Below are 102,100 nucleotides of genomic sequence, written 5' to 3' on the forward strand. Positions count from 1 at the left end.
TACAAGCACTTCAGCGAGTGCTTCGGCGCTGCTGAGTGCGCCCTCGATGCGCCCAAAACCGTCCCCCGCCAGGCTGTCGCCGCAGAAGCCGATGGCGCTCGCCGGGCAGAGGCGATGGTTGGGGTCCAGTCCAGGATCGATTGGGAAGGCGGCCCCCCAGCGCATCAGTTGTGTTTGCGCTCCCGTCAGTGACAGCCCTGTGAGATCGATGAGGGCCTCGCGCAGGGCATCGAGCACTTGGGCCTCGGCGGTTGGCTCGGGTGTGGCCCCCAGCAGCTGGGCGGCTGAGGAGCGTGAGCCGTAGACATCGAGATGGGCCGCGGAAAAGGCCGGGCTGGATTCCGCGACGACGACACAGCGTCCATCGGCGAGTGGTTGGACGCCGATGCGGCGCAATCCCCAACGCTCCTGTGCCGTTGGGCTGCATTGCAGGAGATCCCAGTGCAGGGCCCGCCAAGCTTGGGCGCTCTCTTGCGGAAGGGTCGCCAAGAGGTTGCAGCTGGCTTGCGCGTCGATCGAGGCCAGCTGCGCCTGGGCGGCGCTCAGCTGGGGGTCCGCGAGCTGTTGGGCGGCCTGCTCCAGCGGGATCTCCGTCCAGCCAAAGACCTGCCGCCCGCGGGGATGGGCCAGCAGGGTTCCGCTCAGCACAAGCCAGCGGGCCTCGACAACCGAGGCTCCCGAGGCGTCCTGCAGGGTCCAGCTCACCCCCGCCTTGGATCGCTCTGGCCGCAGATGGCGCACGAGCGTTCCAAAGCGTCGGTTGAGTGCTCCGCCCTGTTCGGCGGCCAGATCGAGCAGTCCCCCGCAGAGCCGGTCCATTCCTCCCGCTCCCTGCCAGAGGCTGCCGTCACTGAAGCCATCCGCAATGGCCGGGCCGAGGCGGCGCTGCGCATCCAGACTCTGAATCGATCCTGAAAAGGGGCGGATCAACCCGCGTTGCGCGAGGGCCTTCACCAGGGCCGGCGGGGTCTGGGCGCGGATGTTGAAGAGCGGTGCGCCGTGGTTGATGCGGAGGCCGTCGTCCTGCCTGGACGTGCGGGTGGCGGCCCGTCCCCCGGGTCCCCGGCCGATCTCCAGCAGGTCGATGGACCCCCACCAGCCACGCTGGCGCAGGCTGGCGGCGAGGGCGCAACCGGAGACCCCAGCGCCAACGATGGCGAGATCAACGCGCGGGGTTGGTGAGGCCAACGGGAGCGACCAGGGCATGACCATGCTGGGTCTTTGATTGGGCTGTCGTGGCGGCAGGGATGGATCCATCGATCACGGCCGCGGCGTTGCTGGAGGAAGAGGGTCGCGTTCGAGCGGCTGGGACCGGGATTCAGCCGGCGGATCTGCTGGGGTGCTGGCAGTTGGAGCAGGTGTGGCCCAAGGGCAAGCGCCAGGCGGCCCAGTTCTCCGGCGTGCTGCTGCGGGGGCTGGCGGCGCAATTGGTCATCCAGATGCAGGACGGGGAGCTGCAATTGCGCAACAGTGTTCGCCTGGGCGGGGTGGAGCTGTTTTTTGAGGGCCCGGGAGCACTGAAGGGTGGCCGGCCTCTGCTGCAGTTCGAGTTCCTGCGCATGGGGTTGCGTGTCGCCGGCCGGCAGTGGTGGGGCCGTGACCTGCCCGCTCCGGCACCCCAGCGGATGCCCTTTTTTGCTTTGATTCAGCGTGATCCATCCGGTTGGCTGGCGGCCCGCGGCCGGGGAGGCGGCCTCGCCCAATGGCGGCTGGCTCGCCAAGATGGACCCAGTTGAGCGCTGGATGGGCGATGGGCTGCCCCCGCTGCGGGAGTTGGTCGGTGAAATCCGACCGAAGCCTGGGAGGCCGAATGGTTTGCGGTCGCTGCGGGACACCGCTGGATGGTGTCGCCCAGCGGGGCCGTGGTCCGATGCCCCGGCTCTCGGGCATGTCCCGTCAGCCTTGGCGGCTTGGCTTGATCGCCCTGGTGGCCTTGGCCGCCCTGTTCGCCGCCTGGAATCCCCGCCAGCCGATGCCCTCCCAACGCACCCCGGCCTCCCAGGGCTTCCTCTGATCGTTCAGGGTGGAGCCGTTGCTGCGCCCGCCGATCGATGGCCGATGCCCCCTATTTGATCGTTCTGGCCTTGCTGGAGCAGGGCGGCGAGCGGGCGATGCCCCTGCAGGGCAAGTCCCTGCGTGAGCCCCTGCCGGCAGGCGCGGACCCCGGCGAGGTTGGGCGTCAGCAGGCCTTGGATCTCTTGGTTCGGGTTTGGCAGCGAAGTGACCAAGGTGCCTTGCGTCGCGCTGCCGCGGAGCAGAGCTTGCTGCTGGTCACGGTTCCGATTGAGTCCTTGCAGGAGCAGCTCCCCGCCCTGAAGGCCCAATGGCTGAGCGACGGGAATACCGCAGCGTTGATTGCCGCCTTGAAGGACCTCGGCAGTGGGCTTTGGTCGCTGACCATGGACCATCGCCAACCGCTCGCGTATCAGACGCTCGGGTAGACGTTCAGTTGTATTCGCCGGGCATGTCGTTCTTATGGACGGTCACCCGGTCGAATTTCTTGCCGGAGACCCGCAGCAGTTCATCGCCGGAGAACTCGAAGCCCAGCTTCAGTCCGATCTGGGCGACGTCATCGGCGGTCGCGGCGGCCAAGACCTGCTGCTTCAGGGGTTCATCGGCCTGCAGCCGGGCCAGGAACGCCTTGAGTTGATCGAGCGACATGGCAGCGCCGACGTGCGACTCAGTCTCCCAGACCTTCAGAGCCAGTGATGGGGGTAGTGCTCCGCGCCCGGCTGGAGGCGGCTGTAGGCCACGGCGATCAGCATCATCACGAGTGAGCCACTGAGCACGGGCATCCAGATGAACCCGGGTTGCGCCTTGAGCAGGACCCCCAGTAAGGCCACTGCCCCGGCCGGAGGATGCAGGCAACGCAGCACTTGCCCCAGCGCAATGGTGACGGCCACGGCCAGACCCATCACCCAGGGGCCATCGCCGAAGGCCGTGACGCAGCTCACGCTGACCACGGCGGCCACGGTGTTGCCCAGGACCACATTCCGCGGTTGTGCCAGTGGGCTCGAGGGGTGGCCGAAGAGCAGCACCGTCGAGGCTCCGAAGGGAGCCACGACCAGGGGGTAGTGACTCCAGAGACTGATCAGGCCGAGGGCCGTAATCGCGAGTAGGGCGCCAATCCAGGCGCCGATGACGTGCCTCTGCTGGAAGCGGGGCTGGTAGTCCCGTCCCCGTTGCCGCTCCGCCTGAATCCTCTTCCAGACCATCCGTTCCTCAGTTCAGATAGGGATCCAGGAAGGACAGCGGGCGGTTCATGGTGGCCGAAAAGCCCAGCATCCCTGCGTCGCGGTGTTCATAGAGCAGGCTGTTGTCGGCGTCCAAAAGGAATGTTGCGCCGCGCTGGGTGATGAAGTCATCCCGGGGCACGTAGGTCCGCCATTTCCCAAGCACCTCGGTCATGTTCCGCAGCCGCACCGTGGCCAGCTCAAAGGGGCGCTGGAATCCATCTCCGCCCGCCAAGCGGAAGAGCGGACTGTCGAAGCGTTGCGGTGCGGAGCGATCGCCGGTGTAACCGCGAAAGACCTCGCCCAAGGTCCCCGGAGAACCAATGCCGGCACACATCAAGAGCAAGCCCGGCCATGGCCCGCCTGGGGTTTGCAGGCCGGCATAGAGCCCCAGTGCACGATGCAGCCTCGGTTCAGCCTCCACCTTGAGGTTCGCCCGAGGAAAGCCCGTGAATTGGCAGAACCGCTCGGCGCCAGCCTCATCGCCGATGCCGATCGCCAGCAGTTGGATACCGGCTTGCTGCAGCCGCGGCAGTGCTGGGACCAAGGCCTGGGCGTATTCCAGTGAATCGAAATCCCCGAGCTGGCTCATCAGGATGACCAGCCGTTTCGAGCCGGACTCCATCCCGGGGATCAAGCGGAGGTTGTCCAGCAGGACGTCGGGGGCGTTCATGGGGCGGAGACGCTCGTCTCAACGTCTCCTCAGCCTCGCTGATGGGTGGGGCGAGATGCACCTCGCCCCGGTTGAGGCGCGTCTGACGAAGAGAGCAGCCTCAATCCAGTGATGCCATCAATCGCGGCGGCTGGCTACGACTTTTTTTGTGCCGTCACGAACCGGCGAAGTCAAAAAAAATCCGCTGGTCGGCTGACCGGCGGAGGTGCGTCTCTTCGTCAAAAGCGCAGGTCCTTCCTAGGAACGCGACCTGCCTGGACGCCATAGGCATTTGTTCCCGCTGCAGACTGGTGCGGCATGGGCACCTCGTCCCTCATGTCTCCAGAACCAGGCCGGGCGAAGCGTGTCTCGATCACCCTTCCTCCAGATCTCTACGAGCGCCTCGCGGCCTTGGCAGAGGCGGATCGACGCTCGGTCGCGAGTTGGGCGGCGGTCCAGTTGGAGTTGGCTGTCATCGAAGCGGAGGAGAAGCTCCGGCAGGGCCGCAACTTGAAAGAGCGCCTGGCGGATGAGAGCGAGCGCTTTACGGCTTGGTACCGCGATGACTCCCTCGCTCAGCGGACCGTCAGCTGACGGATCCACCACAATGACCAGCAGAGGAGGCCTGGAGATGCGTCGTCAGCGTTGGCTGCTCTTGATCGCAGCACTGGCTTGTCTCGGCAGCCTGTTGCTCTGGATCGCTGAGATCGATGTCGGGATCGAAGAGTCCCTACCTGCCCAGGCCCCAATCGCTGCTCCCTCCAATCCATGACGGTTCTCGTCTCCCAGTTCCTCCTGGTCTTCACCCTCGGACTCTTCCATCTGGTCGGGCCGCTGCCCGCGGATCTGGGGCTTCAAGACGGCGCGCTCGCGCCCTGCTCGAGTCCGGCCCATTGCGCTCGGGTGGATTGGGAGCTGTCCGACCCCCAAGCGGCCTTGGAGGCCCTGGTGCCCGTGATCGCGGCCACCCCGCGCACCGAGATCGTGGAGCAGGACAAGGGCTACCTGCATGCGACAGCCAGCAGCGCGCTCTTTGGTTTTGTTGACGATCTGGAGCTCTACGCCGACCCCAGCCGTGGCGTCCTTCAGGCCCGTTCGGTGTCACGCCTTGGCGATTCCGACCTTGGGGTGAACGCCCGTCGCCTGCAGGCGCTCGCCGATCAGCTCAAGGATTGAGGCGTTCCTCGAGCCACTCCTGCTGTCGCCGCCAACGCCGGCGTTGATGCGGGTGGCCGGTGAGCTCCAGGAGCTCCACCTGCTCCAGCTCAATCCGCACCAGTTCAAAGCTCTCGGGTTGCGGCACTTCGTCGCCGAGGGCGTCGGGGAAGGGGCCCTCGGGATCGAAAGCGGCCCCTGGCTGGGGCCAGCCCCAGAGGCTGCGGGCGCCGGGATGGAGTTGCTTCCATTGCTGGTCGCGGGCGTTCTGATCGCTCGCGGCGTCCAGGCTCAGGCGATGGCCCCGGAGCCGGAATTGCGATCGCGCCTTGGGCAGCAGCCAGCAGAGCTCCACCCTGGGTTCCTGCATCAGTTCAGTGCTTTTCTCGCTGCGGCGATCCGTCAGCAGATCCAGCTGGGCAGGGCCGCCCCAGCCACGGAAGACCAGGGTTCGAACCCGCGGCGCTCCATCGCAGCCGAGGGTGGCCAACTGCAACCAGCGGGCCTGGGGGGAGCGACCCTCCCGCTGGCGGGCGCCGCGCAGCAACGGCCTCCAGGGGGGCAGGGCTTCCGTCATGTAGCTGGCTCGCAGCGGTAGCGGGCGATCTCACCACCGCCGCGTTTGCGCTCTGCGAAGTCCGGATGGTCAGAATCGGCGGCCTGCCACCACCAGTGTCCATCGGTGTAGCTCGGGGCGCCGGCGTTGTTGGTGCGGGGAAGCTGCAGGCTGACGCCGCGCCAGGCGATCACGACAAACGCACCGGGGACGGTTCCGCCGGCTGTGTTGGGGATCTCGATGGCGTCCACGGCCCCTTGGTGCAGCTCCGCCGTCAACGGGTCTCCCTCGCAGACGTACCGCGCTGCATCGGCGGGCAGGGGTAGCAGCACCAGCAGCAGCGCCAATCCCAGGTTCAGCAACGCGGTCACGGCAGGGGCAGAGCGGTGTTCAGGATGGCGCAATGAGCCTCACCCTCGTCTACGACGGCGGTTGTCCGTTTTGCCGCCACTTCGCCCTGCGCAGCGAGCTGGTCGGCGGCCTCCCCGATTTGGAGATCCGCGATGGCCGGGCTGAGGACAGCCTGCGGGCCCAGTTGAAGCAACGGGGCCTCGACCTGGCGCGGGGGGCCGTCCTGCTCGAGGGGGACCAGGCCTGGCATGGTGCCGAGGCGATCGCCCAACTCTGCGGTCGGCTCCGTCCGAGTGATCCCCTTCTGGCGCTGTTGCGCCAACTCTTTGCCGCACCGCCCCAGGCCAGGCGGTTGTATCCCCTGCTGCTTTGGGCCCGTCGCCAAGCCCTGCATTGGCAGGGGCTCCTCGAGGACCCCGATGCATCGCCCATGGTTGATCGCCGCGGGCCCTACGGTCGTTAAACGCCCCACGCCCAGGCATGCAAGACGTCGTCCAGGCCTATTACGGCAAGGAACTCCAGAGCACCGCTGACCTCAAGACCAGTGCCTGCTGCGATGCCGACGCGGTACCGGATTGGCTGAAGCCCCTGCTCGCTCGGGTCCATCTGGAGGTCAGCAGTCGCTACTACGGCTGCGGCCTGGTTTGCCCGCCGCTGCTGGAGGGCTGCCGCGTGCTCGACCTGGGGAGCGGCAGTGGTCGCGATGTCTATCTGCTCTCCCAGTTGGTGGGGGCCAGCGGCGAGGTGGTCGGCGTGGACATGACCCCGGAGCAGCTCGCGGTGGCTCGGGAGTACCTCCCCTTCCATGCCGAGCAATTTGGTTACGCCAACGTTCGTTTCCTTGAGGGACAGATCGAGCGCCTGGAGGAGCTCGATCTGGAGCCCGGCAGCTTCGACGTCATCGTCAGCAACTGCGTTCTGAATCTCTCCACCGACAAGCCGGCTGTCTTGCGTGGCATTCAGCGGCTGCTGAAGCCCGGCGGTGAGTTCTATTTCTCCGACGTCTACGTCGATCGACGCCTGCCGGAGGCGGTCCAAAGCCATCCGGTGCTCTACGGCGAATGCCTCGGCGGTGCGCTCTATTGGAATGACTTCCTGCGGATGGCCCGCGCGGCGGCCTTCACGGATCCGCGCCTGGTGAGCGATCGACCGCTGGAGATCACCGAGCCCCAACTGGCGGCGTTGGTGGGGGAGGCCCGCTTTTATTCGGCGACCTACCGGCTCTTCAACATCCTTGAATTGGAGGACGCCTGCGAAGACCACGGCCAGGCCGTCATCTACCGGGGCTCCATCGACCAGGCGCCGACGCGCCTGGTCTTCGACAAACACCACAACATCGAAGCCGGCAAGGTCTTCCCGGTTTGCGGCAACACCTATCGGATGCTGCACCAGACCCGTTTCGCCCCCCACTTCCAGTTCATCGGTGACTTCGAGCGTCACTACGGCCTCTTTGAAGGCTGCGGTTCGGCGATCCCCTTTGATCAGGACCGTGTGGTGAGCGGGGCCGCGGCCAGCTGCTGCTGATGGGCGCCGTGCCGGGGCCCTTCAGCGTCAATGACCGGTGCATTGATTGCGGCACCTGCTGGCAATTTGATCCTCTGCACTTCGCCCCCACGGGCAGCAGCTCCCAGGTCATTCGTCAGCCCGAGGGGGAGGCGGAAACGCGTCAGGCCCTGTTGGCCCTGCAGGCCTGTCCGGTGGCCGCCATTGGGACGACCCCGGAGTTGCGGCGGCTGACCCCAAGCGATGGCTTTCCGGCCCTGGTCACCCGCCATGCCGCTGGAGACGTCTACTACTGCGGCTGGGCGTCACGCCGCAGTTTCGGGGCCAGCAGTTGGCTCGTGGTTCGCCCCGAAGGCAACGTTCTGATCGACTCGCCCCGTTGGAGTGCCCCCTTGGCTCGGCGCATCGCCGCCTTCGGCCGTCTTCAAGCCCTGGTGTTGACCCATCGCGATGACGTGGCCGACCACCAGCGCTGGGCCAAGGCCTTGGGTTGCAGCCGTTGGATTCACCAGGCCGACGCCGATGCCGCGCCAGACGCGGAGCATCAGGTTCAGGGATCTGCGGTGGTCGCCCTGGATGGGGCGTTGCAGTTGATTCCCTGCCCCGGCCACACGGCGGGGTCGATGGCGGTCCTCTTGGGCGAGCGCCGCTCGGTGCTCTTCAGCGGTGATCACCTCTGGTGGCGCCCTGAGCAAGCGGTGCTGGTGGCTTCGGAGCGGTACTGCTGGTGGGATTTCCAGGAGCAGCTCCGTTCGGTGGAGCGCTTAAAGGAGCTGGATGTGGCCTGGCTGCTTCCCGGCCATGGCCACGCCCACGCGTTTGCCCCCGGGGAGTGGCGGGCTGCCTTAGAGCAGACCTTGGCCTTTAACTGAAGAAGCCCTTGCTGTTGAGCCAGAGCCCCAAGCCCAGCATCGGCACGAAGACGGCCCCAGCGATCTGAAGCTTGATCCGGGTGGCCGAGGGCTCCGCCTGGACCGGCTTGGCGGTTGCTTTGTTTTTAGTCTTGGCTTTGGCCACGGTCTGGTCGCTGCGTTGCACTCCGCTCCCTTCTACCGGTCGGTGGCTCCTCCTTGGGAAGCGATCTTCCCGGTCACCCAATAACGCACCCGCTCGGGATGGCTTTCGAGGTAGGCATCGACCGCGGTTTGGGCCGTTCCTTGATGGGCTTGCAGGAGGACCGAGGCCAGCTCCGCATCAGGAATCCGGAAGCGCGTCAGGAAGTCCGTCACGGAAGGGGCGATGGCGCTGAGGTCTTGGCGGCCGACGGCGTGGATCCATTCCGTCCCCCCAAAAGCCCGCTTGGGATCCTCCAGAAAGCGCAGCTTGTAGCGGGCGAACATCCAGTGGGGCGTCCAGCTGGTGACGATCAGCCAACGCTGCTCACGGATGGCCTGGTCCAGCACAGCGGTCATCGCGGCACTGCTGGAGGCCACGAGGCGCATGTCCCCCAGGCCGTAGTCCTTGAGGGCGACTTGGGAGAGTTGGTTGAGGCCGGAGCCGGGATCGATTCCCTGCACCTTGTTGTTGAAGCGTGCGGCGACCGAGGGTTGGCGCAAGTCCTGGATACTGCTGAGGACTTGGGGGTCGACATAGTCCGGGACGACCCAGCCCAAGCGACCGGAGTACATCGGACCGAGGTCCAGGACCCGTTCCCGGACCCGCTTCCAGTAGTCCTGATGGGTCAAGGGCAACCAGGCCATCAACATCAAATCCAGATCGCCTCGGGCCACGGAGGCGTATTGGATGCCGATGTCGGCCAGCACCCGCTCCACGGGCCAGTCCAGGTGGGTCTCGATCAGCTGCTTGGCCATCAGGCTGATCACTTCGGCATCCGCCCAGGGCGACCAGCCCAGGCGCAAGGGGCGATGTGAGCCCCCCCCTCTCGATGGCTGCGCTGGTGGACCAGATCCTGTTGGGCTGGGTTCGTCGGGTCCTGGGCGCTGGCTCAACTGGACCATGCTGGCCAGGGACAGTCCGGCGACCCCCAGGCCTGCGGTGAGCGCCGCACGCCGCGTCAGTCGTGGTGCGTCACTCATTGGCCTCTCCTCCGATGGCTGGGGGAGAGCCCTTGGCTCAAGCGATCCAGGATCACCGCCAAGATCACCACAGCGATCCCGCCTTCAAAGCCGAGCCCCACATCGAGCTGCTGGATGCCCCGCAGCACCACATCACCCAAGCCGCCCCCACCAATCATCGAGGTGATTACCACCATCGACAGGGCCAACATGATCGTCTGGTTGACACCGCTCATCACGGTGGGCAAGGCGTTCGGGAGCTGCACCATCCAGAGCATTTGAAGGTCTGTGCAGCCAAAGGAGCGGCCCGCCTCCACCAAATCCGCTGGTACCTGGCGAATCCCCAGATGGGTTAGCCGGACGATTGGAGGCATCGCGAAAATCAAGGTGGCGATGATCGCGGGGACGGCTCCGGTGCTGAAGAGCATCACCGCAGGAATCAAATAGACAAAGGCCGGCATGGTCTGCATCAGGTCCAGCCCAGGGCGGATCAGTCGCCAGATCCAGCGCTGACGCGTTCCCAGAACACCGAGGGGAAATCCCAGCAGCAGCGCTAAGAGGGAGGCGGCCAGGACGAGGGCCAGGGTGTCCACCATGGGTTCCCAGAGCCCAAGGGCCAAGACCAGGTTCAAGCCCAGCAGGCTGAAGAGGGCAAAGCCACCGCCGACCAGGCGCCATCCCGCGATGGCAACCCCCACGGCAAACAGCCAGGGCGCCGGCAGGGCCAGGCCCCAGCCCAGTCCGCTCGCCAAGGCCTGGATGCCCTGTTGAACAACGCCAAACAATCCCTGGCCATGGTTGAGCAACCACTCCACGGCCGCATCAACGCTCTGGCCGACGGGGCCAGCCTGCTCAAGGCTGGCGATCAGAGGTGCAAAGGCGCCGCCCATCAGCCCCCCTCCCGCAGGGTCTCCAGCAGCCGCCGGGGCGTGACGACACCCAGCAGCCGCCTCTGGTGATCAAGAACTGGTGTGGGCCATGGACTGCGCGCGACGACGGCGATGGCGTCGTTGACCAGCACCTTGGAATCCAGCGCACCTGCAGCATCGGCCTGGATCCAGCCTTCCTGGGGGCTCAGGATCCCGAGGAATTCCCCCGATGGGGTCAGCGCGAAACACAGCTGCTGATGGGCCCTGTCCGCGGGAGCGGCCCCATCGGGCAGCACCAGGGTCTGAGGGCAGGGCTCGAGGATCTGCTCGAGGTTCAGGACGGAACCCCGGTCGACGCCCTTGAAGAACGCTCGAACATCGGGGCTGGCGGGTGCCGTCAGCAGCTCCAGGGGAGTCCCGCATTGGAGGACCTGCCCCGATTGCATCAGCGCGATTCGATCGCCAATGCGAATGGCCTCATCGAGGTCATGGGAGATGAAGACCACCGTGCGTCGCTGTTCGGCCTGCAGATCCAGCAGCAGGTCCTGCATGTCCCTGCGGATCAGGGGATCGAGGGCGGAGAAGGCCTCATCCATCAACAGGATGGGGGGATCGAGCGCCAGGGCCCGGGCCAACCCCACCCGTTGCTGCATCCCCCCGGAGAGTTGCGCCGGTTTCAGGTGCAGCTGCTGTCCGAGACCGACGCGCTCCAGTGCCCTTTTGGCCGGAGCCAACCGCTTGGTCCTGGGCAGCCCTGCGACTTCGAGCCCAAAGGCCGCATTGTCGAGAACACTCCGCTGGGGGAAGAGTGCGAACGATTGGAACACCATGGCCATAGCGTGCCGGCGCAGGCGGTTGAGTTCGCGCTTGGAGAGTTCAGAGAGGGTCTGACCGCGGACGGCGACGGATCCCGAGCTGGGTTGGATCAGTCCGTTGATCATCCGCAGCAGGGTCGATTTGCCCGAGCCCGAGAGGCCCATGACCACAAAGATTTCGCCCGGTTCGATCGCCAGGGAGACCTGCTGGACGGCGGCAGTGGACTGGCCTGGGAAGCGCTTGGAGAGGGCGTCGAGCGTGATCGCTGAGGACACGGTTCTCCGACGCACCTCTTAAACGCTAGCCATGCAGGATTAGGGACGCAGGAGCTCAGGTCTTTAGCAAGTTCAAACATTTGCTCGGATGGCCTTTGCTCACTTTGATGTCGGCGACAGCAGGACACATCTGTTCTGCACGAGGCCCCGCTTTGCGCTGACAGCCTTGGTGCTCATCGATAGGTTGCGGCCATGGCGTACTTCATGGCTTCGTGAAGTGTGTCCGGAGGCCTCTTTTGAGGTGATCCCCCAGCCCTCTTGCTGAGCTCTGAACGGTCTGCGTCTGTCAGTGGCTCCCCCGGTTTGAATGACGACATCCCATCGCACCAAGACCTCGGCGGCCCATTGGCCCAAGTCCGCAGGGGCGAAGGATGAACAGCGTTTCGGTGCGGTCCCCGAAGCCGTTCGGGAGACCGATCACTACCAACAGGAGTACATCGAGCAATTTGCAGATCGTTGGGACCGATTAATTGATTGGGAGGCCAGAGCCCAGGCTGAAGGTGATTTTTATATCCGCATCCTGCGGGAGCACGGTGCGAAATCGGTGCTCGATGTCGCCACGGGGACAGGGTTTCACTCGATTCGACTCCTCCAGGAGGGGTTCGATGTGGTCAGCGCCGACGGCAGTCCAAACATGTTGGCGCGTGCCTTTCGCAATGCCCGTGACCGCAACCAGCTGTTGAGGACGGCCCAGGCCGATTGGCGCTTTCTGAACCGTGATATTCACGGGACCTTCGATGCGGTGATTTGCCTGGGTAACTCGTTCACCCATCTCTTTCGCGAGAAGGATCGTCGTAAATCCCTGGCTGAGTACTACGCGGTCTTGAAGCACAACGGCCTCTTGATTCTTGATCACCGCAACTACGACCGCCTCTTAGAAGGTGGTGCGGCGGTGAAGCAAGGGAAGGGAACCGTGTATTGCGGAGAAGATGTTTCTGTGAGCCCTGATTGTGTCGATGAGGGCCTGGCACGCTTTCGCTACGCCTTCAGTGATGGAAGTACTTTCCATCTCAATATGTTCCCGCTTCGCTATGGCTATGTGCGCCGACTGATGCGGGAGGTGGGCTTCCAGAAGATCACCAGCTATGGGGACTATCAGCGCAGCAAGGATGATCCCGATTTCTATGCCCATGTCGCCCATAAGGCCTACGAGATCGATGGCGATACGACGGTGATCTAGTCATGACGCAGACGCATTTTTCCGCCGCGGAGCGCACGGCTTCGGACTACTACGACAGCGCTGATGCCGATTGTTTCTATGAAGAGGTTTGGGGCGGTGAAGACATTCACATCGGCCTCTACGCCTCCGAGACCGAAGCCATTGCACCGGCCAGTCAGCGCACGGTTAATGCCTTAATCGCTTTGATCGGCACCTTCCCGCGCGGGGCCACGGTTGTTGATTTGGGTTCGGGATATGGCGGTGCTGCCCGCCGCCTTGCGAAGGAGTTCGGGGCCCATGTCGAGGCGATCAACATCTCTTCCGTTGAAAATGCTCGGCACCGTCAGCTCAACTTGAGCGCCGGATTGCAGGACCACATCCAGGTGCACGATGCCTCCTTTGAGGACGTTCCCCTGCCCTCGGGTTGTGCCGATGTTGTCTGGAGTCAGGACGCGATCCTGCACTCCGGCAACCGTCAGCAGGTGCTCCAGGAGGCGGCGCGGTTGTTGAAGCCAGGCGGGGTGATGGTCCTCACGGATCCGATGGCCGCCGATGGGGTGGAGACCGATTCCCTGAGCGCGATTCTCGACCGCATTCATCTGCCCGACATGGGCTCACCGGATCGCTATCGGGCCTGGGCCAGTCAGGCCGGTTTGGTCCGGGAGGTTTGGCAGGATCAGACGGCGATGTTGATTCGCCATTACAGCCGCGTGCGCGAGGAGCTCCTGCGCCGTGAGCAGGAGCTGAAGACCAAGATCAGTCCGGAGTACCTCCAGCGGATGGCCGCTGGCTTAGGCCATTGGATTGATGGGGGACGCCAGGGACGCCTGAGTTGGGGGCTGATGCGCTTCCGCAAGCCCCTGCAGGAGGCCTGATGGAGTCCTTCGCCGGTGCAGTCGTGATTTTTGTCGTGGGCGGTGTCGTCACCTTGGCGACCACCGTGATGGTGATTCAGGGCCATCTCCATTGGCGCGGCCGTGATCCCTGGGGGGAGGGCTAAGCCATGGTGTTCAGCCCCACGCTTGCTGTTCAGCCCTTCTTGGCCCCAGGCATCGCCTGGGCCCTGGTGGTCATCTTTTCGGTGCTCTGGATCGCCCTTGGGGTGTCCTGGGGCCGGCGCGGCTCTGGTGATGCCGATGACTACATGCTGGCTGGCCGCAACATCGGTTTAGCCCTGAGCACCGCCACCTTGATGGCGTCTTGGGTGACCGGCAACACCACCTTGTTGGCGCCGGAGTTTGGCTACCGGAACGGTCTCTGGGGGATGTTCAGTTACGCCCTGGCCGGTCTGGGCTTGGTCCTGTTCGCGCCATTGGCCCTGCGAATCAAAACCCTGATGCCCAAGGGGCGCACCAGCGGTGACTTCATTCGCCTCCGCTATGGCCGTGCGGCCTGGTGGGTCTTCATGGTGATCACCGCGATCTACACCCTGGGCTTCCTGATGACCCAGGCGATGGGAGCCGGGATCCTGCTGGAGGCGCTCTCGGGTTTCGATTACCGCCTGGGGATGGTCGTCGTGATCGGTGTCTCGACGATCTACACCCTCTACGGCGGGATGCGCGCCGTGGTCGGAACGGACTTCATTCAGTCCCTCTTGATCATGGGGCTGCTGGTCTTGGTTGCCGTCTTGGCGCTGCAGCAGTTCCCGGTTCCTGAGCTCCATCGCGCGTTGGTCGAGGAGCATCCGGAGCGGCTGAATTTGCTCTTGCCGGCGGGGTTGTTGATTGCGTGGAACTCCGCCCTCTTCTCCATGGGCGAGGTCTTCCACAACAACATCTGGTGGTCGCGGGTCTTCTCCAGTCGCGCCTCCGTCGTCTTCACCTCGTTCGTGCTTGGTGGATTGGCCTGGATGACGGTGCCGCTGGTGACCGGCTCCATCGGCCTGGTGGCGTTGGCTCAGTCGGTGGACCTGCCCCAGGTGAACATGCTCTTTCCGGTGGTGGCCTCCCAGCTGCTCGGGGCGGGGGGTGCGGCCTTGGTCTTTGTGGTCGTCTTTGCCTCGTTGACCTCAACCTTGGATTCGCTCTTGGCGTCGACGGCGGATTTGGTGGCCGAAGACGTGGTCTTCAAGCTGCTGAATCCCAACTTGAGTGATGCCCAATTGCGCCAGGCCACGCGCCTGGTTGTTCTCGGGTTGGGGCTATTGACCTTGCTGCTCTCTTGGCCGCGGCTGGATTCCTTGGCGTCCGTGCTCTTCTTCACGGGTGCCCTGGTGGCCTCCACGATCTGGCCGGTGGCCTACGGCCTGTATTGGCCCAGTGCGAACCGGTGGGCCGCCATTGCCGCGATGGTCTCCGGCAGTGCCGTGGGCTTGGCTGCCTATGTGCTGATCGCGCCCTACTGCGCGGCATTGCTCTCCGCGGCGGTCTCGGCGGTGGTGATGGCCGTGGGCACCCAGTTGCAGCCCGAGCGCTTCAACTGGCTCACCTTGAGGGAGGGATAACGCATGGCACGGTCTCGGATGACAACCCGCTGGGCCCTCTCACTCGCCCTTGCCGCGATCGCCGTTCTCTTGCCCGTGGCCAGGGCGGGCGAAGCGAGCGCGCCACCGCGCTGGTTGGCGGATCTGCCGTTGCTGCAGGTCTTGATCTACGGAAGCGTTGCGGGTCTGGCCCTGTCGGTGCTGATCCTGTTGATCATTTGGTGGAAAGAGTGGAGGCGCGGTGATGTTTGGTGATCTCTAAGACTTTATAAATTCAGTGCTTGCACTTTCTCGAGACAGTGGCTAGTACTCGAGAAGGCAGGAGCAACCGAACCGAGCTTCACCGCTGTCCTCGTAGAGGGACTTCTTCTGACTCCGCTTATCAGGAGTCCTTCTCCCTGACGTTTCAGGTCTGCTTTCCCAAAATGGTCATTACTTCTCCCTCTTCTCATCTTGTCTCAGAACACTCCATGCGTTTCAAGCCGATGGGGCCAGATGTTTACGGGGCGGCTTCTCCTAAAGACCTTCTTTTGGCCATTGAAGAAGATGGTGATGCACTTCACGACTTAGTCGACCAGCATGTAATATCTATCCAGCCATTCAGGGCTCATACACTGCTTCAATTGTTTCGTCTTGCCGCGAAATATGAGAGTAATCCAGAGCGATATACCTCGCACAACACACCTCTAAAAGGTAAGATCCTCATAAATGCTTTTTACGAGCCTAGTACGCGTACCAGGCTATCGTTTGATAGTGCTTGGCACCGCCTGGGTGGCGACTCTATAAATATAACGGACCGAAGTACAACTGGCTTGGCCAAGGGCGAGTCCTATGAAGATGTTGCGCATATGTTCAATAACTACGGTGATTGCATTGTGCTTCGGGATGGTGACTCGAACGCGGTCTATTCGATGGCGGACACTCTTCGTGTGCCCATTATTAACGCAGGTAATGGGATTGATGAGCATCCCACTCAGGCAATGGCCGACCTTTACACGATTCTAAAGTGGAGACCCTCTTTAGTTGCCTCTAAGGTCTCTCCAGGAGAGCGGGTGAGAATCGGAGTTGTTGGAATCCCAAGTCGTATGCGTACCGTTCGCTCGCTTCTGCGGATCCTTGCCAAATTCCCTCAAATTGTTGAGGAGCTTGTCCTCATACATGACCCTGCCAAGAACGCTGCCGAGGAATTGTTCGACCCCGGGCAATTGGAGGAGTTGCAGCAGGCTGGACTCAATGTGCGTTGCACCGGAGATCTGCAGGGTGAAATCCCTGGGCTTGATGTTATCTATATCAATGCAATCGCTTGGGTGGGTGATAGCTATGAGGTCCATGGTAATTCCTTTCGGCTGACCAGAGATCTCCCGTACAAGCCAAATGCAATCGTTCTGCACCCTCTTGCTCGAGGCCCGGAGCTGAGTACCTGCCTTGATGACACCCCCCACAACTGGTATTTCAGTCAGGCCCGGGGTGCGGTCTTCCTGCGGATGGCGCTGCTCACCTGCATGGTGGATCGCACCAACCGAGTGATGGATGTGATCTGAGGAGGAACGCACATGTGTGGAATTGGCGGTGTGTTCACCACCATGGCGGATCAAGCCGTTGATCCCCAGCTTCTGGTCAACATGGCCGCGATTCAGGAGCATCGCGGTCCCGATGGTTTTGGCTATCGCACCGTCGATGGCTGTGGAGTGGGCTTCTGCCATGCCCGCCTCTCGATCATTGACCTGAATGAGACCAGGGCACGCCAACCGTTCTTGAGCGGAGAGCCGGACTCGGGTGCGAGGGTCCTGATGGCCCACAACGGTGAGTTCTATGACTTCCAGAGGATTCGCGCCGACCTGACGGCCCGCGGTGTTCGCTTCAGCAGCAAGAGCGATTCCGAGATCCTCTTGCGCCTCTACCACCAGCAGGGATTGCAGGCGACCCTGCCGCAATTGCGCGGTGAATTCGCCTTCGCGCTCTATGACGAGGCCATCGATACGTTGCATCTCGTCCGGGATCGCTTCGGGATCAAACCCCAGTACTGGACGATCACGCCCCAGGGTTTGGTCTTCGGCTCAGAGCTGAAGGTGTTGTTTGCCCATCCGGCGGTGGAGCGCCGCTTCACCTCGGAAGGGCTCTTCCATCAGTTGATGCAAACCATGGTCCCCGGGACCACGGCCTTTGATGGGATCCATCAGGTGCCGCCCGGCCACGGCATCAGCGTGCGCCGCCGCAACGGGAGCCTCCAGGTTGAGACCTGGAAGTACTGGGACATGAACTTCCCCCGCCAGGGCGAGCGGGACGGCAGCAAGGGCGAGGCCGACCACATCGAGGCGATTCGTGCGGCTCTGCTCGAAGCGGTGGAGCTGCGGATGGTCGCCGATGTGCCCGTGGGTTGTTACCTCTCGGGAGGCATCGACAGTTGCTCCATCCTTGGGCTGGCCGCCGCCGTCAGCCAGAGCCCGGTCAAGGCATTCACCATTGGTTTCGACGACGCCCGCTACGACGAGTCGCCGATCGCCAAGGAGATGGCGGACGCCACGGCGGCCGAGCAGGACGTGATGCGTCTCTCGGGCAAGGAGCTCTACGGCTGGATGGAGCGCACCCTCTGGCACACCGAGCGCACGATTTACAACACCCTGGCGGTGGCGAAATTCCTGATGAGCCGCCACGTCAACCAGGTCAACTACAAGGTGGTGATGACTGGGGAGGGCTCCGATGAGCTCTTCGGTGGCTATCCGGCCTTCCGCCGCGACATGTTCCTGCACGGTCTCCAGGACCTGCCTGAGCAGGAGCGCCAAGCCTGGGAAGACCTGTTGCAGCAGTCCAATGCCCTGGTGCAGGGGGCGATGTTGGCGGCGGATCAAGTGGATGATCCGGACCTCGATGCGGTCGTGGGTTTCACCCCCAGTTGTCTCCAGCCCTGGTTGGCCTGTGCGCCGCTCGTCCCGGCCCTGCTCGCGGATGCCCATCGCGAGGCCCTCTCGGACTATTCCCCGGGCAAGGCCATTGCCATGACCCTGGATGCGGAACAACTCGAAGGACGCCACGCCCTCGATAAGGCTCAGTACGTCTGGATCAAGACGATGCTGGAGGGCCAAATCCTGACCTGGGGCGGTGACCGGGTGGACATGGCGAACTCCATGGAGGCGCGTCCGGCCTTCTTGGATCACCATCTGGCCGCGGCGGCGGTCCAGGTGCCGCCGGAGTTGCGGATTAAGGGCAAGACAGAGAAGTACGTCCTGCGGGAGGCCATGGCCGGCCTGCTGCCTGAGGTGCTCTACAAGCGCGAGAAATTTGCCTTCATGGCTCCGCCGGCCCACACCGAGCCCGAAAAGTGGGAGCAGATGAAGCAGCTGGCGAACGACTACCTCAGCGATGAGGCGATCGAGGCCGCGGGACTGCTCAGCGTCGCTGGTGTTCGGGCCCTCTTCGCCCGCCATGACGACCCGGCGACCACCGATGCCGATCGGGTGCAGATGGACGCCATGATCAACCATCTCCTCGGCGTGCAGATGCTGCACCGGATGTTCATTGCCGCGGACGTCCCGGCCCAGGCCAGGGCCAAGGCCGATGCCCTGGGTTGGCATCCCGCTCGGGAGGTTGCTGCCGTTTGCTGAGGTTCAGCCCGTAACGGTCACAACCGTTACGGGCGCTCTCGGAGCTCTCCTCGATGGTGGGGGTGCTCTGTTGAACGCGAAGGTCTGCGGTTGGTTCTCTCTGCCCCGGGCGTTGGTACCCACACCACCACTCCACAGCGTCGGCCGACTCCCAATTCAGTGCGCCTGCTGGCGTCCTTGGAGGCCATGGCCGAGGTGGGACTGCAGCCCGATGGTTCGATCTGTCGCCGGGGCTTCACGGCTGAAGACCGTCAGGGCCGCGAACGGCTGAGTGAATGGATGATCGATGCCGGCCTAAGCCTGTGCATCGATGCCGCTGGCAATTTGATTGGCCGGCTGGAGGGCTCGGACCCCAGCCTTCCAGCCCTCGTGACCGGCTCGCACCTCGACACGGTCCCAACCGGGGGGCGCTACGACGGCACCCTCGGTGTCTTGGCAGGCCTGGAAGTGGTTCGCGCCCTTCAGGACGCCGCGCTCCAGCTCCGCCACCCCTTCGAGCTAATCGTCTTCGCCGACGAGGAGTCCACCATGGTGGGCTGCAAGGGCATGGCCGGCACCGCGAGCGCTGACCCCAGCGATTACACCACCAGCAACGGTGAGCCGATCCAGCGGAATCTGGCCCGTCTTGGGGGGGATTGGGACCGGCTGGCCAGTGCCGCCCGCCGCGATGACGCGATCGCCGCCTTCATCGAACTGCATGTCGAGCAGGGGGCCGTGCTCGAGGGGCGCGGAGACAGCATTGGTGTTGTTCAGGGCGTTGTCGGCCAACGCCGCTTCACGATCCGCGTGGGCGGTCAGGCGAACCACGCCGGCACCACGCCGATGGATCAGCGTCAGGATGCCCTGGTCGCGGCAGCGCAGGTGGTCTTGGCCGTCCAGGCCCTCGCCCTGGCGCATCCCGGTGATCCCGTGGCCACGGTCGGCAAGTTTGAGGTCTGGCCGAATGCCGCCAACGTCGTTCCTGGTGAGGTCCAGTGCAGCGTCGACCTGCGCGATCTCGACCCCGAGGTGTTGTCCGCGTTGACCGACGAGCTGCAGCGGCGCCTGGCCGCCATCGCCGAGTCGAGCGGCTGCCGCGTGACGATGGAGCCGCAGTTTTCGGTCGACCCCACCCCCGCCGCTCCGGCGCTGATGGACGCGATCGAGGTCGCGGCGACCGAGCTGGGCTTGTCCCACAGTGCCTTGCCGAGCCGGGCCAGCCACGACGCCCAGGAATTGGGTCGTCGCTGGCCGATGGGGATGGTCTTTGTCCCCAGCCACCGCGGCTTGAGCCATTCCTCCGCGGAGTACACCAGCCTCGAGCAGTGCGTGGCCGGTACGGCGGTGCTGCTCGAGGCGTTCCTGCGGCTGGACGCGCAGCTTCAGGGATGACCTTCTCGATCCTGGCGCGTGACCCCTCCAACGGTCGCTTTGGAGTGGCCGTGGCCACCTGTCATCTTGCGGTGGGATCGACCGTGCCCCACATCCGCTCCGGCGTCGGTGCCGTGGCGACCCAGGCCCATACGAACCCCTACCTCGGCATCTGTGGTCTGGAGAGGATGGAGCAGAACCGCGATGCCGAGTCGGTCCTGGCGAGCCTGCTGCGGGATGACCCCCAAATCGAGCACCGCCAATTGCACTTGATTGACGGCTGCGGCCGCACGGCGGGTTGGACCGGTGAGGCCTGCGGCCCCTACGCCGGCCACCGCTGTCATCCGGATCTGGCCGTGGCGGGCAACTTCCTCGCGGGTGAGGCGGTGCTGCTGGCGATGGAGGAGGCCTTCCTCTTGAGCGACCCCTCCTGGAAATTGGGGCGAAGGCTGCTCACGGCCCTGCAGGCCGGTGAGGAGGCCGGCGGCGATCGACGCTCCCCCCATGCCACGTCGGCGGCCCTCCAGGTCAGCGGTGAGGCGGCTTTTCCGCTGTTGGATCTGCGGGTGGACTTTGAGGACTGCGCAGTCGACGCCTTGAACGCGCTCTATGGGCGCAGTCAGCAACGTTGGGTTCAGCAATGGAGGGACTCCTTTGCTGAACTCCCCAATCCCGCGAGTCGCGCGATGAACCGGACCGTCACCCCATTGGTTGGGGACGATCCGTCGGTGGCTTAGCCGATCAGGTCGCGAATCACCCGGGCCCATCCTTCGCCATGGGCGGCGGGGGCTAAGAGGTAGCGCTTCTGCTCCAGGGCGCGGCGGAAGGCGGGGTGCGGGCCACTCGGCCCCGGAACAACAACGGCCACATCGGCCGCCTCCAGCAATGGGATGTCGTTGGGGGAGTCCCCCAGCCCGAGCACCCGCGGCAGCGGGCCGCCGAGCCGTTGCTTCAGCCGCGACAACGCGCCCCCTTTGCTCACGTCGGGCCCCAGCAGATGACCCATGCGGTTGCCTTGCACCACACCCAGACCCAGGGAGGCGGCCAGGGCGGGTAGCCGTTTCCTCCCTTCCGCGGATGGGGGCACAAACGGCACACTCCAGCAGCGCCGCTGGGCTTGGGCTAGGGCTTCACCCCCGAGGCCCAAGAGGCGTTGCCCCTCGCTTTCGCTGAGCTCCTCGAGGGGCATGAGCCGTTCACCCAGCAGCGCCTCCAAGGCATCCAGCTGGGGCCGCAAGTGGCGGTGGTGGATGCCGAGGGCCTCTTCCCACTCCTCTCCGCGGGCGTCTTCGCCATGGATGGCTCCACCGTTTTCGACGATGAAGGGATCGCGAAGGCCAGCGGCATCTCGAAAGCCCCGGACCTCCTCCGCGGTTTTGCTCGTGCAGGGGATCACGGGAATCTGTTGCTCCTGCAGCCAGCGCAGGGTCGTGCGGGCCGGCTCCCAGCTGTAGCAGTGGTCCAGCAACGTCCCATCCAGGTCGGTGACGATCCACCAGGAGTTGGAATGAGTCATCGGCTGCTGATCCAATAGACGCCAAAGGGTTCCAGCTCCAGTTGGCGCTCGGCCTTCACCGCTCCAGCTGGATTGAGGTGATCGATCCATTCCGGTGGAGAGGACGCACCCCAGAGCGATGCCAACACGAGCGATTGACGCGTGGCGCTGAAGTTGTGGATAGCCCACAGACGGGCTGCTCCTAGGCCACGCTCGAGAATCACCAAATCGGAGCGTTCACCACTGAGCACCCGCATCGGCGAGTCCGGGTTAAGGGCCGGGAGCTTGGCCCGTTGTTCCATGGCGAACTGCAGCTGGGCGATGTTGCTGCTGGCGGCTTGACCAGGGTCTTGGAGCTGGAGCTCTAGGGCTCTGGCGTTGAACTGTGGTCGGTTCAAGTCCCGGCGATGGCCGCTGGCGTGGAAGCGGCTCGTGTCGTTGGGGGCGGCCAGCAGGGCCGGCAGATAAAAGGCAGGCACCCCCGGCAGCGCCAGCTTGAAGCGCTGGCTGAGCAGGAAACGCTCCTGCTGCCATCGCCCTGGATCTCGACCGGAATCGGCCATAGCGCTCCACCAGCTGATGTTGATTTCGTAGGGGGCCTCGCTCCCATCACTGAGGCGTCGGTGGCTGATCAAGCCGCCCCGTTGCTCACATCCCGCCAGGAGGTGGTGCAGGCGCGGTTGATCCATCAGTCCCTCCAGTGGCCGCAGGCCGACACCGTCATGGCTGGCACTGAAGTTCAGCAGGTTGGTCCTCTTGGGGAGATCCGGCCAACCGGCCAGCCAGCGGTTGAGGAGGTCGCAGCGCTCGCTCTGGCAGGCCTCGAGCAGCAGCGGGGGCAGGGGGAAGTTGTAGGCCAGGTGTGCTTCCCGACCGGATCGCAGGTAGGAGAGGTTCTCCTCCTCCGGGACGTTCGTCTCCGTCACGACAGCCCCCCCCGGGGCTTGGTCCTCCTGCAGCAGGCGCAGCACTTCGACGATGGCGTGGGCTTGGGGCTGGTGAATGCAGCTCGTGAAGGGTTCCTTCCAGACGTATCCAACGGCGTCCAGCCGCAACCAGCCGACGCCGTGGTGGAAGAGGCGTTGCATCAGCCGGGCGAAATGACGCAGCACCTCGGGCTCCCGCCAGTTCAGGTCTACCTGGTCGGGGCCGAAGGTGGTCCAAACCTGCTTGCGGCCGCCCAGGGGGCTGATCAAGGGCGAGCTGCGGGGGCGTACGACCTGCGACCAGCAGGGATCGGGTCTGGCCTGCAGGATGCAGGAGCGTCCGGGTTCCGCGTCTTCCAGGCATTGGTGCACCCAGGGGTGCGAGGCCGAGACGTGGTTCAGCACAAGGTCAGCCATCAAGAGACGTCCGCGGCTCAAGGCCTCGAGGTCGTCCCAATCACCAAAGCGTGGCTCGAGCTCCTCGTGGCTGGAGATGGCAAAGCCCCCGTCGCTGCTGGATCGCCAAAAGGGCAGAACGTGGACGATGGAGGAGAGGCCTCGGAGCGGGCCATCCAGCAGTTCTTGGAGCAGGGGAATGCTGGTGCGATCCGCATCGATGACCGAATCGGCGTAGCAGATCAGCACGCAGGTCGTATTGCACCAGGGCACGTCCGGCTGGGTGTGCATCTGCGCACCGATTCGCCCGGACTGCAGCAAATGAGACGACAAGCTTTCGATCTCGTTTGAAGACTGCCCCGGGTAAAGACCGAGAAGCAACAGTTCCAACTGTTCCTGCCGGTCCAACTCAACCACCAGTGCTCCCCTCACTCATCCAGATATCGAGCAGCTGGCGGCTGAGTGTTGTCGCATTGATTACTGCATGGACTTCCAGCAAGGACTGATCACCACGGTCCATGACTACGGCTTCTCGGGGGCCGCCCCGGAGTCGTTCCATCAGCAGTTGCGTGATCGGCCAACGGCCCTGCTGCTCCCCTGCTTGATGGAGGAGTTCCGCCGTCCGGCATTGCGCCTGATTCGTGAGGTGCTCTCCGGGTTGGACGGACTGCAGTCGCTGGTGATCGCCCTGGCGGCGGATTCCGTGGACGAGGTCTTGGAGGCCGAAGCGTTCTGGGCAGAGATGCCTTTTCCCGTGCACGTGCACTGGACCAATGGCCCGGCGGTGATCGAGCTCCTGCAGTCGGTGAAGTCCCTGGGGCTCGACGTGCTGGCCCCCCCTGGCAAGGGCTGGGCCGTTTGGCAGGGCCTGGGGGTGGCCTGCCGAGAGGCTGAGGTCGTTGGTCTTTTTGATGCCGACATCCGGACGTTCTCGCCGGCCTACCCCCAGCGGATGCTCCAGCCCCTGTTGGATCGCTCGACGGGTGTGGCTTACGTCAAAGCCTTCTACAGCCGGCTGTCTCTCGAAACCCATGCCCTTCAGGGCCGGGCGACCCGTTTGTTTGTGGCGCCCCTGCTGAGCAGCCTGGAGCAGATCGTTGGTCCGCTTCCCTATCTGCGCTATCTCCAGTCGTTCCGCTACCCCCTCGCGGGGGAGTTCGCCTTCACGACGGATCTGGCGATGAACTTGCGCATTCCCTGCGATTGGGGTTTGGAGATCGGCCTGCTGTCGGAGGTCTATCGCCATGTCGCCATCAGCCGCATTGCCCAGGTGGATCTGGGGGTGTTTGACCACAAGCACAAGGCCCTCGGCACCGCCCCCGACCAGGGGCTCAAGCGGATGGCCAGCGAAATCCTGCGGACGGTCCTGCGCGGCTTGATGGAGCACGAAGGCTGCAACTTGCTTAGCGAGCAACTCCCCACCCTGGAAGCGCTTTACCGCCGGGTGGGGCAAGACCGGGTCAGACAGTTCGGACTGGACTCCGCCGTTAATGGACTCCCCCATGACGGCCATGGCGAGGAACTGGCTGTTCAGGACTTTGCGCAGCTGCTGCGTCCGGCAATCAAGGATCTGATGGATACGCCATCGGTTCAGCAGTTGCCCAGCTGGTCTCGGGTGCTCAGCTGTAGCCAGGATCTCCAGCACGCCCTGGCCGCGGCGGGGCAGTCCCGATCAGTAGGACGTAACGCTGACTACGTCACGACCCCATCGGATACGGCTCAATTGGATGAGCCATTTGTCGCTGCATGACGGGTTCGATTGAGAGGTCCGCCGCGGCCACCTCGCCCCAGGTCAAGCTCCACTACTGGACCAATGGCGGGGCTCAAAGCGTGGTGGTCCCCCTCGATGAGGAGGTCCAGCGCCACCGCCTGCTCCTCTCGAATGGAGCGGTCCTGCTTAAGCGGGAATTGCTCGCCGCTTGAGCAAAAAAAAGCCCCGCCAAAGGCAGGGCTGTTCGGGATTCACTTCAAGGGTGTGACCTTGTTTCCACGCCTTGGGGCGAATCCACTCCTCACACGCACCAACCGTCGCCAGCCAACTGGCACAGTGCCAGTTCTTTGTAACCAGTTGTTCAACCGCACAGCTGCTGGGCAGAGGCCTCGGTAGAACGACCCGTGGAAACATTCCATTCCAACCTCACACCACGGCGAGCCCCCTCTTGGCGAGGGGGCTTTTTTGTGGCTGAAGGCGCCCATAAAAAACCCCGCCTTAGGCGGGGTCGGGTGGTGTGAGGAATGGTGCAACCCATGCAGGTAGACCATGACGCCGGCATGAACCAGTGGAGCGCTGATGGCCGCTGTTCCACCTCGGCGGTACTCCTGCTCTAGCCAGGACCGCGGCACTTGGCAGCTAGTTGCTGACCACCAAGGTCTCGGCGGAGCTGCGGCGCACGAGCTCCGCCAGGCTCAGCATGTCGGCGCGATGGATCAGACCAATGCAGCCGCCGGTTCCGCTGTTCCAGTTGCGGCCGGCGCTGGGGTCGAGGTGGATGCCCAAGACCCGCCGCCCGGTCGTGAAGAGGGGTTCAAGGCCAATCCAGACCGGCCCCAGCTCCTTGGGGTACTGCTGGTCCAGGGGCTCCACCGCGCCAATCGCGTAGCTGCCAGGCGGTAAAGGGGACTGGCTGCCCATTTGGTGGCGGTTGGCCCCTTGGAATTCCGCCCGTCCGCTGACGGCATCGAAATGGCGTACGGGTTGGCCGGGGATCTCCACCTTCAGGTCCCAGATCGGATCGCCGGTGCGCGGCAGGCGGCGATTGGTGCGTTCAAAGGTCAAGCGGGGGCTGGTGCCCAAGGCCAGCTCCTGGGCGGCGGCGGGGAGAACCAGGGATGCCAATAGCGCACAACCGCCGATGAACCGACAGCGACCCATGGGACTCATCCGTGAGATCGGGGAGTCCTAGGGGGATTTTTTTGTCTCTCTCCAGAGAAAAACCAGTTCGACGGTCGGCCACGAGGCTGACAGCTGCGGCTGTGGTGGACAGGCTGAAGGCAGGTGGTGAATGGGTTGAGCGCTGATGGACTTGAGCCAGGTTTTAAAGCAGTGCCAACACCTCGCTCAGCCCTATCGGATCCACGACGGTGATGGATTCAAGTTGGAGCAGATCGACCCTGGGGATACTCAGGATCTCCCCGCCGACAAGAAAGCGGCTCGGGAGGCCCTCGAGCAGGGGGTTGAGCTGCTCTCAGAACTCCAGCAGCGGCTCTATGCCGAGAACAAGTGGGCCGTCCTGCTGGTCTTTCAGGCGATGGATGCCGCGGGGAAAGACGGCACGATCAAGCACGTCATGAGTGGCGTGAACCCCCAGGGCTGCCAGGTGTCGTCCTTTAAGGCGCCCTCAGCCTTGGACCTCGATCACGATTACCTCTGGCGGGCGAATCAATGCCTGCCGGAGCGCGGGCGGATTGGCATCTTCAACCGCAGTTATTACGAGGAGACCTTGGTGGTTCGGGTGCACCCCGAACTCTTGGCCAAGCAGTCTCTGCCGCCTGAGCTGGCGGGGCCAAAACTCTGGAAACAGCGCTTCGAGGACATCCGCCATTACGAGCGCTATCTGAGTCGCAACGGGGTCGTTGTTCTGAAGTTCTTCTTGCACCTCTCCAAGCAGGAGCAAAAACGCCGTTTCCTGCAGCGATTGGAGCGGCCTGAGAAGAACTGGAAGTTTTCAGCGGCGGACATCCGCGAGCGGGGGTTTTGGGATGACTACATGCGGGCCTACGAGGAGATGATTCAAGAGACCGCGACGGCCCACGCCCCTTGGTACGTCGTGCCAGCGGATCACAAGTGGTTCACCCGCTTGGTGGTCGCGGCGGCTGTGATTGAGCGCCTCAATGGGCTCGATCTGCGCTACCCCGAGGTCAGCGCCGAGGCCCGGCAGGCCTTGGCCAAGGCCCACGCGCAATTGCTGGCTGAGTAAAGGCGTCATTTGAGGTAGCGATCCGCTGACAGAGCTGCTGCTGACAAGGGAAGTCGGAGACGATGGTCACCATCTCCAGCAGGGGTAGACCCGTGACGCAACGCAACTCCAACGACAAGAGCAGCAACCAGCGTCCCCTCGGCTGGATTCGTGATCTGATTCCCTCCAGCTTCAAGCAAAAGATCAAGGAGGCGGTCCCTGTGATCGCCCCACCGCCGACGGATCAAATCGAGGTGGTTGAGGACTTCACTGAGGCGTCCACCCACGTCGTCTTCCTGCCCCGGGACCCCCAGTGGGCCTATTGCTTCTGGTCGATCAGTGCCGCGGATCGCAAGAGCGCCCAGCGCGCTGGGGCGACCCAGCTCTGCATCCGCCTGGCCGATGTCACTGGCTTGGCCGGCGATCAAACCCATCTCCACACCCTCCAGGAGTTGGTGGTGGACGCCAGCTCCAGCGAGTGGTTCATGCCCGTCCCCCTTGACGGCCGTGACTACCGGGTCGAGTTGGGCTTCCGGCTGCGCTCCGGCGGCTGGTACTCCCTGGCCTTCTCGGCGGTCGCCCATGTGCCTGGGATGGAGCCCTCCCAGCGCATCGCTGATGCCTTTGTGCCCTTCTCCCTGGAAGCCGGTCACACGGCTGCACCCACTGCGTTCGCCGCTCCCGCGAGCGTCGGTGGTGTCCAGCATGAGCAGCACTATCAGCGGGCGACACTTCCCACCCGCAGCCGCCGGATCGGCTCCGAGGTCCTGCACGAGTACGACCTCAACGGTCCTGGCCCCCTGAACGACTCCGGCGTGGGCGTCTGGGCGAGCGGCCGCACCGAATCCGGCATGGGTGCCCTGCGCGAGCGCTCCTTCTGGCTGGTGGCTGACGCTGAGTTGATCGTCTACGGCGCGACGGACCCCTCCGCGAGCCTGTTCATTGGCGACGAGAAGGTTCAGCTCGAGCGGGACGGCAGCTTCCGCATCCATGTCCCCTTCCGGGATGGCGAGCAGCTCTATCCCGTGCGCGCGATTGCGGCGGATGGTGAGCAGGAGCGCTCCATCGCGATGGAGTTTGAGCGCCGCACCCCCCACGCTCGAGTGAACACCGCGGAAGAGGCCCAGTCCGAGTGGTTCTAGGCCGCTGAGGGCGACTAAAGAAGTCGGCCAACCCTTTGCGGGGCGCTGCTTTTCGACAGGTGTCGGATTCTCTCGGTGCACTCCCTGGCGGTGCTAAAAAAAATCCAATTCTGATTGCTCCGGAATGGACTACCTCGTGCTTGCCTCCGCCGTTGCTCCCCGAGGCGTTCCCGTGATCCTGCCCGCCATCGGTGGTGCCGGTCTGATTGCTCTGCTGGTCTTCTTCCTCTCTCAAGCTTCAGCCAAGAGCTGAGTACAGCCAGACGCCGCAACGCTCACTCCTGCGTTGCGTCGTCTTCCTTGATGAACCCAACGGGTTCCGTGAAGGTCAGCACGCAGTAGTAGCGCGTATTGCTGTAGCCGATTTCCACGTCATTGCATTGGCTGTTGGTGACCACAGCCCCCTTGGGTAGTTTCGCCATCGCCTCCTGCCAGGCCTGTTGTCGGCTCAGGGGCGATTGGGCAGAGACCGACCCTTCAGCGGCCCGCCCCTGGGCTGAGAATCCGAGCAGCGCGGCAGCGGCCAGGGCCGTGCTGCAGTTGCGCCAACCGTTCATCGAAGTTCAGCGGCTCTCCCCAGACATAGCTACGGACGATTCCAGTCCGTTGATCCAGCGGCGGCCGGAGGGGACCAGGGACCGTTCCACCTCGAGCCAGGGGAATCCCCCCTGACTGCAGTCGATGTCTTCTGCCATCCCATAGCCCAGCCCGTCGTGGACCTCTTCGAGGGCCTGGGGGAAGCTCAGCTTTTTGATCGAGGCGTAGATCCGCGCGATCGCGTTGACCTCACCTGGGGTGCTGCTGCCGTTGGCGTACCGCTCTCGAAGCGCTTGTGCGGAATGCATGGCTGGGCCTTCCCCTGTGCCCCTCAGGCTGGCAGCGGATCACAGGGCTAGCTCGGATTCAGGCCCCGACATTCGAAAATCGTTTCCTTCAGGCTGCGGTGATCGCGTTCGATCGAGCCGTGCCCCTGCATGGAGAGGCTAAGGCGTGATTCCAGCCCCAGCAGCGCCGTGTAGCAGCGCAATTCGGTGGCCGCATCCGCGCGGTTCTTGAGTTGATGGGAGAGGCCCATCGCGGCGCTGCAGTCCGCGGGGGTGGTGCCGTTGAAGCAGCGAATGGCGGCCTGTTGCAGTCCCGCTAGGGACTGGGCGTGGGCGGCTGGGGCGGCCAGCAGGGCCAGGCTGAGCAGAGGCCAGCGGCAGTTCAACGGGGGAGGGGCCGGTGGGCTGACCATAAAGAAGCCGGTCCCTGTTGGAACCGGCTCTCGAAATCTTGAATTGTGGTCGGAGCTGCCGAGGGAGGTCACCTGGGGCCAGATGTCCAGGTGTGAGGCGGTCGTCTCCAGGGGGCACCTGAGGCGGTGCAGGTTGGAGTGTCCAGCTGCGGGGCAGCGGACCCACCCACGGTTTCGAAAGACTGTTGGAGCAGGGGCCTTCAGTCAGCTCGCTCCTGGGTTATGGCGGGGTGGAGTGTCGTCCATCAACGCCTCCGAGATCCATGTCATCAGCATCGATCTGCTCTGGAGAAGGCGCAATGGGACTTAATACCCAAATCCCCCTACTGGGTCTCCTCGGTGTGGTCGTGTTGCCAGCGAGTCAAGGTGGCTGGTGAGAACTTGTGTCCGTGCTTGCGGGCAACAGCGACCACGCAGCTGTTGTTCTCGCCGCACTTGTCGAGCTCACGCTGCATGGTTGCGTTGCCCTTGGCTTTATGCATGAACAGTTCAAGTTGGTGTCTTGACATGGCGATTTCCATGGAAAGAACGCCCCATCGCTAGCGATTTCTTGGCGCTCAAGTTCCAGAGTTCAACTTCTCTTTGCGTTCCAAAGATGTGCTCTTGGTTCTCTTTATTCAGAGGAAAAGATCACCTGCCAAGCCCCATTCGTTAGGGTCATGGGCATGATCGTTTTTCCCCGTTCGGCGACGCTTCTGGGTGGTTGCGTTGCTGCCCTGGCTTTGATCAGTGGAGCTGTTTCCGCGGCTGAGCGGGATCCCTATGCCCAGTTCATGGGGCATTACGAGCTGGTCTTGAAGGCCCAGAACTCCGGTGATCTCTACAGCCTCTGCCGCTCCATGCAGGCGATGGATGGACTGTTGATCGAACACTTCACCGTCTTTGAAGAGCGAGACCCCAGCACCGACTGGATGGAGGTGCGTGCCTCCTACAAGCCCGTACTCGACGACCAGTGCGGCCAGGTCAGCGTCCCAGCCAAGGCCACTCCCAAGGCGCCGAAGGCTGAGCCGCAGACCTAGGGCCTAGTCCTCAGATTGCAGGAAGCGAGGGGCGAAGCGCCAAGCGAGTACAACCGTCGCGAGGCCATAGCCCACAAAGGTGGTCGCTTGGCCGAAGCTGCCTCCGGCGTAAAGCTCGCGCTCCAGCAGGACGTAGTCCATCAGGGAGGCCACCGTTCCCCAGAGGAGGACCCAGACCGAGACGTAGGCGACCCCCTTAAGCGTGCGTTCCATGCTCACCACATCCACTCGTCGGGGGACGGGATCCCGCTCTCGCGGCGCACCCGAGCAATGCGTTCGATGGCGCGTTGCTGTTCCTCGCTCCGGCTCATCCAAGGACGGATCCGATTGGCCGCTTTGCTCGCCTCGAGGGCGGAGGGCAGCCTGGTCAGTTTGTAGCTGGCCCCGTTGTGGGTGGTGGTCTCCGTCATCGGGCTATCGGTTGAGCCAGAGCTTGATCGCAACCGTGGCCGCCGCAGCGGCCAGGATCCAGTAGAGCCAGGTCAGGTTGAGCACCGTCGCCAGCACCAGGCCGATCACAAAGAAGACCAGAAATCGGCCCAGGGTCATATCGACAACAGCCTGCAGTGCGTTGAAGAGACCCTAACGCACTGTGCCCGTTGCTCTTTCAGCGAAAGCATCCGCCAAAAAACAAGTGGAACTGTCGAAGAGCAAGCCGGTTTGTTGTTCAGCTTGGGCAGAGATCTGCTGTCGCTTTGATGTCCCAACCCGTCTTGGTGGTGGGAGCGGGCCCCGTGGGCCTCACCCTGGCTCTGGCCCTGCGTCAGCAGGCCATCGCGGTCCGTCTCGTCGATCGGGCTCCCCAGCCCAGCGATCGCTCCAAGGCCCTCGTGATCTGGCCGCGCACCCTGGAATTGCTGGACCTTCATGGCTGTGTGCAGCCGTTCTTGGAGGCCGGACTTCAGGGCCACGGTGCCCGGATCCAGGCGGGTCAGCGCTTGCTGGTCGCCCTGGCCTTTTCCCGGGTTCAGAGCCCATTCCCCTACGCCTTGATGATTCCCCAGAACCGCACCGAGGCGGTGCTGACTCAGCTGTTGGCCGAGCGGGGCGTGCAGGTCGAGCGGGAGCTCGAGCTCAGCGACTTTGCTGAGACCGAGAGCGGTGTCCGTGCGGAACTGACCCGAGCAGATGGCAGTAAGGAGACGATGCAGTGCAGCTATCTGCTGGGCTGCGATGGTGCCCACAGCGCCGTGCGGCACCGGTTGGGTCTGGCCTACAGCGGTGAGACCCTCGAATCGAATTGGGTCCTGGCGGACGTCAAGCTCGATGGTCCCGCTGCGGCCGATCAGGTCGCGGTGGTCTGGAATCCGGACGGGATCTTGGCCCTCTTCCCGATCGTCGGGAATCGTTTCCGGATCATTGGTGATGTCTCGGGAGCGGAGGTGGCTGACCCCAGCCTGGAGCAGGTCCAGGCGCTCGTCGATCAGCGCTTGGGATCGGGCTTCCGCGCCCACGATCCGATCTGGTTGAGCCATTTCCGCATCAACGAGCGCAAGGTCGACCGCTACAGCGTCGGCCGGGTCTTTTTGGCGGGGGACGCGGCCCACATCCACAGTCCAGCGGGGGGCCAGGGGATGAACACCGGCATGCAGGACGCCTTCAACCTCGCCTGGAAGTTGGCCCTGGTGCTTCAGGGCAAGGCGGGGTCGCAGCTCCTGGAGACCTATTCGCCCGAACGCAGTGGCATCGGTGATCAGGTGCTGCGCAATGCCGGGGTCCTGACCCGGGTGGCGCTGCTGCGCCAGCCCCTCCTGCGTCGCCTCCGGAATTTGGTCTTCTCGAATTTGGGCCGCAGCCGCCGGCTGCAGCGGCGCCTCGTGGAGCAGCTCTGTGAAACCGATCTGCATTACCGGGGCAGCGCCCTTTCTCCGGTTTTGGTGCGTTCCGGAGCGGGACTGGCGCCTGGGGATCGCACCCCTGATCTGGCGTGCTGTGCTCCCAGCGGGAAGACCCGCTTGCACGCACTGCTCAGGAGCGGTCGCTTGGTGCTGTTGTCCGTGGGCGATCCTTGGCCGGCGCTTGATTGGTCCCTGGTGGGCGATGGGTTGGTGTCAGCCGTAGCGGCTCCCCAGCCCGGCTATCGGGCGGGCTGGACCTATCTGATTCGTCCGGATGCCTACCTCTGCAGCTGCGCCCCCAGCGCGGAGCAGGAGCGCCTGCTGGCGGCCTGGGAGGCGTGGCGTTGAGGGGTTGTTCGATGACTTGCATCAAAGAGTGGAAGATTTGATTAAGTCCGAAGAACGAATATTCGCGTTTGATCAGTTTTGGGTTGATCAGCAAAAAACACCATGTTCTGGCCTTTCCGGACTACCTCCTCTATCGGTGTCGATCTGGGGACGGCGAACACCCTGATGTACGTGTCAGGCAAGGGAATCGTTCTCGATGAACCCTCCGTTGTCGCTCTTGATTTAGAGCGAGGCATCCCACTGGAGGTGGGAGAAGGCGCAAAACGCATGATCGGCAAAACCCCGAAAGCGATTCAGGCGATTCGTCCCCTGCGCGATGGCGTCATTGCTGATTACGCCGCCGCCGAGCTCATGATCCAAACCTTCATGCGCCGCGGTAATGCCGGCAAGTCCACCGCTCCTCGGATGGTGGTCGGCATCCCGAGCAGCATCACCGATGTAGAGCGCCGGGCGGTCCGTGAAGCCGGCATCATCGGCTCCAAAGAGGTCTATCTGATCGATGAAACCGTGGCCGCCGCGATCGGTGCGGGCCTTCCCATCACCGAACCCGTCGGCAGCATGATTGTCGACATCGGCGGTGGCACCACCGACGTCGCCGTCTTGAGCCTCGGCTCTCCCGTGGAGAGCGAATCGATCCGGATTGCCGGTGATGAAATCACCGAGAGCATCGCTGATTACCTCAAAAAGACCTATGGCCTGGTGATCGGTGAAGCCACCGCCGAGAAGGTCAAGATCAGCATTGGTTCTGCCCATGCCAATGCCCGCAATGATGATCGCCACATGGAGGTGAGCGGTTTCAACAACCGCACCGGATTGCCCGAAAGCATCACCGTCACCGCCGGTGAAATCCGTGAGGCGATTCAGCAGCCCCTTGGCGCCATCGTCGACACGATTAAGCGCGTCCTGGAGAGCACTCCCCCTGAGCTCGCCGCCGACGTTCACGCCCGCGGCATCGTGCTGGCCGGTGGCGGTGCCTTGATCCCCGGGATCAGCGATCTGATCACGGAGTCCACCGGTATCTTCACCATCGTTGCCGATGATCCGCTCCACTGCGTCGTCAATGGCTGCGGTCAGGTGGTGGACGACTGGAAGAACCTCAAGCGCTGCACCAGCGCTGATTCCTGAGGTTCTCTTAAGCCTCAAGCCATGGCCCCGGAAACCCCGGGGCTTTTTTGTGTCTCAGCTGGCGTTAGCGATGGCGAGCAGCGCCAGCAATTTGTCTTCCAATTGGTTGATGCGGCTCCATTGCGCAGTGCCCATCGTGCTGGGGGCCAGTTCAGCGCGCAGGTCGTCCAACAGGCTCAAGCTTTCCTGAGTGGTCATCTGGAGCGACGTCGTCTTGATCTTCATCAAGGATCCGCAGTCGAGCCCATCAAACAAGTCCCGAAGGCGGCGTCAAGGGCGGCTGGGCCGGCAGCGCTCCACGCTGTTCTCCTCATGCCAATAGAGCAGGGCATTGGCGCGATGCAGGCCACTGACGGTTTGGCAGATCCCGGAGGCCCAGCAGACCCGGTAATCGCCCTCAGGGAGGGCCTCAATTGTGGAGCCCTTCGGGGTGATCACGAGGATCCGTTCTGGATTAATCGCACGACGCTCCATCGCCTCGTTCTCTCGTCGGTGCCCGTTGAGGCAAAAGCCCCCGGGTGGTCCGAGGGCCATCGCTGGCGGGGTTTCGGGTTCTGTCCCTGCCATCGCTCAGTCATGGCTCAGATCGCCTGGCTTTGGCAAGGCTGGGCTGGGCCTGCTTTTTTCCGCCTGCGCGAGGTATTTAGACAGTGTTAGGCCTGGTCCATGGACCAGATCCAACGACCAGAATTCGAGACTGTGCTCTCGACGCTGCACCAGAGTTTCTCTGGTGATCGCGGCGTGGGCCGGGCCTTTTGGGAGAAGGGCCTGATTGAGCGCGTCGAATCCCACGCGCTCACGCCCCATCGCCTCAAGGAGGCCTGCGGCTTGGTGCGCTCCTACGACTGGGCCGAGCGCTATGTCCTCGAGGCCTCTGATTTGCACGAGGCCTGGAGTCGCTCCCTGGACGTGCTGACCGCCACCAACAATCTCCTGGCCTGGGCCTCGGAGTTGGGCTTGATCTACTCCCGCTCCGTCAGTGCGGACTGAGGAGAACGCTGGACAAAATCGCTAGAGCGTTGAACGCCACTCGTTGAGCAGCTGGTAGCGCCATTCCGGCCGAATCAGCTCGCTGCGGAAGACCGCAAAGTCGTGCCGGGGATAGTTCGCCTGGGCACGGGCCCTGGCCTGCTGCCGGTTCTCCGCGACGACGTGAAAGCGACCGAAGTCCGCCGGGCCGGCGTGAAAGACCTCATAGATGTGGTTCATGGCGCCCGAGCCTCTAACTCAGGCCTAGCAACGCGGACCGGTTGCTGTCAGCGCTTCAGCTGAGATACCAGCGCAACAGCGCCATGATTTGTCCGGCCGGGCCGTAGCCGGTGAGCCACTCGCCAATCAACGCGGCGGCAAAGCCCAACATGGCGACGCGGCCGTTGAGTTGCTCGACGCCAGCCAAGGCCGAGACGTCCCAAGGGCGTTTGGACGTCATGCTCTTGCCGAAGGACTCGACGGGTTCGTAGCGGAACTCCTGCTTGTTCATCGCGAGGGGATTGGGCTGATCAGAAGCAGAAGGGAAGGTACTGGGTGTGGCAGCTCGCGTAGCCGTCGACCAGGGGGCCCAGGCCGATCTGATGTGCGATGCCTTGGCCGGTGAGTCCCTCGGTGATGATCCCGATGACGATGCCGAGCATCGCCATCCGGCCGTTGAAGCGCTCAACGTTCTGGAGCTGTTGCTGGTGGATTTGCTCTTCGGCGCGGTTCTGGCACCACTGGTCGGTGACTTGGTTGTTGTTCATGACTGTTGGGGAGTGGGTTTGAGCAGGGAGGCGGCGATCCAGCCGGCGAAGAGCAGCAGTGCGGTCAGCGCCATCGTTATTTGCGGGTGGGGCCCAGATCGCTGGGGCGGGACAGGACGAACACCACCCCGGCGGTGAGGAGGGCACCCACGACAACCATCGCTGTGATGGCCATCCCGTAGTCGGCTTCCATGGCGGTGTTGCGAAACGTAAAGCAAATGTAACTGTCTGTAACTGGCCTTGGCAAGCCGTTGGGATTGCTCGACAGTCCCGTTAGCTGCTGCGGCGCGTCGTGTTCCGCTTCCTGTTCAACCTGCTCTGGTTTGTCCTGGGCGGATTGGTCATGGGCCTGGGTTGGTGGCTTGCTGGCCTGCTTTGTGCGATCAGCGTTGTCGGCTTGCCCTGGGCCCGCTCCTGCTTCGTGATTGGCAATTTCTCCTTCTGGCCCTTCGGTCAGGAGGAGATCTCACGTCAGGCCCTGACCGGTCGCCGCGATTGGGGCACCGGTTCCCTGGGGACGCTCGGGAATGCGATTTGGTTCCTCGTGGCCGGCTGGTGGCTTGCGATCGGTCACCTGACCTCAGCCTTGGCCTGCTTCCTCACGGTTGTGGGGATTCCCTTTGGCCTGCAGCACATCAAGTTCGCCCAGATTGCACTGGCTCCGGTCGGGATGACGGTCGTCCCCAAGCGTTGAGCTGGGTTCATCCCAGAGGAACGCTTTGAGCAGTCCTGCGATTCCCCAGATCAATTCGATGGGATCGGTGAGCAGGAGCACGGGGTCAGGATCTGGTCCCAATCCCTAGCGACGCGCGTGGGCCTCGCTTGCCGCTTGCAGGTGTTTTGTTCCGCTTTGCGGTGGCGTGGCTAGGACGAGGGTCCACCCCTCGCTCGCCATGCTTCGGCGCTATCAGGTCTGGAGTTGCAACGCAGACGCCGCTGGCCCGCGCTCGGTGCAGGCGGAAAACCGTGAGCAGGCCCTAGCCCAGGCGCGTCGCTTCCAGCCGGGTGAGCCCTTGGTGGTGGTGGATGCGGAGCTGATGGAGTTAGCGCACCCGGTCGCTCGTGAAGGCGGCCACCATCCAGGCCAAGAGGCTCAACACGGCGGCTCCAAAGGCCAAAAAGGCCAATAAAACGTGTTCCATGGATCCCTTCTAGGACGCGCGCCCATGAAGCGTTGCTCGTGGCTAACCCCTTTGGCCGTGGCCTGCCTTTGCGCGAGCTCCCCCCTGGCGCTCCGGGCCCACGACGGCCACGGGGCGGCGGCCCTGGGTGTTGAGGTGACGGAACTCGCCAGCTCCAGCAAGGAGTGGGATGGCCGAACCCTGCCCCGGTATCCAGACGGTCAACCCCAGGTGAAGGTCCTGCGCATCACGATCCCGGCCGGGGTGCGTCTGCCGCTGCACTGGCATCCCGTGATCAACGCCGCCGTGATCCTCAAGGGGGCCTTGGCCCTTGAGTTGGTGGACGGTTCCACCCGCACCTTTCGCGAGGGTGAGGCCTTGATCGAGGTGGTGAACACCATCCACACGGGCCGTGCCCTGGGGACGCAGCCGGTGGAGCTCGTGGTCTTTTACGCCGGCGTTGAGGGCTCCCCTACGACGGTCTTGACGACAACGGCCCAGCCCCCGCGTTAGCGCCTGGGTTGCTGGCGGCTTGGTGCCACATCAGCAGGGTGGCGAACTCGCGGTTGGCGCGATCGCTGTCGCTGGCGCACTGCTGGCGAAGCCAGGCACAGCGGGCCAAGTGCGCCAAGTCGGAGGCTGGAAGGCTGATGGGGATGTCCCTTGCAATCCCGTCAGCCTGTCAGATCTGAGCGGTTGTCGCCCCGTCGGTGGGCGTTTCGACCAGGCAGGATGCAGCGGTTGCGGCGAAGCCGGTGAAAGAGATCAGTCTTTGGGAATGGCTCCTGCGCGCCTCCGGCAAGATCGCGGCCGTCTCCGGCGTCATTGGCCTGCTGGTCTGGCTGACCTGGGTGATGCTCGACGTCAAGAACATGCAGTCGGGTTTCACCCTTCCCTACTGAAGGGGTGCTGACGGTGCAGGGTGTCTTCCTCCGCGCGCGCCGTGGCGCTCCGCCAGCTCTGTGATCCTGGCCTCGGCCTGCGCTGGGGCAGCGTGTTTGTTGCTACACGCGGACCTTTAAAAAAGCTGACGCCTACGACCAGCGGCTGACTCGCTGGTGATCGCTGGGCTGGTTTGATCATTTTTTCCCCGCTTCAGCTCGACCATGTCTGATTGGACGCCGACTCCGGAGCAGCGCGACGGCGTGATCGCGCGCACGTTGGAGTTTTTTCGTGATGAGTGCGATGAGCTGCAGCAGGAGCTGGGTTGCCCTCGGCCCTTCATCGCCGAGTTGCTCACGGCCCTGGCCCAGACCTACGCCGACTGAACTGCCCCCATCTGGGGGTAGGCCACCCGCTGAGCGCGGATCGAGAGTGACTCCATCAGAGGACGGGAGGGCGTGATGAAAGCCCTGAACAAACCGGGAGTGAGCGAACCGGCGCGCGGCGATTGCTTGGGTTCCACCTGTATGAAATGGACCGCGAGCGGCGAGCTCTCTGAGCTCGATCTGCATCGGGTGATGGAGCGCCTGGCTCGCGTTGACGAGAACCTGGATGCGATCGACAACACCCCGTCAACGCGCTAGAACGCCTGTACTAATTTAAGGGCTAGTCGGTGCCTGCTTTTCTCTTGGTGCGCGTCGGTGATGTGGTGCTGGTGGAGCCTCCTGAGCAGGACTGGTGGGTCGGTCAGGTGATTCACCGCGAAGGTGGGGCCAGGGACAATGGCAACAGCTTTTTTCAGATCGCCTGCGTGGACACGGGGGTGATTCGAACGGTGAACCCCAACAGCGTCACCGGCGTTGTGAAGCCTTCCTCGTCTCGCGCATGCTCAGCAGCTTGATCCTGGTCCCGGCCCTCTTCGCCTTTTTGGGCCTGTCAGAGGACGACACCGAGCAGTTGTTTGGCAAGCCCAGTGGCGGGACGCCAGCAGCCCACGAACGCTGCTTGAAAGCCAGCGATTACAAGGGCTGCATGGAGTACCAGCGGCGCCAAGCCGATCAGGACAGCGGCTTCTGACTAGGTCACCAGGTGGGTGGCGAAGTCGATGGCCAGCCAGGCGGCGGTCAGGGCAACCACGAGGGGCAGCACACCTTTGATGGTCTCAAGGACCTCATGCCGCAGGTGCTCGCGTTGCTCGGGTGAGCTGGTCATGGCGGCCTGGGGGGAGGAGTTCCCCAGGCCTAAAAACGTCTACCGCGCCTTGGCATGAGTACGAACGCGGGTTGGCTCGGGTCAGCCCAGCCCGAGGAGCGGTCGACCGACGCCAGTCAGGAGCGAGGCGGTCACGCCGCCAACCAGTAGGCCGGCGAGTGATTCCCAAGAGAGGATCGGGACGAGGCTGCGTTGGTGTCGCGTTGCGGAGTGGTCACGGTTGAGTCCAGGAGCGGGCTAAGGATCCCCAGCCGCCTGCACTGGGAATGTCGCCGTTCATACCAAGTTCTGCGGCTAGGCACATTCACTTAGGCAGAGGCGTGCCAGTCGAGGCGTTGACTTTGGCCGTTGGCTTGGACCTCCACCAGCTCGATGCCTTTGACGGTTCCGTCCTGTTGATACCAGGGGTCTTGGCAGATGCTGCTGAAGGCTTGGCGGGCGGCCTCAAGCGAGGGGAAGTCGCCAACGGGGGTGCTGCCCCAGGCGTCATGCGTCTTGATCCGGAAGGTCATGGACGGAGCTCACGACTGCACTCCAGTGTCCGGCATGCACCCATGCAACAAACCCCCCAGCGTTCGGCGGGAGCGCTGGAGGGTTGTTGTTGGGGGCCTCAAGGGGGGCGGCCCCCGTTTGGAGCGCGGGTTGGTACTCGACCGCCTCCAAAACCGTTATGGCTCTGCGCCTCAGCGAGGAGCCATAGGCACATTCACCGGTTTTAAAAGATGCCGAGCGTCTTCTTCTTGCAATAGCCCGCTCCAATGTTCATCCAGCCGGAACGGCAGGGTTGGCCGTTGGTGGGCGCCACTTCGTAGTAGATGGGCGAGACGCAATGGCTCCCCAGATCGTTGACGTAGCCCAGCGGGCATTGGTTTTGACCGGCCGCCTTCGGAATGCGTTTTTGGGCCCAGCTCGGGCCAGCGGCGCTGAGGACAAGCAGCAGCAGCGCGCCGCTGATCAGGCTGAGGGAAGGGCGTGTCACGGGCCCGGATCGACTGGGATCAAGCTAGGAAGCCTTCTCGGATCTGGCCGCAAGCTGATGGCTGCGGGCGCACTGCAGCGCCTCGAGCCGGGTCAGGCAGATCTCCACGCCGATGAAGCGGGTGATGGCGAGCCGTCCGAGTCGTTCCCGGTAGCGCTCCTGGGGGACCGCGAGGATCACCCGCCGTCCTTGGCGGGTGGCATCGCGGCAGACCGCGTCGATGGCCAGGGAGGCCGTGACCCCCAGATGGGAGACGGCCGTCAGATCGAGGATCAAGGTGGCGTAGGCAGCGCTTTCCTGGAGGAGCTGCGTCAGATAGCGGCTGGCCCCAAAGCTCAGCGGGCCCGCCAGGTTCAAGAGCGCCAGCTCACTGCCAGCTTCCCGCAGCAGCGCTTGCTCCTCGCCAGCGAGCTTCAGGGCATTGGGATCTCCATCGCCGCCGGCGATCCGTTGGCTGCTTTTTTGAAGGGCATCGGCCTGGTCCTTGATGGTGATCACGTTGGCCAGCGAGACCCCGATCACCACCGCGGTGACCAGGTCCCAGAAGACCGTGAGCAAGAGGACCAGCCACATCAGACCCGTGGCTTTCCAGGAGAGGCGTGGGGCGCGCTTGAGGAAGCTCCAGTCGACGATCTCCAGGCCCACATGCAGCAGGATTCCGCCCAGGACGGCCAGAGGGATGCCGGCCGCGAAGGGGCCCGCCCCCAGGGTCACGATCAGCAGGGCCAGCGAGTGGACCATCCCCGAGAGGGGGGTCTTGCCTCCGGCCTGCACGTTGGTGACGGTGCGCATCGTCGCGCCCGCTCCAGGTAGGCCACCGACGAGGGCGGCGGCCATGTTGCCCAGGCCCTGGCCGATCAGTTCGCGATCGGAGCGGTGTTGGGTTCGGGTGATGTTGTCGGCCACCAGGGAGGTGAGCAGCGAGTCAATCGAGCCCAGGACGGCGAGGGTGATCGCATAACCGCCCAGCAGGCGGAGGTCATCGAAGCGCAGCTCGGGCCAGCGCAGGGTCGGCAGGCCCTGGGGAATGGCTCCGAGGCGGGGGAGGGAGCCCTCCGGCAGCAGGGTGCTGAGGGCCGAGATCACGACCAAGGCCACCAGCGGGGCGGGGATCCAGCGATTCCAGCGCCGGGGGTAGGCGCGGATCAGGGCAAAGGTCAGGCAGCCAATCAGCAGGGCCAGGCCGTTCAGGTTGGGGAGTTGTGCGGGGAGCGCCCCCAGGATCTGGGGGATGGTGCCCTTGAGGTTGAGCCCCAGCAGGATCGGCAGCTGCAGCACGACCACGATCACGCCGATTCCCGACATGAAGCCGGAGATCACCGAATAGGGCATCTGCACGATGTATTGCCCGAGGCGGAAGACCCCGAAGAGCACCTGCAGTCCACCGGCGAGCAGCGCCACGGTGAAGGCCACCGCCAGGCCGGCCTCCGGGCCATAGCGACCCACCAGTGCCGTAATGACCGCGGCCATGATCACGGTCATCGGGCCGGTGGGGCCCGAGACCTGGGAGGGGGTGCCGCCGAGGGGGGCGGCGATGAAGCCCAGAACAATCGCGCCCCAGAGGCCTGCGATGGCACCGGCCCCCGAGGTCAAGCCAAAGGCCATGGCCAGGGGCAACGCCACGACGGCGGTCGTGATGCCGCCGGTGATGTCTCCACGCCAGTTCTTCAGCCAGGGCTGGCTCCAGGTCCGACTGAGTCGCCAGACCTTGGACTCGGGGGGCTCACGGAAAGGAGAGCGCATGCTGCAGCCGCGGTCAGCTCCCTTCAGGATGCCGAGGGTGGCCTCGCTGTCAGCCGTTTCGCAAACCGTTGTTGGGTCGGGGCCAGGATCAGCAAAGAGAGGCCCCCGTGTTGGAGAGCGGGCGCAGGGCGATCGCTTCCAGCACTGTTATGACGCCGAGCCGCTGGCCCTCGTCATGAGTGGAAATACCTAATGGCCGTCGCGGTTCACGCTGCCGCGCGGTGGTGTCGGCCGTTTGCGAATCGTCAGCGGGCGATTGCCGAACTGCCGCCGGGCCAGGGTGAAGGCGTGCCCCTCGCTGAAGGCAATCAGGTGCAGTTCTGAATCCCCGTCGGGGAAGTGAACGGTGAGATCAAAACAGGGCACAACAGAGGCCGATCGGTCACATTTCCACGTCGTAGCCATGGGGGCTGGCTGGCGTCAGCTATTCCGGGACTTCGCTCTCTTTCTGGTGGCGTGGCTGATAGCCCTGGGCTTCGGCCAAATAGCGCAACCAGACCTGGCTCTTGCGATCGGGCATCCCGGCTGCACCGATGAGGCCGAGGGGGCCAAAGATCAGCCCGGCCCAAAACCATCGGGCGCCCCGCCTGGCTTTGGCCCGGGCGATTGACGCCGAGATGAAGCCGCAGGGCAGGCAGACCATCAGGAAACCGATCACGTAGCCCATGGCTGAATCCGTTACTGCTCCTCTCTTAGCAATGGGTTCTGGAGGCGATCGGGGGACGCTTGGATGGAGCGAGCGCTGAGGGCCTGGTGCCAGCACTCCAGAACGGTTGGGCGGAACTCGCTGTCTTGGCGTTCGCCTTTGTGGCGTTGCAGATCTGGTGGCTCACGGCCATCAGCCGCCGGCGCCGTCTGGCCAAGCCTTTGACGGAGCAGGAGTTTCGCCAGGTGCTCGAGCGGATTTGGATGCAGCGATCGCCTATTGATCGCTCCTGATGGGGCAGGTCAGGGCGCAGGCGTGCTGGTCCTCGACCATGCGCCGGAGCTCGTGATCCCGCAGCAACAGCATCAGCCGGGTCCCGCCCATGCCGCCGATGGCCGTTCCTGTTTGTTCGCTGACCCATGCGCCCGCCGATTGCAGGTCGGGGAAGAAGTCGGGGCAGAGCCGCATCAGGCGACCGGCCAAGCCGGTGCTGATCCAGCGCTCATGGGCTGAGCGTTTGACCTGCTCCTGGATGTTTTGGGCCATCGACATCTGGAGCCGCTGGAGACAAGGATTGGAAACTCACCTCTTGCCTCCGGACTAATCGGCTCCAGCAGCTCAGGGCCAGGGAATTAATACCTATTTCTTCCGTTTTTCTTCCGAATTGTCCCCGTTTGGGGCGCTCCCCGTTCAGGTCTGCGGCTGGTTGGAGCCCGCGTGGTTGGGGAAGGGGTGAGTGCTGCTGTGGTCTCCGCCTTCGCCGTAGTGCTCCAAGTAGGAGAGCCCCACGGTTCGCAGCATCATTCCGCAGGCGTGCTGGTCGGCGCCGTGCTGCTGCTGCCAGCGCTCCACCAGCGCGATGACGTCTTGATAGCCGTTCTTGAGGAAGTCCTCGGTTGGTTCCCAGGGCACGGTCCTGTTGCGGTCGCGAGACGATCTGCCCACAGCTTCTCAGCAATTCCTGGGGGCGGCATCTCTTGTCATGAGCTGTGGTCAGGCCGCCTCTGGGCACCAGCCCACCTGGCGTTCGCGCCGGGTCAGCCAATGCCTGCACTTTTTCGTGAGGTGTTCCCCTTGGTCGAGCTGCTTGGACTGCAGCTTGCAGCCGAGCAGGGTTCTGCAATGGGCGTCGGTTCCGTAGGTGAAGTGTTGGCAGGTGATGCAGACCCGTCCCGATCGGGAGGCCCGCAGCAGCTTGGCCTCCATGAATTCCCATTCGTCCATGCGCTTGGTGCGTGGTATGCCTGTACTACTCCTGATTGGGGTCCGGCGCAAGCTCCTGGCCGGTGTGGGATCGCTGATCTCAGCAGTGACGGCAACAGTTGCTGATCGTCGTGGCCGTGACACTGGTCGCAGTCGACCGAGTCCCCATGCTTCGGATGTTGACGTTTGCCGCGAGTCTGTTGGTGCTGAAGACGGCGATGGAGCTCTGGCTGGCTGAATCGCTCCTCAGCTCGAGCCCGTCGTCCCGTTCCTTGGCTTAGGACGGGGCCAGCGCCGCGAAGAGCTCGCGGATGGAGTCGAGGTCCAAATCCGTGTTGATGAGGACCGAGGTTTCAAAGTCCTCCTGGAAATCGCTGAGGCTTTGCCGAATCTCTTCTTCGGTTCCTTCCCCGGGCATGGGCGCGGTCGATTGGCCTTGGTCATCCCGCGACAAGATCCGCCAGAAGGCCAGTACGCATTGCTGGCCTGGTGTCAGGGGCGTTTCGCCGAGGGACCAGGGGTGGTCTGAGGCAATTCCTTTGAGCTCCTGCCAGTTGGCGTGGCTGCTCAGTTGCACATCAACGCCGGTCAGCGCCTGCAGAAAGTCTTCTTCCGACATGGCCCCAAACGCTGATCGCTTTCATGCTGGCAGCATGACCACTTCCGAGAAGATCCTGCGGACCGCTGTCGTCTCAGCGCTCTTTGCGGTGGCACTGGCGCTCCTCTCTCGCCTGCTGTTTGGCGTCGTAAATAACGCGCTCTGGACGCTGTCGTTCGGCGTCCCGACCTGGCTGATCGGGATCTTCTGGCTCATTCCATTTCTGCTGGCCTATGGCCTCCCGTTGGCCCTCTTCGCCGGGTGGACGGCCCGGCTTTGGCTCCCTAGCGACAAACCTTCCAGCGACAAGTGGTGAAGCGCGCACTGGAGGGTTGTTGATGGGGCACGTTGCACCGCACCCCTGATGAGGACGGTCCGTGACGTCGAGCCGTCTCCACTGCAGTCATGGCCCAAGCGCGGCAAGAGCGGCAAGGGGGGCTTTTCAACTGGGTCACAATCTGGTGATTGCCGTCGATCGCGCCGTTGGTGCCCTATTCAGGAACCCGTGTTCAGGAAACGCCGCAGGGTCTGAGTTACCGCATCGTCTACCAACGGCGCGGTGGTTTGCCGATCGATTGGTTGGATACCGATGGCGATCCCCTGGAGGGGGCCGATCGCCTGCGGGCCCAGGAGGATTCGGCCCGCTATTTGGCCCAGAGACGCAACACCTTCACCCGTTTTCTGCGGGCCTTTATCGCGGTGCTCCTGGTGGTCTTCAGCTTCAGTCCGGGTGCCTCACCCTGGATGTTGACCATCGGTCTGCTGATCTACCTGGAGATCGCGATCAAGTCCAAGGAGCGGGTTGGTCTCTACAAAGGAATCGCCCGTCAGATCGAGCAGAGGCTGTTCGCGATCGATCAAGCCAGCCAGTCGGATCCTTGACCCGCAGCCCCTAAGGTCGCGAGAGCTTGACCAGGATTCATGGGTCTGCAATTGCACTCCGCCGATTTCCTGAATGACGATGGGGTGACCTATTGCATCAAGCGTGAATCCCTAGACCAGGACTTCACGATCTACGAGAAGCGTGGTGAGGAATGGGTCGATAGCGGCTTGGATCAGGCGGTTCAAGACCTCAACTTCGGCGAGTTCAAGCGCTTGGGGTTGCTGATCAAGCGGATCATGGATCAGGACGACTGGATCGCCTGATCGCTCCAAGACGGAGGCCGCCCCTTCCGGATGGAAGAGACGGCCTAACGCGCTCGTTCATGCATGGGGAGCACCCGTTTCGTAAGGGAACGAAAGAGGGGGCGGAGCTGCTGAGGGAGGTCACCTGGGGCCAGGTGTCCAGGTGTGGAGCAGGGGTGACTCCTTGGGGCACCTGTGGCGGTGCAGATGGAGTGCCGACAGCTCAAACGCTCACGTTTGTTTGATCTGACGGCCCGCTCACGGTTTGAGAAGACTGTTGGAGCAGGCGCCTTCAGTCAGCTCGCTCCTGACATCTGGTTGGGTGGAGTGTCGGCCATCAGAGGCGTCTCCGATCTCGATGGCCATAGCGTCGGGCGGACCGAGGGGGAAGGCAATCGGGCTTAATGCCCATTGCCCCGGAGACCAAATCATCCAAGAATGGTCGGTTGCATGCCCAAACGCCCGCGTCAGCGACCACTCCCGCTCTGGCTGCGTTGGCTGGTTCTTTGGAGCCTGCGCCTGATCAAGATCGCCCTGGTTGGGCTGACCACCTGCGGCTTGGGCTGGGTCTGGCTGGCGATGTACCTCTACTACGAGCGGTTTAAGCAGAGGCGCCTGCCGGCTTCTGGACAGCAGCGGCGTTAGTCGTTGTGCGTGTGACGTGTTGTTGTCCTCAGCACGGACTCCGGCTGACCCTCGTGATTAATTCGGGCAAAGGCTGCTTGTCATGCTCGAAACCCACGTACTCACCTTCTCGATCAACAAGCCGTTTGAGGAGTGGGTCACCATCTATGACTCCTCTGCTTCGCTTCAAGAGGCCGCAGGGATCCAGAGCCTTTTTCGTGGGGTGAGCAAGGACGACCCAACCAAGGTCTGTGCCGTGATGCAGGCTGAAGCTGGGGTGATGGAGCAGTTCATTTCAGGCAATGCCGCGATGATTGCTTCCTCTGGTCACATCCTGGAGAGCACGGTGAGTCAGGTCTTCCTCTGAGGAGGGCGACTAGAGGCCGTGGACGCCTTCGATGCATTTCGCCCAGTCTTTCGGCTGCCATGGCTTGATCCGCCAGGTGATGGTCTTCCTGGGGACTGCAGCGTTTGCCGAATCCTGGCGGTCTAGTGGTGCCAGGCAACAGGGTTGCGGCATTCCTGGTCCTTCACGGCTTCATAGGCCTGCCAAAGCCCTTCGACTTCAGCGCATTTCAGGTTGCGGTCGCAGACGCGATAGCGACCGTTCCCGACCGCATCAATCGTGGAGCCGCGGGAGGTGCGGCAGATCTGCTTGGGCTCGGCCATTCGTTTACGGCATGAAGGATCGGTCCTAGGGACGATCTTTTCCGTGCGGTCAGCAGTATTTCGACGCTTCACAGGCGCCGTTGCTTACCTGCGCTGAATTCAGCTGGCGTGGATGGAATAAAGCGTGATTCCCATCGCCTTGAGGATGAAGTAGCCCGTGAAGCCGAGCACATTCAGGCCGATCACAAAGGCCCAGACGCCCCACGGTTGTTGCTGATCCAGCTTCATTCCATTGGCCGCGGTTGGGGTCAGTGTGCCTCGCGGCCAACAGCTCCCTCACCGGGAACCGGTGGGGAGTGTTGGTTGGGGGGCCGGAATCGGACCCCCGTATCGGACAACGGGGGAATGCACTCGCCCGTCTCCTCAGTGGTTATGGCCTAGGGACTCCTTTGGTGTCAACGGAGGGTGCCGTTGGCTGCTAAAGGGTCCGGTTGCCCTTCGGTGATGGCCACGGAGCGTTTGTAGATCGCACTGGTGCGATCACCCGCTGATTCCATGGCCCGGCGCATGGACCACCAGTACTGAAGGGTCTCTGCCTCGGTCCACACGGGGGGGTGAAGGTCGCCCATGGACTCAACCGAGGCGGCAGCCGAGATTGATGCTCCCTTGATCAAGGAGGCGCCCCAGCCGCAGGGCGACGGCGGCCTCGTGGCGATTAAAGGAGCCCTGGTGGGCGGCAATCCAAGACACCTCGGCCTCGGTAAGCACCCCTGTGGCCATCGAGCTCAAGAAGACTGCGCCGAGAGACATGAGAGACCTGTAACGAAGTCTTTACATTCTGTCGGGTGCGGCTCGGAGGTGCGAGCGGCCTCAATAGCTGTTCTGCTTCAGGGCCGAAAAGCGCGAGGTCGTCTCCCAGGGGGCGGGCATCGCTTTGTCGCGCGGTTTGCCGGCGTTCTGCAACTGCAGTGCGGCGGCACCAGCGGCGTAGCAGGCGGCGAAAACGGCGATGAACCCCATGGCTCTTCTGTGGTTGCCAAAGGTTCTCTGAATCAACCCGGGTCGCCCGTTCAGCTCGAACCGTTCGGGTGCTTTGGGTATTTCTGCTCAGGGCGATACCTGCATTGCCCCCATTTAGGGCTATCGCAAGCTCCGCGTGCACGAGGAGGCTGACTGCACCGCCGAGAGTCGGGGGCTGAAGGTCATGTCTCCCTTGCAGCGTTTCTGTGGTGGGAGACTTTTTCTTGGAATGCCATCGCTTCAGGTTGCATTTGTCATCCCGAAGCTTTTTTGTCGATTGGCCCGAAAGGACGGAGCGCGGCCAATCTTGAGCATCCACTAAATGCAGGGGTCTATGTACACCATCGAGCTCCTCACACACCAGGGCTGGAGTCGCGCCGAGGCCCATGAGCAGCGCGAGCTCGCCGAGATGCAGGCGATGCTGAAGAGCCAGGCGGATGGGCAGACCTATCGGGTTACCTCGCCCGAGCTGAGCACCCTTTGCGTCTTTACTCAGCAGGGTGCGCGTTGTTGGGAGTTGGATCAGCCGAGCGTGGCCTAATGGGAAGGCCGCTCCTCCCGGATGGAAGAGACGGCCTACCTCGCTCGCTCGCGCATGGAGCAACGGCGAAGGACAAGAGTCGAATGGGCTTGGAGCTGCTGAGCGCGACACCTGGGGCCGGGCTTCCAAGTGACGGGCGATTCGTTCTGCCCGCGGGTGGATGAGAAAAACGCCGTAGAGCAGGGGTCTGCCGTCAGCGCGCTCCGTTGGTCTTCTGAGGTGGCGTGTCGTCCAAGACGCCTCCATCATCGATGCATCCACCATCGTTCGGATCGATGGAGCAGGCAATCGGACTTCATGCCTATTGCCTTGGCGGCGGAGGCATCTGAAAGTGGGCTGTTGGTCCTTCCTTGTGTCGTCGCTCCAATCGAGGCGGTATGGCTGTCCCGTGTAAGAACAAGTTCCTTGCGTTCTGGAATCGCTTTAAAAGCAATCTCAAGACGAACCGCTATCCGGTCGTGCTGGGTGAGGCCGGATCGGCACGCCGAGCGGCCGAGGTCGAACGGATGACGCGGAAGCAGACGCCCCCCATCGACATTCGTTAATTCCAGCCGTTTTCCCAGGCTGAACAGCGAGGATCAGGCTTTTCATTCTTCGAAAGATAGAGACCGATTGAGATCGGTAGTTTTGGATACATTTGGTGAATACTTTGTAGACAATCTGTCAGTTACTGATCACAGATTGGCTGCAAAGCTGAAGATAAAAAGTGTCTCTTTGATGGCGCCCAGCCGGCGTCTCCATATCGGGAAGGGTTTGTTTGCAGAGCCTGTTCTCTCGTTCTCCAATGATGAAATTCCTTCTTCCGCTGGCGGGTGCCAGTTGTTTGTTCCTGGGGCTGCCTGCCCAGGCCAATCCGAACACGCCGATTCCGCTGAACTCCGATGAGTCCGGTGTGGCCTATGGACCGGCAGTGTTTGTTCCTCCCCATGGCGGTCCGCGTTTGACCGCTCGCGCGGTCGGCTACGGCTTTGTTCGCTCCAACACCCTGCTGCCTTTGGGTGGTGCAGAAGTCATCGACAATCCTGTTCCCCAGAATCTCTCTGACCTGTCGGGCTGGTCGACGGAGCAGCTCCAGGCTGGTCTCCAGCAGGAGTACAGCGTGGATGTGGCCGCCGTGGCTCGCTTCCTGTATTCCCCCAAGGGTGAGCAGTTCCTGAAAGAGAGCATTCAGGAGAGCAACTACACCCCCTACTACAGCCAGCAGAACAGCCTGCAGGCCGTGCGCAGCGCCATCATTCTTGACTCCCTCGACGGCAAGCTCTCGAGCTACGGAATGATGAAGATGCTTCCCACCGACCAGCGCCTCCAGGGCTCGATGAAGGTCTGTGATGTGAACAGCATCGAGAACAGCCAGCAGGCCACCTCGCTGCTCAGCTGGTACATGAACACTCCGGCTTGCATCGCGGCCTACACCGCCGAAGCTCCCGAGCCGGTCCAGCAGCCCGTTCGCGGCCTCTGGTGAATCCAGCTCAGCTTTGAGTCAATCAAGCGCCCTCGCGGGGGCGCTTTTTTGGCAAGAAGCGGCTTCCGGCGGCAAGCCCACTGCCAGTGCCGCTACAACGAGTTCATGAAACGACTTTTCGGATTGCTGGTTTCTGCGATGGCGTTCGCTCCAGCGCAGGCTTTGGCGAATCAATCGGCCAATCAGGACCTTGGTGATGGGCGCGTAATGACCCATAAAGGTGCGGTGGTTTTAGTGGTCACCAAGCAAGGGGCCTATCAATACTGCTACGTCAATCCGATTGCTCCAGTCCTGGCGGAGGGCAGGCTGAACATCGATTGCACCGACGACAAGCCGCTCGGTCTCGGAGGCTTTGAGCACAGGCTTCTTCCTCCATCCCCCTAGCCAGAGGCATTAGGTAGACGTACCGATTGCAACGTCGACGGGCCCCAGCACCATATGTTCATCGGGATACTCCGATGGGTAGGGAGAGCAAACCCCTGGACTGAGCGCCAGGGGTTTTTTGTGGCCTTCACTCCAAGCCAAAGGAGTCTTTGATCGAATCAGACATGAGAAACCCCCTGATTGCTCAGGGGGCGTGTGCGCGAGAGACGCGTCTTACCTCTCGTAGGTGTTGCCTCGGTAGGTCAGGTGAATGGTGCTTGCGGTCGCGTCTGCCAGACGTGCGTTGTAGACGTTGCGGCGATAGGTCAGCTCAACAGGCGCTTTGTCTTGGACAGAGTTTTTCTGGGTATAGGAATTACCCATGTAGGTGAGTTGCATGATGAGTTCACGAGTTAGCCCGAGTCCCCGTTCCATGACTCAGGTGAACTGCACCTTGAGGTGATCAAGGCGAACGTTTGCGGCTAGTGCCAGCCCATGTATATCGATCGAACAGGCCAATGGAGAGTTCGCGCTGTTACTCAGGGTTGTATTCGAGGAAACCTTTAGATTCTCTTTATCTGGAGATGTCGTGCGGCTTGGTCGTACCTACCCGGGTGTGGGCTTCTCCAATGAATCCTGATTAGCGCGTTTTCTCTCGTTTGAACGTGTAGCAGCCCCCGTGGTAGCCGGTGAAAGGTTGCGAGTAGGTCACCAGCTCCCAGCCGTCGTCTCCCAGTTCGTTCATGACGCCAGCAAGCGTGATGTCAGGCCGGGGCCGCGACCTGAAGATGATTTGCCGTTGATCCAGCCACAGTTCCTCGATTTCTCCGGTCCAGCTTTTGCCGCGTGGGATAAAGCGCAGTTGCGTGTACTCCCACTTCATGGCCGATCTACGGGAACAGGAGATGGCATCTTCTCACTCTCTGCTGATCCCTAGTCCTGGTCTCCCCCGGAACGGTCATCCATGCCCCGTCGAACCAGGGTCTGCGTGACCCAGAGCAGGCCAAGGAACAGTGAGGCAACCAGAAGCAGGGCCATGGACGAGGCGGGGGCTCCTGTCCATGTTGGCCGTCGGTATCGGCGCTCTACTGGGATAGGCCGGCAAACGGGATGACACCGGGTCCGAGGCGAGGCCATTGGTCTCCCAGGTTCGGTTGTTTATGGCGCCACGTTCTGGATGTTTAGCAGCGTTTTCCCATCGGCACTGACCGCCACTTCTGTCAGGAGGGTTGCTGGTGATCCTTCAACCTGCCAGCCGGGGGCGCCGCCGCTGAACTTGAAGACAAAGCCCAGCGCATCCGCTTGGAGTAAGCAGCGTTGCCGGACCAGCGTGGTCGAAAACATGCAGGCTTCAGGGGTGTACTTGTTCAGACCGCCGTTCAAGCTGATGGCCTTCGTTCGAGCCAGGTTCATGGCTCGTTGAAGGGATGGACCTTGCTTCTGCATCTGCTCGATCTTGTCGAAGGTCTGCTGGACGCTTTGGGCAAAGACAGGGCTGATGGCGCTCACACCGACCGTGAACGCAGCTAATGCACCAAATGCACGACGTGCAGTTCGCATCTCATGACTCCTACAAGATGTCATGGGGGAACTCTGGGGTGGTCACGGGTTTATCGCAAGTGGAGTTGCTCACCACTTCAGGGCGTGCCATGTCCCCTGGGTTCATCATTGAGCGATGACCCTTGGCATCAACACACGACCCACGGACGAAGAGCTGGCGAGCTGGATGCCCAATACGCCCCATTCGAGCTGGGCACAAGAAGGACATCGAGGTGCCGGCAGCAAGGAAAACGACCCCATCTGCCGCTGTGACTTTTGCGCGAAGCTTCGGCGCGAGTTCTGGGAGCAGCAGTCCTGGATCCCGTAGGACTAAGCCGCGAGATCGCTGTGTGTTTGACGACGGCGACGCGCTGGGCGTGGACGGCCCGTGGCTTCTTGTTTGAGGTAAACCTTCCGGCCGTTGGCATTGATCCGATAGAGGCCACCGCGCGGTCCCTTTTGGATGGGTCCTTGATTGCCGGCCTGGATGGCTCGCTTTGTTCTCTCTGCCAGTCGGCCAGACGGATCCGTCAACGCGGGCTGTTGCTCATTGAGCCAGCCCATGGCCTTCAGAAGCTTGGTGAGTAACGAGCGACCAGGCACTGCTCAACAGCTGATCAGTTCAGTGTCCAGTGGCGTCAACCACTGATTGGCTCACTTGTGGCACTTGGCCCGAAAGCGGGTGGAGCTGCTGGTGGCTTGGTGTTTGGTTTTGCGTCCACTGACGCGCTTGCGCCACATCCTGAACGACGAGGCTTTCATCGACTGACGCATCAGTTCGATCACCTCCTGTTCAGAGAGTCCAAATTGGTGATGGATGGCCTCAAAAGTGGTGCGGTCCTCCCATGCCATCTCGATGATGCGGTCGAGTTCCTCCGGTTCAAAAGTCCGCATCGCTTAGCGCCCAGTTGCGGTGACCAGAAGGCCACTGCGTGGAGTGGGGCTGGGCACCAGCTGGAGCGACAGATCTTGACCAGGCACCAGCTGCAGCTGGACTTGCCGCAGCAGGCCAACGGCCATCAGTCTGATTTCCAGTTCGGCGAGGGCTTTGCCCAGGCAGACCCTCTCCCCGCCACCAAAGGGGAGGAGGGTTTGATCAAAGGAGCCATCGAGATGGCGCTGCGGTCTGAACTCCGAGAGATCGGTTCCGCTCTTGGTCCCTGATGGCGTGAGGGCCACCTGGATCACGCTTTTTTCGGGAACGGCGACTCCGGCTAGCTCAATGGGGTGCAGGCTGCGGCGGAAGAAGCCCCCCACCGGTGGTGTTTGGCGCATCACCTCCAGCACGGTGGCGTCGAGCTTTTGCGATTGCGGTGCTGTGGTCGCTGGCCATGGGCCGCAGATCAGATCGCTCTGCAGCCAATGCAGCACCTCGGGATGCAGGAGCAGCGCGCGGAAGAGACAGCTCAGCGAGGAGGCCGTGGTTTCGTAGCCAGCGAAGAGCAACAGCAGCAGCTGCTCGGCCAGATCGTCGTCATCCAAGGGAATGCCGGCTTCATCGAGCCCGCCACTGATCAGATCCAGGCCGCCTTGGTTGCTGCCGGCTTTCAAGACCGCCTTGATGCGGTTCAAGAGTCGCGCGCGAGCAGCCATCGCTTTGGCAAAGGGTGTGCCGGGGATCGCCAAGGGAATGGAGAAGAGGGCCTTCGTCCAGATCTCAAAGTCAGCAAAGAGCGCGTCGCGGCTGCCTCGATCCAGCCCCAGCACCGTGGTGGCGATCACCGTGAAGGCGAAGCGGCGCATCTGCCCGGCCAAGGGGATGGGGCCGTCGGATGCCTTGAGTTCCTCGGCGAGCTCATCCACCAGCGCTGTGATCGATGGGCTGTAGCGCGCGAGGGCTGCGCTGGAGAACAGTTGACCGACGACGCGCCGACGCGCTTTGTGGCCGGCGCCGTTGCGGTTGGCGAGTGATCGGCTGCCCAGCAGCTGTTTCACGCTCTCCGGCCACCAGCCCTCCAGCGCCTCGCTCTGGCTGAAGAGATCGCTTATCGCGCGCTCACCGCGGATAAACACGATCGGCTGGGCCAGCAGCTTGGTGGCGAAGACATCGCCATAGGTCTCAAAGCGCCGTTGGGCGAAGCTCGGATCGCTGAAGAAATCCAGGGTTTCCTTTAGGCCGCTCACCGCACCCGTATTGGGCAGAGGCTTGGCAGGCATGGACCCAGGCGCGCGGAAGCGGTCAACTTATCGAGTTCAGCTGGGCTCTGAGCTGGCGCCAGACGATCAGCAGGTGTTTTGGTTCTCTCTTCGGTCGAAATGCTGCACACGCCTTGTCGGCGGGGCTTCATGCCGTTCGCCCATCAGGGCCTGTTGTGGATTGGGTGGGGCGAACTTGCGATTCGCCCCGGTGAGCCGGTGCCTTGACAAAGAGATATCGGCTCCTTGCCTTTATGGCGCAAAGCACATAACAGTGCGAGAGGAGTGTCGTAATCGACACGTTTAGAGCGCAGAAAAGCCCCTGAGAGCGACTGCAGGGGCGCTGAGCGATCTCTTCGTCAAGAGCGCCCGTTGATCTTACGTCTAAGAGTGATTCTCAGAATCATTGCTTTGCTAATTGTGAATTGGGGTTGCTTGCGGATCCCGCTTGGTCACCTGGCGTCGATGCGTTGATAGGGACTGTTCCTGGTTGTGCTTACGGTTATGGGTGATTTCATCTGCTGTTGAGGTCGCGTATATAAGAGCGAAGACGCTTGCCTCGCTACTTGCTCTTTCTGTGGAGGTTGGTCGGCTTGTGGCTTTGAAGCCGACAGCAGTTTCCATAGTCTTCTATAGGGAATTCATGTAATACATCTCTGCTGTGTCCAGAGACGATTCTGTAGCTTCGTCCGGAAACCCAGCACCTGGCTTTTGTTGTGGTGTACGCGCTCCACCAGGCGTGTCGCACGACCTCGTCAATCCATATCTGATTGGCCGCATCAAAGCGCTGAACGATGATCATTGTCGCAGCTCTCGATGGACAGTTTCAGAGTCCCCTATTGATCCAGGTGTATCAAGTCTTTTAAAGGCTGGCTTCGGGATCGCTATACGTTTTGCAGGGTTGGAGAGACTCTCTTTGTAATTTTGACTCCCCTCTTCTCGTCCGGGTGTCGCTCTCGCTGCCTTGATGCCGCCGGATGCATCCACGAACTGATCATTAATCCAAGCTGATTGTCGCGTAGGTCACACTCTTAACCATTGTCTTTGTCTTGTTGGGGCTTGAGGTTTTTGACGGGCTGTCGCAATTCTTGCTGAATCTTCGATGCGGCGACGCGGTTATTGGCTTCTCATCTGCAGATGCTGTTCTCGTCTTCAGCTTGAAAGTAGAAGAAAATAAGCGACTGAGGAGCAATGGCTACCAAATGCAGTGTGATCCCTCGGACATGGTCGGTTTGCACGACTGTTTCAGGGGCTGATCTGCGAGAGGGTTTGAATGACCGTCGTCGCCTCGCCGTGACCAAGTTCCACAAAGATCAAGCCGAGCTGACTGGATACACGCTCGACCGTTGGGATTTGCACGGCGTTCCGTGCGGCTGTGCCGATTGCATGGCTGAGTACGAGATCTTGCGCATGATGCAGCTTGCTCAAGACCAGAAGTTTTTGAGGAATCCATCCTGAGCATGGACCCTGAAGAGGTTATGAGCTCCTCGCCTCTGGGTGGCCTCTTGATCGATCTGAACTAGAGCAGAGTCTGAAGGACAGTGGGCAACGCAGAAGCTTTCTTCGCTTCCTTCGCCCTCATCCATGGACCGACAACAGTGAGGATGACCACCCTGGTGTCGTCTTCGACGTTTTTCGCTTCAACCGATGCCCCGATTCATTGCTCAGCTGCGGGGAGTGTTGAGTTAGGGGAGCTTGGCGCTCCCCCGTCTCGGATCACGGGGAATCACTCGGCCGTGTCCTCAGCGGTTATGGCTCTTGGTGGCTTAGGACTGCAAGGGGAACCCGTCGCGACTTCCCCAATAGGGAGGAAGTTGTTCGCCTCTATTGCCTTTGGTATCGGCCTCCGGGACGTTTCGGCTCAAGTACAGGGCGTTGGCATAGCCCTTTACGACAGTGCATCCAGCAGGACCGCATACGCGGTATTCGTTGCGCCCGAGAGGCTGAAGTGTTCCTTTTCCTGGAGCTGGTTCAGACGGGACGAATCGGAGATCCATCAAGACTTTTGCAACCGAAGCCAGCTCTAACGCCTCGGCACGAGACCGACCTGAGATAAGTGATACAGATTTGCAATTGTTTGCGTCCTGCGCCTTGCTCCTCTGGAGCGGCGGCGCTTGCCGCTGGCAGCTCTATGGCTTTAACGGACTAGTGCACCTGAGCTTTGCGATCAGGTTTGTCGTCGCAGGTAGATTCGCCGATCTGCTCCAGAACGTCTCCGTCGCTGGTGAGCAATCGATAGGCGCGGCCTGTGACGCGTGATTTCGCCAGTGCGGTCAGGTAGGCCTTGAAATGATTTCTTTTGCTGCCCTCGTCTTGCCAAGACTCATCGCTGCTGGAGCGGCTTTGAATCAAGACAGCCATGGTGCGGACGGACTTGTTTCCATGACATAACGATGCCTCGTCGTCATATTGAGAGAGGAGAAATACCGATCTGCTTTGGGATTCATGGTTCAATCGGATTCTCAAAGTGGGTGTGGGAGGAACAGTTGTGCTCCTGTCGTTTCTTGATTGGCTAATGGAGACATTGCTTGCAGGGAAATCGAGACTTGAGACGATCGGCACAGCACAACGACCTATCGCTGCATGCCATCGCCAGGCTCTGAATTGAGCGTCGCGGATATCGAGCGGCGCCAACTCGCTTTGCGTGACTGTCCAGACCTTCTGGCTCTCCCTCGCTGCTGCAGCGACCTGGTCACTGACTACCAAAGTTCGGCGCAAGCAGGTATGGATCAACGGATTAAGGGCGGCTCATAGGAAGACGAGCCTGCCCCTTAGTTCCTACCGAACACCTTGTGTTTTGTCGGTGGTCGCATGCTGCTGATAGTGCTTGCCCGGGCTCTTTTCCTTGGGAGCCAATCAGTATCCACTGCATGTAGCGTTTCGTGTAAAGCGACACCTCCTGGGACGCTGTGCATGGCGTGATCCCAAGGAGATTCCGTTGTTTTTACCCAAGTCAGTGGCGCCGATCGACCTTGTGCATCCCCTCCACTGAGAAGCTCGTGTTCTCCATCGAAAGACTGACCAGCAAAGGCTGGAGGCAAACCGAAGAACATCCCGACCACGATCTTGCCCACTTGCACGCACGGCTGAAGAACTTCGCGGATGGTTCCACCTACAGAGTCATCGACCCTGACCAAGCCATGGTTTGCCTGTTCTCAGGCGGCGCTACGGAGTGCTGGGCAATGGACTCCGTAAAGGTGGGGTGAGTCCAGGTTTGCTTGGGCGAAGCGGCTCCCCCGACTTCAATGACGACTCGACAGAAGGCTGTGGTTGTGGCCGGGAGATGCTGGCCAGCGTTCGGTTCGAAGCAGTTCAAAGCATGTCCACTGGATGACGTGCAATTAGGCAACGGCTACTTAGCTCATAGCGGTCGACGGCGCGATCACCGATCTATGTGCACGCTGTAGGAATGGAAGCAAGTTTCAGCACCCGTCCGAGCGACGAGGACTTAGCTCTTTTGTGGCCAAAAACGCCCTACACCTGCTGGATAGGCGACGATTTTGTCTGCAGATGTGATCGCTGCACGACTCATCGGCGTTGGCGCTGGGAAGAGGAAGAGGAGTAACGCGCAACAGCCCCTCCGGCTTCAAAAGAGAAGCGCCGGAAGGGTGTTGTTGGCGACGGGGGCACCCAGCCGCTTCCACACGGATCGAGGAGTTCAAGTCTCGTCCTCTGGCGTTATGGCAACGCCTGCAAAATCAGGCAACAGCTCCCCGACCCACTGCTCAGTAGCGGGGAGTGTTGAGTTGGGGGAGCTTGGCACTCCCCCGTCTCGGATCACGGGGTTCTCTCGGTCCGTGTCCTCAGCGGTTATGGCCTTGGTGTTGCCGTCAGCGCAAGGGTTGCCACATCCACAATGGAGAGATGAGCAAAGTCGCTGCTGCTGTGCTGCTTGCTTCGTCTCTCATCGCCACAAGCGTTCGAGCCGAAGATCCTGACGGTAACTACACCTTTGCCACGAAGGAAGAAGCCTTGCAACGGGCAACGGAGATGGGTTGCGAAGGCGCCTACCAATGGTTTGGTGTCTGGTCTCCCTGTGAAGAAGACGGTGGCGAAGACGATCACAGCGGTCATGACCACAGCCACTAACCCACTGGTCAGTAGCGGGAGAGTTGAGGCGAGGGAGGCAGAACTCACCCCCGTCCTGACTCAGGTAACGGCACTTGCACCTGCCGTGCCCTCAGCAGTCATGGCTCCGGTCGCCCCGGGAGTGCAAGCCCACAAAAAAGCGCCCCCTCTGGAGCGCTCGTGTGGTGTGAGGAGGAACTAAAAAGTTCCGGCGCAGTTATGGCCTAGGCGGGGCTGGGGTTGCATTTCAATAGTCGTCGCCGTATTTCACCGAAGAGGAAGCATCCATCAGCTCGACAGTGGTCTGGTAGCCGCTTTGCACGGTGAAGTCATGCTGGACGGCAACGTCCTGAAGTGCCTCGACGTCGAGTTCAGGCGCTGTAATCCAGCTGAAGCCCTTGCCAAAGGTGTTGTCTGGGTTGACCACGTACCAGTGACAGGCCGTGTCGGGCACAGCCACGGAACACTTGGTCCAGTCGTTGTCCCACTGGGGGACTTGAACAAAGGACAGTGCGGCAAAAACAACGCTTAAGAAACCGGACAGCATTCACATATCTCCCAGGGACGAGACCCTAGCGGCTTTTTGGGGATGCAATGACTCTCAGATCACCCTCCAGTCAAGTGAAGGTGAGACGTGGGGCGAAATGCACTTCGCCCCACGTCTCAACAATGGCGCTTGCGGGAACCGTCTCCAGGGCACTTATGGCCTTCGGTCACCACAGGAGTGCAAGTCGAACCAACGGGAGACGCATCACGGCGTGTTCCTCGTTCTTTGTGCACGATTGGTTTATGGCAGTAACCCCGAACAGCCTCCACAACACACCAAGCGACGACGACCTCGCACTCCTCTGGCCTAAGACCCCTTATGCATGCTGGTTAGGCGAGAAGTCAGCTTGCCGCTGCGCTCTATGCACTGCTCACCGTCGGGTCCGCTGGGACAGCCAAGAGCATTAACTCCAAGCCGCGTTTTCGCCCAGGGCGGCAAACCTCCCTATTTGGGGGCTATCCCAAAGGGACGCGGCCGCTGTTGAGTGAGGTATGGATCAATTCAGCTCGCATCAACTGAGATCTCTTCGGTTGGATGCGCTTGCCCGTGATCATCAGGTTGTTTCAGACCTGAATGAGGGCATCACCAACGGGCCCGACACTTTGGTGAAAGAGCTGATGGAGGTTCATGGCTGGCCTGCTCATGAAGCTCTCGATGCTGTTCATCGACTTCAAGAAAAAGCGCTTCAGGGCCCAGCAGGACTTTCCCTACCTGGGGTGAGTAGACCTACCGATTGAAACGGCTACCAGCGCCGGCACCATGACCCCATTCGGGAGGAAGACGCCCGGGTAGGACCTCAAACCGCGGAGAAGCCACCGCGGTTTTTTCATGACCAGGTCGCGCTGAGCCAGGACTAGTCCCACCCCAACCAGGGCCAAGCCCCCCTCCCTCGGAGCAGGTGCTTTGGGGCCCGCCCCTTTGCCCTAACCCCTGTCTGCCTGTCTGCTTGGACCAGATCAGCTGCGGTGCAGGCGAAGGGAGCAGACAGCGCCCGTGACCGCTCCTGTCTCGTTAGGTGTACTGATCGCGACAGCATCAGCGCGACTTCACGTTTCTTAACGGGATCCGCCAAGATCTCCCAAGTTGTTTGAGGGCCATGCCTCTCTCAAATCCTGTTGAGTTGGTCACGGCTTTTTTGGCTGCCACCATCGCCCTGTGGTTTGTGGGCCGCAGTGTTCCATGGGCGGAACTTGAAATCGAGGGAGCGAAGTTACCCCTCTCAGCCGCCGTTCTGAGGTACTTAACTCGGCCAGGGCTTATTGCATCAACAGGGTTACTGCTGCTCCGACTAAGCATCGGTCTGTTGATGATTCACCACGGTCAAGAAAAACTCGCCGATCCACAGCAGTTCGCCAACACCTACGTTGCGTCGCTGCACCTGCCCTTTCCTCTGTTCTTTGCCTATGCAGCTGGTTTTTCTGAGTTGCTCGGGAGTTGGCTTGTAATCCTGGGTTTGTTTACTCCCCTGGGGGCTCTCGCGCTCACCTCAACTATGGCCGTGGCGGCCTATCAACACATCCTCACAGGTGGATTCAATATTTATGTGTTGGAGCTTGTCTTGCTGTACCTAGGAGGCAGCCTTGCGATCTTGCTGACTGGCCCCGGTCGTTTCTCGTTTGATGCAGGGATGGCTCCGTTTTTGCTCAACAATTCTGTTGGCGCCACCCCTAGTGGTGGAAGTGGACTGCAACTCTCAGCTATTCCTATTGAAAAACCTGAGTAGGCGTACCGCTTGCAACAGCTACTGGAGCCGGCACTATGACCCCATTCGGGAGGAAAATGCCCGGGTAGGACCCCAAACCGCGGAGAAGCCACCGCGGTTTTTTCATGAACGACCTACCTGCAGAAGCAGATTGTTCGATCTCCCGAAGCTGGCTAGAAAAAGATCAAGCCTCCCAAGAAGCCATGAGCAACGCACGTGATCTCATCAACGCCCATCTTTACCCTGTGCTAGCGACAGCTGGCACCATTTTTCTTGCAATCGGAATGGTGAATGCCATTCAGGTCAATCAAAAGATGTCCGCTATTGAGGAAGAGGCTAAGTACTTCAACCACTGTATAAAAGCTCATATCGAGGAAAACCCCAAATACCTGCTAGATGAGATTGTTGTCCACTGCAACGGCAGCTACAGAGAACCAAAGACCTCTTTGGCTCAATAGTAGTTATCAACGAGAAGTGCGGCAGCAGTTGAGCACGAGGAAACAGCGGAGTTGAGTCACGGCGGTCTTTTCTTGACCGTCTGCTTACTGTGAAGGTGGTCAAACCTCGGAAATCCGAGGGCTTGCAAAGGCTGACTTGATTCTTGTGCTGACGCGATGCTCACTTTTGTGCGCACAACACGGCTTTTCCGGCTTTATGTGCATGATGCAGAAATGGCAGTGAATCTGAATACCGCTCCAAGCGACGAAGACCTGGCGATGCTGTGGCCGAACACCCTCCACACCCGATGGGGGCAAGAGGGGTTCATGAGCGGCATCGGCGCCAAGGACGACGACTTTGTTTGTCGCTGTTCAATGTGCGCCAAGATCCGGAGCGACCGTTGGGAGAAGGAGCCTGGCTGACCAGTGAAGACTTCAAAGCCAAGAGCCCTCACCTACACGGAAATGATGAACGGGGGGAAGCAGCAGCTCGACCCAGAAGCTCATCAGCGGGAGCTTGACCTCTCCAGGCGGACCGAAGCCTTGGAAGAGGCGGGGGCATATCTCGCGCAGTCCCTCGATGAACAGCATCGATAACAGCACCATGACCGAATTTTCAGTCGCGAGGAGTTTGGTGGAAGCGCTTTTGTGCGATTAGGCAAGCCTAGATTCGTCCCACCTTTTCGTAATCCATAGGTTCGACCAATAACAAAAAGCTGTTCGACGACTTGCTGCCTTCTCGTCAGGTGGATTGACGCTGGAGGTCCTGATCCATTGGAGGTCTGCAGCCATCGACCGTCTTGAGATACCGCCGCCGTTGTGGACTGTCCTGGGGATTTAGCTCCGATGGGTCGACATGCCATCCAGAAGCAAGTCGCTCATCGACCTCTTCAATATCCATTGTCAGCTTGCTTTCCTCAGAAATTGCTTGTCCCTCTCGGTCTGCATCAGTTGCAGGTTCTCGTATTCAGCAGTGCACTCAGAGCAGGTACAGGGAACACCGTGCAGATCCCAGCGGTCCAGCGTGTAACCAGTTAGTTCGGCTTGATCTTTGTGGAACTTGGTCACGGCGAGGTGACGAAGGTCAGGTGAATACTCTCGGGTATTAGATCGAGAAGCAGTAGTGCAAACCGCCCATGTTCTGGAGAGCACATTATTTTTGGTAGCCGTTGCTTCTGGTTCGCTGCATTTCTTCCACTTTCAAGCTGAAGTGAAGGTTTTTGTAAACCTGTTGCCTTGATGCAAGAAAGTGCTTAACAAGAGAACTGATTTTACGTCCCAGAGGCCATGCATGGGTTTGACATAACCGCCCATACCCCTAGCGGGGAGAAGCGTATTCATTTTGTGGCTATCAACGAGGCGGTTGCCTTGGGTCTTGCAAAGCGATCCTTCGGCGATCATCCCCTCACGATTCGTAAGTACTACGGACCCACCCGGAGAGAGCGAGAAGCCCTCCTTCATCCGGACTAGAGCAACGACCACCAGATGGAGAAGTAACTGCGGTAATCCTGCTCCTGTACAAAAAAGGTGCTCTGGCCAGGCGGTACCCCCACGGAGAGATACGCATCAATCTCGTTAGGCCACTTGAATTTGGCGAGTTTTCGTATTGATGCAAGCTGAATACTTCCTATATCGCAGCCTCCTGTCGGGGATTACCTCTCTTTGTCAAAAGTGAAGGTTGTTCATAGGAAACGGGTCTGTCCAGACCCCAAAGGCACACATCTTTAGTTCTTGACCACTTGGCACTTGGGCCAGCGGGGGCACCAACCTCCGAAAGCGCAGGATGCTCATAACGCCGGCAGCGTAGTTCCGATAACTGTGCCTACAGCAATCGTCCCCATCACAAGCAACAGCAGCCAGTTCACAGCTCAAGCCGCCTTGCCATTTGCTTGTTGCTGCTCTTTTTTGAGCTTTTGCCACATTGCTTTCTCAAGCACTGTGAGCTTTGGGGACTTGTCATTGAGTACTGCCCTGGCACGCTCTTTCGCAGCCTGAACGACCCGAAGCGTTGGATCTGTTCGATCGAATGCCATGTCCTCGTGATTGACGAGAAACGCAAGGTAATGACGTCATGACTTCCTGCAACTAATGACAGGGACTCCTCACCAGGTTCGCCCCATAGATAGCGCTTTGATGCAACCGACACCGTTATGGCCACCATTGGTTGTGTGATCCCAAGGAGATTCCGTGTTTTTTACCCAAGTCAGCGCCGCCGATTGACCTTATGCATCCCTCCCACTGAGAAGCTCGTGTTCTCTATCGAAAGACTGACCAGCAAAGGCTGGCGACAAACCGAAGAACATCCCGACCACGATCTTGCCCACTTGCACGCACGGCTAAAGAACTTCGCGGACGGCTCCACCTACAGAGTCATCGACCCTGACCAGACCATGGTTTGCCTGTTCTCTGGCGGCGCCACGGAGTGCTGGGCAATGGATCACGTGAAGGTCGGTTGAGTCCAGGTTTGCTTTGTCGAAACGGCTCCCCCCCCGCTTCTATTTCGGCCGCAACGCCAATGCAATCATGCACCGGCTCCCTGCTCATAGAGGTCGACGGCGCGATCGCCGATCTAGGTGCAAGCTTCGGGAATGGAAACGAGTTTCAGTGCCCGTCCGAGCGACGAGGATTTGGCCCTTTTGTGGCCGAAAACCCCCACAACTGCTGGATAGGTGGCGACTTTCTGTTGCCTTGCAGGTGTGAGCTGTGCGCTGCTCACAGACGCTCACGCTGGGAAGAAGAAGAGGAGTAGCGCTAACAGCTCCCCAACCCATTGCTCAGTAGCGGGGAGTGTTGGATTGGGGGAGCTTGGCACTCCCCTGTCTCGGATCACGGGGTTCTCTCGGACCGTGTCCTTAGCGGTTATGGCCTTGGTGTTGCCGTCAATGCAAGAGGGCAGGGACTAACGGCGATTCACCCCCCTTGAGCCGCCATGCCTTGACGAAGAGATTCTGGCTCTTGGCCTGTATGGCGCGCCGATCACCGCTAGCGCGAGAGGAATCACACGTTCAGGACATTCGAAATTCAGAAATGCCCCTGAGAGCGACAGCAGGGGCGCTGAGCGATCTCTTCGTCAAGAGGCGCTGTCCACCCCTACCTGAAGATTCGTAGTCAGTACAAGGAGCATTTCCTACGTACTATCTCGACATGGCTGGTCACCACGCGGATTAAGAGCTTTGGCGGCTTAATCAAACGCAAGCTTGCCGGAATTCAATTTCAGCAGATCATTCCCAGGCTATTGCTCTGCACCGATTGCAGGGATTCGTTCAGTCACATATTTGCGTGACGAGCTCCAGCCGACCTTGCGTCCATCGGCTGGGTTACTCGCCACCGCCTTCCTCTGCGTGTCAGGCGACATTTCCTTTCTACCAAGGGCTGATACTTGGAGCTATGTCTCCAAAGTGACAAGTGAAAACTTCTAAAGATTTAGTTCAGCTTCCTTCCTTGAGTTGACGTTCTAAATGTATCGGTCATTGCATCCAGTCAGGCTTGCCCATTCGAGTCAAAAGAGAGCTTTGCTGTTGGCTGGCTCAGCAGTCACTCATCGGGTGCTCGTCGCCTTCTCTAAGGAAGACGTGGCAGGAAGGGTCTGGCTCCTTTGCCGCCTTCTCGAGGACGACCGCTGCTACTGCCCAGAGGAATAACAGGATGAGGACGCCATCGGTGAGGGGGGGCATAGCCTTTCCGTGTCTGCTTTTGGTCTAGCCCCATTTGTGAGGCGCATGCCAATGCAAGTTCTTCCCTTCATCAAGGCTCGGTTTCCGCAAAGCCTCAGAGCTACCCGGTCCAAGAGCACTGGTCGGCGTACTTCCAGTAGATCACTGTCTAACCACTCCTGACCATCTGCTGCTGGACGTTGGTTCCACCCACGAAGAGCTCTCCCACGGTGCGCCTATACCGGTCTATCGTTATCCGGCGGAGGAGACGGTCCTGCCCAGTGCCAGAAATCCATCGGTATTTAGTCGAGCCTCTTTCTTGGCGTCATCTTGAGACCCATAAACGAAGTGGCTGTGATTAGCGCCAGCAGGAAAAGGAGTTCCATCGTTCTAACCAGCAATACTGTCGTATCGATAATTCATGCCCCCAATTGAAGTGCGTAGCTACCCATACCGATTTGCTGTCTTAGGGATTCTTGCCTACAGACATCAATCAAGACTCAAATAGTGTCCATTGATACGACACGTCTTTGCCGACCAAGGTCATGACAGCTTTGTCTTTTGCAGCCCCTTTCTCATGGCCATATCAAAAAGCACGAGAATTACCACTACTCCGCATGGGGCGTCGATTGACCGAATCGCAGAAGGAAAGTTCCTGGTATGTGATCAGGAGAAGAGCTGCCATTTCGTCGACAGTCTGTACCGTGCGGAGGAGTTCCTGAGCTTTATGGAAGCTGGTTACCAGTTTCCTTACGCGACAAATTTCCGCTCAGCCTCTTACAAAGACTTTGTCTGAGATTGAATCGATCCATCGAGATGCTTGACGAGTAGAAATACTTATTGCAGTAGTTGCTGTCACTGCTTCTAATCGCTCAGCAACGGCGTGGGTTTGCCGGCGTCATGGGAGACCCGAGCCTCTGGAAGTCGAACGCCAGGGGCTTTCCTTGACCGCCTGCTCAATGTGATGAAGGTGGTCCATTGCCTGATAACCCCTTCTGGGAAGTGTCTCAACTTTCCCGCTTGATATTTCCGGGCGCGGAACGGGGCACAGAACACCGCTTTTCCTGCTCTATGTGCATGATGCAGAAATGGCAGTGAATCCGAATACCGCTCCAAGCGACGAAGACCTGGCGATGCTGTGGCCGAACACCCTTCACACCCGATGGGGGCAAGAGGGGTTCATGGGCGGCATTGGAGCCAAGGGCGACGACTTTGCTTGTCTCTGTTCAATGTGCGCCAAGTTCCGGCGCAACCGTTGGGAGCGGGACGCTCAGCACCCATTGGCACAGCTCCCCGACCCACTGCTCAGTATCAGGGAGTTTTGAATTGGGGCGACCGCGTCAGGCGGAGCCCCTGCAAGGAACTACGCGTAGACCTTGGCGATCAGCGGACCAGCTTCTTCGTCAGACAGAACGGGAGTCACCTCCCAATCCAGGCACTCAGCCCACTCAGCCGCATGCTCGTAGCAGGCAGATGCATCGTCCGCCTCCACAAGAATCCAACCTTCTACCGAGCCAGGCGCGTGGAAGCGTTTCCAGGACTTGCACGCGGGGAAAGGCGCACCTGTCGCCATGAACTTTTTGGCGGCAATTTCGTGATAGCCGGTCTTGAAAGACCAGTGCATCAAAAAGGTCATGGAGAAGTGTCTAACCAACCCACAGTGACCGCAAGGGAGCGAATCAATGCGTAACAACCGCCACTAGAGAAAGTATCTGCCTCTGGACCAACAGCTCCCCGACCCACTGCTCAGTCGCAGGGAGTGTTGAGGTGGGGGAGCTTGGCACTCCCCCGTCTCGGACCACGGGGTTCTCTCGGACCGTGTCCTCAGCTGTTATGGCCTTGGTGGCGCTCATCACGCAAGAGGGGAGGGGTGAACCGGCGATTCACCCCCTTGAGCCGCCATGCCTTGACGAAGAGATTGCGGCTCTTGGACTTTATGGCGCGCCAATCACGGTTAGCGCGAGAGGAATGTGACCTTCAGGACATTCGAAATTCAGAAAAGCCCCTGAGAGCGACAGCAGGGGCGCTGAGCGATCTCTTCGTCAAGAGGCGCTCTCCATCCCTACTTGAAGATTCGTAGTCAGTACAAGGAGCAGTTGCTACACCCATTCACGACATGGCTGGTCACCACAAGGATTACGAGCTTTGGTGGCTTAATCAAACGCAAGCTTGCCGTAAGCCAAGTTCAGCAACCGATCCCCTGGCTCTTGCTCTGGAGAAACAGCTCGACAAGCGCTGACGATGCCGATGTGGAAAAGGGGCGGACCGGTACCCGAGGGTTTCAGTCGATGAAAGCTTTACTGCGATGCAGAAATTTAGCCCGCCTACTAATACCATCACTTAGGAGGTTTCCTCAAAACTGAAAGAGTATCGACACTCCTATGTGGTCAAATTTCACTTTCCTGGCTTGTGTAAGTTCCTACGGACGCATTGTTGTTTTGAGTTCTATTCACGTCGTTTAGCTCAGATACACCGGTTATGACGGATCAGTGGGAACTCAACCGAATCAACTTTGAGGGGGTGTGGCAAGGGAACAGTCATTGGTATGTCCGTCGAGACGATGGCGAGCTTGATTTCCGGCAACCCACCAGCGTCGTGAGCAACACCCGGTACGCAATCAGCTTCGAGGATGCCGATAATGGTCTTTGGGAAGGCACTGGGCTGTTCTTTGCTCCTGGTGGTGCAGCGCAGTATGCCTTGAGTCGATCCACTTACAACGCTTCAGGAGCCTGCTGGCAATTTGCAGGTGCTGGGGGCCAGTCGAGTCTGGAGGTTTCCGATGATCTGGGCCGGTTTGGCCACGAAATCAATTTTTTTCACGGCCGATCGCGCTCGATGCTGGTGCTGCTTTGGAAGCAGGATGGCTGTGATTGGCGTCTCAATGCCATTGGTGCGGTTGCATTCCGTTGTCAGCTCAGTAAGGAGCTTGAACCGTCAAGGCGCCAGGCCAACTCGATGAGTGCGTTATTGAAGCCTTTGGATGGATGCTCTGGAGTTGTCGAACGCTTCAATCCGTTTTCTGGGGTTGCTGGCTTGTCATCAGCGCCTGAGTTTGTCCGGTGGGATCCCGAACCCTTTCTTCAAGCAGAGCTACAAGGAGTGTTTAATGATGGATTGGCATGCGGTGTTCCTGAGCGCTTGCCAAATGGTGGCTTTCGCTTGGAGGTCGGATGTTTGCAGCCTTCACATTTTCAACAGCTGCGCATCGACTTTGATGAGCATCACAGGTTGCGTTGGTGGGAACGGCTCTTATTCGCTCTACCTTGTGCATCCTGAATAGCAGCACTGCAATCTGCTTTTGTCGACGAGGCAGAGGCTAATGACTTAGTAGAGGTTCTGCTCGTAGCAGGTGTAGCCTTAAACATAGCTTATAGTTCCCAGGGTGACTAAATAGTTTGTATATGCTATCTTGAGTACTGCAATATTGCTAGCGGGAGACGTGAAGCGACATACTTGCAAGACTTAATACGTGTGGCGAGGGCTAAAAATGCGTAGCAGCTACTTCAACAAACATTTTTGGCGAAGAGAACTCAAAGCCGGCGTCTTTTATCTTTTGATTAGACACGAGGGCATTTGATACTCTCATACCTGGAAGATTTGTATTTGCCCACAAAACTGGAGGGAGTCCTTCTGCCTCGCAAACCTTGTTCGAAAGTTGACGACGAGTAAGCTGGGTATCATCAACAATATTGTATATACCCCGCAATTTGTTTTCGAGGGCGAACTTAATCGCCCTCGTTATATCGACTATGCTTGTCCATGACTGCATGTCATCTCCGTTCTTGGGTATCTGACTGCCAGCCGCCTGCTTTATCAATGAGACCATATCACGTCCTGGACCGTATATTCCGCCCAGCCTCAATATGCAGGAAACAACGTCCTGTCTGCCCAGATTTAGAAGCATCTTCTCAGAGTCGATTAGCAATTTATTTACCTGATGGCTGCAGTCCACCTCAGTAGACTCGTCTACCATCTCACCTCCACAGTCACCGTATATTCCAGCAGAACTTATATATATAAGCTGCAGTGGGGTGCTACTCCTACGATTACGCAACGCATTGGCAAGGTTGCTTATCCCTTTTCCGAATAGCGACTCATATCCTTCGCCATTACGAGTTGGAGCTGCTGAGACAAGGAGTGCGTCCTGATGCTCAAGAAAAGAAGAAGGAAAGTACTCATCTGAAATGTCCAGCAAAAATGCCTCATCGACGATGTCACGAATTCCTATAAGTCCCTGCCTTGATCGGGATGTACCAGTAACCCTGTATCCAGAGTATCTAAGAGCGGTTGCAGCGTCTCCACCAACATATCCACACCCAATAATGGCAATACTTTTAGTCATCTCAAAGAACTACTAATGGGAAAAAATAATTCGGTTGAAAACTTGGGTGTTTATTTGCTCCCTAGGTTTTGGGTTGACTCTGAGATAGCCCAGTTGGTTACAGCTTTTTGCTGGATCCAGGCCCTCAATAAAGTCTTTGCGAGTTTTTGCAAGCTGTCGATGTCTTCAGTTTGGTCAATTTCGCGACTAAAGCGCTCTATCTCAAAGTGCTGACTGGTTGAGAGCGATAACTGTTTCATGGAGTACACCAGGCACACCTGAAACATAACGTGATCAGAAGTTGCTTGTCGTGCAAATGGTATTAAATGCTGCGCTCTTGGTTGCTGCATCAACATCCGCAGACACAAACTGTGTTTAGCAGCCTTACGCATTGCGCGCTTATGGACTCGAAAACAGATTCTTATGGCCTACTTTGTCAGTAGCTGTAGGGCCTTTATGCATTTCGAATGGGGTCAGCACCTAGAGCTTTCGAAAGAAGTAGCGGATGCCTCAGACAGGCAGATGGGAATCTCTCTCGCTTTAATGGGTGTAGCGCTAACTCTCCTCATGCAGGATCTTTTGGTGCATGAGCTTCAAAATCGTTCTTAAACGGCTTCGACAGTTTATGACCTAGTGTCGATGTGATTTCGTTGATTCTTTCGGTATTTATGACTACTCTTTCTTTTTGAGTGGATGCTCTCTTTTCCACATCTATTAGAGATGCATTTCTCGATAACCCCCGTTTCTGTCAACTGCGCTTGCAGTAACCGTCTCTAGAGAGTTGCGTCTTTGGCGGTGCTCGTAACCCAAGGGATGGTGCACCCGCGAGGAAGATTCTGGAGCTAAGTCCCAGAAAGATTCGTGCGATGCACGATCTTTACCGTCTGAACAGCTCCTCAAATGCGAAGCAGGTCCTGCGGCTTCGGGAAGAAGCGACGTGAGGGGATTTCTCGTCGAATGGGCGCTGCTAGCCATGGCTGGATGGATTGAGCAGCCCACGTCTCATCCTGTGGAGTTACGGCATCGCCTGCGAAATCAGGCCATAGCTCCCCGACCCACTGCTCAGTAGCGGGGGGTGTTTTGGGGGAGCTTGGCACTCCCCCGTCTCGGATCACAGTGCCTGCGGGGACCGTGTCCTCAGTGGTTATGGCTCTGATCGACCTAGGAGTGCAATGGCTCAGCCATTAATCAGACCCTGCTGTAACCCAGCATCGTTTTGAAGATTTTTAGTGGGAGCCCGAACGACTCCATCAGAGCCTTGCACTCATCGCCGACAGTTCCGTAGACCTCAACGCTGAAGCCGTCGCCAAGCTCTGCATGCTTCTGCAAATACTCCTGAACGGGGGGGTTTGAGACATGAGCGGCAAAGGCTGCATCGTTCGCATAGACCTCTGACCAGACGAATGCCATTGGATCATCTGGATCTTGATCGAAAGTGTGGTGCAGCATTCCGGGTTCGCTCGCTTGAACTGCAGCATCGGTAACACGTGCCAACTCCAAGTACTCATCAACACGTCCCTCCTTGACGTGGATACGAGCCAAGAGCATGAAGGGGGTGCTGTGGTCGAAAGCCGCCATGGAATCAAGAAAAAGCCTTTGCTCTCCAACCTTGACAGGGTTGAGCTGTTGTCAGGGGCGCTGCTGGGGCTGAGCTTGCAGTCCGACCAACGCGTCCAGCTCACGGACGATGCCGACTTCGCCAAGGGCACGACTGGCATCCGAGCGCTGCAGTCGATCGATATCGCCGTCAGACACCCTGAAAGCTTCGCTGCGATGAAGGACGCGATTACCTGACGTTCAGGACTGGGGCTGGTTTTTTAAGTGCATGAGGTGGCCTTCGGGTCGCCTTTTCTCTTGCCCTTTGGCATCGACAATGGGCATTCTGGCTGCAGCCGCTTAAAGGCCTTGCTTCGTCTGATCATCGGGATCGGAGTCATCCTGCTGCCTCTGCAGTTGTGGTCGCACCCAAAGGGCATGTATCCATCACGCGCGGAGGCTGCCACAAGAGCTCACGAGCTTGGGTGTGAAGGCACACATATGAATGAAGGGAAATGGATGCCATGCCTTGACGAGGCCTCGCTCCACCAAGTATTGCGAAAACAGTGAATCTTCGACGCATTCATCGAGTGATCGTGCCTGTTGCAGCGGTACCACTCCTCATTACTTCCCTTTCAGGCTCTGTCTACAGCGGCCTGCTTGACCAAGGAATCGATGCCTTCTGGCTGCTAAAGCTGCATACCGGTCGATTCGGACCAATTAACTTGCAGCCCTACTACTCAGTGATTCTTGGCTTATTAAAAATTGCCTTGATTGTCTCTAGTGTATCACTGTTTCTGCCTAAACGAAGAAGTCTAAAAACTTCTGAGTAGGCGAAGGTGGCTTGAGCTGGGTCCTTCTAACCTTGATGCATGAGGGTGATCCGAAGGCGCACGATTCATCTACCGTCAGTGCAAAATTCCTTAGGCTGGTTTAGGCGCTGAGATTTAGCGAATAGTGGCCATTAAGAGCATTGCAGCAGCTGCAAGAGAGCTTGGATATCGGAGTCGCTCAAGCCTTCAGAATTTGATGGATGACGGCTACCTGGATGACTTCATTTCACTGAATGAGAGGGGGCATCGGCAGCTGGAGATGAATGGGCTACGGGAGCGCGTTGCTCAGGTGGTGAATTGGAGTGACCGGAACGTGGTGGCCAAGGAACGGCTTAGCCGCGTTGATCTGGAAACGATCCTCAGGATTGGGGACTACTGCAACGCCTTATGTGAGCGGTACGGGTGGAAGACGCGTCACACAGCAGCGGAGTGGATGATGCTGGAGGAAGCAATGCACAAAGCAAGGCTGGAAAAGCTTTCACCGCCTGTTCTCTGATCAGTATTCGGTGTAGGTCTCGTCGTAGATGTCTTTCAGATTCTTCCCGTTAAAAGTCCAATAGGGACTGGGTTGAACGGCCCACTGAATGTCCATCAGCTTCTGTGTCAGAGCTGACAGGGAATAGACGTCGGCGTTTTAGCGAACATGTCGCGGGTCCTCAACGAAACAAGTTTGCCCATCGCGGAAAACAAGCGGGCTCCCGTCAGGGATACCCATGTCGGAGAAATTCATCCGCGGCTTTTTCTGCCGCTTGAGTTTTTCGGATGAGGCTTTTGCTTCGGTATCAACCTTCTCCGCTTCCCTCTGCATGGCTGGAGTGATGTCCTCCAGCTTCATCAGATCTAGCAGCCCGATTGCTTGCTCAGGCTCGATGCTGAAGAACTCCCGCCTTGGGTTCACTCTGTAGGGCCCGAACGCGTTGTGGAAGGCTTTCTCAACCTTGTCCATATCCGCGACCCTTGCCGCGTAGGCGCACTCAAACGGCAAGGGCACGCCAGTTGTGTAGAGGTCGTTTAGGCGGGCCTCAACCTCACGCCCTGTCTTCCCGATCTTCACCATGCCAGGCATGGCGGGATTGGTCAGGACGTAGACGATGCCTTCGCTCATCAATAAACGGCTTTCACAACCAGTTTGCCCCTGAGGTGCTGCCTGCGGTGCAAGCCAAGAGCTAACCGGACCATCATGCGGGCATGATCCAGAAGAAGAATCTCGGCAACGCGGGCGAGTTCTACGTCCTTGCGCAGCTTGCTCAGCGTGGGTTTGTTGCAGGTAAGACCGACGACGGTCAGACCCTGATCGATGTCATCGCCACGGAACCGGAGACTCTCCAGACGGTCAACATCCAAGTCAAAACAACTAGTTCAACCGCCAAGGTCTCGAGGTGGATCATGAGTTCTAAGAACGAGCTGGTCTTTGATTCGCTTTGGTACGTCCTGGTCAGGCTTACGGACCCCGACCATCTACCGAGCTTTTACGTTTTTCACAGCAACGAGATTGGCCCCTGGCTTCAAGCCGATCACGTCGGCTGGCTGGCCGGTGACCCAAGTCGCAAGGACAGCAAGGTTCGAAACTTCAGGCCTACAGGAGAAGAATTGGCGGAGCGAGAAAACGCCTGGGACCGGATGTTTGGGCAAGCCGGTTCAGGCTCTTAAAAGGGGTGGCGCATCCACTAGGACGAGCCTGGCGGTAAGGACCGACCAGATTCGTGGGACGCACAAGCTTTAGTGTGTCCGCGGCCGTTCAAGCGCGCAACGGCGCATGACCTGTTGCTGCCGATCCAGAGGATGGGCTTTGCGTGCCTTTTGCATGCCCAGCTTGATGACTTTCGCTGAGAAATCAATCGGGGCGACAGGATTCGAACCTGCGACCTAGTGCTTCCAAAGCACTAGAAGCATGTGGCCTCTGACTGGCGGCTCTTGTCATAGCAGGCTCTTTGGCCCGCTTTGTCTTGCCATGTCCTGTCCACTTAAGTAGGTTTTGCCCACGTTTTGCCCACGCGTGTGCCCGAGGTTGTTCACTCTGACGCTTGGGCTATTTCCCTGCGCCAGCAGGTGAGAGGGCTTGCTCGTGGCTGGACAGTGGAGGAAGCCCGTGGTCGAGTGCGTCTCAAGGTCCGCTGCGACAGCACTCCAAGTCAGTCAGTAACCCTGCCGTTTGCCTGGTCAGCAAACGACGCGGGAGATGTCTACGTGCGCGTTCGCCACATCTACAAACTCGTCGCCTCGGAGGGTTACTCCCTCAAGCAGGCCGCAGAGGTTGCTGCAGGCAAGGCCCCAAAGCTGATTGAACAGCTCGACTGGAGTGGGGCTGTAGAGCGCTTCAAGGATCAGAAGCTCCACCATGGAACGGTCATCAAGCCAGCCACCTGGGACAGCAAGTACGTCCCGGTTCTGGGCGATGCAGTGGCGCTCCTTACGGGGAAGGATCAGCCCACAAGCCCTGCGGAGCTGATTGATCGCTGCATTCGCTCCTGGGCCTCCGGTAGCCGCACCAGGCAGGAGCGGGCGCGAAACCTCTGCCAGTTCCTTCGCTACTGCGTCGCAAGACAGCAGTTCCCCGAGATCTGGCAGCCCCCTATCGACCTCAAAGACCACATCGGGCGTAAGCCGCCTGATGCCACGAGCCATAAGAGCGACCCGCTCTCTGATCAGCAGATCCTCGATTTGCTGACTTCGTTCCCTGATGACGGACCGGGGCGTCGCTGGTCTGATGCCATTCGTCTGCTCGCTGAGCTGGGACTCCGCCCGATTGAGTTGCTCCACCTCAGCGTGAAAACCGACCGCAAGACCGGTGAGGCGTTTTGGTGGTGCAGTTACGAGAAGCGAGCTGGAGGCGGTGTCACGAGACCTCGCCGTTTAGAGCCGCTCCCGCTGAAAGGCGATGACGGCGAAGTGCAGCAATGGGATCTGATGCAGCGGTGGAAAGCCGGTGAAATCAATCTGCCGCCACTGTCATCAACCAACGGAGTAGCCGAAGCAATCAAGACCTACCTGGGGCGCCGGGCCGGGTGGATTCAGCTGCGCGGGGCCGTCGAAGCCAATGGTGAGCGAGTAAGCGTTTACAGCTTTCGGCACAGCTTCAGTGTGCGGGGGCATCAGCTCGGGATCGATTCCGGCGCAATGGCTTTAGCGATGGGGCACAGCCTCGAAACGCACTGCCGCAGCTACCCCTGGGCGACTGAAAGTGGGGCTGCTAGCGCATTCAAAAAAGCCCGAAGTCGTGCCTAGACCTTGCAGGTCAGGATTTGGTCAATAGATTGCCGGGCACTGATACGGCAGGTGCCCGCAAGGCCACGCTGTCGATGACGTAAGTCACTGGGCCGCAGGTTCACCAACTGCGAGAACGAGGGTCAGGGCTCCTTGAGCGGTGGTGTTCACGTTCATCCTTTTGATGGCCAGGCCCCCACGCAATCACCGCTCCCTCGGAAAGAAATTTCGCAGTCCTGAGGCTGCGAAAAACATTTCTGTTGCCAGGAATCTCTACAACAGCATCAATCGCGATAGTGAAGGCGACTACACGCTTCTCCTCGAGAGCGTGAAAGGCTTCTTCGGTAATGAAGTGGTGGCGGCCCTCAAGGGGATGGGCATTCGTTAACCCCCAGTAATGCCAAACCCGTTACCCGCATGGGTCTCGCAGCGCGCTGCCGCTGATCACCTTGGCCTGAGCGAACGCACACTTCTTCGTTGGCGTACGGCCGGCCTCCTGAAGCCTGGCGTCCACTTCCGCCGCAAGTTCCCAAACCCCAAGTCAGCTGTCCAGTACCACCTAGAGCGGTGCGATCAGGTCATCACCGAGCTCACTGCTCGTGATCACCGCACCCTTGAGCTTGCGGAGCAATCAGCATGAAAAAAGCCGCCTTCGAGGGCGGCTGGGGTCCAACTCATAACCCCAGACTAAGCCCGCCTAATTCGTGCTGCATTGCTCTCCTCGTACAAGCAACCGTGAGGGTTGGAGTGCAGATAGCTACTTGCGAGTAGCTGAGGCCTTTCATTTATCGAATCCACTGGCGTCCCTCAGGTGGGTTCAATTCGCCAGGGGGGTTTCCTGATGCAGTTCGAGAATGAACAGGAGCAACCTGTCTACGAACAACACATACAACGCCAGCGACGCACATCCTCGAATCCCCTCACCCAACCCGACTTCGCCCCTAGTGGCACCGGAGTAGGGAAAGTCCATTCCTTCAGTGAACTCAAAGCCAGTAGGCGACCTACTGAATGGATTGTCGAGGAGATCGGCGCACGTGGTGCCTGCGTTCTGCTGGCCGCGGACAAGGGCTCTGGCAAGACATCACTGCTCTATGCCATGGCTACGGCCATCGCCAGGGGAGACCATTTCATGGGCCAGCTCCCTACGACCAAAAGCAAGGTTCTGGTTGTTCAAGGTGATGAGAGCAGAACTAATGCCCTCGACAAGCTTGATGCCATGGGCATCGACGCTGAATTCGACTTCTTGTTCCCAGACGAAGTCTTGTGGAATGGCCTGGAATTAACCAAGCTTCGCCGCTTGGTTTCAGACGCGGGCTACAAAGCCGTCCTTGCAGACAGCGTTACGACCCTTGTGGGCAACGGTGCTCATGGCGTGCGGATGAACGCTCCGGAGTTTGCGGCCCCTCTCTATGGGCTGAACCAATTGGCTGGGGAGATGAACTTCATGGCTGTCATCGCGTCTCACCTTCGCAAAACAGATGGTCAAACCACAAAGCCAATCTCCACCGATGACGTATTGGGAGCAGGAACCCTCACTGCTGCCGTAAGCGACGTCTGGGCTCTGGCCAGGTCGCCTAAACCTGATTTTCCAGATCACTTTGTTCTGTATTGCCTTGGCAAACGCAATTGCCAGCTCGGCACGGATTGGAACCTTCAGGGTTCTCAAGAGGATTTCAGCTGGGTTCTACGGAGCGTGGCTGACCCCAACGATCTGCTTCCTCAAAAGAGGCGAGAGCTCAAGGACAAGATCCTTCAGCTTCTTTCCACAGCAGATACCTGGCTCAGTGCTTGTGAGATATCGGCAGAACTGGGTTGCAATGCCGAGGTTGCCCGGCGTTGCTGCCGAGAACTGAGCTCTCAACAGCTCATGAGCAAGGTCAAAGCTGCCTCTACGGGAGGTCGACCGGCCTGGCTCTATGGGATTGGGACTTTCCCTACCTAACCCCCACTAGGGCACAGCAGGACTTTCCCTACCCAGGGTGAGTAGAGGTACCGATGGCAACGGCTACCGGTGCAGCTTCACTTGGTGCGTTCGAGACATGACTTGGGGACTTCAGGCTGGGGGTGGCACCCCAGCTTTTTTATGTGATCCCAGTGGGATCGTTTTTGTCAACAGAACCAAGCGTGGTAATGCCCATAGCCGCCCACGCTGGATAGAGCGATAACGACATCGAGCGCGACATCTGTGTCCGTCGCACTCACTCAGGGAGGTCGTGTTCACTCCCGCAACGGTGTCCCGGCCCCCTCCCCCATCTATGCCGGGATGCTTGTTGTGCCTTGAAATATGAGCAGTAGTACTGATTGCTTTGTCTGCCAGCCTCGGCACCATGCCCCTATTCGGGAGGAAGACGCCCGGGTAGGAACCCCAAACCGCGGAGAAGCCACCGCGGTTTTTTCATGAACGACCTACCTGCAGAAGCAGATTGTTCGATCTCCCGAAGCTGGCTAGAAAAAGATCAAGCCTCCCAAGAAGCCATGAGCAACGCACGTGATCTCATCAACGCCCATCTTTACCCTGTGCTAGCGACAGCTGGCACCATTTTTCTTGCAATCGGAATGGTGAATGCCATTCAGGTCAATCAAAAGATGTCCGCTATTGAGGAAGAGGCTAAGTACTTCAACCACTGTATAAAAGCTCATATCGAGGAAAACCCCAAATACCTGCTAGATGAGATTGTTGTCCACTGCAACGGCAGCTACAGAGAACCAAAGACCTCTTTGGCTCAATAGTAGTTATCAACGAGAAGTGCGGCAGCAGTTGAGCACGAGGAAACAGCGGAGTTGAGTCACGGCGGTCTTTTCTTGACCGTCTGCTTACTGTGAAGGTGGTCAAACCTCGGAAATCCGAGGGATTGCAAAGGCTGACTTGATTCTTGTGCTGACGCGATGCTCACTTTTGTGCGCACAACCCGTTGCCGGGTCACTCAGGTTGCGGCAATTAATTTCACCCACGGAGTCTGTGCATGGAGTCATTCTTGCGGATCAAAGCCTTGCAAAGATCCGATATACCAATAATAATCGGATGGGCCCGCAACGAAGGATTTGCTCCTGGCAGGGGTGATTTTGAGATCTACAGGAATACAGACAGACAGGGAATGTGGATGGGATGGATTGGGAGTAGCCCTGTAGGCTGTATCTCAGCAATTAGGTACAACGAAGAGTACGGCTTTGTTGGTCTCTACCTTGTTGCAGAGAAGTGGCGGGGGCAGGGTTATGGGAGGGCACTATGGAATAAAGCAATTGATCATTTGTCTGGTCTTCCGTGTATTGGCCTGGAGGCAGCTGAAAGCATGAGAGCTGTCTACCAGAGGCACGGATTTCAGCCGTCCTCCACTACGACTAGATGGCAGCTGATTAGCGATGGTTCAACCAGGAAACCAAGAACGAGCCTTAAGGGCTTCAATCTGGTTCCGGGCAGTGGGATCTCGGAAGCTGAGGTGCAAATGTATGACGTTCATCGCGAGCCTAGTCCTAGGCCGCATTTTCTCCATCTTTGGCTAACACATAAAGCCGGATCTGTCTTCGCGCTGGCCGATCAGGCTGGCAAATGCCATGGTTTCGGCCGAATAAGGCCAAGTCTTCTACGCAAAGGAGAGGGCTGGAGAATTGGACCACTCATGGCAGATACTCCTGAGGGCGCATCACATCTCTTGTCCGGCTTAATAGCGAAGCATGAGGGTGTGATATGGATTGACTCGCCTGGACTAAATCAACAAGCAGACCAGATACTCGAAGAGTCAGGATTTTCGCCTATTGGAAAGACTATTCGGATGTATAAAGGCTTTCCACCTTCAGGCAGCATTGATGAGGTCTACGGATTGGCCTGCTTGGAACTTGGTTGAGACTTGAAATCCAAAAAACAGCAATTCGATGGTTCGTCGGGAGCATTAACTGCTGCCGCAGCACGAGCTATTCTCGGGTTCTAATTGACGGAAAGTGAGAGCGTATCCTGTAGGAATGTCTGCTGACTTTGCATTGATCAGTTTGTTTTATTCTGGTCCGTTTCTTCTTCAGCAGCCCGTTGCTCTTCCTCCCACGCATCTATGGCCCTTGTGGAGATAGTCGCAAGCAGTGATCCGTCTGCACTTCTGAGAAAGACTGATCCAACACCAAGGGAACTCTGCTCAGTACTTACAGACTCTCTGCTTTCAACTCTTCCAATTTCTAATGCGAACAAGGTCGCCTTCTCTACTAGTGAATTCATGCTCTGTTGATGATGTGGTCCATGGAAGACGAAGGCCGCCCCTCCCCGGTGGAAGAGACGGCCTACCTAGGTCGTTCATGCATGGGATGCACCCACTGCTTGATGGACGAAAGAGATGGATGGAGCTTCTGATCTCGACGCCTGGGGCCGAGCTTCCAGTTGGCGGGCCTTCTTACTCCTTAGGGCACCTCACTGGGTGCGGATGGAGTGTCCCCCGGCAGAACCGAGATTTAGGACGTGCCCGTGGTGGATGAGAAAGAACTGTGGAGCAGGGGTCTGCAGTCAGCTAGCTCACTGATGCTTCTGAGGTGGAGTGTCGTCCAAAACGCCTCCGAGATCGATGAACCCACCATCGACCTGATTCGAACAGACGGCAATCAGGCTTTATGCGCATTGCCTTTTATGGCCAGACCTCCGATAGTCAGGACAGCGTGCCTGGAGTGGGAGGCCGCTCAGAGGCTCAGATGAGCGTTCCCCCTTCAGGCACGCTGAAAGCTTCGCTGCAATGCAGGACGCGATCGCCTGACTTACTTGTCTGGGACTGGGTTTTCAGTGGATGAGGTGGCCTTCACGTCGCCTTTTTCTTGCTCTTTTGCATCGACCATGGGCATTCTGGCTGCAGCCGCTTAAAGGCCTTGCTTCGCCTACTCATCGGGATCGGAGTCAGCTTGCTGCCTTTACAGTTGTGGTCGCACCCAAAGGGCATGTATCCATCACAAGCGGAGGCTGCCAAAAGAGCTCAAGAGCTTGGATGCGAAGGCACCCATATGAACGAATGGAAATGGATGCCATGCCTTGATGAGGCCTCGCTCCACCAAGCATTGCGAAAACAGTGAATCTTCGACGTGTCCATCGAGTGATCGTGCCTGTGGCAGCGGTACCACTCCTTGTTACTTCTCTTTCAGGCTCTGTCTACAGCGGCCTGCTTGACCAAGGAATCGATGCCTTCTGGCTGCTAAAGCTGCATACCGGTCGATTCGGACCAATTAACTTGCAGCCCTACTACTCAGTGATTCTTGGCTTATTAACAATTGCCTTGATTGTCTCTGGTGTGTCACTAATCTTGCCTAAACGAAGAACTTAAAAAGTTCTGAGTAGGCGAAGACGGTTTGAGATGGGTCCTTCTAACCTTGATGCATGAGGGTGATCCGAAGGCGCACGGTTCATCTAGCGTCAGCGCAAAATTCCTTAGGCTGGTTTAGGCGCTGAGATTTAGCGAATAGTGGCCATTGAGAGCATTGCAGCGGCAGCACGAGAACTCGGATATCGGAGTCGCTCAAGCCTTCAGAATTTGATGGATGACGGCTACCTGGATGACTTCATTTCACTGAATGAGAGGGGGCATCGGCAGCTAGAGATGAACGGACTACGGGAGCGTGTCGCTCAGGTGGTGAATTGGAGTGACCGGAACGTGGTCGCTAAGGAAAGGCTTAGCCGCATTGACCTAGAGACGATCCTCAGGATTGGGGACTACTGCAACGCGCTATGCGAGGAATACGGTTGGAAGACGCGTCATACGGCAGCGGAGTGGCTGCTGTTGGAGGAGGCAATGCAGAAGGCAAGGCGTGCTGTGTAGCCATGTCAATTCCCCGACCCACTGCTCAGTAGCGGGGAGTGTTGAGGTGGGGGAGCTTGGCACTCCCCCGTCTCGGATCACGGGGTTCTCTCGGACCGTGTCCTCAGCGGTTATGGCCTTGGTGTTGCCGTCAATGCAAGGGGCAGCCAAAAAGGGCCGTCAGGCCCGCAAAGTTCATGGTTAGAACTTTCTGGGGTATGGGGTCTGACCGGCCATCTCCACGTCAATCTCGCGGCAGATGTTCATCCAAGCGTTCAACCCAAAGTTCACGCCATTTGGTCCATCAATAAACTCTTGAAATTCTTCAGCAGAAATGCCGTCCCTTACTTCCCAGATACAAAAGGCAGGCCCCTCGGGGCCAACTGGACAGAAGGAGTGGTTATAGAAGCCGGCCTCCAAGTTCATTGCTACGGCAGCGTCCCAGCCACCGCCGGGAGCCATAGCCGCTTGTGCTTTCTCCCACCATGAATGAGCTTTTCCTGCTCGGAATTCATGGTGTACGTGGAAAAACTTAGAGGCCATCGAGCGGTTGCAACTGTGTGATTATCGCCCTTGGACGGTAGGAATCAGGCTTAGGCATCCGCCGGAACCGTGTCCTTGGTGGTTGTGGCCTTGGTGCCGCCGTCAGTGCAACGGGGTGGCGCATCCACTAGGACGAGCCTGGCGGTAAGGACCGACCAGATTCGTGGGACGCACTAGTTCAGTGTGTCCACGGCCCTTGAAGTGTTCAACGGCGCATGAGGTGTTGTTGCCGATCCAACTGCTTGCTTTTTAGGGCGTTTGCCCACGCTAAAAAGGCGTAATAGCTGAGAAATCAATCGGGGCGACAGGATTCGAACCTGCGACCTAGTGCTCCCAAAGCGACAGCGTGAAGGTCTGAGACTCCAGTAAAACCCTGTCCCAGACTGCAGTGATGGCAAGGGATAAGAGAGAAGAGACTCCAGCAGATTCCAAGGCGTTCCGGGCAGTCTTCGCAAATTTTTCGCAAAATCCGGTACGCTTCCGACCCAGTGGCCCTTTTTGCGAAAAACCGCGAATGGGGAGCGCGGAGGCTGAGTCACGCCCATTCATGTCTGAATCTGATTTCGAGGCCGCGTTCCGTAGGGCAATCAAACGGACGTGCGGAGCTGGCTGGTATGTCCGCGAGTCATCCGGTCGCATCCGCCTGGACGTTCGAGGAGAGAAGGGCTTGACCCTGGACCTCAAGTGGAACCAAGAGGGCGCCGATCGAGCTCTCCCCCGTATTCAAGAGATCTTTAAGCGCTTCGCCGCTGGAGCCGCTTCCTTGGCTGAGGCAGCAAACCTCACCAACACGGCTAGCAGCGAGCAAGACATTGACCTGCAAGAGCTGGTCGAGACATGGCGAAGGACAAAGCCGAACACCTCTGACGCGACATTCGACAAGGACCACCGCCCGTCAATCAACAACGCGCTTCGTCTGCTCGCGAGCAAGAACCCGCCCCCTGATGGCGAGAGGTTGTGTGAGGCGGCTCTCGCTCAGTGGAGTGGAACCTCTCAGGCGCTCAAGCGTCAGCAGCGCTCGCTTCGTTACTTCCTGGAATGGGCGGTCAAGAGAGGAGCGCTCAAGCCGCGCTATCTCCCCGGCACTCCCCTCACGATCAAGGCTCCCGACAAGAAGACCGGCTATCCCCTCTCTGACGCTCAGATTCTCAGGTTGCTCGATTCAATCCAGACCGAGGTCACCGGGAACAGTGGTCACAGCTTGCGCGATGTGGAGGCAGCAAAGCGCTGGAAGTTCGCCATTCAGTTGGCTGCCGTCTACGGGCTGCGGCCAGAGGACCTGAATTGGTTGACGGTCAAGCAGGGACCAGAGGGACCTGAGCTGTGGTCGATGTACCGCAAATCCAAAGGGGGCATCCACGGCAAAAGGACGAAGGAAAGGCGACTCGCTCCTCTCTTCGTTCGTGATTTGGACGGGACCCCACTGGACTGGAACCTCTTGGGTCGCTTCCAGCTCGGCGAGAAACTCCCGTCCCTTGGCCCGACTGGACTTGGCAAACCCATGACTGACAAGAAAGGAGAGCCTGTCGAGTCGGTCGCTGCTGATCGGCTGAAGACGTATCTGAGTCGGCGGCCTGTGTGGAAACAGCTAGTGGCAGAAGGCGCGCTCTTAGGCGAGACCTGTACGGCCTACTCCTTCCGCCATCGCTTCGTGAAGGAGAGCTATGCCGCTGGCTTTGATCGCATCCAGATCAGTGAGATGTGCGGTCATACCGTTGACGTTCACGATCGGAACTACGCCCGGTTCCAGCCAAGTGGGACTGCCAAGGCCTATGCCAAAGCGAACGAAGGCGCGGTCATGGCCGTCTGATTTTTTTCGGCTGCTGTGTTTTCAAGCGCTAACTGGATAAGCACCAAATAAGGGGACTGATGGGCTCAAGGGCTGTCTCCAGCACGATTCGTGATGTCTGCGCATCGATGCCAGCAAGAGCCTGGAACTGGTCTGGACAAAGCTCAACTCGCGATAATGCGGAGCTTGATCTCATTTGTCTCCTAAAGAAATCCATGAAGGCTTCGCGTTTTGGGCACCTGTGTTCAGCTGCCTTGCGACAGAGCTTGGTTGGAGCCTTCGTGGTCGTCTCGCTGCTTTCGGCGATTCAGCCGGTTCAAGCGCACGGTGATGTGGGAGATGATGCCGCGATGCCCGTCACCAGTGGTGCGACCTGGCCACAGATAACGGTGTATCGATCGGCGAGTTGCGGTTGCTGTACGTCATGGGTATCCCACATCGCTTCAGCGGGATATCGCATTGAGGACCATGTCACCGAGGACATGGATGCCGTGAAGAAGGCGCGTGGTGTCAGTCCGCAACAGGCTTCTTGTCACACCGCTGTGGTGGAGGGATACGTGATCGAAGGGCATGTGCCTGCTTCTGCGATCCACCGTGTTTTGTCGGAACGGCCCAATATCCGTGGCCTGGCAGTTCCAGGGATGCCAATGGGTTCCCCTGGGATGGAAGTGGCAGGCGTTGAGGCTGAACGTTTCGAGGTGCTCGCTATTGCCCATGACGGAACAACCTCCGTCTTTGCGCGCTACTGAGCGGTTTCAGGGAGACCGCTACAGAGAACGAGGTGTCATCGCGATGGCTTCAAGAGCATTGCCGCACCTGAGATGGTCACGATGACGGTGAGCCCACCCAAGAGCATTGGATAGACGGGCTGAAGGTTCAGAACACCGAAATTTCCGGTGTGGATCTTGAGCAGCCAAAAGGCATCAATGCCTTGCTCTAAGAGCAAGCTGTAGAGAGATCCCGTGCCGGCGGTGATCAGCAAAGGCAGAGCGGCTATTGGAACCAGCCAACGATGAACCTTGCGTGCTCGCCTTGAAAGTTGTCGTTGGCTCATTGCTTGCGCAGTTGGCGGTGGAGTTCACGCTCATCCACGCAGGGCATCCACTTCCCGTTGTTCTGATGCACCGACTTGCAACCAAGCTCAACGGCACGTTGCTCTGCTTCAGCTTTGGATTGGTAGATGCCTTTGCCGTGACCATGGCTTGCCACCGGGTACACAGCAAAGGCAGCAATGACGGCATACGGGATTGAGCCCCAACCGATCATCCTTTTGATGGAGGCATTGAAGACGTTGGCTCTCATAGGGCAAAGAGGTCGTCAAATTTGTAGTAAGCAGGTTTATTCAGTCCTCCGCTTTGCAGCATCTTGCGGAGTTCGATGATCTCTTTGCGCTGGGCGACGATGATCTCGCGCGCCAGGCGAAGGACGGTGGGGTTGGTGGAGTTTTGCCGAGCCTCATGGGCCATCTGAAGGGCGCCTCCATGGTGCTCAATCATTCCCTCTAAGAACCACTGCACCCTGTTGTCGCGCGTTGGCTTCGTTCCCGACATGCGCATCGCGGCAATCACATCAGGACTCATGCGCACCAGATCTGCCATGGAATTGGGGTCCCCGTTAGGGCGCAATGCCACGGGATAAACCGGTGCATCCGGATACCAGGCTTTGCGCCATTGGCGCATCGCCTTGATCTCACGGGCCTGCTCGTTCCAGATGCTGTTTGCCAACGCCCCCACTCCAGGGGCGCCGATGTTGAAGACGTATTCACTCATCCGCAATGCACCCGTGTGGTGCTCCACCATTCCGTCGATGAAGCGCAGGTCGTAAGTGCTGCCTGCGGGGCCCATGCCATGGGCATGGTGCTGATGGTTGCCGGAATGGTCGGGTGCAGCCTCTTTCGTTTTTGCAGGTGCTGGGTGATGCATTCCATGGCCGTGATGGCCATGGTGATGATCCATTTGGGCCAATGCGACTTGAGGGGGCAGTGCCGAGATGGCGGCCAGAGCAAAAGCGATCCGACGCATGGAAAGATCAATCACGTCGCTATTGTTGAGTCTCCAGTAGGGGGAGAGTCAACCCTTCATGCTCAAAGCGCCTGGCGATCTACTCAAGATTGGAGCCGTCTCTGCAAGAAGCAACATTTCGGTGAAAACGATTCGTTTTTATTGTGATGAAGGTTTATTGGTACCAGTATCACGAACCGATTCCAGATATAGATTGTTTGACGAGTCTGTCTTTGCCGATCTTGGTCTAATCCTTCGTTTGCGGGCCATGGACTTGCCTCTTGATTTGGTGAAACAAGTAATTCAGGCACAGCGATCTGGAATCTGTACCTGCAGTGATCTCAAGGCCACGATGCGCGAAAAACTAAGCGAGATTCATGAGCGCGTGGATGAATTGAAGGCGCTGGAGGCTGAGATCAAAATGATGTTGAAAAGCTGGGAGCCCTGTGGCGGGGCTTGATCAGTTGTACGAGTATCAAAGTGTTCAGGCTTCAATCAAAATATTTCCCATCATGCCGAGATCTTCGTGATCAAAAACGTGGCAGTGATAAACACTTTTTCCTGCAAAGTCGTTGAAGCGGGTGCGCACTCGTACAGTTTCTCCAGATCGAACGAGCACTACATCGCGCCAGGCCCTGTATGGCTCAGGCCTGCCATTACGACTGATCACCTGCATCGGATTCACATGCAGATGGAAGGGGTGATCCATCACGCCTGTGTTCACCAGCTCCCAGTCTTCTGTTTCTCCCAATCGAACGCGAGTGTCGATACGAGCATGGCTGTATCTCTCTCCGTTGATCAGAAAGGCCATGCCCATGCTTGGCACCATTCCGTGATTCATCACAAATCTGCGGGTACGTACCGGGCTCGAGAGCTCCTCCACTCGTAAGAGACGCTGGGGTAAGGGCTGCGGCGTTACAGCACCGTTGGTGCTGACAGTTGCGACGACGTCAGCTTGGTGCTGGTCAGTCACCGGCCTGTGCATCCCCATCCCTGGTCGGCCTAGACGCCTGTAGGGGAGGTTGTGCAAGCGAAACCGACCGCCCTCGGGAGCCACCTGTACCAACACATCGGTACGTTCACCAGGCACTAGCAATAACTCCTGCAGCGGCACCGGTTGTTCGAGGGCACCACCATCGGTGGCGATCAGATGCATGGTGTGACCTTCTAGCGCTAATCGCCAGAAGCGGGCATTGGAGGCGTTAAGGAGGCGCAGCCGCAGCAGACCTCCGGCAGCAACCTGCAGCTCGGGGTTCACCTGGCCGTTCACGCTCAGAATCGAGCCTTCTCGGCCAAGCATCACACCGGAACCGGAACCCTCGTTGGCGGCAAGAAGATCCTTAAGCACCAGCACTTCTTCCTGCGCCGCCTGCACTTCAGGGATGCGATCAAGCTCACCTCTCACCAGCAACGCGCCACCTAAACCGCCAAAAACCTGATCAGCGACAGTCCCATGGTGATGGGGGTGGTAATAGAAAAGACCTGCTGGGTGATTGTCCGGCAATGTGAAGCTGTAGCTCTGCTTCTGGCCAGGAGTCACCCTTAAAAACACATTGTCAGCGGTTCCGTTGGGAGGAATGTGCAGGCCGTGGAAGTGCAGATTCGTCGGATTCTTCAGGCGGTTATGCAGCTCGAGCTGAACTAGATCACCAGGTTCCAGCTCAAGCTGGGGACCTGGGAGTAATCCGTTGTAGGTAAGTGCCCGCCTTGATGTGCCCGGGATGCTGATGGGCATTTCCTGAGCCACTAGGTCCAGCTTCAGCAGGCCTGCTTTGGAGCGCACCACCGACGTTGCTGCCGGGTTGATACCCCGCTGTGGACGTGCAGACCACGCATGGCGTAGTCCCCCGGCTGACGCCGCCGCAGCGCCACCGGCTGCCAGAGCGAGAAAGGAGCGCCGGCTGATCACAACGCGCCTCCAGAAGCCTGAGCCATCCCTGACGGGATCAACATGGCCAGCCCCATCAGCCCCATGATCAGATTTTCAGCGAAGCTCACTACGCCCAGCGGTGTGCGTGAGTTGCCGCCTACACAGGCACAGTTCAGAGCCAGGTGATCCACGAACACGGCTTTTCCGACGGACACCATGCCCATCACGCCGAGAACCAGTGCTGTCACTCCAACCAAGGCGTTCAGCCCCATAGCCTCCGCGTGTCGCAGCATCCCAAGACCCACCAAGAGTTCTACGCCGGGATACAGCTTTCCCCAGACGCGCCAACGCTTTGTGAGCAGGTCGTATTTGCGGAAGCTTGCAGCAAATGCCGCAATATCCATCAGTTTGAGCATCGCCAACAGGCAGATCGCCAGGCCCATGAAGCTGCGAATTCCGCCTCCCAGTGCAAGGTTGATCAACACAGCACTGAGGAACACAGCGATCACCGGTGCGTAGGACACCTCTGCTGTCTCGGCGGCAACACCAAGCCGTTTCGCCAACTCGCTGTAACCGCCAATCCGCTCCACACCGGCGAACACCTGCGGCGTAGTAGTCACACCGTGAGCATGCTTAAAAGCCTCTACCTCCGCCTGGCTGCGCAGAGGACGGTCCTCAAACGGAATCCCCTCGGCGCGCAGGAGCGCAAGTGCGCGACGTCCCCATGGACAGGCGTGCTCAGGCGTCTCCATCCGGTAGAGGCGTACAGAGCTGAGTGCCGGCTCAGCCATCACCCTTCACCCTTCACCGCCTGGAAGGGTTGGGTTCGTCCGGATGCAGTGAACGTGAACACCGTGTAGCTCTCCTTTTTTAAAGGTGACTCCATACCGGGCGAACCAAGCGGCATGCCGGGAACAGCGATTCCGGCGACCTTCGGACGTTCTTTCAGTAGCCGCTGAATTGCTGACACGGGAATGTGCCCCTCAACGGTGTACCCACCAATCCGGGCGGTATGACAGGACTGCATCTGATCTGGCACTCCGTAGCGCTGTTTGACGCTCCCGATGTTGTCCGTCACGTAGTCCTTCACCGTGAAGCCGGCTTTTCTGAGGTGGTCAAGCCAGCCTTTGCAGCATCCACAAGCAGAGGATCGATAGCTAGTGACCACGATCGGTGTGCTTAGTCCTGATGTTGGGGCGGATCGCGCGGGGAGGGAGCCAATGATGCCGCTAGTAACGGCGACCAAAGCAAAAACACTCGAAGCAAGCAAAACAGAAGTGCATTTTTTTCAAAAATAAACTCTCCAGTTACTGGAGAGTCAATCCCGAGAGGGCGACTCCCTTGTCGCCTTAACCGATGAGGCTTTAGTTAGAGCTTTGCAGCGTTGATTGATTGCAGCTGTTTCTGACCCTTGGCCAGTGTCGCGCTGAGTTTGCCGCTGACTATTGCTGTTGCTGCATCTCCTGCTGACGCTTGGCCAGCGATGCGGTGAACTTGGCGTTGGCGGCACCAAAGGCAGCATCTAGGCCAGCCTCATCAATCCATCGCTCGGAAGACCTTAGAGCTGAACGCCGGAGGTTTTCTGGAGCCAGATGGCGTTGACGGGGACCAGCTTCAAGAAGCTCTCATGCTGTCTTTACTCCATCTTCCCGTCAAAAGTCTTCGTTAGTTCGAAAAATCTTCAAGCAGCCCTGCGACCCCAAGAGCCGTCGCCTCGATGTTCATGGCACCCTCCAAGGCTTTGCAGGCCGCGGCCAGCAGGAGTCCACGCACGGTCAGTGGTCGACTTCCGCCATTTTGCACCCGGCAGCCTATTGGGGCGCGTAGTTTTCTCGGGTCGTAATCGTTATTGCATTGAATGCGAATCGTTATCTCCGTTTGATTAGCTGGTGGTTACCCCAGAATTTGCACCAGTTCAGCCTGCAAGCGGATACTCCCGATCACGCTGCCCATCTGGTTGCTGCGGAGTGCCTTGGCCTGTACCTCATCCAGCAAAGCCAGCTTGCTAGCAATGAAGTCCTGGCGGTTGATCGACATATCGGCCTTCAACTGCTCTCTGGCCTTGGCGACATAGGCCTCAGCCTGACGCTTCTGGACCCCGTAGTTTTCCGCGCAGAATCGCAGGAGCTCAGACGTTCTGGCACCGCCGATCAAGAGCTTCGCGAGCTCGTCGACTCGGCGATCACTCTCCTCAGCTGTGACTCGTGCCATCGCTATCAGTCTGCCAACTCAAATGAGTGGCCACTGTTTTCACTATTGCAGGGGTGGGGCACTGGGGCGCTGGGGCGGAGGTGTTCCTATGTTTCCCCCCGGATGTTGCCCCTATATCCCCTCTTTCTAGAGATCCTCTCTATCTACTGCCCCTACTGCCCCTAAGGGGTTAGAAGTCAGATACAGCCTGCTGGGCAGAGGGCTGGGGCGCTGCTGGGGCAGAAGAGGGGCGGTGCCAGACAGTTGCCTTGTCATGGCGGTCTCCGTTGGGCAGATACCCGCGCCGGCGTTCTTGTGATTTGGTCCAGCCGAGCTGACCGAGACGCAGTGCCACCTGACGAGAGAACTCAGGGTCGCGCAACCTGTCCGGCTGCAGTTGGTAGATGAGTACCGGCATTGCCAGCGAATCGACTTCAGGGTTGTCCTCCATCCACGTCTCGATCTGATCGCGCAGCGGGTCATCGGCGGCGTAGCTGAGCGCTGCCTTGCTGATCTGCTCGTTCTCCTCTGCCTGGTAGTGCCATGGGGTGCCTGCTCTGTAAGCAGCAAGGGCTGACCCCCAGATCTCATCGCGGTGATCTTTGGCCCATTGCGTGTTCACCTGATCCACGCTGATCACAGGGAAACGGCGGTTGCCGGTTGGGTCCTTGATGAAGTCCGAGCGGTTGGTGGTGCCGACAATCCCGCATGAGCGCAGCAGGGTCTCAACGCCGCGGCCGTAGGGCTTGCGGACGTCATCGCGGGTTGTGGAGAGGAACTTCTTGAGGGTCTCCGACTCGCGCTTGCCAACGACTGCGTCGATCTCACCCCACTCATGAATCCAAGCGGAGTGGAGTTGGAGGACGTCGTCCTTGAGGTTGCGCAGGTCACCGAGTGAATCGCTGAACCACTGGCCGCCAAGGATTGCCCAGAGGGTCGACTTGCCGATGCCCTGCTGTGGGCTGTGGATGACCAGCGCGGTGTCGAGCTTGCAGCCGGGTTGCATGGCTCTTGCCACCAGTCCGATCAGTTGGCGCTGCAGGTGCAGGTGTGCCATCGGATCAGAGAGCCCGAAGAGCTCGTAGGCGAGCGCGTCCCATTGCTGGGGCTCGAGCTGAGTGGTGAGAGATCCGAGGTAGTCACGGACGGGATGGAAGGAGTGCTGGCGAGCGACCAAGGTGGCGGCGTCTATAGCCCTCTCCTTGGCGACTTCGATTTGGAACTGCTCAGCTAGTTGGAGGTAGAGGGTTCCAAGGAAGTCCCCGTCGATCGGCTTCCCGTCGTTTTCAATCCGCTGAGTCAGCAGGTTGTACTTCAGCGGGAGGGTGAGCTCAGCCACCTTCCGGACTTGATCCACGCGGGGGCGCCGGAGCTTGCCGTCCTTGACCGGGCCCAGCAGGTCATCAACCGATTCAGCTGACTGCAGCTCGGCAGGGGTCAGGTTGGGGAGTGCGCGCAGCGGTCGCGGGGCATGCCGGTCTTGACGGATCAGCTGCCACTGCTTGATGTCTTCAAACTCGTGCTCGAGGTTGTCCATTAGATGACCTCCCCGAGGTAGTAGGAGCGGAAGTGCTGCAGGTCATTGAGCTGCGCCTGGATTGAGCGGCGGTACCCCTCAAAGCGATCACGGTGACGCTCTGCCATCTCGGGCGCTTCACGCCAGAGCTGCTGGACCATGCCGCCAAGCAGGACTCCCCGCTCATGGGCGGCAGTGATCAGGGTGGTGGCCTCCCTCAGTTGATCTGGGGTGAGTGAGTGGAAGTCGGGTACGTCCCAAGCGCGCTGGAAGGCGTCGTAGAAACCGGACAGGGCTACGCGTGCAGCAGCGACATCGGCTTGCTTGCGGACAGCTTCCCTGGGGTGCGTGGAGGCTTGGAACCGTGGCCTGGGCCTGTGAGGTCGGAAGACTGCAGCAGCACCATCGAACCCGCCCTTGCGGCTGGTGAGTGCCCACTCAGTGCCGTCGGCTTTGATTACATCGCCGATCTTGAGATTGCCGACTCCGTTCGTTGAGCCTTGGTGGCAGAAGATGATGTCATGCGCCCATGCGCAGTCGGTGTCCTTCGTCCTGCCGCATGCCGGGCAGGGGGACTTGGGACCAGAGCGGTGCATCAGGCAGCCTCCCTGTGCATGCGGTCGTTGAGATATGCCGCGATTGATTGATCGCGCTGGTCCGCTGACTCGCGGATTGCGTAGATCAGAGCAGCGGTTCTGTAAGTCTCTTTCTCTTCTTCGTCGAGGAAGTCCCAGTCAGGTGGAGTAGGGATAGGGACATCCCAGATTGTTTTCGGGACCGGCGAGAGGTGCTGGTGTGCCTTGTTTAGTCCGAGTCTTGCCTTGGCATGTGCAAGGTGACGCGAGGTGCCCTGGGCGGCCGGGCGCGAGTTTGATTGCATTACAATGAGTTCAGGTTTGTTAGCCCAAGTCGTCTGCGGAGGGAAGGCCGTAGGCGACTTTTTTGTGCCTTGTTGTTGGCGAGGGATCTCTTAAGTCTGGCGGGTTTAGAGAGTGGAACAGGCGCACTAATCCACCAATCGGGGTCAACCCCAAGGGGGTGAAAGTGCGACTCGGGAGGGTTCTTAGTCTTTGAAGGTGGCGGTGAGTCACCCCGTCCACAACCTCCTCCAAATGTCCACTCAGTTCGAGTCAGCCCTAAGAGAGCAAGCCCAGTTCGCCGCGATGAACTTGGCGGCACTGGATCTCTGTCTCTCCCTGGATCAGAGCCACCCCGAAGAGGGCAAGCTGACCCCAGAGGCCATTGGGCTGGCATACGCCTCCGTAGCGCGTCTGATGCCGTACCTGCTGGTCGAGGCGCTTGATCTGGAGACTGCCGCGGCCCACCGCTTAGAGGTCTGACGCTCACTCCACCTCCGGCCCTTCAAAGAGGCGGCGCTCGAGTGCTTCAGCCCTGTGGTGGCAGTCGTTGGCATAGCGGACGTAGCCCTGCTGGGCCCACCAATGGGCGCGGGTGCGTTCCCAGTTGAGGGCGGCGGGCAGGTGCTCGTACTTAAGGAGTGTTCTTCCCATTTCCCTATGCCTCCGTAGGGGTATGGGTCCTTGGCATGACTGATTGGTCGAAGATCTCGATTCGATCAGCCTTCCCTGCGGTCGCCTTGGTCCGCTGAAGGTCTTGGCTCGCCACGATCCGGCGAGTGCTTTCGATCTGCCATGCCCGAATGGCAGGCGCGTTCCACAGGACAGGGCTCTGCGGTTTCCCTGTTTGGTAGATCCAGTGGACTCCTGGTTCGAGTTCTCTGGCGCTTTGCAGTGCGCGGAGAGTGCTCAGGCCGATGCCTGTGGACTTCGCCGCAAGGTCAGCGGGGACCCATTCCTCTTGGTTGTTCATTGAAGTGAAAGCAAGCCCCACCGCCGCCATTGCGGCCAGTGGATGAGTGGGGACTCACTGCCTCCGGATCACACGGCGTTAGCTCGAGGTGGCTCCTGTCGGAGCAATTCCGGGAGGGTTAGCTCGGGGGCCTGGCTCCCTTTGGGCTTGACCGCTGATCCGCCTTCGCGGCGGGGGACGGACAGGCACAGGAGACGGGCTCGATCCCTTGTCGCTCCGGAAGGCTATGCACCGTTCTGAGTGGCCGCAAACATTCGCGAACAGACGGGACCAGCGCGCATTTTTCGCAAAACGCCAGAGGGTTTGCGAAATAGGTCGCTCAACCCGGTGGCTTTTTCGCAGATTCTTCGCAAACTGGGGATGCCCGATTCGCGAGATCTCAGTCGGGGCGACAGGATTCGAACCTGCGACCTAGTGCTCCCAAAGCACCCGCGCTACCAAGCTGCGCCACGCCCCGTATGTCTGGAGCTTACCGGTCGATCCGGAGGGCTGGCAGGCGCCGTCGGCGTCGGTACAACGGGCCCGCAGTCTTTTGCCCTCCATGGGATCCGGCCTGGTTCGCGCTCTTGCTCTTGCCGCCGCTCTAGCCGGCTACGTTGTGCCCCTGCGTGCCGCTGGCCTGCCCGAGAAGCCCCTGCAGATTCCGGCCGACACCCCCGTCGCGGACCTGACCCCAGAGCTGGGCATCACCGCCGCGATGCCCGATTCCCTGGCCTGGCCCCTGCGCCCCGGTCAGCCGATCAGCGTGGTCTATCCCCTCGCGGTCAAGGCCAGCGAAGTGGATCCCTACGGCTGGCGTTACTCCAGTTCCCGCCGCGCTTGGCGCATGCACGCCGGCCAGGATCTTGTCGCCCCCGCCGGAACGCCCGTACTGGCCATGCTCCCGGGCCGCGTCGTGCTGGCGGAACCGATCGATGGCTATGGCCTGACCGTGGTGCTCGACCATGGCCGCGGTTGGCAGAGCCTCTATGCCCACCTGCAACAGACCAACGTTCGCCCCGGTGACTTTCTGACGGCGGCCTCAACCCTGGGCTTGGTCGGCCAAAGCGGCCGGGCCAGTGGCCCGCACCTCCACGTCGAGCTGCGCCAACGTCAGGGTGAGCAGATGCTGGCCCTCGACACCACCCCGGTGCTCGATCAGGCCACCCGCCTTCTGCCCATTGCACCGCCCCCCTTGGCCGAAGCCCGCCTCCAGCCTTGATCACGATTGAGCGCCCGGGCCTCAGGCTCCGCCATGGCCCGGCCTGGCTCCAATCCCATTGGGTTAGCACCGAAGGGTTGCGTCAGCGCCTGCTGCAGGAGGTGCCGTGGGAGCAGCCCCTGGTCCGCGTCTACGGCAAGCAGCACCCCACGCCGCGTCTGACTTGCTGGATGGCCGACCCCGGCTGCAGTTATCGATACAGCGGTCAGGTGCAGCCGATCACCCCCTGGACTCCTTCGGTGCAGGTCCTGCGGGAGCTCTTGGAGGAGCAGCTGGGGATGCGCTTCAACAGCCTGCTGCTCAATCGCTACCGCACCGGAGCCGATCGCATGGGCTGGCATGCCGATGACGAACCGGAACTCGACAACGAGGCCCCCATCGTCTCCCTGAGCATCGGCGTCCCCCGGGACCTGCGTTTTCGGCCCCGCGCTGGAGGCGAGGCGCCCTTTGCGGTCTGCCTCGATGACGGTGATCTCTTGGTGATGGATCCGCCCACCCAGACCCACTGGCAGCACGCCCTGCCGGCGCGTGCACGGGTCAAGACCGAGCGGATCAACCTCACCTTTCGCCGGATTCAGCCCAGCACCGCGATGCAGTCGATCTCCACCCGAGCGGCCTTCGGCAGTGCGGCCACCTCGACGCAGGCTCGAGCCGGAGACACCCCCTCGCCGAAGACCTCGGCATAGAGCGCGTTCACCTTGGCGAAGTCCCCCAGATCGGCCAGGAAGACCGTGGTGCGCACCACCTGTTGCGGGGTGCAGCCGGCTTCCTGGAGCACGGCCTTGAGGTTGCTGAGCACCTGCCGGGTCTCCGCTTCCACATCGCCGCCGCCGATCATGGCACCGGTCGCGGGATCCAGGGCGATCTGGCCCGAGCAATAGAGCACCCCGCCCGCCTTGACGGCCTGGTTGTAGGGGCCCACCGGTGCTGGAGCCGCCGCGGTTGTTACCGCCTCAATCGCTGGAAGGGTCATTGCACGAGAGGATGTGGCGCCGAGCCTATGGCGAACCTGCTGAATGCCCGCTGAGATGCCCACCCCTGATCTCCCCCAGGAGCCGCAGGTGGAGCTCAGTGGCCTCTGGCATCGCTACACCGGTCCCGCCTCCAGCGGGGACTGGACGCTGCGGGATATCGATTTCCAGCTCCAGCCCGGCGAGTTGGTGGGGCTGCTTGGCCCCTCGGGCTGTGGCAAGACCACCCTGCTGCGCTTGATCGCTGGCTTCGAGAAGCCCGAGCGCGGTTCCGTTTCGATTGGCGGCCGGCCCGTGGCGGGCCAAGGGCGCTGGCTGCCGCCCGAGCGCCGCGGGGTGGGCATGGTCTTTCAGGACTACGCCCTCTTCCCCCACCTCGATGCCTGGCGCAACGCCTGCTTTGGCCTCAAGCGCGGCCAGGACACCAGCCGTGCGGCCTGGCTGCTGGAGCTGCTCGGCCTGAAGGGCCTCGAGCGCCGTTATCCCCACGAACTCTCCGGCGGTCAACGCCAACGGCTGGCCCTGGCCCGCGCCCTGGCCCCGGGCTGCTCCCTGGTGCTGCTGGATGAGCCCTTCTCCAACCTGGACGTCGAGGTGCGCCTGCGCCTGCGCGCTGAGCTCCCCGGCGTCCTCGCCCGTTGCGGCGCCAGCGGGGTGATCGTCACACATGACCCCGAGGAAGCGATGGCGATCTGCGATCGGGTGGCCGTGCTCGAGTCCGGTCACCTGCACCAATGCGCCAGCCCCCGGGAGCTCGTCAACGCTCCGGCGACCTCCTTCGTTGGGCGCTTTGTCCTCCAGGGCAATCTGCTCCCGGCTCAGGTGCAGGCCGGCTGCTGCGAGACGCCCCTGGGTGGTCTTGATCCCGTGGATCCCGCGGCGGCGGGGTCTCTCAGCGGCTCCGAGGTGCTGGTCAGCCAGCAGGCCATCGAACTGGTCCCGGATGACGACGCGGAGGCCTGGGTGGTGGGCCGGGAATACCTCGGTCGCGAGTGGCTCTACCAGGTGCAGCTGGGCGAGCTGCGTCTTCGCCTGCGCCTGCCCCTGGATCTCGATTACTCCCGCGGCCAGCGCTGTCAGCTGCGTCTGCGCTCGGGCGAGTCGGCTCGGCTCTACCCCAGTGGTGCGGCCCTGATCGCCCGCTAGCCCCGCCAGAGATCTTTGTGCCCCCGCAGCTGCCGCAGGGCAGCGGCGTCTTGAGCCCGCACAAACAGATTGGTGGCCAGCTCCACACCAATGCTGCTGGGGATAGTCGGTTGGCCTTCTCGCCGCTGCTGCTGGACCGCCGCGAGACGCTCAGCGATGGCGCTGTTGCCCGGTTCGCGCTCGGCGGCCCAGCGCAGATTCCCCTCGGTGTACTCATGGGCGCACCACACCCGGGTGCTCGTCCCCAGGGCGCTCAGGCTCTGCAGCGAGCTCAACATCTGCTCGGGCGTGCCCTCAAAGAGACGTCCGCAGCCGCCGGCAAAGAGGGTGTCGCCGCAGAACAGCTCGGCGGCCTCCTCGGCCTGGGGTTCCAGCACATAGGCAATGTGGTGGCGCGTGTGCCCGGGCACCTCGACCACCCGCAGGTGCCGCCCCAGCAGGGTCAAGCGATCGCCCCCCTGGACGCCCTGGGTTTGCAGTGGGATCCGCTCGCGATCCGCGGCGCTGGCGATCACCGCCGCCTGGGGCCAGCGCTGCAGCAACCCCGGGGTTCCACCGATGTGGTCGTTGTGGTGATGGGTGTGCAGGATCGCCTCGAGCTCTAGGCCCCGCTCCTCCAGCCAGGCGATCACGGGCTCGGCCACCGCCGGATCCACCACGGCGGCACCGCTGCCGCCCCCGTGCAAGACAAAGACGTAGTTGTCGCTCAGGACCGGGATCAGCGAGACCGTCGTGGCGGCATGCATCGTTAAAGTCCCGGTTCTGGCTGCCAACCATGATCACCGTCGCGCTGGCCAAGGGAGCCCTGCTCAAGGACTCGGTTCGCCGCTTCGCGGCCGCTGGCCTGGATTTCGCGGCGGTGCTGGAGCCTGGCAATCGTCAGCTGATGGTGCCCAGCGTTTGCGGCCGGGCCCGGGCTCTGCTTGTGCGCAACGCGGATGTGCCGGTCTATGTGGCCTACGGCCAGGCCCAGCTTGGGGTGGTCGGTTACGACGTCTTGAAGGAACACCAGCTGCCGGTAGCGCAGTTGGTGGACCTCGGTTTTGGCGGTTGCCGGATGAGCGTGGCCGTGAAGGCCTCCAGCCCCTACCGCCGGGCCAGTGATCTGCCTGCTCACTGCCGGATTGCCAGCAAGTTCACCCGCTGCGCTGAGGAGTATTTCGACGCTCTGGATCTGCCCGTTGAGCTGATCCACCTGGCCGGTTCTGTCGAACTCGGGCCGATCACGGGCATGAGCGAAGCCATCGTCGACCTGGTGGCCACCGGCCGCACCCTCGAGGAGAACGGCCTGATCGCCATCGAAGACCTCTTCCACTCCACCGCCCGCCTGGTGGGTCACCCCCTGTCCCTGCGACTGGATTCCGGCGAGATCCAATCGATCGTCGATCAGATCGCCAGCGCAGGCGCCTGATGGCCAAGCGCGACCGTCAGCGGCTGGTGCGTCTGCTGCCCTACCTGGGGCGTGATCGCAAACGGCTGCTGCTGACCCTGGTGCTGCTGATCCCCGTGGCCGGTGCCGCGGCGGTGCAACCCCTGCTGGTGGGCCAGGCCATTTCAGCTTTGCGCCAGGAGCCCGTGCTGGCCTGGCTCGAGCCCCTATCCCTTTCGGGCCAGCTGCGCACCCTGGTGCTGCTGCTGTTGGTGGCGGTCTTGATTCGACTCGGTCTGCAGGGACTGCAGAGCTTCAACGTCCAGGCCGTTGGCCAACGGCTGACCGCGCGGATTCGCAACGATCTGTTCGCCCATGCGATGGATCTCTCCCTTCGCTTCCATGACCGGACGCCGGTCGGCAAGTTGCTGACCCGACTGACCAGTGACGTCGATGCTCTTGCTGAGGTCTTCGGCAGTGGTGCCGTCGGACTGCTGGCGGACCTGGTCACCCTGTTGGTGATCGCCGGAACGATGATCGCGATCGAACCGCGCCTGGGGGTGCTGCTGTTGGCGGTGCAACTGCCCGTCACCTTGACGATGCTCTGGTTGCAGAAGCGCTACCGCAAGGCCAACTACCGCGTCCGCGAGGAGCTCTCCCAGCTGAACGCGGATCTCCAGGAGAACCTCCAGGGCTTGGAGGTCGTTCAGATGTTCCGGCGCGAGTCCCACAACTCCGCCCGCTTCTCCCGCACCGCGGATGCCTACCGCAGTGCCGTCAACGGCACGATCTTTTACGACTCCTCGATCTCCGCCCTGATCGAGTGGGTGTCCCTCGGGGCGATCTCCCTCGTGCTGGCCCTGGGGGGCTGGATGGTGACCGCCGGCGCCATGGGCCTCGGCACCCTGACCACCTTCATTCTTTATTCCCAGCGCCTCTTTGACCCCCTGCGCCAACTGGCGGAGCGCTTCACCCAGATCCAGGGGGGCCTCACCGCCGTTGAGCGGATCGGTGAATTGCTCGAGGAGCCCATCGAGATTCAGGAGCTGCCCCTCAACCAGCGCTCGGCCGCCGCGATCCGCACGGGCAGCGAGATGAGCAGCGCCGGTGAGGTCGTCTTTGAGAACGTCTCCTTCGCCTACCGGCCGGACGACCCTATACTCACGGACCTCTCCTTCCGGTTCGCCCCCGGTGAGCACGTCGCCCTGGTGGGGCCGACCGGGTCTGGCAAGACCACGATCATCCGCTTGCTCTGCCGCCTCTATGAGCCGCAGCAGGGCCGGATCCTGCTGGATGGCGTAGACATCCGCGAGTTGCCGATCCCGACCCTGCGCCAACGCTTGGGGGTCGTGCTTCAGGACACCTTCCTCTTCAGTGGCAATGTCGCGGACAACCTCCGCCTCGATGGTTCCGTCAGCGATGCCGAGCTGGAGCGCCTCTGCTTCGAGCTGGGATTGGAGCCCCTGCTGGATCGACTGCCCTCCGGCCTGGCCACCGAGCTGCGGGAGAGGGGCAGCAACCTCTCCTCCGGTGAGCGTCAGCTGCTCTCGGTCGCCCGGGTGGCGATCCGCAACCCCTCGGTCCTGGTCATGGATGAGGCGACGGCCTTCCTCGATCCCTCCACCGAGGCAACCCTGCAGCGGGACCTCGACAAGCTGCTGCGCCAGCGCACCGCCATCGTCATCGCCCACCGCTTGGCCACCGTGGAGGCGGCCCACCGGATCCTGGTGCTCCAGCGTGGTCGCCTGATCCAAGAGGGCACCCACACCGAGCTGCGCGCGGCCGGCGGTCTCTACGCCCAGTTGGCCGAACTGCAGGAGCGCGGCCTGGCCAAGCTCTAGGCGAGCGTTCGCTCCAGCCAGTTCTCAAGGACCTCGGCCAAGGGACCCGGCGCGCTGCGCATCGGCAGGTGCCCTTCCCCGGTCAACTCGTGGACTTCAGCATCGCTGGCGTAGCCGGCGAGATGGCGGACGTAGCGCGGCTCCATCACCGTGTCCTTGCTGCCCACCACCCAGAGGCTGGGCACCGTCAGTTGGCTGGCGAGCGCCGGCAGTTGGCGGACGGCTCCGCGCTGCATGCTGCAGGCCAGGAGCCCCCGGGCGGCGCGCAGTTCCGCCACCAGCGGGCTGCGAATCGCCTCGGTGCCCGGCAGTTGCGCCAGCCAGGTCGGGCGCCAACGCAAAAAAGTGGCGCCGCCGTTGCGCACCATCCGAAACGGCCGCGGTTGATAGACCCCGCCGCCTGAGGCGATCTGAACGATGCCCCGCAACTGCTCCCCCAGCTGGGGGGCGGCATGCAGCACCAGGCTTCCCCCCAGGGAATGGCCGATCAGCACGATCGGCCGCCCCTCGGCCCGCTCCCGCGCCGCCTCGGCCAGCCAGCGGCCGTAGCTGACCAGGTTGGTGCGCAGTTCCTTCGGGCGTGGGCGTTGACCAAAGCCCGGCAGATCCGGGGTCCAGAAGTCCCAGCGTGGCTCCAGGGCTTGGGTCAGGGGCTCCCAGAGCCGCCCGGAGAGCAGCCAGCCGTGCACGCCAACCAGCAGAGGTGCCGCGTTCAGGGATCCCAATGCAAGAAACGGACCCAGCCTGCATCAAGGGGGTGACCTGGTGGGTCAGGATCACCCCAGCACTGGAGCAGGCTCCGTTCTGATTGGTTCCACCGCCACCGAACTCGAGGAGCTCTACGGCCGGGACCATCGCGTCTGCGTGACGCCCAATCCCAATGCCGCCTTGGTCTTGAGCCAGGAGCGGGAGATCGACCTCTACGACCTCGAGCAGCTCACCGATGCGGTGGGCTGGAGCCGCCGTCCCCTGCGGCGGGTGCGCAAGGCCCTCGAGAACAGCCTCCTGGTGGTGGCCCTCTGGCGCCATGACGCGCGCCTGCCGCGCCTGGTGGGCTTTGCCCGCTGTACTGGCGATGGTGTGATCGAGGCCACCGTCTGGGACGTTGCCGTCCATCCCCATTACCAAGGGCTGGGCCTGGGCAAACAGCTGATGCAGTACGTGATTGAGCGGCTGCAGCAGATGCAGGTGGAGCGCATCAGTCTCTTCGCGGATCCAGGCGTGATCGAGTTCTATGGCGCCCAGGGTTGGGAGCTGGAACCCCAGAACCGCCGCTGCGCCTTTTGGTACGCCCCCTAGCGGTAGTAGCGCTGGGCGAGCTCGTCTTCCGTGGCCCCCTGACGCCAGGCCCTCCGCAGAGCGGCGTTGCGTTGCGCGGTTTTGAGTACGCCATCCCGTCTCCAGCGGCGGCCATGAACCGCGAGCGGTAGGCCGAGACGGCGGATCGGCGCCAGCGGTTGCAGCCGTTGGATTAGATCCAAGTCCTCCATGAGCGCGAGGGGGCGCATGCCGCCGGCCTGCTCGAGGAGCGCGCGCGGGAGCAGCAGCCCCTGATCGCCGTAGGGCAGGGCCCTGAGCTGGCAGCGCCAGTGGACGGCCCACTCCAGCAGCCGCAGGTTGAGGCCGGCCGCGGCGACCTGGAAGTCGAAGTACCAGGCGGCCGGTTCATCGGCCATGGCCCGCTCCACCCGCGTCCCCCAACCCGTGGGGAGCCTCGAGTCGGCGTGCAACAGCAACAGCCAGGGAGCCGTTGCCGCCGCAATGCCGACCTGCAGTTGCCGTCCCCGGTTGGCACCGCTGCGTAAGACCTGAGCCCCAGCCCGTTGGGCGACCGCCGCTGTGTCGGGCTCAGGGCTGGAATCCACCACGATCGTCTCGCGCACGAGCCCGGCTGGTGCTTGCTGCAGGTCCGCCAGCAAGAGCGGCAACCGCTCGGCCTCCAGCCGCGCCGGGATGACCACCGCCAGGGGGGGGCGGCTCATGGCGGTGGCAACTGGCAGCGCCACCAGTTCTCGAGGTCCTGGCCTTCGTCGAGATCGTTCTGCTCCCGCAGCAGCTGAACCGGCAAGGCGCGTTGCGCCGCCGCCGCCAAGCTGCTCTGCAGCACCTGGCTGGTTCCCCAGGGGATGCCACTCATCAGGTGGGCGCCGGCCCGCTGGAAGCCGGCGCGGTTCAGGCCCATCAACCAGTAGCCCCCATCGCAGGCGGGGCCGATCACCAGGGGTGCGCTGAGCAGGGCCTCGGCGGCGGCCTCCAGGTCCTGGGTTTCCAGGCCCGGCAGGTCCGTGCCGATGACGAGTACCCGTTCAGCCCCCCCCTGAAAAGCCCGCTGCAGTTGCCGTTGCATCCGGCAGCCCAAACTGCCGCCCCCCTGCGCGCTCAAGCGCGCGCCCGGTGCAAGCGGTCGCAGCTCCTGCTGCCAGCGGCGCAGGCCGCGGGGCCCCAGTCCATCAACGGCGACCTCCAGGCTGTGCCCGTGCCGTTGGCTCCAGCTGCCGCCCACCTGCAGGCTGTGCTGGGTGAGCCGGCGTTGCACCTGGGCCGCGCTCCAGCGACCGGTTTGGCGTGCCAGTCGGCTTTTGCAGCGGCCGGGGGCTGGCCAGCGGGCCATCACCACCAGCGTCAACGGGGCAGTGGCCATGCCGCGCCTACTTTCCGCGCGGGAGTTCGGCGGGTTTGATCTGCAGGGTCAGGGTCCGCTCCTTCCGCTGGATCACGATCGCCAGGTTCTGGCCGACCCGGCCCTGGTCCACGGCGACCTGCACTTCGGAGGGGTTCTTCACGGGCTTGCCCCCCACCTCTTCGATCAGGTCACAGGCGCGCATGCCTCCCTTGGCGGCCGGGCTGCCTGGGATGACCTCCACGACGACGACCCCCTTGGTTTCCGGCAGGCGGCATTCGGCATCGGTCGCATTCACCTCCCTGGCCAACTGCGGGGTGAGGGCCTGCAGGCGCACACCGATATAGGGATGGGAGGCTTGGCCGCGATCCAGGATTTGGGCGGCAATCTGGCGGCCAAGGTTGATCGGGATCGCAAAGCTCAGGCCCGCCCCTGGGGCCTGGCGGATGGCCGTATTGATCCCGATGACCTGGCCCCGGTCATTGATCAAGGGGCCGCCGCTGTTTCCGGGGTTCACGGCCGCATCGGTCTGGATGTAGGGGACCCGCTGCCCTTCGCCGAGGGCATTGGTGCGCTGCACCGCACTGATGATTCCCAGGGTGACCGTGTTGTCGAGGCCGAGGGGGTTGCCAATCGCAATCGCCCATTCGCCGGGACGCACACTCTTGGAGTTGCCCAGGGGGGCCACCGGCAGGTTGGCGGCTGCCACCTTCACCACGGCGACATCGGTGATCGGGTCGGAGCCCAGCACCTTGCCTTTGAAGTTGCGCCCATCGGGCAGGGTCACGCCGACTTCATTGGTGCCCTCCACGACGTGGGCGTTGGTCAGGATCACCCCGTCGGAGCGGGTGATGAAGCCCGAGCCTTGCCCCTGCTGTTGCTGCACCGAGGGTCCGCTGCCAAAGAGGCCGCCCATCGGGTTGACCACCCGCCGCACCGTGTCGATGCGCACGACCGCCGGTCCCACCTTGTCGACGGCGTTTACCACAAAGCTTTTGCCCCCAGGTAGCGGAGCAGCAGCTGGGGCATCACTGACCTGGGCGGGATCGCTGCCCTTGCCACTACCCCAGCCGGGCAGGCGCAGCCCGGTGCCGTTGCAGCCGCTCAATCCCAGGCCGAGCAGCAGGCAACCCAAGGCGAGCTGGGGGCGAACGCCATGCATCAAACGGGTCATGCTGCGCGCGGGCGTGGGGCAGGTGTTCAGGCGCATCATCGGAGACACTCCCCCTTCAGACCACCCCTATATTCATGAGCCCCAGGGGACGACGTGACGGTGCAGCAGGGAGAAACGCTGTGGCGTCAGGTTCAAGAAGCACTCCAAGGGAACCTCTCCAAGCCCACCTTTGAGACCTGGATTCGTCCAGCGACCTGTGTCGCGCTCCAGGGCAACGAACTGCAGCTGCTCGCCCCCAACACCTTTGCCTGCGGCTGGCTGCGCAAGAACTACCTGAGCACCATCGCGGCGGTGGCTAGCGAGATCGCCGGTCGCTCGATCGCGGTCAGCGTGGAAGCCGGTGGCGAATCGGCTCAGGGCATCACCCTGAACGGTCAGCCCCCCACCACCGCCGGCGTGGACGCGGCCCCCGGCAGTCCCGCCCCCCAGCAACGCACCGCTACGGGGGAAGCCCCGCGCAAGCTGGCCCCGGGCCTGAATCCCCGCTACGTCTTCAACCGGTTTGTGGTGGGGCCGAACAGCCGCATGGCCCACGCGGCGGCCCTCGCCGTTGCGGAATCCCCCGGCCGGGAATTCAATCCCCTCTTCATCTGCGGTGGCGTGGGTCTGGGCAAGACCCACCTGATGCAGGCCATCGGCCACTACCGCCTCGAGATTGACCCTGACGCCCGGGTCGCCTACGTCAGCACCGAGACCTTCACCAACGATTTGATCCAAGCCATCCGCAAGGACGGCATGCAGAAATTCCGGGACCGCTACCGGGCTGCTGATCTGATCCTGGTGGACGACATCCAATTCATCGAAGGCAAGGAGTACACCCAAGAGGAGTTCTTCCACACCTTCAACGCCCTGCATGAAGCCGGGCGCCAGATCGTCATCGCCAGCGATCGCCCCCCCAGCCAAATCCCCCGGCTGCAGGAGCGCTTGATCTCACGCTTCTCGATGGGCCTGATCGCCGACATCCAGACCCCGGATCTGGAAACGCGGATGGCGATCCTGCACAAAAAGGTCGAGCACGAGCGGGTCAGCTTGCCCCGGGACTTGATCCACTACCTGGCGGG

146 protein-coding genes and 1 tRNA gene (2 of these 147 cut by a window edge) are annotated in these 102,100 nt (G+C 60.8%); 74 read left to right on the top strand and 73 right to left on the bottom strand.

All coding sequences use genetic code 11. From position 1 onward, the window contains the following. On the bottom strand, positions 1-1,206 hold the 5' portion of the coding sequence (locus H0O22_RS01220) for an NAD(P)-binding protein (protein ID WP_255439383.1). Its footprint begins 12 nt before the window's first position; the window shows 1,206 of its 1,218 coding nt (coding positions 1-1,206); it begins with the start codon at positions 1,204-1,206; the stop codon falls past the left edge of the window. A gap of 41 nt (positions 1,207-1,247) precedes the next feature. Between H0O22_RS01220 and H0O22_RS01225 the strand changes: the two genes are divergently transcribed. From H0O22_RS01225 to H0O22_RS01235, 3 genes are read left to right on the top strand one after another with little or no spacing between them, the layout of a single operon-like run. Continuing rightward, positions 1,248-1,736 (top strand): hypothetical protein, encoded by a 489-nt coding sequence (locus tag H0O22_RS01225; RefSeq protein ID WP_255439384.1) that lies wholly within the window; start codon positions 1,248-1,250, stop codon positions 1,734-1,736. 14 nt (positions 1,737-1,750) lie between these two features. Then, the gene (locus H0O22_RS01230; RefSeq protein ID WP_185187269.1) at positions 1,751-2,014 is read left to right on the top strand and encodes a hypothetical protein; all 264 of its coding nucleotides are present in this window, start codon (positions 1,751-1,753) and stop codon (positions 2,012-2,014) included. 37 nt (positions 2,015-2,051) lie between these two features. Continuing rightward, on the top strand, positions 2,052-2,441 hold the full coding sequence (locus tag H0O22_RS01235) for a hypothetical protein (RefSeq protein ID WP_185187270.1): 390 nt from the start codon (positions 2,052-2,054) through the stop codon (positions 2,439-2,441). Positions 2,442-2,445: 4 nt separating this feature from the next. On the opposite strand, the gene H0O22_RS01240 is transcribed toward H0O22_RS01235, so the two are convergent. The 3 genes from H0O22_RS01240 to H0O22_RS01250 are packed head-to-tail and all read right to left on the bottom strand — an operon-like array spanning position 2,446 to position 3,906. Continuing rightward, on the bottom strand, positions 2,446-2,661 hold the full coding sequence (locus tag H0O22_RS01240; protein ID WP_185187271.1) for a Nif11-like leader peptide family natural product precursor: 216 nt from the start codon (positions 2,659-2,661) through the stop codon (positions 2,446-2,448). 35 nt (positions 2,662-2,696) lie between these two features. Further along, positions 2,697-3,215, bottom strand: coding sequence for an HPP family protein (locus H0O22_RS01245; protein ID WP_185187272.1), 519 nt, complete (start codon positions 3,213-3,215; stop codon positions 2,697-2,699). 7 nt (positions 3,216-3,222) lie between these two features. Then, entirely contained in the window at positions 3,223-3,906 is a 684-nt protein-coding gene (locus H0O22_RS01250) for a peroxiredoxin-like family protein (protein WP_185187273.1), read from the bottom strand. Positions 3,907-4,221: 315 nt separating this feature from the next. On the opposite strand from H0O22_RS01250, the gene H0O22_RS01255 reads away from it, so the two are divergent. The 3 genes from H0O22_RS01255 to H0O22_RS01265 are packed head-to-tail and all read left to right on the top strand — an operon-like array spanning position 4,222 to position 5,061. Further along, the gene (locus tag H0O22_RS01255; RefSeq protein ID WP_185187274.1) at positions 4,222-4,479 is read left to right on the top strand and encodes a ribbon-helix-helix protein, CopG family; all 258 of its coding nucleotides are present in this window, start codon (positions 4,222-4,224) and stop codon (positions 4,477-4,479) included. A gap of 13 nt (positions 4,480-4,492) precedes the next feature. After that, positions 4,493-4,657, top strand: coding sequence for a hypothetical protein (locus tag H0O22_RS01260; protein WP_185188463.1), 165 nt, complete (start codon positions 4,493-4,495; stop codon positions 4,655-4,657). Continuing rightward, positions 4,654-5,061, top strand: a complete 408-nt coding sequence (locus H0O22_RS01265) for a DUF1499 domain-containing protein (RefSeq protein ID WP_185187275.1) — start codon at positions 4,654-4,656, stop codon at positions 5,059-5,061. Before H0O22_RS01260 ends, H0O22_RS01265 begins: the two co-directional genes overlap by 4 nt. Here the strand turns inward: H0O22_RS01265 and H0O22_RS01270 are convergent. Both H0O22_RS01270 and H0O22_RS01275 read right to left on the bottom strand, forming a co-directional pair. Then, positions 5,051-5,617, bottom strand: coding sequence for a pyridoxamine 5'-phosphate oxidase family protein (locus tag H0O22_RS01270; RefSeq protein WP_185187276.1), 567 nt, complete (start codon positions 5,615-5,617; stop codon positions 5,051-5,053). The two genes, H0O22_RS01265 and H0O22_RS01270, sit on opposite strands and share 11 nt — an antisense overlap. Continuing rightward, positions 5,614-5,967, bottom strand: coding sequence for a hypothetical protein (locus tag H0O22_RS01275; protein ID WP_185187277.1), 354 nt, complete (start codon positions 5,965-5,967; stop codon positions 5,614-5,616). Before H0O22_RS01275 ends, H0O22_RS01270 begins: the two co-directional genes overlap by 4 nt. 32 nt (positions 5,968-5,999) lie before the next feature. Between H0O22_RS01275 and H0O22_RS01280 the strand changes: the two genes are divergently transcribed. From H0O22_RS01280 to H0O22_RS01290, 3 genes are read left to right on the top strand one after another with little or no spacing between them, the layout of a single operon-like run. Beyond that, on the top strand, positions 6,000-6,410 hold the full coding sequence (locus H0O22_RS01280; protein WP_185187278.1) for a DCC1-like thiol-disulfide oxidoreductase family protein: 411 nt from the start codon (positions 6,000-6,002) through the stop codon (positions 6,408-6,410). A gap of 17 nt (positions 6,411-6,427) precedes the next feature. Then, positions 6,428-7,471 (top strand): methyltransferase domain-containing protein, encoded by a 1,044-nt coding sequence (locus H0O22_RS01285; RefSeq protein ID WP_185187279.1) that lies wholly within the window; start codon positions 6,428-6,430, stop codon positions 7,469-7,471. Further along, positions 7,471-8,322 carry an MBL fold metallo-hydrolase gene (locus tag H0O22_RS01290; RefSeq protein ID WP_185187280.1) on the top strand — a complete coding sequence of 284 codons (852 nt, stop codon included), beginning with the start codon at positions 7,471-7,473 and terminating at the stop codon, positions 8,320-8,322. Before H0O22_RS01285 ends, H0O22_RS01290 begins: the two co-directional genes overlap by 1 nt. Here the strand turns inward: H0O22_RS01290 and H0O22_RS01295 are convergent. The 4 genes from H0O22_RS01295 to H0O22_RS01310 are packed head-to-tail and all read right to left on the bottom strand — an operon-like array spanning position 8,315 to position 11,425. Continuing rightward, positions 8,315-8,488, bottom strand: coding sequence for a hypothetical protein (locus H0O22_RS01295; RefSeq protein WP_185188464.1), 174 nt, complete (start codon positions 8,486-8,488; stop codon positions 8,315-8,317). The genes H0O22_RS01290 and H0O22_RS01295 overlap by 8 nt on opposite strands. Before the next feature lie 11 nt (positions 8,489-8,499). Then, a complete protein-coding gene (locus H0O22_RS01300) occupies positions 8,500-9,486 on the bottom strand; it encodes a glycine betaine ABC transporter substrate-binding protein (RefSeq protein ID WP_185187281.1) in 987 nt (328 codons plus the stop codon). Continuing rightward, complete coding sequence (locus tag H0O22_RS01305) at positions 9,483-10,355, bottom strand: proline/glycine betaine ABC transporter permease (RefSeq protein ID WP_185187282.1); 873 nt, start codon at positions 10,353-10,355, stop codon at positions 9,483-9,485. Before H0O22_RS01305 ends, H0O22_RS01300 begins: the two co-directional genes overlap by 4 nt. Then, the gene (locus tag H0O22_RS01310) at positions 10,355-11,425 is read right to left on the bottom strand and encodes a glycine betaine/L-proline ABC transporter ATP-binding protein (RefSeq protein ID WP_185187283.1); all 1,071 of its coding nucleotides are present in this window, start codon (positions 11,423-11,425) and stop codon (positions 10,355-10,357) included. Before H0O22_RS01310 ends, H0O22_RS01305 begins: the two co-directional genes overlap by 1 nt. A gap of 307 nt (positions 11,426-11,732) precedes the next feature. Between H0O22_RS01310 and H0O22_RS01315 the strand changes: the two genes are divergently transcribed. The 9 genes from H0O22_RS01315 to H0O22_RS01350 all read left to right on the top strand — a co-directional run bounded on the left by H0O22_RS01315 (position 11,733) and on the right by H0O22_RS01350 (position 20,695). Next, complete coding sequence (locus tag H0O22_RS01315) at positions 11,733-12,605, top strand: class I SAM-dependent methyltransferase (RefSeq protein ID WP_185187284.1); 873 nt, start codon at positions 11,733-11,735, stop codon at positions 12,603-12,605. Positions 12,606-12,607: 2 nt separating this feature from the next. Beyond that, positions 12,608-13,459, top strand: a complete 852-nt coding sequence (locus tag H0O22_RS01320; RefSeq protein ID WP_185187285.1) for a cyclopropane-fatty-acyl-phospholipid synthase family protein — start codon at positions 12,608-12,610, stop codon at positions 13,457-13,459. Continuing rightward, complete coding sequence (locus H0O22_RS13225) at positions 13,459-13,584, top strand: hypothetical protein (RefSeq protein ID WP_255439385.1); 126 nt, start codon at positions 13,459-13,461, stop codon at positions 13,582-13,584. The genes H0O22_RS01320 and H0O22_RS13225 overlap by 1 nt, the downstream gene beginning before the upstream one ends. A 3-nt stretch (positions 13,585-13,587) precedes the next feature. Further along, positions 13,588-15,027, top strand: coding sequence for an urea transporter (locus tag H0O22_RS01325; RefSeq protein ID WP_185187286.1), 1,440 nt, complete (start codon positions 13,588-13,590; stop codon positions 15,025-15,027). A gap of 18 nt (positions 15,028-15,045) precedes the next feature. Continuing rightward, positions 15,046-15,261: a hypothetical protein gene (locus H0O22_RS01330; protein WP_185188465.1), complete on the top strand. Its 216-nt coding sequence runs from the start codon at positions 15,046-15,048 to the stop codon at positions 15,259-15,261. Between the two features lie 215 nt (positions 15,262-15,476). Then, entirely contained in the window at positions 15,477-16,547 is a 1,071-nt protein-coding gene (locus H0O22_RS01335; RefSeq protein WP_185187287.1) for an aspartate carbamoyltransferase, read from the top strand. 12 nt (positions 16,548-16,559) lie between these two features. Beyond that, complete coding sequence (gene asnB / locus H0O22_RS01340; RefSeq protein ID WP_185187288.1) at positions 16,560-18,608, top strand: asparagine synthase (glutamine-hydrolyzing); 2,049 nt, start codon at positions 16,560-16,562, stop codon at positions 18,606-18,608. A gap of 90 nt (positions 18,609-18,698) precedes the next feature. Continuing rightward, complete coding sequence (locus tag H0O22_RS01345; RefSeq protein WP_185187289.1) at positions 18,699-19,979, top strand: Zn-dependent hydrolase; 1,281 nt, start codon at positions 18,699-18,701, stop codon at positions 19,977-19,979. Next, positions 19,976-20,695, top strand: coding sequence for a DUF1028 domain-containing protein (locus H0O22_RS01350; RefSeq protein ID WP_185187290.1), 720 nt, complete (start codon positions 19,976-19,978; stop codon positions 20,693-20,695). Before H0O22_RS01345 ends, H0O22_RS01350 begins: the two co-directional genes overlap by 4 nt. On the opposite strand, the gene H0O22_RS01355 is transcribed toward H0O22_RS01350, so the two are convergent. Both H0O22_RS01355 and H0O22_RS01360 read right to left on the bottom strand, forming a co-directional pair. Beyond that, complete coding sequence (locus tag H0O22_RS01355) at positions 20,692-21,474, bottom strand: HAD-IIB family hydrolase (protein ID WP_185187291.1); 783 nt, start codon at positions 21,472-21,474, stop codon at positions 20,692-20,694. The two genes, H0O22_RS01350 and H0O22_RS01355, sit on opposite strands and share 4 nt — an antisense overlap. After that, a complete protein-coding gene (locus H0O22_RS01360; RefSeq protein WP_255439387.1) occupies positions 21,471-23,066 on the bottom strand; it encodes an alpha-amylase family glycosyl hydrolase in 1,596 nt (531 codons plus the stop codon). Before H0O22_RS01360 ends, H0O22_RS01355 begins: the two co-directional genes overlap by 4 nt. Before the next feature lie 193 nt (positions 23,067-23,259). Here H0O22_RS01360 and H0O22_RS01365 point away from each other — a divergent pair, with 193 nt between their 5' ends. Both H0O22_RS01365 and H0O22_RS01370 read left to right on the top strand, forming a co-directional pair. Beyond that, positions 23,260-24,525, top strand: coding sequence for a glycosyl transferase (locus H0O22_RS01365; protein WP_185187292.1), 1,266 nt, complete (start codon positions 23,260-23,262; stop codon positions 24,523-24,525). Next, the gene (locus tag H0O22_RS01370) at positions 24,522-24,698 is read left to right on the top strand and encodes a hypothetical protein (RefSeq protein ID WP_185187293.1); all 177 of its coding nucleotides are present in this window, start codon (positions 24,522-24,524) and stop codon (positions 24,696-24,698) included. The genes H0O22_RS01365 and H0O22_RS01370 overlap by 4 nt, the downstream gene beginning before the upstream one ends. A 427-nt stretch (positions 24,699-25,125) precedes the next feature. Here H0O22_RS01370 and H0O22_RS01375 read toward each other — a convergent pair whose 3' ends face one another. Further along, positions 25,126-25,647 carry a L,D-transpeptidase gene (locus H0O22_RS01375; RefSeq protein ID WP_185187294.1) on the bottom strand — a complete coding sequence of 174 codons (522 nt, stop codon included), beginning with the start codon at positions 25,645-25,647 and terminating at the stop codon, positions 25,126-25,128. 145 nt (positions 25,648-25,792) lie between these two features. Here H0O22_RS01375 and H0O22_RS01380 point away from each other — a divergent pair, with 145 nt between their 5' ends. The 3 genes from H0O22_RS01380 (at position 25,793) to H0O22_RS13230 (ending at position 28,066) form a co-directional block, all read left to right on the top strand. Then, the gene (locus H0O22_RS01380) at positions 25,793-26,692 is read left to right on the top strand and encodes a polyphosphate kinase 2 family protein (RefSeq protein WP_185187295.1); all 900 of its coding nucleotides are present in this window, start codon (positions 25,793-25,795) and stop codon (positions 26,690-26,692) included. Between the two features lie 92 nt (positions 26,693-26,784). Then, positions 26,785-27,813 (top strand): DUF4912 domain-containing protein, encoded by a 1,029-nt coding sequence (locus tag H0O22_RS01385; RefSeq protein WP_185187296.1) that lies wholly within the window; start codon positions 26,785-26,787, stop codon positions 27,811-27,813. Positions 27,814-27,937: 124 nt separating this feature from the next. Further along, positions 27,938-28,066 carry a hypothetical protein gene (locus H0O22_RS13230; protein WP_255439388.1) on the top strand — a complete coding sequence of 43 codons (129 nt, stop codon included), beginning with the start codon at positions 27,938-27,940 and terminating at the stop codon, positions 28,064-28,066. 22 nt (positions 28,067-28,088) lie between these two features. On the opposite strand, the gene H0O22_RS01390 is transcribed toward H0O22_RS13230, so the two are convergent. From H0O22_RS01390 to H0O22_RS01405, 4 genes are all read right to left on the bottom strand, one after another. After that, positions 28,089-28,370 carry a hypothetical protein gene (locus H0O22_RS01390; RefSeq protein WP_185187297.1) on the bottom strand — a complete coding sequence of 94 codons (282 nt, stop codon included), beginning with the start codon at positions 28,368-28,370 and terminating at the stop codon, positions 28,089-28,091. 6 nt (positions 28,371-28,376) lie between these two features. Next, a complete protein-coding gene (locus H0O22_RS01395; RefSeq protein WP_185187298.1) occupies positions 28,377-28,658 on the bottom strand; it encodes a hypothetical protein in 282 nt (93 codons plus the stop codon). Positions 28,659-28,705: 47 nt separating this feature from the next. Continuing rightward, positions 28,706-29,023 (bottom strand): hypothetical protein, encoded by a 318-nt coding sequence (locus H0O22_RS01400; RefSeq protein ID WP_185187299.1) that lies wholly within the window; start codon positions 29,021-29,023, stop codon positions 28,706-28,708. A gap of 350 nt (positions 29,024-29,373) precedes the next feature. Then, positions 29,374-29,532 (bottom strand): hypothetical protein, encoded by a 159-nt coding sequence (locus H0O22_RS01405; protein ID WP_255439389.1) that lies wholly within the window; start codon positions 29,530-29,532, stop codon positions 29,374-29,376. Between the two features lie 183 nt (positions 29,533-29,715). Between H0O22_RS01405 and H0O22_RS01410 the strand changes: the two genes are divergently transcribed. Next, entirely contained in the window at positions 29,716-30,069 is a 354-nt protein-coding gene (locus H0O22_RS01410) for a hypothetical protein (RefSeq protein WP_185187301.1), read from the top strand. Between the two features lie 3 nt (positions 30,070-30,072). Here the strand turns inward: H0O22_RS01410 and H0O22_RS01415 are convergent, their stop codons facing one another. The 3 genes from H0O22_RS01415 to H0O22_RS13235 are packed head-to-tail and all read right to left on the bottom strand — an operon-like array spanning position 30,073 to position 30,618. After that, a complete protein-coding gene (locus H0O22_RS01415) occupies positions 30,073-30,282 on the bottom strand; it encodes a hypothetical protein (protein WP_185187302.1) in 210 nt (69 codons plus the stop codon). A 2-nt stretch (positions 30,283-30,284) separates the two neighbouring features. Continuing rightward, positions 30,285-30,479 (bottom strand): hypothetical protein, encoded by a 195-nt coding sequence (locus H0O22_RS01420; RefSeq protein WP_185187303.1) that lies wholly within the window; start codon positions 30,477-30,479, stop codon positions 30,285-30,287. 4 nt (positions 30,480-30,483) lie between these two features. Further along, positions 30,484-30,618 (bottom strand): hypothetical protein, encoded by a 135-nt coding sequence (locus tag H0O22_RS13235; protein ID WP_010316060.1) that lies wholly within the window; start codon positions 30,616-30,618, stop codon positions 30,484-30,486. A gap of 149 nt (positions 30,619-30,767) precedes the next feature. On the opposite strand from H0O22_RS13235, the gene H0O22_RS01425 reads away from it, so the two are divergent. After that, positions 30,768-32,255: an FAD-dependent monooxygenase gene (locus tag H0O22_RS01425; protein ID WP_185187304.1), complete on the top strand. Its 1,488-nt coding sequence runs from the start codon at positions 30,768-30,770 to the stop codon at positions 32,253-32,255. 102 nt (positions 32,256-32,357) lie between these two features. Beyond that, complete coding sequence (locus H0O22_RS01430; protein ID WP_185187305.1) at positions 32,358-33,380, top strand: rod shape-determining protein; 1,023 nt, start codon at positions 32,358-32,360, stop codon at positions 33,378-33,380. A gap of 54 nt (positions 33,381-33,434) precedes the next feature. Here the strand turns inward: H0O22_RS01430 and H0O22_RS01435 are convergent, their stop codons facing one another. Next, on the bottom strand, positions 33,435-33,578 hold the full coding sequence (locus H0O22_RS01435; protein WP_185187306.1) for a hypothetical protein: 144 nt from the start codon (positions 33,576-33,578) through the stop codon (positions 33,435-33,437). A gap of 72 nt (positions 33,579-33,650) precedes the next feature. Then, entirely contained in the window at positions 33,651-33,947 is a 297-nt protein-coding gene (locus tag H0O22_RS01440) for a hypothetical protein (RefSeq protein ID WP_185187307.1), read from the bottom strand. A 99-nt stretch (positions 33,948-34,046) separates the two neighbouring features. Here H0O22_RS01440 and H0O22_RS01445 point away from each other — a divergent pair, with 99 nt between their 5' ends. After that, entirely contained in the window at positions 34,047-34,370 is a 324-nt protein-coding gene (locus H0O22_RS01445) for a hypothetical protein (RefSeq protein WP_185187308.1), read from the top strand. A gap of 21 nt (positions 34,371-34,391) precedes the next feature. On the opposite strand, the gene H0O22_RS01450 is transcribed toward H0O22_RS01445, so the two are convergent. From H0O22_RS01450 to H0O22_RS01460, 3 genes are read right to left on the bottom strand one after another with little or no spacing between them, the layout of a single operon-like run. Further along, positions 34,392-34,589 carry a hypothetical protein gene (locus H0O22_RS01450; RefSeq protein ID WP_185187309.1) on the bottom strand — a complete coding sequence of 66 codons (198 nt, stop codon included), beginning with the start codon at positions 34,587-34,589 and terminating at the stop codon, positions 34,392-34,394. A gap of 55 nt (positions 34,590-34,644) precedes the next feature. Continuing rightward, positions 34,645-34,860 (bottom strand): chlorophyll a/b-binding protein, encoded by a 216-nt coding sequence (locus H0O22_RS01455; RefSeq protein WP_185187310.1) that lies wholly within the window; start codon positions 34,858-34,860, stop codon positions 34,645-34,647. Between the two features lie 19 nt (positions 34,861-34,879). Next, positions 34,880-35,116 (bottom strand): high light inducible protein, encoded by a 237-nt coding sequence (locus H0O22_RS01460; RefSeq protein ID WP_185187311.1) that lies wholly within the window; start codon positions 35,114-35,116, stop codon positions 34,880-34,882. A gap of 292 nt (positions 35,117-35,408) precedes the next feature. On the opposite strand from H0O22_RS01460, the gene H0O22_RS01465 reads away from it, so the two are divergent. The 8 genes from H0O22_RS01465 (at position 35,409) to H0O22_RS01500 (ending at position 38,196) form a co-directional block, all read left to right on the top strand. Next, complete coding sequence (locus tag H0O22_RS01465) at positions 35,409-35,810, top strand: YccF domain-containing protein (protein ID WP_185187312.1); 402 nt, start codon at positions 35,409-35,411, stop codon at positions 35,808-35,810. A 199-nt stretch (positions 35,811-36,009) separates the two neighbouring features. Beyond that, positions 36,010-36,246, top strand: coding sequence for a hypothetical protein (locus H0O22_RS01470; protein ID WP_185187313.1), 237 nt, complete (start codon positions 36,010-36,012; stop codon positions 36,244-36,246). 36 nt (positions 36,247-36,282) lie between these two features. Then, complete coding sequence (locus H0O22_RS01475) at positions 36,283-36,750, top strand: cupin domain-containing protein (protein WP_185187314.1); 468 nt, start codon at positions 36,283-36,285, stop codon at positions 36,748-36,750. Between the two features lie 242 nt (positions 36,751-36,992). After that, positions 36,993-37,139, top strand: a complete 147-nt coding sequence (locus tag H0O22_RS01480) for a hypothetical protein (RefSeq protein ID WP_185187315.1) — start codon at positions 36,993-36,995, stop codon at positions 37,137-37,139. A gap of 204 nt (positions 37,140-37,343) precedes the next feature. After that, positions 37,344-37,505: a hypothetical protein gene (locus tag H0O22_RS01485; RefSeq protein ID WP_185187316.1), complete on the top strand. Its 162-nt coding sequence runs from the start codon at positions 37,344-37,346 to the stop codon at positions 37,503-37,505. Between the two features lie 75 nt (positions 37,506-37,580). Next, the gene (locus tag H0O22_RS01490) at positions 37,581-37,763 is read left to right on the top strand and encodes a hypothetical protein (RefSeq protein ID WP_185187317.1); all 183 of its coding nucleotides are present in this window, start codon (positions 37,581-37,583) and stop codon (positions 37,761-37,763) included. 29 nt (positions 37,764-37,792) lie between these two features. Continuing rightward, positions 37,793-38,020 (top strand): DUF3104 domain-containing protein, encoded by a 228-nt coding sequence (locus tag H0O22_RS01495; RefSeq protein ID WP_185187318.1) that lies wholly within the window; start codon positions 37,793-37,795, stop codon positions 38,018-38,020. After that, positions 38,005-38,196: a hypothetical protein gene (locus tag H0O22_RS01500; RefSeq protein ID WP_185187319.1), complete on the top strand. Its 192-nt coding sequence runs from the start codon at positions 38,005-38,007 to the stop codon at positions 38,194-38,196. The genes H0O22_RS01495 and H0O22_RS01500 overlap by 16 nt, the downstream gene beginning before the upstream one ends. Here the strand turns inward: H0O22_RS01500 and H0O22_RS13240 are convergent, their stop codons facing one another. The 6 genes from H0O22_RS13240 to H0O22_RS01525 form a co-directional block, all read right to left on the bottom strand. After that, positions 38,197-38,331 carry a hypothetical protein gene (locus H0O22_RS13240; RefSeq protein ID WP_255439391.1) on the bottom strand — a complete coding sequence of 45 codons (135 nt, stop codon included), beginning with the start codon at positions 38,329-38,331 and terminating at the stop codon, positions 38,197-38,199. It abuts the gene before it with no gap. Between the two features lie 308 nt (positions 38,332-38,639). Beyond that, positions 38,640-38,843, bottom strand: coding sequence for a hypothetical protein (locus H0O22_RS01505; protein WP_185187320.1), 204 nt, complete (start codon positions 38,841-38,843; stop codon positions 38,640-38,642). Between the two features lie 203 nt (positions 38,844-39,046). Next, positions 39,047-39,289, bottom strand: a complete 243-nt coding sequence (locus tag H0O22_RS01510; protein WP_370521498.1) for a hypothetical protein — start codon at positions 39,287-39,289, stop codon at positions 39,047-39,049. 45 nt (positions 39,290-39,334) lie between these two features. After that, entirely contained in the window at positions 39,335-41,053 is a 1,719-nt protein-coding gene (locus H0O22_RS01515; RefSeq protein ID WP_185187322.1) for a SulP family inorganic anion transporter, read from the bottom strand. A gap of 189 nt (positions 41,054-41,242) precedes the next feature. After that, positions 41,243-41,419 (bottom strand): hypothetical protein, encoded by a 177-nt coding sequence (locus tag H0O22_RS01520; RefSeq protein WP_185187323.1) that lies wholly within the window; start codon positions 41,417-41,419, stop codon positions 41,243-41,245. Between the two features lie 58 nt (positions 41,420-41,477). Continuing rightward, complete coding sequence (locus tag H0O22_RS01525) at positions 41,478-41,720, bottom strand: hypothetical protein (protein ID WP_185187324.1); 243 nt, start codon at positions 41,718-41,720, stop codon at positions 41,478-41,480. 86 nt (positions 41,721-41,806) lie between these two features. Here H0O22_RS01525 and H0O22_RS01530 point away from each other — a divergent pair, with 86 nt between their 5' ends. Continuing rightward, a complete protein-coding gene (locus H0O22_RS01530; RefSeq protein WP_255439392.1) occupies positions 41,807-41,992 on the top strand; it encodes a hypothetical protein in 186 nt (61 codons plus the stop codon). On the opposite strand, the gene H0O22_RS01535 is transcribed toward H0O22_RS01530, so the two are convergent. From H0O22_RS01535 to H0O22_RS01545, 3 genes are all read right to left on the bottom strand, one after another. After that, the gene (locus H0O22_RS01535) at positions 41,976-42,245 is read right to left on the bottom strand and encodes a hypothetical protein (RefSeq protein ID WP_185187325.1); all 270 of its coding nucleotides are present in this window, start codon (positions 42,243-42,245) and stop codon (positions 41,976-41,978) included. The genes H0O22_RS01530 and H0O22_RS01535 overlap by 17 nt on opposite strands. A 144-nt stretch (positions 42,246-42,389) precedes the next feature. Further along, entirely contained in the window at positions 42,390-42,611 is a 222-nt protein-coding gene (locus tag H0O22_RS01540; RefSeq protein ID WP_185187326.1) for a hypothetical protein, read from the bottom strand. A gap of 81 nt (positions 42,612-42,692) precedes the next feature. Beyond that, the gene (locus tag H0O22_RS01545; protein WP_255439394.1) at positions 42,693-42,905 is read right to left on the bottom strand and encodes a galactose oxidase; all 213 of its coding nucleotides are present in this window, start codon (positions 42,903-42,905) and stop codon (positions 42,693-42,695) included. On the opposite strand from H0O22_RS01545, the gene H0O22_RS01550 reads away from it, so the two are divergent. Further along, entirely contained in the window at positions 42,904-43,140 is a 237-nt protein-coding gene (locus tag H0O22_RS01550) for a hypothetical protein (RefSeq protein WP_185188466.1), read from the top strand. The genes H0O22_RS01545 and H0O22_RS01550 overlap by 2 nt on opposite strands. Positions 43,141-43,179: 39 nt before the next feature. Here the strand turns inward: H0O22_RS01550 and H0O22_RS01555 are convergent, their stop codons facing one another. Beyond that, positions 43,180-43,521, bottom strand: a complete 342-nt coding sequence (locus H0O22_RS01555) for a hypothetical protein (RefSeq protein ID WP_185187328.1) — start codon at positions 43,519-43,521, stop codon at positions 43,180-43,182. 34 nt (positions 43,522-43,555) lie between these two features. Between H0O22_RS01555 and H0O22_RS01560 the strand changes: the two genes are divergently transcribed. From H0O22_RS01560 to H0O22_RS01580, 5 genes are all read left to right on the top strand, one after another. Next, complete coding sequence (locus tag H0O22_RS01560; RefSeq protein WP_185187329.1) at positions 43,556-43,816, top strand: hypothetical protein; 261 nt, start codon at positions 43,556-43,558, stop codon at positions 43,814-43,816. A gap of 170 nt (positions 43,817-43,986) precedes the next feature. Beyond that, a complete protein-coding gene (locus H0O22_RS01565) occupies positions 43,987-44,382 on the top strand; it encodes a hypothetical protein (protein WP_185187330.1) in 396 nt (131 codons plus the stop codon). A gap of 39 nt (positions 44,383-44,421) precedes the next feature. Then, positions 44,422-44,646 (top strand): hypothetical protein, encoded by a 225-nt coding sequence (locus H0O22_RS01570; protein WP_185187331.1) that lies wholly within the window; start codon positions 44,422-44,424, stop codon positions 44,644-44,646. 429 nt (positions 44,647-45,075) lie between these two features. Further along, a complete protein-coding gene (locus H0O22_RS01575) occupies positions 45,076-45,270 on the top strand; it encodes a hypothetical protein (protein ID WP_185187332.1) in 195 nt (64 codons plus the stop codon). An 82-nt stretch (positions 45,271-45,352) separates the two neighbouring features. After that, positions 45,353-45,616 (top strand): DUF3764 family protein, encoded by a 264-nt coding sequence (locus tag H0O22_RS01580; protein WP_185187333.1) that lies wholly within the window; start codon positions 45,353-45,355, stop codon positions 45,614-45,616. Positions 45,617-45,738: 122 nt separating this feature from the next. Here the strand turns inward: H0O22_RS01580 and H0O22_RS01585 are convergent, their stop codons facing one another. The 5 genes from H0O22_RS01585 to H0O22_RS01600 form a co-directional block, all read right to left on the bottom strand. Beyond that, complete coding sequence (locus H0O22_RS01585) at positions 45,739-45,918, bottom strand: hypothetical protein (protein ID WP_185187334.1); 180 nt, start codon at positions 45,916-45,918, stop codon at positions 45,739-45,741. A 99-nt stretch (positions 45,919-46,017) separates the two neighbouring features. Then, positions 46,018-46,146, bottom strand: a complete 129-nt coding sequence (locus H0O22_RS13245; RefSeq protein ID WP_255439396.1) for a hypothetical protein — start codon at positions 46,144-46,146, stop codon at positions 46,018-46,020. 167 nt (positions 46,147-46,313) lie between these two features. Then, positions 46,314-46,487, bottom strand: coding sequence for a hypothetical protein (locus tag H0O22_RS01590; protein WP_185188467.1), 174 nt, complete (start codon positions 46,485-46,487; stop codon positions 46,314-46,316). A gap of 4 nt (positions 46,488-46,491) precedes the next feature. Beyond that, a complete protein-coding gene (locus H0O22_RS01595; protein ID WP_185187335.1) occupies positions 46,492-46,668 on the bottom strand; it encodes a hypothetical protein in 177 nt (58 codons plus the stop codon). 60 nt (positions 46,669-46,728) lie between these two features. Beyond that, complete coding sequence (locus H0O22_RS01600) at positions 46,729-46,878, bottom strand: hypothetical protein (RefSeq protein WP_185187336.1); 150 nt, start codon at positions 46,876-46,878, stop codon at positions 46,729-46,731. Between the two features lie 322 nt (positions 46,879-47,200). Between H0O22_RS01600 and H0O22_RS01605 the strand changes: the two genes are divergently transcribed. The 3 genes from H0O22_RS01605 to H0O22_RS01615 all read left to right on the top strand — a co-directional run bounded on the left by H0O22_RS01605 (position 47,201) and on the right by H0O22_RS01615 (position 49,265). Next, a complete protein-coding gene (locus H0O22_RS01605) occupies positions 47,201-47,419 on the top strand; it encodes a hypothetical protein (protein WP_185187337.1) in 219 nt (72 codons plus the stop codon). A 784-nt stretch (positions 47,420-48,203) separates the two neighbouring features. Next, positions 48,204-48,881, top strand: a complete 678-nt coding sequence (locus H0O22_RS01610) for an alpha/beta hydrolase (protein ID WP_185187338.1) — start codon at positions 48,204-48,206, stop codon at positions 48,879-48,881. Positions 48,882-48,986: 105 nt separating this feature from the next. Further along, entirely contained in the window at positions 48,987-49,265 is a 279-nt protein-coding gene (locus H0O22_RS01615; protein ID WP_185187339.1) for a hypothetical protein, read from the top strand. Positions 49,266-49,478: 213 nt separating this feature from the next. Here H0O22_RS01615 and H0O22_RS01620 read toward each other — a convergent pair whose 3' ends face one another. The 3 genes from H0O22_RS01620 to H0O22_RS01630 all read right to left on the bottom strand — a co-directional run bounded on the left by H0O22_RS01620 (position 49,479) and on the right by H0O22_RS01630 (position 50,828). Then, complete coding sequence (locus H0O22_RS01620; RefSeq protein WP_255439397.1) at positions 49,479-49,679, bottom strand: DUF4278 domain-containing protein; 201 nt, start codon at positions 49,677-49,679, stop codon at positions 49,479-49,481. 205 nt (positions 49,680-49,884) lie between these two features. Next, positions 49,885-50,127, bottom strand: coding sequence for a hypothetical protein (locus H0O22_RS01625; RefSeq protein ID WP_185187340.1), 243 nt, complete (start codon positions 50,125-50,127; stop codon positions 49,885-49,887). 275 nt (positions 50,128-50,402) lie between these two features. Continuing rightward, positions 50,403-50,828, bottom strand: coding sequence for a hypothetical protein (locus H0O22_RS01630; protein ID WP_185187341.1), 426 nt, complete (start codon positions 50,826-50,828; stop codon positions 50,403-50,405). A 91-nt stretch (positions 50,829-50,919) separates the two neighbouring features. On the opposite strand from H0O22_RS01630, the gene H0O22_RS01635 reads away from it, so the two are divergent. Further along, positions 50,920-51,111, top strand: a complete 192-nt coding sequence (locus tag H0O22_RS01635; RefSeq protein ID WP_185187342.1) for a hypothetical protein — start codon at positions 50,920-50,922, stop codon at positions 51,109-51,111. A gap of 326 nt (positions 51,112-51,437) precedes the next feature. Here the strand turns inward: H0O22_RS01635 and H0O22_RS01640 are convergent, their stop codons facing one another. The 4 genes from H0O22_RS01640 to H0O22_RS01655 form a co-directional block, all read right to left on the bottom strand. Then, on the bottom strand, positions 51,438-51,677 hold the full coding sequence (locus H0O22_RS01640) for a TIGR03643 family protein (RefSeq protein WP_185187343.1): 240 nt from the start codon (positions 51,675-51,677) through the stop codon (positions 51,438-51,440). Positions 51,678-51,680: 3 nt separating this feature from the next. Then, on the bottom strand, positions 51,681-52,940 hold the full coding sequence (locus H0O22_RS01645) for a cytochrome P450 (RefSeq protein WP_185187344.1): 1,260 nt from the start codon (positions 52,938-52,940) through the stop codon (positions 51,681-51,683). Between the two features lie 1,224 nt (positions 52,941-54,164). Continuing rightward, positions 54,165-54,347 carry a hypothetical protein gene (locus H0O22_RS01650; RefSeq protein ID WP_185187345.1) on the bottom strand — a complete coding sequence of 61 codons (183 nt, stop codon included), beginning with the start codon at positions 54,345-54,347 and terminating at the stop codon, positions 54,165-54,167. Positions 54,348-55,064: 717 nt separating this feature from the next. After that, positions 55,065-55,637, bottom strand: a complete 573-nt coding sequence (locus H0O22_RS01655) for a hypothetical protein (protein ID WP_185187346.1) — start codon at positions 55,635-55,637, stop codon at positions 55,065-55,067. Positions 55,638-56,783: 1,146 nt separating this feature from the next. Here H0O22_RS01655 and H0O22_RS01660 point away from each other — a divergent pair. Further along, positions 56,784-57,008, top strand: coding sequence for a hypothetical protein (locus H0O22_RS01660; protein ID WP_185187347.1), 225 nt, complete (start codon positions 56,784-56,786; stop codon positions 57,006-57,008). A gap of 226 nt (positions 57,009-57,234) precedes the next feature. On the opposite strand, the gene H0O22_RS01665 is transcribed toward H0O22_RS01660, so the two are convergent. Further along, positions 57,235-57,534: a hypothetical protein gene (locus tag H0O22_RS01665; RefSeq protein ID WP_185187348.1), complete on the bottom strand. Its 300-nt coding sequence runs from the start codon at positions 57,532-57,534 to the stop codon at positions 57,235-57,237. A gap of 1,096 nt (positions 57,535-58,630) precedes the next feature. On the opposite strand from H0O22_RS01665, the gene H0O22_RS01670 reads away from it, so the two are divergent. The 3 genes from H0O22_RS01670 (at position 58,631) to H0O22_RS01680 (ending at position 60,096) form a co-directional block, all read left to right on the top strand. Continuing rightward, on the top strand, positions 58,631-59,257 hold the full coding sequence (locus H0O22_RS01670) for a DoxX family protein (RefSeq protein ID WP_185187349.1): 627 nt from the start codon (positions 58,631-58,633) through the stop codon (positions 59,255-59,257). A 104-nt stretch (positions 59,258-59,361) separates the two neighbouring features. After that, positions 59,362-59,694 (top strand): hypothetical protein, encoded by a 333-nt coding sequence (locus H0O22_RS01675; RefSeq protein ID WP_185187350.1) that lies wholly within the window; start codon positions 59,362-59,364, stop codon positions 59,692-59,694. A gap of 156 nt (positions 59,695-59,850) precedes the next feature. Beyond that, entirely contained in the window at positions 59,851-60,096 is a 246-nt protein-coding gene (locus H0O22_RS01680) for a hypothetical protein (protein ID WP_185187351.1), read from the top strand. 1,445 nt (positions 60,097-61,541) lie between these two features. Here the strand turns inward: H0O22_RS01680 and H0O22_RS01685 are convergent. Then, complete coding sequence (locus tag H0O22_RS01685; protein WP_185187352.1) at positions 61,542-61,706, bottom strand: hypothetical protein; 165 nt, start codon at positions 61,704-61,706, stop codon at positions 61,542-61,544. A 117-nt stretch (positions 61,707-61,823) separates the two neighbouring features. Between H0O22_RS01685 and H0O22_RS01690 the strand changes: the two genes are divergently transcribed. Continuing rightward, complete coding sequence (locus H0O22_RS01690) at positions 61,824-62,129, top strand: hypothetical protein (protein WP_185187353.1); 306 nt, start codon at positions 61,824-61,826, stop codon at positions 62,127-62,129. A 1,366-nt stretch (positions 62,130-63,495) separates the two neighbouring features. Here H0O22_RS01690 and H0O22_RS13250 read toward each other — a convergent pair. Then, positions 63,496-63,555, bottom strand: coding sequence for a hypothetical protein (locus H0O22_RS13250; protein ID WP_255439536.1), 60 nt, complete (start codon positions 63,553-63,555; stop codon positions 63,496-63,498). Positions 63,556-64,689: 1,134 nt separating this feature from the next. Then, positions 64,690-64,962: a DUF3303 domain-containing protein gene (locus H0O22_RS01700; protein WP_185187354.1), complete on the bottom strand. Its 273-nt coding sequence runs from the start codon at positions 64,960-64,962 to the stop codon at positions 64,690-64,692. Positions 64,963-65,804: 842 nt separating this feature from the next. Here H0O22_RS01700 and H0O22_RS01705 point away from each other — a divergent pair. Then, positions 65,805-66,602 (top strand): hypothetical protein, encoded by a 798-nt coding sequence (locus H0O22_RS01705; RefSeq protein WP_185187355.1) that lies wholly within the window; start codon positions 65,805-65,807, stop codon positions 66,600-66,602. A gap of 205 nt (positions 66,603-66,807) precedes the next feature. Here H0O22_RS01705 and H0O22_RS01710 read toward each other — a convergent pair whose 3' ends face one another. The 3 genes from H0O22_RS01710 to H0O22_RS13255 form a co-directional block, all read right to left on the bottom strand. Further along, positions 66,808-67,668 (bottom strand): NAD-dependent epimerase/dehydratase family protein, encoded by an 861-nt coding sequence (locus H0O22_RS01710; protein ID WP_185187356.1) that lies wholly within the window; start codon positions 67,666-67,668, stop codon positions 66,808-66,810. Positions 67,669-68,835: 1,167 nt separating this feature from the next. Beyond that, complete coding sequence (locus H0O22_RS01715; protein ID WP_185187357.1) at positions 68,836-69,225, bottom strand: putative quinol monooxygenase; 390 nt, start codon at positions 69,223-69,225, stop codon at positions 68,836-68,838. A 51-nt stretch (positions 69,226-69,276) separates the two neighbouring features. After that, on the bottom strand, positions 69,277-69,402 hold the full coding sequence (locus H0O22_RS13255) for a hypothetical protein (RefSeq protein WP_255439399.1): 126 nt from the start codon (positions 69,400-69,402) through the stop codon (positions 69,277-69,279). A 219-nt stretch (positions 69,403-69,621) separates the two neighbouring features. On the opposite strand from H0O22_RS13255, the gene H0O22_RS01720 reads away from it, so the two are divergent. After that, entirely contained in the window at positions 69,622-69,753 is a 132-nt protein-coding gene (locus H0O22_RS01720; RefSeq protein WP_185188214.1) for a DUF3721 domain-containing protein, read from the top strand. A 387-nt stretch (positions 69,754-70,140) separates the two neighbouring features. Next, a complete protein-coding gene (locus H0O22_RS01725) occupies positions 70,141-70,512 on the top strand; it encodes a hypothetical protein (protein ID WP_185187358.1) in 372 nt (123 codons plus the stop codon). 138 nt (positions 70,513-70,650) lie between these two features. Here the strand turns inward: H0O22_RS01725 and H0O22_RS01730 are convergent, their stop codons facing one another. Further along, positions 70,651-71,121, bottom strand: a complete 471-nt coding sequence (locus tag H0O22_RS01730) for a GIY-YIG nuclease family protein (RefSeq protein ID WP_255439401.1) — start codon at positions 71,119-71,121, stop codon at positions 70,651-70,653. An 83-nt stretch (positions 71,122-71,204) separates the two neighbouring features. Between H0O22_RS01730 and H0O22_RS01735 the strand changes: the two genes are divergently transcribed. From H0O22_RS01735 to H0O22_RS01775, 8 genes are all read left to right on the top strand, one after another. Next, positions 71,205-71,666: a hypothetical protein gene (locus H0O22_RS01735; RefSeq protein ID WP_185187359.1), complete on the top strand. Its 462-nt coding sequence runs from the start codon at positions 71,205-71,207 to the stop codon at positions 71,664-71,666. A gap of 447 nt (positions 71,667-72,113) precedes the next feature. Further along, the gene (locus H0O22_RS01740) at positions 72,114-73,241 is read left to right on the top strand and encodes a site-specific integrase (RefSeq protein WP_255439402.1); all 1,128 of its coding nucleotides are present in this window, start codon (positions 72,114-72,116) and stop codon (positions 73,239-73,241) included. Between the two features lie 139 nt (positions 73,242-73,380). Then, entirely contained in the window at positions 73,381-73,608 is a 228-nt protein-coding gene (locus H0O22_RS01745) for a hypothetical protein (RefSeq protein WP_185187361.1), read from the top strand. A gap of 453 nt (positions 73,609-74,061) precedes the next feature. Next, the gene (locus H0O22_RS01755) at positions 74,062-75,162 is read left to right on the top strand and encodes an AAA family ATPase (protein WP_185187363.1); all 1,101 of its coding nucleotides are present in this window, start codon (positions 74,062-74,064) and stop codon (positions 75,160-75,162) included. A 455-nt stretch (positions 75,163-75,617) separates the two neighbouring features. After that, a complete protein-coding gene (locus H0O22_RS01760) occupies positions 75,618-75,950 on the top strand; it encodes a hypothetical protein (RefSeq protein WP_185187350.1) in 333 nt (110 codons plus the stop codon). A 233-nt stretch (positions 75,951-76,183) separates the two neighbouring features. After that, positions 76,184-77,062 (top strand): GNAT family N-acetyltransferase, encoded by an 879-nt coding sequence (locus H0O22_RS01765; protein ID WP_185187364.1) that lies wholly within the window; start codon positions 76,184-76,186, stop codon positions 77,060-77,062. A 1,066-nt stretch (positions 77,063-78,128) separates the two neighbouring features. Continuing rightward, the gene (locus tag H0O22_RS01770) at positions 78,129-78,260 is read left to right on the top strand and encodes a DUF3721 domain-containing protein (protein WP_185187365.1); all 132 of its coding nucleotides are present in this window, start codon (positions 78,129-78,131) and stop codon (positions 78,258-78,260) included. A 386-nt stretch (positions 78,261-78,646) separates the two neighbouring features. Then, positions 78,647-79,000 carry a hypothetical protein gene (locus H0O22_RS01775; protein WP_185187366.1) on the top strand — a complete coding sequence of 118 codons (354 nt, stop codon included), beginning with the start codon at positions 78,647-78,649 and terminating at the stop codon, positions 78,998-79,000. 180 nt (positions 79,001-79,180) lie between these two features. Here H0O22_RS01775 and H0O22_RS01780 read toward each other — a convergent pair whose 3' ends face one another. Next, positions 79,181-79,522 carry a hypothetical protein gene (locus tag H0O22_RS01780; RefSeq protein WP_185187367.1) on the bottom strand — a complete coding sequence of 114 codons (342 nt, stop codon included), beginning with the start codon at positions 79,520-79,522 and terminating at the stop codon, positions 79,181-79,183. A gap of 391 nt (positions 79,523-79,913) precedes the next feature. Between H0O22_RS01780 and H0O22_RS01785 the strand changes: the two genes are divergently transcribed. Further along, complete coding sequence (locus H0O22_RS01785; protein ID WP_185187368.1) at positions 79,914-81,332, top strand: site-specific integrase; 1,419 nt, start codon at positions 79,914-79,916, stop codon at positions 81,330-81,332. A gap of 260 nt (positions 81,333-81,592) precedes the next feature. Then, positions 81,593-82,060 carry a DUF411 domain-containing protein gene (locus tag H0O22_RS01790; protein ID WP_255439404.1) on the top strand — a complete coding sequence of 156 codons (468 nt, stop codon included), beginning with the start codon at positions 81,593-81,595 and terminating at the stop codon, positions 82,058-82,060. A gap of 35 nt (positions 82,061-82,095) precedes the next feature. Here H0O22_RS01790 and H0O22_RS01795 read toward each other — a convergent pair whose 3' ends face one another. From H0O22_RS01795 to H0O22_RS01805, 3 genes are read right to left on the bottom strand one after another with little or no spacing between them, the layout of a single operon-like run. After that, entirely contained in the window at positions 82,096-82,365 is a 270-nt protein-coding gene (locus H0O22_RS01795) for a hypothetical protein (RefSeq protein WP_185187370.1), read from the bottom strand. Next, positions 82,362-82,613, bottom strand: coding sequence for a DUF3721 domain-containing protein (locus H0O22_RS01800; RefSeq protein WP_255439405.1), 252 nt, complete (start codon positions 82,611-82,613; stop codon positions 82,362-82,364). Before H0O22_RS01800 ends, H0O22_RS01795 begins: the two co-directional genes overlap by 4 nt. Next, positions 82,610-83,332, bottom strand: coding sequence for a DUF305 domain-containing protein (locus H0O22_RS01805; protein ID WP_185187371.1), 723 nt, complete (start codon positions 83,330-83,332; stop codon positions 82,610-82,612). Before H0O22_RS01805 ends, H0O22_RS01800 begins: the two co-directional genes overlap by 4 nt. 58 nt (positions 83,333-83,390) lie before the next feature. Here H0O22_RS01805 and H0O22_RS01810 point away from each other — a divergent pair, with 58 nt between their 5' ends. After that, complete coding sequence (locus tag H0O22_RS01810) at positions 83,391-83,771, top strand: MerR family transcriptional regulator (protein ID WP_185187372.1); 381 nt, start codon at positions 83,391-83,393, stop codon at positions 83,769-83,771. Positions 83,772-83,795: 24 nt separating this feature from the next. On the opposite strand, the gene H0O22_RS01815 is transcribed toward H0O22_RS01810, so the two are convergent. The 3 genes from H0O22_RS01815 to H0O22_RS01825 form a co-directional block, all read right to left on the bottom strand. Continuing rightward, positions 83,796-85,097 (bottom strand): multicopper oxidase family protein, encoded by a 1,302-nt coding sequence (locus H0O22_RS01815; RefSeq protein WP_255439406.1) that lies wholly within the window; start codon positions 85,095-85,097, stop codon positions 83,796-83,798. Between the two features lie 119 nt (positions 85,098-85,216). Then, on the bottom strand, positions 85,217-85,972 hold the full coding sequence (locus H0O22_RS01820) for a MauE/DoxX family redox-associated membrane protein (RefSeq protein ID WP_185187373.1): 756 nt from the start codon (positions 85,970-85,972) through the stop codon (positions 85,217-85,219). Then, a complete protein-coding gene (locus H0O22_RS01825) occupies positions 85,972-86,271 on the bottom strand; it encodes a DUF411 domain-containing protein (protein ID WP_255439407.1) in 300 nt (99 codons plus the stop codon). The genes H0O22_RS01820 and H0O22_RS01825 overlap by 1 nt, the downstream gene beginning before the upstream one ends. Before the next feature lie 70 nt (positions 86,272-86,341). Here H0O22_RS01825 and H0O22_RS01830 point away from each other — a divergent pair, with 70 nt between their 5' ends. Further along, entirely contained in the window at positions 86,342-86,479 is a 138-nt protein-coding gene (locus tag H0O22_RS01830; RefSeq protein WP_185188468.1) for a hypothetical protein, read from the top strand. Between the two features lie 595 nt (positions 86,480-87,074). Here H0O22_RS01830 and H0O22_RS01835 read toward each other — a convergent pair. From H0O22_RS01835 to H0O22_RS01845, 3 genes are all read right to left on the bottom strand, one after another. Further along, positions 87,075-87,335 carry a hypothetical protein gene (locus H0O22_RS01835; RefSeq protein ID WP_185187374.1) on the bottom strand — a complete coding sequence of 87 codons (261 nt, stop codon included), beginning with the start codon at positions 87,333-87,335 and terminating at the stop codon, positions 87,075-87,077. A gap of 226 nt (positions 87,336-87,561) precedes the next feature. Then, positions 87,562-88,908, bottom strand: a complete 1,347-nt coding sequence (locus H0O22_RS01840; protein ID WP_185187375.1) for a virulence-associated E family protein — start codon at positions 88,906-88,908, stop codon at positions 87,562-87,564. Further along, positions 88,908-89,483: a hypothetical protein gene (locus tag H0O22_RS01845; protein ID WP_185187376.1), complete on the bottom strand. Its 576-nt coding sequence runs from the start codon at positions 89,481-89,483 to the stop codon at positions 88,908-88,910. The genes H0O22_RS01840 and H0O22_RS01845 overlap by 1 nt, the downstream gene beginning before the upstream one ends. 516 nt (positions 89,484-89,999) lie before the next feature. On the opposite strand from H0O22_RS01845, the gene H0O22_RS01850 reads away from it, so the two are divergent. After that, a complete protein-coding gene (locus H0O22_RS01850) occupies positions 90,000-90,227 on the top strand; it encodes a hypothetical protein (RefSeq protein WP_185187377.1) in 228 nt (75 codons plus the stop codon). A gap of 3 nt (positions 90,228-90,230) precedes the next feature. On the opposite strand, the gene H0O22_RS01855 is transcribed toward H0O22_RS01850, so the two are convergent. Beyond that, complete coding sequence (locus tag H0O22_RS01855; RefSeq protein WP_185187378.1) at positions 90,231-90,398, bottom strand: hypothetical protein; 168 nt, start codon at positions 90,396-90,398, stop codon at positions 90,231-90,233. Positions 90,399-91,100: 702 nt separating this feature from the next. Next, positions 91,101-91,174, bottom strand: a tRNA-Pro gene (locus tag H0O22_RS01860). 84 nt (positions 91,175-91,258) lie between these two features. Between H0O22_RS01860 and H0O22_RS01865 the strand changes: the two genes are divergently transcribed. Together H0O22_RS01865 and H0O22_RS01870 are read left to right on the top strand one after the other, a co-directional pair. Then, positions 91,259-91,918 (top strand): M23 family metallopeptidase, encoded by a 660-nt coding sequence (locus H0O22_RS01865; protein ID WP_255439408.1) that lies wholly within the window; start codon positions 91,259-91,261, stop codon positions 91,916-91,918. After that, positions 91,915-92,604 carry an alpha-ketoglutarate-dependent dioxygenase AlkB gene (locus H0O22_RS01870; RefSeq protein WP_185187379.1) on the top strand — a complete coding sequence of 230 codons (690 nt, stop codon included), beginning with the start codon at positions 91,915-91,917 and terminating at the stop codon, positions 92,602-92,604. Before H0O22_RS01865 ends, H0O22_RS01870 begins: the two co-directional genes overlap by 4 nt. Here the strand turns inward: H0O22_RS01870 and H0O22_RS01875 are convergent. Further along, positions 92,493-92,891 (bottom strand): Rid family detoxifying hydrolase, encoded by a 399-nt coding sequence (locus H0O22_RS01875; RefSeq protein ID WP_185187380.1) that lies wholly within the window; start codon positions 92,889-92,891, stop codon positions 92,493-92,495. The two genes, H0O22_RS01870 and H0O22_RS01875, sit on opposite strands and share 112 nt — an antisense overlap. 43 nt (positions 92,892-92,934) lie before the next feature. Here H0O22_RS01875 and H0O22_RS01880 point away from each other — a divergent pair, with 43 nt between their 5' ends. Continuing rightward, positions 92,935-94,035 carry an ABC transporter ATP-binding protein gene (locus H0O22_RS01880; RefSeq protein WP_185187381.1) on the top strand — a complete coding sequence of 367 codons (1,101 nt, stop codon included), beginning with the start codon at positions 92,935-92,937 and terminating at the stop codon, positions 94,033-94,035. On the opposite strand, the gene gloB is transcribed toward H0O22_RS01880, so the two are convergent. Then, positions 94,032-94,781 carry a hydroxyacylglutathione hydrolase gene (gene gloB / locus H0O22_RS01885; RefSeq protein ID WP_185187382.1) on the bottom strand — a complete coding sequence of 250 codons (750 nt, stop codon included), beginning with the start codon at positions 94,779-94,781 and terminating at the stop codon, positions 94,032-94,034. The two genes, H0O22_RS01880 and gloB, sit on opposite strands and share 4 nt — an antisense overlap. Positions 94,782-94,810: 29 nt before the next feature. Between gloB and hisG the strand changes: the two genes are divergently transcribed. Together hisG and H0O22_RS01895 are read left to right on the top strand one after the other, a co-directional pair. Beyond that, positions 94,811-95,446, top strand: coding sequence for an ATP phosphoribosyltransferase (gene hisG, locus H0O22_RS01890; RefSeq protein ID WP_185187383.1), 636 nt, complete (start codon positions 94,811-94,813; stop codon positions 95,444-95,446). After that, positions 95,446-97,245 (top strand): ABC transporter ATP-binding protein, encoded by a 1,800-nt coding sequence (locus tag H0O22_RS01895; protein WP_185187384.1) that lies wholly within the window; start codon positions 95,446-95,448, stop codon positions 97,243-97,245. The genes hisG and H0O22_RS01895 overlap by 1 nt, the downstream gene beginning before the upstream one ends. Here H0O22_RS01895 and H0O22_RS01900 read toward each other — a convergent pair. Beyond that, on the bottom strand, positions 97,242-97,970 hold the full coding sequence (locus tag H0O22_RS01900) for an alpha/beta fold hydrolase (protein WP_370521460.1): 729 nt from the start codon (positions 97,968-97,970) through the stop codon (positions 97,242-97,244). The two genes, H0O22_RS01895 and H0O22_RS01900, sit on opposite strands and share 4 nt — an antisense overlap. 79 nt (positions 97,971-98,049) lie before the next feature. Here H0O22_RS01900 and H0O22_RS01905 point away from each other — a divergent pair, with 79 nt between their 5' ends. After that, positions 98,050-98,544 (top strand): GNAT family N-acetyltransferase, encoded by a 495-nt coding sequence (locus H0O22_RS01905; protein ID WP_370521499.1) that lies wholly within the window; start codon positions 98,050-98,052, stop codon positions 98,542-98,544. On the opposite strand, the gene H0O22_RS01910 is transcribed toward H0O22_RS01905, so the two are convergent. The 3 genes from H0O22_RS01910 to H0O22_RS01920 are packed head-to-tail and all read right to left on the bottom strand — an operon-like array spanning position 98,541 to position 101,078. Further along, a complete protein-coding gene (locus H0O22_RS01910; protein WP_185187385.1) occupies positions 98,541-99,227 on the bottom strand; it encodes a TIGR04283 family arsenosugar biosynthesis glycosyltransferase in 687 nt (228 codons plus the stop codon). The genes H0O22_RS01905 and H0O22_RS01910 overlap by 4 nt on opposite strands. Then, the gene (locus H0O22_RS01915; RefSeq protein ID WP_185187386.1) at positions 99,224-99,886 is read right to left on the bottom strand and encodes a TIGR04282 family arsenosugar biosynthesis glycosyltransferase; all 663 of its coding nucleotides are present in this window, start codon (positions 99,884-99,886) and stop codon (positions 99,224-99,226) included. The genes H0O22_RS01910 and H0O22_RS01915 overlap by 4 nt, the downstream gene beginning before the upstream one ends. Before the next feature lie 7 nt (positions 99,887-99,893). Then, entirely contained in the window at positions 99,894-101,078 is a 1,185-nt protein-coding gene (locus tag H0O22_RS01920) for a trypsin-like peptidase domain-containing protein (RefSeq protein WP_370521500.1), read from the bottom strand. 54 nt (positions 101,079-101,132) lie between these two features. On the opposite strand from H0O22_RS01920, the gene dnaA reads away from it, so the two are divergent. Then, positions 101,133-102,100: the 5' portion of a chromosomal replication initiator protein DnaA gene (gene dnaA / locus H0O22_RS01925; protein WP_185187387.1), read on the top strand. The gene runs 439 nt beyond the window's last position; 968 of the gene's 1,407 nt are visible here — the first part of the coding sequence; its start codon is at positions 101,133-101,135; the stop codon falls past the right edge of the window.

Origin of the sequence: Synechococcus sp. LTW-R, from assembly GCF_014217875.1 — a bacterium.
Classification (GTDB): Bacteria; Cyanobacteriota; Cyanobacteriia; order PCC-6307; family Cyanobiaceae; genus Vulcanococcus.

What these genes read in the sequence shown, in the direction of transcription:
- H0O22_RS01505 (WP_185187320.1), bottom strand. Translation starts at nt 38,843, where the DNA reads ATGACCTTCCGGATCAAGACGCATGACGCCTGGGGCAGCACCCCCGTT.
- H0O22_RS01765 (WP_185187364.1), top strand. Translation starts at nt 76,184, where the DNA reads ATGGAGTCATTCTTGCGGATCAAAGCCTTGCAAAGATCCGATATACCA.
- H0O22_RS13245 (WP_255439396.1), bottom strand. Translation starts at nt 46,146, where the DNA reads ATGAAGCTGGATCAGCAACAACCGTGGGGCGTCTGGGCCTTTGTGATC.
- H0O22_RS01265 (WP_185187275.1), top strand. Translation starts at nt 4,654, where the DNA reads ATGACGGTTCTCGTCTCCCAGTTCCTCCTGGTCTTCACCCTCGGACTC.
- hisG (WP_185187383.1), top strand. Translation starts at nt 94,811, where the DNA reads ATGATCACCGTCGCGCTGGCCAAGGGAGCCCTGCTCAAGGACTCGGTT.
- H0O22_RS01460 (WP_185187311.1), bottom strand. Translation starts at nt 35,116, where the DNA reads ATGAACAACAACCAAGTCACCGACCAGTGGTGCCAGAACCGCGCCGAA.
- H0O22_RS01560 (WP_185187329.1), top strand. Translation starts at nt 43,556, where the DNA reads ATGACCACTTCCGAGAAGATCCTGCGGACCGCTGTCGTCTCAGCGCTC.
- H0O22_RS01910 (WP_185187385.1), bottom strand. Translation starts at nt 99,227, where the DNA reads ATGAGCCGCCCCCCCCTGGCGGTGGTCATCCCGGCGCGGCTGGAGGCC.
- H0O22_RS01640 (WP_185187343.1), bottom strand. Translation starts at nt 51,677, where the DNA reads ATGCGGACTTTTGAACCGGAGGAACTCGACCGCATCATCGAGATGGCA.
- H0O22_RS01330 (WP_185188465.1), top strand. Translation starts at nt 15,046, where the DNA reads ATGACAACCCGCTGGGCCCTCTCACTCGCCCTTGCCGCGATCGCCGTT.
- H0O22_RS01355 (WP_185187291.1), bottom strand. Translation starts at nt 21,474, where the DNA reads ATGACTCATTCCAACTCCTGGTGGATCGTCACCGACCTGGATGGGACG.
- H0O22_RS01225 (WP_255439384.1), top strand. Translation starts at nt 1,248, where the DNA reads ATGGATCCATCGATCACGGCCGCGGCGTTGCTGGAGGAAGAGGGTCGC.
- H0O22_RS01500 (WP_185187319.1), top strand. Translation starts at nt 38,005, where the DNA reads ATGCTCAGCAGCTTGATCCTGGTCCCGGCCCTCTTCGCCTTTTTGGGC.
- H0O22_RS01240 (WP_185187271.1), bottom strand. Translation starts at nt 2,661, where the DNA reads ATGTCGCTCGATCAACTCAAGGCGTTCCTGGCCCGGCTGCAGGCCGAT.
- H0O22_RS01410 (WP_185187301.1), top strand. Translation starts at nt 29,716, where the DNA reads ATGATCGTTTTTCCCCGTTCGGCGACGCTTCTGGGTGGTTGCGTTGCT.
- H0O22_RS01580 (WP_185187333.1), top strand. Translation starts at nt 45,353, where the DNA reads ATGCTCGAAACCCACGTACTCACCTTCTCGATCAACAAGCCGTTTGAG.
- H0O22_RS01630 (WP_185187341.1), bottom strand. Translation starts at nt 50,828, where the DNA reads ATGACATCTTGTAGGAGTCATGAGATGCGAACTGCACGTCGTGCATTT.
- H0O22_RS13240 (WP_255439391.1), bottom strand. Translation starts at nt 38,331, where the DNA reads ATGACCAGCTCACCCGAGCAACGCGAGCACCTGCGGCATGAGGTCCTT.
- H0O22_RS01665 (WP_185187348.1), bottom strand. Translation starts at nt 57,534, where the DNA reads ATGCTGTCCGGTTTCTTAAGCGTTGTTTTTGCCGCACTGTCCTTTGTT.
- H0O22_RS01730 (WP_255439401.1), bottom strand. Translation starts at nt 71,121, where the DNA reads ATGAGCGAAGGCATCGTCTACGTCCTGACCAATCCCGCCATGCCTGGC.
- H0O22_RS01595 (WP_185187335.1), bottom strand. Translation starts at nt 46,668, where the DNA reads ATGTCTCTCGGCGCAGTCTTCTTGAGCTCGATGGCCACAGGGGTGCTT.
- H0O22_RS01365 (WP_185187292.1), top strand. Translation starts at nt 23,260, where the DNA reads ATGGACTTCCAGCAAGGACTGATCACCACGGTCCATGACTACGGCTTC.
- asnB (WP_185187288.1), top strand. Translation starts at nt 16,560, where the DNA reads ATGTGTGGAATTGGCGGTGTGTTCACCACCATGGCGGATCAAGCCGTT.
- H0O22_RS01245 (WP_185187272.1), bottom strand. Translation starts at nt 3,215, where the DNA reads ATGGTCTGGAAGAGGATTCAGGCGGAGCGGCAACGGGGACGGGACTAC.
- H0O22_RS01855 (WP_185187378.1), bottom strand. Translation starts at nt 90,398, where the DNA reads ATGGGAAGAACACTCCTTAAGTACGAGCACCTGCCCGCCGCCCTCAAC.
- H0O22_RS01525 (WP_185187324.1), bottom strand. Translation starts at nt 41,720, where the DNA reads ATGGGCTACGTGATCGGTTTCCTGATGGTCTGCCTGCCCTGCGGCTTC.
- H0O22_RS01545 (WP_255439394.1), bottom strand. Translation starts at nt 42,905, where the DNA reads ATGGAGGCCAAGCTGCTGCGGGCCTCCCGATCGGGACGGGTCTGCATC.
- H0O22_RS01370 (WP_185187293.1), top strand. Translation starts at nt 24,522, where the DNA reads ATGACGGGTTCGATTGAGAGGTCCGCCGCGGCCACCTCGCCCCAGGTC.
- H0O22_RS01590 (WP_185188467.1), bottom strand. Translation starts at nt 46,487, where the DNA reads ATGGGCGACCTTCACCCCCCCGTGTGGACCGAGGCAGAGACCCTTCAG.
- H0O22_RS01445 (WP_185187308.1), top strand. Translation starts at nt 34,047, where the DNA reads ATGGACCAGATCCAACGACCAGAATTCGAGACTGTGCTCTCGACGCTG.
- H0O22_RS01610 (WP_185187338.1), top strand. Translation starts at nt 48,204, where the DNA reads ATGATGAAATTCCTTCTTCCGCTGGCGGGTGCCAGTTGTTTGTTCCTG.
- H0O22_RS01840 (WP_185187375.1), bottom strand. Translation starts at nt 88,908, where the DNA reads ATGGACAACCTCGAGCACGAGTTTGAAGACATCAAGCAGTGGCAGCTG.
- H0O22_RS01230 (WP_185187269.1), top strand. Translation starts at nt 1,751, where the DNA reads ATGGGCTGCCCCCGCTGCGGGAGTTGGTCGGTGAAATCCGACCGAAGC.
- H0O22_RS01285 (WP_185187279.1), top strand. Translation starts at nt 6,428, where the DNA reads ATGCAAGACGTCGTCCAGGCCTATTACGGCAAGGAACTCCAGAGCACC.
- H0O22_RS01810 (WP_185187372.1), top strand. Translation starts at nt 83,391, where the DNA reads ATGCTCAAAGCGCCTGGCGATCTACTCAAGATTGGAGCCGTCTCTGCA.
- H0O22_RS01235 (WP_185187270.1), top strand. Translation starts at nt 2,052, where the DNA reads ATGGCCGATGCCCCCTATTTGATCGTTCTGGCCTTGCTGGAGCAGGGC.
- H0O22_RS01715 (WP_185187357.1), bottom strand. Translation starts at nt 69,225, where the DNA reads ATGGCGGCTTTCGACCACAGCACCCCCTTCATGCTCTTGGCTCGTATC.
- H0O22_RS01615 (WP_185187339.1), top strand. Translation starts at nt 48,987, where the DNA reads ATGAAACGACTTTTCGGATTGCTGGTTTCTGCGATGGCGTTCGCTCCA.
- H0O22_RS01785 (WP_185187368.1), top strand. Translation starts at nt 79,914, where the DNA reads ATGGCAAGGGATAAGAGAGAAGAGACTCCAGCAGATTCCAAGGCGTTC.
- H0O22_RS01305 (WP_185187282.1), bottom strand. Translation starts at nt 10,355, where the DNA reads ATGGGCGGCGCCTTTGCACCTCTGATCGCCAGCCTTGAGCAGGCTGGC.
- H0O22_RS01780 (WP_185187367.1), bottom strand. Translation starts at nt 79,522, where the DNA reads ATGGCCTCTAAGTTTTTCCACGTACACCATGAATTCCGAGCAGGAAAA.
- H0O22_RS01430 (WP_185187305.1), top strand. Translation starts at nt 32,358, where the DNA reads ATGTTCTGGCCTTTCCGGACTACCTCCTCTATCGGTGTCGATCTGGGG.
- H0O22_RS01760 (WP_185187350.1), top strand. Translation starts at nt 75,618, where the DNA reads ATGAACGACCTACCTGCAGAAGCAGATTGTTCGATCTCCCGAAGCTGG.
- H0O22_RS01575 (WP_185187332.1), top strand. Translation starts at nt 45,076, where the DNA reads ATGCCCAAACGCCCGCGTCAGCGACCACTCCCGCTCTGGCTGCGTTGG.
- H0O22_RS01670 (WP_185187349.1), top strand. Translation starts at nt 58,631, where the DNA reads ATGCCTCTCTCAAATCCTGTTGAGTTGGTCACGGCTTTTTTGGCTGCC.
- H0O22_RS01895 (WP_185187384.1), top strand. Translation starts at nt 95,446, where the DNA reads ATGGCCAAGCGCGACCGTCAGCGGCTGGTGCGTCTGCTGCCCTACCTG.
- H0O22_RS01475 (WP_185187314.1), top strand. Translation starts at nt 36,283, where the DNA reads ATGAAGCGTTGCTCGTGGCTAACCCCTTTGGCCGTGGCCTGCCTTTGC.
- H0O22_RS01675 (WP_185187350.1), top strand. Translation starts at nt 59,362, where the DNA reads ATGAACGACCTACCTGCAGAAGCAGATTGTTCGATCTCCCGAAGCTGG.
- H0O22_RS01735 (WP_185187359.1), top strand. Translation starts at nt 71,205, where the DNA reads ATGATCCAGAAGAAGAATCTCGGCAACGCGGGCGAGTTCTACGTCCTT.
- H0O22_RS01450 (WP_185187309.1), bottom strand. Translation starts at nt 34,589, where the DNA reads ATGAACCACATCTATGAGGTCTTTCACGCCGGCCCGGCGGACTTCGGT.
- H0O22_RS01515 (WP_185187322.1), bottom strand. Translation starts at nt 41,053, where the DNA reads ATGCGCTCTCCTTTCCGTGAGCCCCCCGAGTCCAAGGTCTGGCGACTC.
- H0O22_RS01420 (WP_185187303.1), bottom strand. Translation starts at nt 30,479, where the DNA reads ATGACGGAGACCACCACCCACAACGGGGCCAGCTACAAACTGACCAGG.
- H0O22_RS01680 (WP_185187351.1), top strand. Translation starts at nt 59,851, where the DNA reads ATGCTCACTTTTGTGCGCACAACACGGCTTTTCCGGCTTTATGTGCAT.
- H0O22_RS01820 (WP_185187373.1), bottom strand. Translation starts at nt 85,972, where the DNA reads ATGGCTGAGCCGGCACTCAGCTCTGTACGCCTCTACCGGATGGAGACG.
- H0O22_RS01625 (WP_185187340.1), bottom strand. Translation starts at nt 50,127, where the DNA reads ATGAAGTGGGAGTACACGCAACTGCGCTTTATCCCACGCGGCAAAAGC.
- H0O22_RS01280 (WP_185187278.1), top strand. Translation starts at nt 6,000, where the DNA reads ATGAGCCTCACCCTCGTCTACGACGGCGGTTGTCCGTTTTGCCGCCAC.
- H0O22_RS01755 (WP_185187363.1), top strand. Translation starts at nt 74,062, where the DNA reads ATGCAGTTCGAGAATGAACAGGAGCAACCTGTCTACGAACAACACATA.
- H0O22_RS01645 (WP_185187344.1), bottom strand. Translation starts at nt 52,940, where the DNA reads ATGCCTGCCAAGCCTCTGCCCAATACGGGTGCGGTGAGCGGCCTAAAG.
- H0O22_RS01920 (WP_370521500.1), bottom strand. Translation starts at nt 101,078, where the DNA reads ATGATGCGCCTGAACACCTGCCCCACGCCCGCGCGCAGCATGACCCGT.
- H0O22_RS01690 (WP_185187353.1), top strand. Translation starts at nt 61,824, where the DNA reads ATGGCCACCATTGGTTGTGTGATCCCAAGGAGATTCCGTGTTTTTTAC.
- H0O22_RS01415 (WP_185187302.1), bottom strand. Translation starts at nt 30,282, where the DNA reads ATGGAACGCACGCTTAAGGGGGTCGCCTACGTCTCGGTCTGGGTCCTC.
- H0O22_RS01455 (WP_185187310.1), bottom strand. Translation starts at nt 34,860, where the DNA reads ATGAACAAGCAGGAGTTCCGCTACGAACCCGTCGAGTCCTTCGGCAAG.
- H0O22_RS01685 (WP_185187352.1), bottom strand. Translation starts at nt 61,706, where the DNA reads ATGGCATTCGATCGAACAGATCCAACGCTTCGGGTCGTTCAGGCTGCG.
- H0O22_RS01290 (WP_185187280.1), top strand. Translation starts at nt 7,471, where the DNA reads ATGGGCGCCGTGCCGGGGCCCTTCAGCGTCAATGACCGGTGCATTGAT.
- H0O22_RS13225 (WP_255439385.1), top strand. Translation starts at nt 13,459, where the DNA reads ATGGAGTCCTTCGCCGGTGCAGTCGTGATTTTTGTCGTGGGCGGTGTC.
- gloB (WP_185187382.1), bottom strand. Translation starts at nt 94,781, where the DNA reads ATGCATGCCGCCACGACGGTCTCGCTGATCCCGGTCCTGAGCGACAAC.
- H0O22_RS01335 (WP_185187287.1), top strand. Translation starts at nt 15,477, where the DNA reads ATGCGTTTCAAGCCGATGGGGCCAGATGTTTACGGGGCGGCTTCTCCT.
- H0O22_RS01325 (WP_185187286.1), top strand. Translation starts at nt 13,588, where the DNA reads ATGGTGTTCAGCCCCACGCTTGCTGTTCAGCCCTTCTTGGCCCCAGGC.
- H0O22_RS01660 (WP_185187347.1), top strand. Translation starts at nt 56,784, where the DNA reads ATGAGCAAAGTCGCTGCTGCTGTGCTGCTTGCTTCGTCTCTCATCGCC.
- H0O22_RS01800 (WP_255439405.1), bottom strand. Translation starts at nt 82,613, where the DNA reads ATGAGAGCCAACGTCTTCAATGCCTCCATCAAAAGGATGATCGGTTGG.
- H0O22_RS01320 (WP_185187285.1), top strand. Translation starts at nt 12,608, where the DNA reads ATGACGCAGACGCATTTTTCCGCCGCGGAGCGCACGGCTTCGGACTAC.
- H0O22_RS01535 (WP_185187325.1), bottom strand. Translation starts at nt 42,245, where the DNA reads ATGGCCCAAAACATCCAGGAGCAGGTCAAACGCTCAGCCCATGAGCGC.
- H0O22_RS01705 (WP_185187355.1), top strand. Translation starts at nt 65,805, where the DNA reads ATGACGGATCAGTGGGAACTCAACCGAATCAACTTTGAGGGGGTGTGG.
- H0O22_RS01375 (WP_185187294.1), bottom strand. Translation starts at nt 25,647, where the DNA reads ATGGGTCGCTGTCGGTTCATCGGCGGTTGTGCGCTATTGGCATCCCTG.
- H0O22_RS13230 (WP_255439388.1), top strand. Translation starts at nt 27,938, where the DNA reads ATGGACTACCTCGTGCTTGCCTCCGCCGTTGCTCCCCGAGGCGTTCCC.
- H0O22_RS01795 (WP_185187370.1), bottom strand. Translation starts at nt 82,365, where the DNA reads ATGAGCCAACGACAACTTTCAAGGCGAGCACGCAAGGTTCATCGTTGG.
- H0O22_RS01915 (WP_185187386.1), bottom strand. Translation starts at nt 99,886, where the DNA reads ATGGCCACTGCCCCGTTGACGCTGGTGGTGATGGCCCGCTGGCCAGCC.
- H0O22_RS01770 (WP_185187365.1), top strand. Translation starts at nt 78,129, where the DNA reads ATGTATCCATCACAAGCGGAGGCTGCCAAAAGAGCTCAAGAGCTTGGA.
- H0O22_RS01600 (WP_185187336.1), bottom strand. Translation starts at nt 46,878, where the DNA reads ATGGGGTTCATCGCCGTTTTCGCCGCCTGCTACGCCGCTGGTGCCGCC.
- H0O22_RS01260 (WP_185188463.1), top strand. Translation starts at nt 4,493, where the DNA reads ATGACCAGCAGAGGAGGCCTGGAGATGCGTCGTCAGCGTTGGCTGCTC.
- H0O22_RS01270 (WP_185187276.1), bottom strand. Translation starts at nt 5,617, where the DNA reads ATGACGGAAGCCCTGCCCCCCTGGAGGCCGTTGCTGCGCGGCGCCCGC.
- H0O22_RS01585 (WP_185187334.1), bottom strand. Translation starts at nt 45,918, where the DNA reads ATGGCCGAGCCCAAGCAGATCTGCCGCACCTCCCGCGGCTCCACGATT.
- H0O22_RS13235 (WP_010316060.1), bottom strand. Translation starts at nt 30,618, where the DNA reads ATGACCCTGGGCCGATTTCTGGTCTTCTTTGTGATCGGCCTGGTGCTG.
- H0O22_RS01250 (WP_185187273.1), bottom strand. Translation starts at nt 3,906, where the DNA reads ATGAACGCCCCCGACGTCCTGCTGGACAACCTCCGCTTGATCCCCGGG.
- H0O22_RS01490 (WP_185187317.1), top strand. Translation starts at nt 37,581, where the DNA reads ATGAAAGCCCTGAACAAACCGGGAGTGAGCGAACCGGCGCGCGGCGAT.
- H0O22_RS01470 (WP_185187313.1), top strand. Translation starts at nt 36,010, where the DNA reads ATGCTTCGGCGCTATCAGGTCTGGAGTTGCAACGCAGACGCCGCTGGC.
- H0O22_RS01395 (WP_185187298.1), bottom strand. Translation starts at nt 28,658, where the DNA reads ATGCATTCCGCACAAGCGCTTCGAGAGCGGTACGCCAACGGCAGCAGC.
- H0O22_RS01550 (WP_185188466.1), top strand. Translation starts at nt 42,904, where the DNA reads ATGAATTCCCATTCGTCCATGCGCTTGGTGCGTGGTATGCCTGTACTA.
- H0O22_RS01620 (WP_255439397.1), bottom strand. Translation starts at nt 49,679, where the DNA reads ATGGAACGGGGACTCGGGCTAACTCGTGAACTCATCATGCAACTCACC.
- H0O22_RS01435 (WP_185187306.1), bottom strand. Translation starts at nt 33,578, where the DNA reads ATGACCACTCAGGAAAGCTTGAGCCTGTTGGACGACCTGCGCGCTGAA.
- H0O22_RS01405 (WP_255439389.1), bottom strand. Translation starts at nt 29,532, where the DNA reads ATGCATAAAGCCAAGGGCAACGCAACCATGCAGCGTGAGCTCGACAAG.
- H0O22_RS01555 (WP_185187328.1), bottom strand. Translation starts at nt 43,521, where the DNA reads ATGTCGGAAGAAGACTTTCTGCAGGCGCTGACCGGCGTTGATGTGCAA.
- H0O22_RS01380 (WP_185187295.1), top strand. Translation starts at nt 25,793, where the DNA reads ATGGACTTGAGCCAGGTTTTAAAGCAGTGCCAACACCTCGCTCAGCCC.
- H0O22_RS01805 (WP_185187371.1), bottom strand. Translation starts at nt 83,332, where the DNA reads ATGCGTCGGATCGCTTTTGCTCTGGCCGCCATCTCGGCACTGCCCCCT.
- H0O22_RS01390 (WP_185187297.1), bottom strand. Translation starts at nt 28,370, where the DNA reads ATGAACGGTTGGCGCAACTGCAGCACGGCCCTGGCCGCTGCCGCGCTG.
- H0O22_RS01710 (WP_185187356.1), bottom strand. Translation starts at nt 67,668, where the DNA reads ATGACTAAAAGTATTGCCATTATTGGGTGTGGATATGTTGGTGGAGAC.
- H0O22_RS01720 (WP_185188214.1), top strand. Translation starts at nt 69,622, where the DNA reads ATGTATCCATCACGCGCGGAGGCTGCCACAAGAGCTCACGAGCTTGGG.
- H0O22_RS01350 (WP_185187290.1), top strand. Translation starts at nt 19,976, where the DNA reads ATGACCTTCTCGATCCTGGCGCGTGACCCCTCCAACGGTCGCTTTGGA.
- H0O22_RS01570 (WP_185187331.1), top strand. Translation starts at nt 44,422, where the DNA reads ATGGGTCTGCAATTGCACTCCGCCGATTTCCTGAATGACGATGGGGTG.
- H0O22_RS01315 (WP_185187284.1), top strand. Translation starts at nt 11,733, where the DNA reads ATGACGACATCCCATCGCACCAAGACCTCGGCGGCCCATTGGCCCAAG.
- H0O22_RS01440 (WP_185187307.1), bottom strand. Translation starts at nt 33,947, where the DNA reads ATGGCAGGGACAGAACCCGAAACCCCGCCAGCGATGGCCCTCGGACCA.
- H0O22_RS01605 (WP_185187337.1), top strand. Translation starts at nt 47,201, where the DNA reads ATGCAGGGGTCTATGTACACCATCGAGCTCCTCACACACCAGGGCTGG.
- H0O22_RS01865 (WP_255439408.1), top strand. Translation starts at nt 91,259, where the DNA reads ATGGGATCCGGCCTGGTTCGCGCTCTTGCTCTTGCCGCCGCTCTAGCC.
- H0O22_RS01635 (WP_185187342.1), top strand. Translation starts at nt 50,920, where the DNA reads ATGACCCTTGGCATCAACACACGACCCACGGACGAAGAGCTGGCGAGC.
- H0O22_RS01360 (WP_255439387.1), bottom strand. Translation starts at nt 23,066, where the DNA reads ATGCACACCCAGCCGGACGTGCCCTGGTGCAATACGACCTGCGTGCTG.
- H0O22_RS01875 (WP_185187380.1), bottom strand. Translation starts at nt 92,891, where the DNA reads ATGACCCTTCCAGCGATTGAGGCGGTAACAACCGCGGCGGCTCCAGCA.
- H0O22_RS01255 (WP_185187274.1), top strand. Translation starts at nt 4,222, where the DNA reads ATGTCTCCAGAACCAGGCCGGGCGAAGCGTGTCTCGATCACCCTTCCT.
- H0O22_RS01485 (WP_185187316.1), top strand. Translation starts at nt 37,344, where the DNA reads ATGTCTGATTGGACGCCGACTCCGGAGCAGCGCGACGGCGTGATCGCG.
- H0O22_RS01300 (WP_185187281.1), bottom strand. Translation starts at nt 9,486, where the DNA reads ATGAGTGACGCACCACGACTGACGCGGCGTGCGGCGCTCACCGCAGGC.
- H0O22_RS01425 (WP_185187304.1), top strand. Translation starts at nt 30,768, where the DNA reads ATGTCCCAACCCGTCTTGGTGGTGGGAGCGGGCCCCGTGGGCCTCACC.
- H0O22_RS01880 (WP_185187381.1), top strand. Translation starts at nt 92,935, where the DNA reads ATGCCCGCTGAGATGCCCACCCCTGATCTCCCCCAGGAGCCGCAGGTG.
- H0O22_RS01845 (WP_185187376.1), bottom strand. Translation starts at nt 89,483, where the DNA reads ATGCACCGCTCTGGTCCCAAGTCCCCCTGCCCGGCATGCGGCAGGACG.
- H0O22_RS01850 (WP_185187377.1), top strand. Translation starts at nt 90,000, where the DNA reads ATGTCCACTCAGTTCGAGTCAGCCCTAAGAGAGCAAGCCCAGTTCGCC.
- H0O22_RS01700 (WP_185187354.1), bottom strand. Translation starts at nt 64,962, where the DNA reads ATGACCTTTTTGATGCACTGGTCTTTCAAGACCGGCTATCACGAAATT.